This is a genomic window from Marinobacter sp. CP1, from assembly GCF_001266795.1.
Classification (GTDB): Bacteria; Pseudomonadota; Gammaproteobacteria; order Pseudomonadales; family Oleiphilaceae; genus Marinobacter; species Marinobacter flavimaris.
The window spans coordinates 3,545,062-3,660,404 of the sequence record NZ_CP011929.1 but is presented as its reverse complement, the minus strand read 5'-3'; the positions used below and the strand labels follow the sequence as shown (position 1 = coordinate 3,660,404).

106 protein-coding genes, 2 tRNA genes and 1 pseudogene (1 of these 109 running past the window's edge) are annotated in these 115,343 nt (G+C 54.7%); 35 read left to right on the top strand and 74 right to left on the bottom strand.

The features are described from left to right. Positions 1-126: 126 nt before the first annotated feature. The 4 genes from ACP86_RS16870 to ACP86_RS16855 all read right to left on the bottom strand — a co-directional run bounded on the left by ACP86_RS16870 (position 127) and on the right by ACP86_RS16855 (position 2,494). Entirely contained in the window at positions 127-696 is a 570-nt protein-coding gene (locus tag ACP86_RS16870) for a hypothetical protein (RefSeq protein ID WP_053114853.1), read from the bottom strand. Continuing rightward, positions 693-1,286 (bottom strand): hypothetical protein, encoded by a 594-nt coding sequence (locus ACP86_RS16865; RefSeq protein WP_141201889.1) that lies wholly within the window; start codon positions 1,284-1,286, stop codon positions 693-695. The genes ACP86_RS16870 and ACP86_RS16865 overlap by 4 nt, the downstream gene beginning before the upstream one ends. 55 nt (positions 1,287-1,341) lie before the next feature. Further along, entirely contained in the window at positions 1,342-1,956 is a 615-nt protein-coding gene (locus ACP86_RS16860; protein ID WP_053114851.1) for a hypothetical protein, read from the bottom strand. A gap of 181 nt (positions 1,957-2,137) precedes the next feature. Then, positions 2,138-2,494, bottom strand: coding sequence for a hypothetical protein (locus tag ACP86_RS16855; protein WP_053114850.1), 357 nt, complete (start codon positions 2,492-2,494; stop codon positions 2,138-2,140). A 396-nt stretch (positions 2,495-2,890) separates the two neighbouring features. On the opposite strand from ACP86_RS16855, the gene ACP86_RS16850 reads away from it, so the two are divergent. From ACP86_RS16850 to ACP86_RS16840, 3 genes are all read left to right on the top strand, one after another. Continuing rightward, positions 2,891-3,565, top strand: a complete 675-nt coding sequence (locus tag ACP86_RS16850) for a spermidine synthase (RefSeq protein ID WP_053114849.1) — start codon at positions 2,891-2,893, stop codon at positions 3,563-3,565. 97 nt (positions 3,566-3,662) lie between these two features. After that, positions 3,663-4,241 carry a DUF3365 domain-containing protein gene (locus ACP86_RS16845; protein WP_053114848.1) on the top strand — a complete coding sequence of 193 codons (579 nt, stop codon included), beginning with the start codon at positions 3,663-3,665 and terminating at the stop codon, positions 4,239-4,241. 36 nt (positions 4,242-4,277) lie between these two features. Next, entirely contained in the window at positions 4,278-4,925 is a 648-nt protein-coding gene (locus ACP86_RS16840) for an MBL fold metallo-hydrolase (RefSeq protein ID WP_053114847.1), read from the top strand. 27 nt (positions 4,926-4,952) lie between these two features. Here ACP86_RS16840 and ACP86_RS16835 read toward each other — a convergent pair whose 3' ends face one another. Further along, the gene (locus tag ACP86_RS16835) at positions 4,953-6,578 is read right to left on the bottom strand and encodes a methyl-accepting chemotaxis protein (protein WP_053114846.1); all 1,626 of its coding nucleotides are present in this window, start codon (positions 6,576-6,578) and stop codon (positions 4,953-4,955) included. Positions 6,579-6,862: 284 nt separating this feature from the next. On the opposite strand from ACP86_RS16835, the gene ACP86_RS16830 reads away from it, so the two are divergent. Next, positions 6,863-7,528, top strand: coding sequence for a hypothetical protein (locus ACP86_RS16830; protein ID WP_053114845.1), 666 nt, complete (start codon positions 6,863-6,865; stop codon positions 7,526-7,528). A 21-nt stretch (positions 7,529-7,549) separates the two neighbouring features. Here ACP86_RS16830 and ACP86_RS16825 read toward each other — a convergent pair whose 3' ends face one another. Both ACP86_RS16825 and ACP86_RS16820 read right to left on the bottom strand, forming a co-directional pair. Beyond that, positions 7,550-8,173, bottom strand: a complete 624-nt coding sequence (locus tag ACP86_RS16825; protein WP_008171409.1) for an L-threonylcarbamoyladenylate synthase — start codon at positions 8,171-8,173, stop codon at positions 7,550-7,552. Next, on the bottom strand, positions 8,170-8,526 hold the full coding sequence (locus ACP86_RS16820) for a BolA family protein (protein WP_008171407.1): 357 nt from the start codon (positions 8,524-8,526) through the stop codon (positions 8,170-8,172). The genes ACP86_RS16825 and ACP86_RS16820 overlap by 4 nt, the downstream gene beginning before the upstream one ends. A 277-nt stretch (positions 8,527-8,803) precedes the next feature. On the opposite strand from ACP86_RS16820, the gene ACP86_RS16815 reads away from it, so the two are divergent. From ACP86_RS16815 to ACP86_RS16800, 4 genes are all read left to right on the top strand, one after another. Continuing rightward, entirely contained in the window at positions 8,804-10,987 is a 2,184-nt protein-coding gene (locus tag ACP86_RS16815) for a DNA topoisomerase 3 (RefSeq protein ID WP_053115556.1), read from the top strand. Between the two features lie 111 nt (positions 10,988-11,098). After that, a complete protein-coding gene (locus tag ACP86_RS16810; protein ID WP_053114844.1) occupies positions 11,099-11,833 on the top strand; it encodes a response regulator transcription factor in 735 nt (244 codons plus the stop codon). Beyond that, positions 11,826-13,463: a FecR domain-containing protein gene (locus ACP86_RS16805; RefSeq protein WP_053114843.1), complete on the top strand. Its 1,638-nt coding sequence runs from the start codon at positions 11,826-11,828 to the stop codon at positions 13,461-13,463. Before ACP86_RS16810 ends, ACP86_RS16805 begins: the two co-directional genes overlap by 8 nt. Positions 13,464-13,496: 33 nt before the next feature. Continuing rightward, positions 13,497-16,064, top strand: coding sequence for a CHASE2 domain-containing protein (locus ACP86_RS16800; RefSeq protein ID WP_053114842.1), 2,568 nt, complete (start codon positions 13,497-13,499; stop codon positions 16,062-16,064). A 31-nt stretch (positions 16,065-16,095) separates the two neighbouring features. On the opposite strand, the gene ACP86_RS16795 is transcribed toward ACP86_RS16800, so the two are convergent. The 17 genes from ACP86_RS16795 to rpsB form a co-directional block, all read right to left on the bottom strand. Beyond that, positions 16,096-16,464 (bottom strand): fibronectin type III domain-containing protein, encoded by a 369-nt coding sequence (locus ACP86_RS16795; RefSeq protein ID WP_227497769.1) that lies wholly within the window; start codon positions 16,462-16,464, stop codon positions 16,096-16,098. Between the two features lie 389 nt (positions 16,465-16,853). After that, positions 16,854-16,930: transfer RNA gene (locus ACP86_RS16785), tRNA-Met, on the bottom strand. Between the two features lie 69 nt (positions 16,931-16,999). Next, on the bottom strand, positions 17,000-17,686 hold the full coding sequence (rnhB, locus tag ACP86_RS16780; RefSeq protein WP_053114841.1) for a ribonuclease HII: 687 nt from the start codon (positions 17,684-17,686) through the stop codon (positions 17,000-17,002). Then, the gene (gene lpxB / locus ACP86_RS16775) at positions 17,686-18,867 is read right to left on the bottom strand and encodes a lipid-A-disaccharide synthase (RefSeq protein WP_053114840.1); all 1,182 of its coding nucleotides are present in this window, start codon (positions 18,865-18,867) and stop codon (positions 17,686-17,688) included. Before lpxB ends, rnhB begins: the two co-directional genes overlap by 1 nt. Positions 18,868-18,885: 18 nt before the next feature. Further along, positions 18,886-19,677 carry an acyl-ACP--UDP-N-acetylglucosamine O-acyltransferase gene (lpxA, locus tag ACP86_RS16770; RefSeq protein WP_008170364.1) on the bottom strand — a complete coding sequence of 264 codons (792 nt, stop codon included), beginning with the start codon at positions 19,675-19,677 and terminating at the stop codon, positions 18,886-18,888. Beyond that, positions 19,677-20,114, bottom strand: coding sequence for a 3-hydroxyacyl-ACP dehydratase FabZ (fabZ, locus tag ACP86_RS16765; RefSeq protein ID WP_008170365.1), 438 nt, complete (start codon positions 20,112-20,114; stop codon positions 19,677-19,679). The genes lpxA and fabZ overlap by 1 nt, the downstream gene beginning before the upstream one ends. 11 nt (positions 20,115-20,125) lie before the next feature. After that, positions 20,126-21,151, bottom strand: a complete 1,026-nt coding sequence (gene lpxD, locus ACP86_RS16760) for a UDP-3-O-(3-hydroxymyristoyl)glucosamine N-acyltransferase (protein WP_014576637.1) — start codon at positions 21,149-21,151, stop codon at positions 20,126-20,128. Between the two features lie 47 nt (positions 21,152-21,198). After that, a complete protein-coding gene (locus ACP86_RS16755; RefSeq protein ID WP_008170367.1) occupies positions 21,199-21,696 on the bottom strand; it encodes an OmpH family outer membrane protein in 498 nt (165 codons plus the stop codon). 45 nt (positions 21,697-21,741) lie between these two features. Continuing rightward, positions 21,742-24,060, bottom strand: coding sequence for an outer membrane protein assembly factor BamA (bamA, locus tag ACP86_RS16750; protein WP_053114839.1), 2,319 nt, complete (start codon positions 24,058-24,060; stop codon positions 21,742-21,744). A 44-nt stretch (positions 24,061-24,104) separates the two neighbouring features. Then, positions 24,105-25,454 carry an RIP metalloprotease RseP gene (gene rseP, locus ACP86_RS16745; protein ID WP_053114838.1) on the bottom strand — a complete coding sequence of 450 codons (1,350 nt, stop codon included), beginning with the start codon at positions 25,452-25,454 and terminating at the stop codon, positions 24,105-24,107. 49 nt (positions 25,455-25,503) lie between these two features. Then, positions 25,504-26,688 carry a 1-deoxy-D-xylulose-5-phosphate reductoisomerase gene (gene ispC, locus ACP86_RS16740; protein WP_053114837.1) on the bottom strand — a complete coding sequence of 395 codons (1,185 nt, stop codon included), beginning with the start codon at positions 26,686-26,688 and terminating at the stop codon, positions 25,504-25,506. A 2-nt stretch (positions 26,689-26,690) separates the two neighbouring features. Continuing rightward, positions 26,691-27,530 carry a phosphatidate cytidylyltransferase gene (locus ACP86_RS16735; protein WP_053114836.1) on the bottom strand — a complete coding sequence of 280 codons (840 nt, stop codon included), beginning with the start codon at positions 27,528-27,530 and terminating at the stop codon, positions 26,691-26,693. Positions 27,531-27,551: 21 nt separating this feature from the next. Continuing rightward, positions 27,552-28,322 (bottom strand): polyprenyl diphosphate synthase, encoded by a 771-nt coding sequence (gene uppS, locus ACP86_RS16730; protein WP_053114835.1) that lies wholly within the window; start codon positions 28,320-28,322, stop codon positions 27,552-27,554. 71 nt (positions 28,323-28,393) lie between these two features. Next, entirely contained in the window at positions 28,394-28,951 is a 558-nt protein-coding gene (gene frr / locus ACP86_RS16725; protein ID WP_008170376.1) for a ribosome recycling factor, read from the bottom strand. A 74-nt stretch (positions 28,952-29,025) separates the two neighbouring features. Continuing rightward, positions 29,026-29,754, bottom strand: coding sequence for a UMP kinase (gene pyrH / locus ACP86_RS16720; RefSeq protein WP_008170379.1), 729 nt, complete (start codon positions 29,752-29,754; stop codon positions 29,026-29,028). Positions 29,755-29,939: 185 nt separating this feature from the next. Beyond that, the gene (tsf, locus tag ACP86_RS16715) at positions 29,940-30,809 is read right to left on the bottom strand and encodes a translation elongation factor Ts (RefSeq protein WP_053114834.1); all 870 of its coding nucleotides are present in this window, start codon (positions 30,807-30,809) and stop codon (positions 29,940-29,942) included. Between the two features lie 92 nt (positions 30,810-30,901). After that, positions 30,902-31,654: a 30S ribosomal protein S2 gene (gene rpsB / locus ACP86_RS16710; RefSeq protein WP_008170383.1), complete on the bottom strand. Its 753-nt coding sequence runs from the start codon at positions 31,652-31,654 to the stop codon at positions 30,902-30,904. A 252-nt stretch (positions 31,655-31,906) separates the two neighbouring features. Between rpsB and map the strand changes: the two genes are divergently transcribed. The 6 genes from map to dapE all read left to right on the top strand — a co-directional run bounded on the left by map (position 31,907) and on the right by dapE (position 39,099). Next, positions 31,907-32,677, top strand: a complete 771-nt coding sequence (map, locus tag ACP86_RS16705; RefSeq protein WP_008170385.1) for a type I methionyl aminopeptidase — start codon at positions 31,907-31,909, stop codon at positions 32,675-32,677. Next, on the top strand, positions 32,678-35,323 hold the full coding sequence (locus ACP86_RS16700) for a [protein-PII] uridylyltransferase (protein WP_008170387.1): 2,646 nt from the start codon (positions 32,678-32,680) through the stop codon (positions 35,321-35,323). Beyond that, the gene (dapC, locus tag ACP86_RS16695) at positions 35,320-36,522 is read left to right on the top strand and encodes a succinyldiaminopimelate transaminase (RefSeq protein WP_053114833.1); all 1,203 of its coding nucleotides are present in this window, start codon (positions 35,320-35,322) and stop codon (positions 36,520-36,522) included. Before ACP86_RS16700 ends, dapC begins: the two co-directional genes overlap by 4 nt. Beyond that, positions 36,519-36,860 carry an ArsC family reductase gene (locus ACP86_RS16690; RefSeq protein WP_053114832.1) on the top strand — a complete coding sequence of 114 codons (342 nt, stop codon included), beginning with the start codon at positions 36,519-36,521 and terminating at the stop codon, positions 36,858-36,860. Before dapC ends, ACP86_RS16690 begins: the two co-directional genes overlap by 4 nt. An 87-nt stretch (positions 36,861-36,947) precedes the next feature. Then, positions 36,948-37,976 (top strand): 2,3,4,5-tetrahydropyridine-2,6-dicarboxylate N-succinyltransferase, encoded by a 1,029-nt coding sequence (dapD, locus tag ACP86_RS16685; RefSeq protein ID WP_053114831.1) that lies wholly within the window; start codon positions 36,948-36,950, stop codon positions 37,974-37,976. Then, positions 37,963-39,099 carry a succinyl-diaminopimelate desuccinylase gene (gene dapE / locus ACP86_RS16680; protein ID WP_053114830.1) on the top strand — a complete coding sequence of 379 codons (1,137 nt, stop codon included), beginning with the start codon at positions 37,963-37,965 and terminating at the stop codon, positions 39,097-39,099. Before dapD ends, dapE begins: the two co-directional genes overlap by 14 nt. Before the next feature lie 72 nt (positions 39,100-39,171). Here dapE and ACP86_RS16675 read toward each other — a convergent pair whose 3' ends face one another. Next, the gene (locus tag ACP86_RS16675) at positions 39,172-39,390 is read right to left on the bottom strand and encodes a SlyX family protein (protein WP_008170396.1); all 219 of its coding nucleotides are present in this window, start codon (positions 39,388-39,390) and stop codon (positions 39,172-39,174) included. Positions 39,391-39,613: 223 nt separating this feature from the next. Between ACP86_RS16675 and ACP86_RS23610 the strand changes: the two genes are divergently transcribed. Next, on the top strand, positions 39,614-40,147 hold the full coding sequence (locus tag ACP86_RS23610; RefSeq protein ID WP_008170398.1) for a cold-shock protein: 534 nt from the start codon (positions 39,614-39,616) through the stop codon (positions 40,145-40,147). 43 nt (positions 40,148-40,190) lie between these two features. On the opposite strand, the gene ACP86_RS16665 is transcribed toward ACP86_RS23610, so the two are convergent. The 3 genes from ACP86_RS16665 to ACP86_RS16655 all read right to left on the bottom strand — a co-directional run bounded on the left by ACP86_RS16665 (position 40,191) and on the right by ACP86_RS16655 (position 42,504). Then, positions 40,191-40,565 carry a hypothetical protein gene (locus tag ACP86_RS16665; RefSeq protein ID WP_008170400.1) on the bottom strand — a complete coding sequence of 125 codons (375 nt, stop codon included), beginning with the start codon at positions 40,563-40,565 and terminating at the stop codon, positions 40,191-40,193. Then, positions 40,537-41,961, bottom strand: a complete 1,425-nt coding sequence (locus ACP86_RS16660; RefSeq protein ID WP_008170402.1) for a hypothetical protein — start codon at positions 41,959-41,961, stop codon at positions 40,537-40,539. The genes ACP86_RS16665 and ACP86_RS16660 overlap by 29 nt, the downstream gene beginning before the upstream one ends. Before the next feature lie 102 nt (positions 41,962-42,063). Then, positions 42,064-42,504, bottom strand: a complete 441-nt coding sequence (locus ACP86_RS16655; protein WP_008170405.1) for a VOC family protein — start codon at positions 42,502-42,504, stop codon at positions 42,064-42,066. 64 nt (positions 42,505-42,568) lie between these two features. Here ACP86_RS16655 and ACP86_RS16650 point away from each other — a divergent pair, with 64 nt between their 5' ends. Further along, positions 42,569-43,465: a DUF1853 family protein gene (locus ACP86_RS16650; RefSeq protein ID WP_008170407.1), complete on the top strand. Its 897-nt coding sequence runs from the start codon at positions 42,569-42,571 to the stop codon at positions 43,463-43,465. 7 nt (positions 43,466-43,472) lie between these two features. Here ACP86_RS16650 and ACP86_RS16645 read toward each other — a convergent pair whose 3' ends face one another. The 7 genes from ACP86_RS16645 to ACP86_RS16615 all read right to left on the bottom strand — a co-directional run bounded on the left by ACP86_RS16645 (position 43,473) and on the right by ACP86_RS16615 (position 53,241). Further along, the gene (locus tag ACP86_RS16645) at positions 43,473-44,051 is read right to left on the bottom strand and encodes an AAA family ATPase (RefSeq protein WP_008170409.1); all 579 of its coding nucleotides are present in this window, start codon (positions 44,049-44,051) and stop codon (positions 43,473-43,475) included. Then, entirely contained in the window at positions 44,035-44,448 is a 414-nt protein-coding gene (locus ACP86_RS16640) for a TA system antitoxin ParD family protein (protein WP_008170411.1), read from the bottom strand. The genes ACP86_RS16645 and ACP86_RS16640 overlap by 17 nt, the downstream gene beginning before the upstream one ends. Before the next feature lie 92 nt (positions 44,449-44,540). Continuing rightward, a complete protein-coding gene (locus ACP86_RS22480) occupies positions 44,541-45,539 on the bottom strand; it encodes a hypothetical protein (protein WP_141201820.1) in 999 nt (332 codons plus the stop codon). Between the two features lie 279 nt (positions 45,540-45,818). After that, positions 45,819-46,955, bottom strand: a complete 1,137-nt coding sequence (locus ACP86_RS23305; RefSeq protein ID WP_008170416.1) for a hypothetical protein — start codon at positions 46,953-46,955, stop codon at positions 45,819-45,821. Further along, the gene (locus tag ACP86_RS16625) at positions 46,952-50,344 is read right to left on the bottom strand and encodes a toxin VasX (protein WP_008170419.1); all 3,393 of its coding nucleotides are present in this window, start codon (positions 50,342-50,344) and stop codon (positions 46,952-46,954) included. Before ACP86_RS16625 ends, ACP86_RS23305 begins: the two co-directional genes overlap by 4 nt. Before the next feature lie 3 nt (positions 50,345-50,347). Continuing rightward, the gene (locus ACP86_RS16620; protein ID WP_053114829.1) at positions 50,348-51,172 is read right to left on the bottom strand and encodes a DUF4123 domain-containing protein; all 825 of its coding nucleotides are present in this window, start codon (positions 51,170-51,172) and stop codon (positions 50,348-50,350) included. Continuing rightward, positions 51,169-53,241: a type VI secretion system Vgr family protein gene (locus ACP86_RS16615; protein WP_053114828.1), complete on the bottom strand. Its 2,073-nt coding sequence runs from the start codon at positions 53,239-53,241 to the stop codon at positions 51,169-51,171. The genes ACP86_RS16620 and ACP86_RS16615 overlap by 4 nt, the downstream gene beginning before the upstream one ends. Before the next feature lie 180 nt (positions 53,242-53,421). Between ACP86_RS16615 and ACP86_RS16610 the strand changes: the two genes are divergently transcribed. Beyond that, complete coding sequence (locus ACP86_RS16610; RefSeq protein WP_053114827.1) at positions 53,422-54,447, top strand: NADP-dependent oxidoreductase; 1,026 nt, start codon at positions 53,422-53,424, stop codon at positions 54,445-54,447. A gap of 34 nt (positions 54,448-54,481) precedes the next feature. Here ACP86_RS16610 and ACP86_RS16605 read toward each other — a convergent pair whose 3' ends face one another. The 5 genes from ACP86_RS16605 to ACP86_RS16585 form a co-directional block, all read right to left on the bottom strand. Next, complete coding sequence (locus tag ACP86_RS16605; RefSeq protein ID WP_405421152.1) at positions 54,482-55,447, bottom strand: NAD(P)H-quinone oxidoreductase; 966 nt, start codon at positions 55,445-55,447, stop codon at positions 54,482-54,484. Between the two features lie 84 nt (positions 55,448-55,531). Beyond that, a complete protein-coding gene (locus ACP86_RS16600) occupies positions 55,532-57,271 on the bottom strand; it encodes a sugar phosphorylase (RefSeq protein WP_053114826.1) in 1,740 nt (579 codons plus the stop codon). Continuing rightward, positions 57,268-58,491, bottom strand: coding sequence for a glycosyl transferase (locus ACP86_RS16595; RefSeq protein WP_053114825.1), 1,224 nt, complete (start codon positions 58,489-58,491; stop codon positions 57,268-57,270). The genes ACP86_RS16600 and ACP86_RS16595 overlap by 4 nt, the downstream gene beginning before the upstream one ends. A 36-nt stretch (positions 58,492-58,527) precedes the next feature. Beyond that, a complete protein-coding gene (locus ACP86_RS16590) occupies positions 58,528-59,343 on the bottom strand; it encodes an HAD-IIB family hydrolase (RefSeq protein ID WP_053114824.1) in 816 nt (271 codons plus the stop codon). 12 nt (positions 59,344-59,355) lie between these two features. Beyond that, a complete protein-coding gene (locus ACP86_RS16585; protein ID WP_075267679.1) occupies positions 59,356-60,294 on the bottom strand; it encodes a hypothetical protein in 939 nt (312 codons plus the stop codon). A 75-nt stretch (positions 60,295-60,369) separates the two neighbouring features. On the opposite strand from ACP86_RS16585, the gene ACP86_RS16580 reads away from it, so the two are divergent. After that, entirely contained in the window at positions 60,370-61,824 is a 1,455-nt protein-coding gene (locus ACP86_RS16580; RefSeq protein ID WP_053114822.1) for a protein adenylyltransferase SelO, read from the top strand. Positions 61,825-61,903: 79 nt separating this feature from the next. Here the strand turns inward: ACP86_RS16580 and ACP86_RS16575 are convergent, their stop codons facing one another. Then, entirely contained in the window at positions 61,904-63,418 is a 1,515-nt protein-coding gene (locus ACP86_RS16575) for a fumarate hydratase (protein WP_053114821.1), read from the bottom strand. Between the two features lie 183 nt (positions 63,419-63,601). Here ACP86_RS16575 and ACP86_RS16570 point away from each other — a divergent pair, with 183 nt between their 5' ends. Both ACP86_RS16570 and ACP86_RS16565 read left to right on the top strand, forming a co-directional pair. Next, positions 63,602-64,375 (top strand): enoyl-CoA hydratase, encoded by a 774-nt coding sequence (locus ACP86_RS16570; protein ID WP_053114820.1) that lies wholly within the window; start codon positions 63,602-63,604, stop codon positions 64,373-64,375. A gap of 305 nt (positions 64,376-64,680) precedes the next feature. Then, positions 64,681-67,503 (top strand): hypothetical protein, encoded by a 2,823-nt coding sequence (locus ACP86_RS16565; RefSeq protein WP_053114819.1) that lies wholly within the window; start codon positions 64,681-64,683, stop codon positions 67,501-67,503. 650 nt (positions 67,504-68,153) lie between these two features. Here the strand turns inward: ACP86_RS16565 and ACP86_RS16560 are convergent. Beyond that, positions 68,154-69,275: a CaiB/BaiF CoA transferase family protein gene (locus ACP86_RS16560; RefSeq protein WP_053115554.1), complete on the bottom strand. Its 1,122-nt coding sequence runs from the start codon at positions 69,273-69,275 to the stop codon at positions 68,154-68,156. Positions 69,276-69,470: 195 nt separating this feature from the next. Here ACP86_RS16560 and ACP86_RS16555 point away from each other — a divergent pair, with 195 nt between their 5' ends. Continuing rightward, on the top strand, positions 69,471-70,490 hold the full coding sequence (locus ACP86_RS16555) for an AraC family transcriptional regulator (protein ID WP_041645126.1): 1,020 nt from the start codon (positions 69,471-69,473) through the stop codon (positions 70,488-70,490). A gap of 1 nt (position 70,491) precedes the next feature. On the opposite strand, the gene ACP86_RS16550 is transcribed toward ACP86_RS16555, so the two are convergent. After that, the gene (locus ACP86_RS16550) at positions 70,492-71,346 is read right to left on the bottom strand and encodes a hypothetical protein (protein ID WP_053114818.1); all 855 of its coding nucleotides are present in this window, start codon (positions 71,344-71,346) and stop codon (positions 70,492-70,494) included. Positions 71,347-71,351: 5 nt separating this feature from the next. Further along, positions 71,352-72,827, bottom strand: coding sequence for a DNA recombination protein RmuC (rmuC, locus tag ACP86_RS16545; protein ID WP_053114817.1), 1,476 nt, complete (start codon positions 72,825-72,827; stop codon positions 71,352-71,354). Between the two features lie 286 nt (positions 72,828-73,113). Between rmuC and ACP86_RS16540 the strand changes: the two genes are divergently transcribed. The 4 genes from ACP86_RS16540 to ACP86_RS16525 all read left to right on the top strand — a co-directional run bounded on the left by ACP86_RS16540 (position 73,114) and on the right by ACP86_RS16525 (position 76,910). Beyond that, positions 73,114-73,503 carry a hypothetical protein gene (locus tag ACP86_RS16540; RefSeq protein WP_014576600.1) on the top strand — a complete coding sequence of 130 codons (390 nt, stop codon included), beginning with the start codon at positions 73,114-73,116 and terminating at the stop codon, positions 73,501-73,503. 245 nt (positions 73,504-73,748) lie between these two features. Beyond that, the gene (locus ACP86_RS16535) at positions 73,749-74,447 is read left to right on the top strand and encodes an ATP-dependent zinc protease (RefSeq protein WP_014576599.1); all 699 of its coding nucleotides are present in this window, start codon (positions 73,749-73,751) and stop codon (positions 74,445-74,447) included. Next, positions 74,444-75,961, top strand: a complete 1,518-nt coding sequence (locus ACP86_RS16530) for an inactive transglutaminase family protein (protein WP_053114816.1) — start codon at positions 74,444-74,446, stop codon at positions 75,959-75,961. Before ACP86_RS16535 ends, ACP86_RS16530 begins: the two co-directional genes overlap by 4 nt. A gap of 1 nt (position 75,962) precedes the next feature. Continuing rightward, a complete protein-coding gene (locus tag ACP86_RS16525) occupies positions 75,963-76,910 on the top strand; it encodes an alpha-L-glutamate ligase-like protein (protein ID WP_041645124.1) in 948 nt (315 codons plus the stop codon). A 60-nt stretch (positions 76,911-76,970) separates the two neighbouring features. Here the strand turns inward: ACP86_RS16525 and ACP86_RS16520 are convergent, their stop codons facing one another. Beyond that, positions 76,971-78,563, bottom strand: a complete 1,593-nt coding sequence (locus ACP86_RS16520; RefSeq protein WP_053114815.1) for a BCCT family transporter — start codon at positions 78,561-78,563, stop codon at positions 76,971-76,973. A gap of 260 nt (positions 78,564-78,823) precedes the next feature. Between ACP86_RS16520 and ACP86_RS16515 the strand changes: the two genes are divergently transcribed. After that, on the top strand, positions 78,824-80,467 hold the full coding sequence (locus ACP86_RS16515) for an FMN-binding glutamate synthase family protein (protein ID WP_053114814.1): 1,644 nt from the start codon (positions 78,824-78,826) through the stop codon (positions 80,465-80,467). Between the two features lie 114 nt (positions 80,468-80,581). Next, positions 80,582-80,658 (top strand) — tRNA-Pro (locus ACP86_RS16510). Positions 80,659-80,780: 122 nt separating this feature from the next. Here ACP86_RS16510 and ACP86_RS16505 read toward each other — a convergent pair. The 13 genes from ACP86_RS16505 to ACP86_RS16445 form a co-directional block, all read right to left on the bottom strand. Next, on the bottom strand, positions 80,781-81,245 hold the full coding sequence (locus ACP86_RS16505) for a hypothetical protein (RefSeq protein WP_053114813.1): 465 nt from the start codon (positions 81,243-81,245) through the stop codon (positions 80,781-80,783). Positions 81,246-81,454: 209 nt separating this feature from the next. Further along, positions 81,455-81,838: a TatD family hydrolase gene (locus tag ACP86_RS23530; RefSeq protein ID WP_264752436.1), complete on the bottom strand. Its 384-nt coding sequence runs from the start codon at positions 81,836-81,838 to the stop codon at positions 81,455-81,457. A 38-nt stretch (positions 81,839-81,876) separates the two neighbouring features. Then, positions 81,877-82,230 (bottom strand): TatD family hydrolase, encoded by a 354-nt coding sequence (locus tag ACP86_RS23525; protein WP_200905072.1) that lies wholly within the window; start codon positions 82,228-82,230, stop codon positions 81,877-81,879. Continuing rightward, positions 82,230-83,486 carry a Qat anti-phage system QueC-like protein QatC gene (gene qatC, locus ACP86_RS16495; protein WP_200905071.1) on the bottom strand — a complete coding sequence of 419 codons (1,257 nt, stop codon included), beginning with the start codon at positions 83,484-83,486 and terminating at the stop codon, positions 82,230-82,232. Before qatC ends, ACP86_RS23525 begins: the two co-directional genes overlap by 1 nt. Beyond that, the gene (qatB, locus tag ACP86_RS16490) at positions 83,483-84,349 is read right to left on the bottom strand and encodes a Qat anti-phage system associated protein QatB (RefSeq protein WP_053114811.1); all 867 of its coding nucleotides are present in this window, start codon (positions 84,347-84,349) and stop codon (positions 83,483-83,485) included. Before qatB ends, qatC begins: the two co-directional genes overlap by 4 nt. After that, the gene (locus ACP86_RS16485; protein ID WP_200905070.1) at positions 84,349-86,256 is read right to left on the bottom strand and encodes a P-loop NTPase fold protein; all 1,908 of its coding nucleotides are present in this window, start codon (positions 86,254-86,256) and stop codon (positions 84,349-84,351) included. Before ACP86_RS16485 ends, qatB begins: the two co-directional genes overlap by 1 nt. Positions 86,257-86,362: 106 nt before the next feature. Further along, positions 86,363-87,292: a hypothetical protein gene (locus tag ACP86_RS16480; protein WP_144422724.1), complete on the bottom strand. Its 930-nt coding sequence runs from the start codon at positions 87,290-87,292 to the stop codon at positions 86,363-86,365. Between the two features lie 86 nt (positions 87,293-87,378). Then, a protein-coding gene (locus ACP86_RS16475) for an IS3 family transposase (RefSeq protein ID WP_094182521.1) occupies positions 87,379-88,466 on the bottom strand; the annotation gives its coding sequence in 2 pieces (ribosomal slippage) (positions 87,379-88,214 and positions 88,214-88,466; 1,089 coding nt in all). A gap of 34 nt (positions 88,467-88,500) precedes the next feature. After that, a complete protein-coding gene (locus ACP86_RS16465; protein WP_053114808.1) occupies positions 88,501-89,424 on the bottom strand; it encodes an ATP-binding protein in 924 nt (307 codons plus the stop codon). 54 nt (positions 89,425-89,478) lie between these two features. Beyond that, positions 89,479-90,642 carry a GIY-YIG nuclease family protein gene (locus tag ACP86_RS16460; protein ID WP_053114807.1) on the bottom strand — a complete coding sequence of 388 codons (1,164 nt, stop codon included), beginning with the start codon at positions 90,640-90,642 and terminating at the stop codon, positions 89,479-89,481. Further along, positions 90,632-92,722, bottom strand: a complete 2,091-nt coding sequence (locus ACP86_RS16455; RefSeq protein ID WP_053114806.1) for a DEAD/DEAH box helicase — start codon at positions 92,720-92,722, stop codon at positions 90,632-90,634. Before ACP86_RS16455 ends, ACP86_RS16460 begins: the two co-directional genes overlap by 11 nt. A gap of 30 nt (positions 92,723-92,752) precedes the next feature. Beyond that, positions 92,753-93,769, bottom strand: a complete 1,017-nt coding sequence (locus tag ACP86_RS16450; protein ID WP_053114805.1) for a virulence RhuM family protein — start codon at positions 93,767-93,769, stop codon at positions 92,753-92,755. Further along, entirely contained in the window at positions 93,766-96,603 is a 2,838-nt protein-coding gene (locus ACP86_RS16445; protein WP_053114804.1) for a class I SAM-dependent DNA methyltransferase, read from the bottom strand. Before ACP86_RS16445 ends, ACP86_RS16450 begins: the two co-directional genes overlap by 4 nt. A 259-nt stretch (positions 96,604-96,862) precedes the next feature. Between ACP86_RS16445 and ACP86_RS16440 the strand changes: the two genes are divergently transcribed. Continuing rightward, positions 96,863-98,188, top strand: a complete 1,326-nt coding sequence (locus tag ACP86_RS16440) for a P-loop NTPase fold protein (protein WP_082220576.1) — start codon at positions 96,863-96,865, stop codon at positions 98,186-98,188. Between the two features lie 114 nt (positions 98,189-98,302). On the opposite strand, the gene ACP86_RS16435 is transcribed toward ACP86_RS16440, so the two are convergent. Beyond that, positions 98,303-98,836, bottom strand: a complete 534-nt coding sequence (locus ACP86_RS16435; protein WP_053114802.1) for a hypothetical protein — start codon at positions 98,834-98,836, stop codon at positions 98,303-98,305. A 220-nt stretch (positions 98,837-99,056) separates the two neighbouring features. Between ACP86_RS16435 and ACP86_RS16430 the strand changes: the two genes are divergently transcribed. After that, positions 99,057-99,338 (top strand): helix-turn-helix domain-containing protein, encoded by a 282-nt coding sequence (locus ACP86_RS16430; protein WP_053115552.1) that lies wholly within the window; start codon positions 99,057-99,059, stop codon positions 99,336-99,338. 1 nt (position 99,339) lies between these two features. Here the strand turns inward: ACP86_RS16430 and ACP86_RS16425 are convergent. The 4 genes and pseudogenes from ACP86_RS16425 to ACP86_RS16410 form a co-directional block, all read right to left on the bottom strand. Continuing rightward, a pseudogene (locus ACP86_RS16425) lies at positions 99,340-100,255 on the bottom strand (hydrolase or metal-binding protein). Between the two features lie 61 nt (positions 100,256-100,316). Continuing rightward, on the bottom strand, positions 100,317-101,312 hold the full coding sequence (locus tag ACP86_RS16420; RefSeq protein WP_227507739.1) for a lambda-exonuclease family protein: 996 nt from the start codon (positions 101,310-101,312) through the stop codon (positions 100,317-100,319). A 92-nt stretch (positions 101,313-101,404) separates the two neighbouring features. Further along, positions 101,405-102,367, bottom strand: coding sequence for a DUF932 domain-containing protein (locus tag ACP86_RS16415; protein WP_053114800.1), 963 nt, complete (start codon positions 102,365-102,367; stop codon positions 101,405-101,407). A gap of 99 nt (positions 102,368-102,466) precedes the next feature. After that, a complete protein-coding gene (locus ACP86_RS16410) occupies positions 102,467-102,811 on the bottom strand; it encodes a hypothetical protein (RefSeq protein WP_053114799.1) in 345 nt (114 codons plus the stop codon). Positions 102,812-103,090: 279 nt separating this feature from the next. Between ACP86_RS16410 and ACP86_RS16405 the strand changes: the two genes are divergently transcribed. The 5 genes from ACP86_RS16405 (at position 103,091) to ACP86_RS16385 (ending at position 105,943) form a co-directional block, all read left to right on the top strand. Next, the gene (locus ACP86_RS16405; RefSeq protein ID WP_053114798.1) at positions 103,091-103,318 is read left to right on the top strand and encodes an AlpA family phage regulatory protein; all 228 of its coding nucleotides are present in this window, start codon (positions 103,091-103,093) and stop codon (positions 103,316-103,318) included. A 24-nt stretch (positions 103,319-103,342) separates the two neighbouring features. Next, positions 103,343-103,831 (top strand): DUF3987 domain-containing protein, encoded by a 489-nt coding sequence (locus ACP86_RS23520; protein ID WP_053114797.1) that lies wholly within the window; start codon positions 103,343-103,345, stop codon positions 103,829-103,831. Beyond that, positions 103,824-104,345, top strand: a complete 522-nt coding sequence (locus tag ACP86_RS23515; RefSeq protein ID WP_053114796.1) for a DUF3987 domain-containing protein — start codon at positions 103,824-103,826, stop codon at positions 104,343-104,345. Before ACP86_RS23520 ends, ACP86_RS23515 begins: the two co-directional genes overlap by 8 nt. Before the next feature lie 2 nt (positions 104,346-104,347). Continuing rightward, the gene (locus ACP86_RS23510) at positions 104,348-104,851 is read left to right on the top strand and encodes a DUF3987 domain-containing protein (protein ID WP_053114795.1); all 504 of its coding nucleotides are present in this window, start codon (positions 104,348-104,350) and stop codon (positions 104,849-104,851) included. Between the two features lie 141 nt (positions 104,852-104,992). After that, a complete protein-coding gene (locus ACP86_RS16385) occupies positions 104,993-105,943 on the top strand; it encodes an inovirus-type Gp2 protein (protein WP_053114794.1) in 951 nt (316 codons plus the stop codon). Between the two features lie 52 nt (positions 105,944-105,995). Here ACP86_RS16385 and ACP86_RS16380 read toward each other — a convergent pair whose 3' ends face one another. The 3 genes from ACP86_RS16380 to ACP86_RS16370 form a co-directional block, all read right to left on the bottom strand. After that, a complete protein-coding gene (locus tag ACP86_RS16380; RefSeq protein ID WP_053114793.1) occupies positions 105,996-107,123 on the bottom strand; it encodes a hypothetical protein in 1,128 nt (375 codons plus the stop codon). Positions 107,124-107,126: 3 nt separating this feature from the next. Beyond that, entirely contained in the window at positions 107,127-108,476 is a 1,350-nt protein-coding gene (locus ACP86_RS16375; RefSeq protein WP_053114792.1) for a tyrosine-type recombinase/integrase, read from the bottom strand. A 275-nt stretch (positions 108,477-108,751) separates the two neighbouring features. Next, entirely contained in the window at positions 108,752-109,372 is a 621-nt protein-coding gene (locus tag ACP86_RS16370) for a Crp/Fnr family transcriptional regulator (protein WP_227507738.1), read from the bottom strand. A 130-nt stretch (positions 109,373-109,502) separates the two neighbouring features. Here ACP86_RS16370 and ACP86_RS16365 point away from each other — a divergent pair, with 130 nt between their 5' ends. Continuing rightward, positions 109,503-109,691 (top strand): DUF2892 domain-containing protein, encoded by a 189-nt coding sequence (locus ACP86_RS16365; RefSeq protein WP_053114790.1) that lies wholly within the window; start codon positions 109,503-109,505, stop codon positions 109,689-109,691. Between the two features lie 68 nt (positions 109,692-109,759). On the opposite strand, the gene ACP86_RS16360 is transcribed toward ACP86_RS16365, so the two are convergent. The 8 genes from ACP86_RS16360 to thrS all read right to left on the bottom strand — a co-directional run. Continuing rightward, positions 109,760-110,125 (bottom strand): MerR family transcriptional regulator, encoded by a 366-nt coding sequence (locus ACP86_RS16360; RefSeq protein ID WP_008170477.1) that lies wholly within the window; start codon positions 110,123-110,125, stop codon positions 109,760-109,762. Then, positions 110,106-110,408: an integration host factor subunit alpha gene (gene ihfA / locus ACP86_RS16355; RefSeq protein WP_007151838.1), complete on the bottom strand. Its 303-nt coding sequence runs from the start codon at positions 110,406-110,408 to the stop codon at positions 110,106-110,108. Before ihfA ends, ACP86_RS16360 begins: the two co-directional genes overlap by 20 nt. Before the next feature lie 3 nt (positions 110,409-110,411). Continuing rightward, positions 110,412-112,784 (bottom strand): phenylalanine--tRNA ligase subunit beta, encoded by a 2,373-nt coding sequence (gene pheT, locus ACP86_RS16350; RefSeq protein WP_008170483.1) that lies wholly within the window; start codon positions 112,782-112,784, stop codon positions 110,412-110,414. Between the two features lie 60 nt (positions 112,785-112,844). After that, positions 112,845-113,843, bottom strand: a complete 999-nt coding sequence (gene pheS, locus ACP86_RS16345) for a phenylalanine--tRNA ligase subunit alpha (protein ID WP_008170484.1) — start codon at positions 113,841-113,843, stop codon at positions 112,845-112,847. Between the two features lie 152 nt (positions 113,844-113,995). Beyond that, positions 113,996-114,349 (bottom strand): 50S ribosomal protein L20, encoded by a 354-nt coding sequence (gene rplT, locus ACP86_RS16340; protein ID WP_008170485.1) that lies wholly within the window; start codon positions 114,347-114,349, stop codon positions 113,996-113,998. A gap of 50 nt (positions 114,350-114,399) precedes the next feature. After that, positions 114,400-114,591 carry a 50S ribosomal protein L35 gene (gene rpmI / locus ACP86_RS16335; RefSeq protein ID WP_007151842.1) on the bottom strand — a complete coding sequence of 64 codons (192 nt, stop codon included), beginning with the start codon at positions 114,589-114,591 and terminating at the stop codon, positions 114,400-114,402. A 95-nt stretch (positions 114,592-114,686) separates the two neighbouring features. Further along, positions 114,687-115,232: a translation initiation factor IF-3 gene (gene infC / locus ACP86_RS22220; protein WP_075267677.1), complete on the bottom strand. Its 546-nt coding sequence runs from the start codon at positions 115,230-115,232 to the stop codon at positions 114,687-114,689. Next, a protein-coding gene (gene thrS / locus ACP86_RS16325; protein ID WP_008170491.1) for a threonine--tRNA ligase crosses the window boundary here: on the bottom strand, positions 115,229-115,343 show its final stretch. 1,811 nt of this gene lie beyond the right edge of the window; 115 of the gene's 1,926 nt are visible here — the last part of the coding sequence; the start codon falls outside the window, past its right edge; its stop codon occupies positions 115,229-115,231. Before thrS ends, infC begins: the two co-directional genes overlap by 4 nt.

The following is a 115,343-nucleotide window of genomic DNA, read 5'->3' as shown; positions in this document are numbered from 1 at the left end:
GAGCTCTGGTCATCGAGATTCGACGTCGGCATGAGTCGCGTAGCGCGGTGAAGCGAAGTCGTATAGAGCTTTGCGATTCATTGAAGTGTGTAGAACAAATGAATAAAGGAGGTGATCCTTACCGATTTACGTAACTACGGCTAGGCGTGCCCGAACCGATTCTGAAATTTTCCGGGCCGACCGCGCGAATAAATCCGGCAACGGCGTACTATGATTGGAGCCATCTTCTAATAGAGCCTGATTATCAAAAACCAGCACTTCCACGCCTTCTGATTGCAGGTCAGACAGCGCGTCAAGGGCGACCTTCCGCCGAGTATCTTCAAAGCCAAATGGGAGTGTTGCAGCTACAATAAGATTTTTTCCCAGTGAACGGGCAAGCCTGACTACCACCGGAACCGCGCCGGTGCCAGTTCCACCCCCGAACCCAGCTACCAAAACAACCGTTACATAGCCTGCCAGTGCATGCTCTAACTCAACTATTGATTCCTCCGCAGCAAGAAGACCATGCTGGGGCACACCAGCGGGGGCACCTTTGCAAGCGCCTGGGCCAATTAGCAATTTCGATACAAAGCTACTCTTTCTCAAGGCACTAGCGTCGGTATTGATCGCAAGAGCATCACAGCCAAGGAGTCCTTGGGCGTATTCAGCGATATAACTACCGGCTCCACCAAACCCTACAACAAGCGTATCTCTCACAAGGCGCGCTCCCAATGATTAGACTTTGCGCCAGAATAGAATTTATACGTAAATTCATACTTCGAAGTTAACCAGCAAGCCACGAGAAATTTACTCTTTAACTTATGATTATAGGCATAAAAAGAACTATCAAAATATCTGATCATATTTTTAAATTCGAATGCATATTTTTGTTGAAATATGAACACCTTATTATCTGCATCAGATTGCAGTAATTTATTAAAGTCGTATATAAGCCCTCTGGGCTTTGGATCTGATAGTTCTATTTCAGCGGCAAGAGGGACGCCAAAAAATCGGTTATTTTCGTCGAATTCGCGTAAGGTGAAGTCATACAGCCATTCCCCACCAGTACTATCACCGCTTGACCTAGCGGCTATACGGCGTCCGTTGGAAGCTAGCTTTTCACCTTCTTGAGAGAACTTTCTCTTAATATCCTTATTCTTCTGACTGCTATACCAGGTATATCCCTCTCCGTTTATTCTTGCCTGCTCTTTTTTATGATTTGCAACTATTGCTAAATCTTCTAGCCAATCTTTTACAGTGTCGAGCATTTGACTATCGCCCCTAATTGCCAAAATAATCCCGGTCACAAAAGAGCCGTTTAGGTGGACCGCTGTGCGTTTTCTAGCATTATGCATCGGCTAATTAGACTGAATTTCTTGATTCGATTTCGGCAAGAAGCTTATCTCCGTCAGCGATCGACACCATTGTTCGTAGAAAGACAATATTGCCGCTAAGTACCTTCCTTATCTCGCTGGCTTTTATCGGAGTTTGAAGAACTGTGAAATTTGAAAGAACTTGATAATGGAACTCATCAGCGTCGCCATTGTAATCCCGAACCAGAGTTTCTCCTGATGCTTGGCCATAAGCGACAACTCCAACCCCGTTTTCATAAAGAAAAACGATATCACCTTTTTTTATCCGATTGATGCTGTACTTCCAGGGAGCGTAAAACGCAGCCGCGATGCCTTCGGAAAGCATTCGCCGGCTATCTTCGACACTATTCCTTTTGTTGGTGTTCAGTAAGTGGAAAGAGCATTGAGTAGTTGATTCCTCGGGCTCATCAAGCCCAAGAGCCTCGCGCGCCGCAGAAACACCGTCATCTATTAAAACCGCCAAAGTTTCTTGCTTAGACAAACCTAGCTGGTCAGCTAGCTCTTCAACGAAAGAGTGCGTTTCGGCAGAAATTCGGACTGTTGACGCCACCAACTTCGCGCTGCCGGACTTTTTTTCTCCGATAAGTTTTGCAATTTTGCTCATGAGCCTGCTCTCCAAGGTGGTCGAGCATCTAATTTACATCTGAATCCCATGAGATGCAATATTGAATCTTGTCAGATTCTATAATAAACCAATTTTGCCAGCGTGAAGCTCAGTGGGTTGCAGCCAACCATTAGTAGTCAAGATATTAAATCGATTGTAGGCAACGCCTAATGAGCTTGAGCTAGTCCTTGTCTAGTAGTACCCATTCTTTACCCCACTTTCTGACTGTCTTGCCCGTCTTACTTTTCTCTACCGGATAGAATCTTCTCAGATATCTCCTGCCGTTATATGTGACAATTTCCTTGCTCTGAGCATTCGGAAACGCAGCATCAAGTGACGCCTCTGCTAACTCATGGTCGGTGTATGGAATGATCCCACGCCGTTTGAGGTCTTCTTCAATCTCTCTAACTTTTTTGGCCACGAGCTTGGCTTCCGTATCCAGCGGGTTGGAGTCATCTGCCAAACCGGCGGCCACCCACCGCTCTGCCATCTCATCAAGCTCTGCTCTTGCCTTCTTCAAATCGTTTATGGTGTACATAAATTCCCCACGGGCCGCTTAGAAAAATGCTTTAATGGAATAGTGAGAGCAGAGACCCTGCCTGGCCGCTGGAGCCAGCTCCCTGCTTTGTCATGATCGCAATTACCAGCCGCCCGTTAATGCATGCGTAATAATTCGCTTTTGGCACATTATAGCTTGCTACGCCCAATCTCAAACATGGGAATCACTCCGCAGTACAGAAACGATTTAGGGGGTATATATTGGGGTACATTCTCTAATAGAATAATTATTTATAATTTTTTATCAATAACTTATAGTATTTTGCGAGTCCTGCCGGGGGTACCACCTCTCTTAACCCCGATTCTCGGTCCGTGATATTCAACCTGGCTCCAGGCGAGCTAAACTGCCCCTCCTTACCGACATCAGGACTTCTCAATGGCCCGCTTTACCGAAATCGGAACCGCAATGATCCCCGGCAAGGGAACCCGATTACGTCTTTTGCAACGCAATGATGAATTTTCCATCAAAATTGCCGGCACCACCGGAGAATTGATGAACAGCCGGATCCACGGCTCGGAGGATGCTCTTGCCACCCTGGCGTGCGAACGGATTGCCGATCAGCCTGCTCCCCGGGTTCTTATCGGCGGCCTGGGCATGGGGTTCACGCTGGCAGCAGCGCTGGCCGCTCTGGGCGACGATGCGCAGGTGACGGTAGCCGAGCTGGTTCCCGAAGTAGAAGCCTGGAATCGCGGGCCGCTGGGCTCTGCGGCGGGCAACCCGCTGAACGACCCGAGAGCGCAGGTTCACATTGGTGATGTGGCCGAATTACTCAGAAACAGCGACGGCGAATGGGATGCCATCCTTCTCGATGTCGACAACGGCCCGGAAGGCCTCACCCGCAAAGAAAACAACTGGATCTACTCACCGGATGGCATTGCGGCCGCCCAGAACGCCCTGCGACCTGATGGCATCCTTGCCTACTGGTCTGCCGGCCAGGAGCATTCCTTCACAGAGAGGCTGCGGCGGGCAGGATTTTCTGTTGAGCCCGTTACAGTGAGGGCCTTGCGACCCGGCAAGGGTGCCCGCCACGTTATCTGGCTGGCGTGGTAATCATTCATCGACTCTACCGGAATCTGTCCTGGCTCAATTTGGGATTATTCCTTTGTTATATACTTATTCCAAAGCCAAGAAGCCCGGGAGAGATTCAATGACCAAACCGACCATCACAACAGCCTTGCTATGCTCCTTGCTTTCCATGCCACTTCTCGCGCAACCCCAAGCAGATAGCCCGGAAGCAATGGTTGCCGAAGCACGTTCCCTGGTGAAAAGCTTCGGCGGCTCACTGAAGCAGGCGCTCCAGGCGGCCATCAAAGAAGGCGGCCTCACAAACGGTATTGGTGTTTGCAAGACTGTGGCACCGGAAATCGCCAGCAACAATAGCAGCGGCGGCTGGGTCATCAGTCGGACCAGTCTGAAAGTCCGGAACCCGGAAAACACCCCGACCGACTGGCAGGAGATCCAGCTGCTGGCCATGGACAGACAGCCGGTAAAGAACGGAAAACCGGTGGAGGTCTGGCAGGTCTCCGAAGCGTCCGGACAGCCGGCGTTCCAATATATGAGCGCCATCCCGACACAGAAACTTTGCCTTGGCTGTCACGGTAAGTCCATCGCCCCGGAGGTGAAGGCAAAACTGGCTGAACTCTATCCTGAAGACAAGGCGACCGGCTTCTCCGAGGGCGATTTGCGGGGCGCGTTCGTTGTTACGCGGGATGTTCCAGTAAACTGATGGCACTAGCCATTTCTTCAGCGATTGAGAACAGGTATGTCACTGAACTACAGAATCATTCCGGTCACGCCTTTCCAGCAGAACTGCTCACTGATCTGGTGCGAAAAGACGCGCCGGGCAGCCGTAGTCGATCCGGGCGGGGATCTGGAGAAGATTCGCGCCGCTGTGGCTGAGGAAGACGTGACGGTCGAAAAAATTCTGCTTACCCATGCCCACATTGACCATGCCGGCGGAACTGCGGAGCTGTCCAAAGAGCTGGGTATTCCCATTGAGGGGCCGCAGAAGGAAGACAATTTCTGGATTGTTGGCCTGCCCCAGCAGGCGCAGATGTTCGGGTTTCCGGCCCCGGAAGTTTTCACCCCGGATCGCTGGCTGGAAGATGGGCAGCAGGTCACCGTGGGTAACCAGACCCTGGAAGTCCTTCACTGCCCCGGCCACACACCGGGACATGTGGTTTTTTACCACAAGGAATCCGGTCTGGCGCTGGTAGGTGACGTGCTGTTCCATGGCTCGATCGGACGCACGGATTTTCCAAAGGGCGACCACGCAACACTGATTCGCTCTATCAGGGAACAGCTGTTCCCGCTCGGCGACGAGGTTGCGTTCATTCCCGGACACGGTCCAATGTCCACCTTTGGCCGGGAGCGAGCCACCAACCCCTTTGTTTCCGACCATCGGGGCTGAGCCTGTCGCCAGACCCACGCCGCCGTTCTAAAGGCGGCTTTCCTGATTCAGCCGGAACTGTTCGATGGTTTTCCTGAGATTCTCGGCCATGGCCAGAAGGTCTCCGGCAATTCTCGCTGTCTCCTTGGCATCCCCGGAGGTCTGCTCTGCCGAGCGACTGATTTCAATCACGTTGTGATTAATGGATTCGGAGACATCGCTCTGCTCGTTGGCAGCGCTCTCCATTTCCTGATTGAGGTTGGTGATCTCCCGCACAGCAGAGGCAATGGTTTGCAGTTCAGACTCTACGGTCAGAATCGCTGAAACCTGATGCTCTGCCATCTCAGAGGCATGGCGCATGGTGGCCACACAATCGACAACCTCTCCCTTCAGTCCGTTGATGGTGTTCCGGATTTCCTCCGTTGAATCCTGGGTTCTCGACGCCAGCGCACGCACCTCATCGGCCACCACAGAAAAACCGCGCCCCTGCTCTCCGGCACGGGCCGCCTCGATAGCGGCATTGAGCGCCAGCAGGTTGGTCTGGTCAGCGATATTGGAGATTACCTCCAGCATATCCGACATCTGGCTGGTACGTTGATCCAGCTGCTCAATGCGTTTTGCGCCACTCTGGACCTCGGTGTTCAATGCCTCGATGCTTTTTACTGCACTCCGGGCAAGGCTCTCACCCTTGCTCGCTGATTCCGCAGTATCTGCGGATTTTCGGGTGGTATGAATGGCATTTTCCCGGACCTGAACCGCAGATGCGGCCATCTCGGTAGTGGCGCTGGCCACCTGATCTGTGTTGTCACGCTGGGCAAGCACTTCCCTCTCTGTCGTGTCAGCCTTCCCCGCAATGCTTCTGGCCGCCTGCTCAACCTGTTCGGCGTTGTCCATGACGGTATTCATGCTCTCCCGTATCTTCGCCATCATCCGGTTGAACGCCCGGGACACGGAACCGATCTCGTCGTTGCGGGTAACCTCAAGCTCAATGGTCAGGTCAGAATTTCTGGAGATCTCGTCCATGCGGTCGTGGAGTCGCCGCAAACGGGAAAACACCAGTCGACTCAAAGCGGCGGCGGTCAGGAAAAACACCGCAGCAAAGATGGCTACCTGAATACCGCCACTGGTCAGCAGTTGCTGCTGCAAACGGGCATCGCTGTCAGCCATGGAATAGTCCACCCGAATGGCTCCAAGAACGTCTCCCTCACTGGCCTGATGACAGCCAAGACAGTTGACGCCCTGATAGTTCTCCATCGCGATCACGGGCTCGATCAGTGTGTAGACTCGCCCGTCCTCATTGCTGGAATAGGACTCCACCCGCTCACCGGCAAGCGCTTTCTTGTCCAAAGGTTCCCGCTTCTGTTCCGACGCGTTGCCGTTGCCGAAGATCCGGTTCAAATGGTCACTGCGAATCACCCGCACGTCCAGCACGTCTTCAGACGCCATCACCTTTTTCCGAAGCACATCCCGGTTACCGATGGTGCCGGTGACCATCATGGTATTCAGCCCATCGAAATAGGATTTTGCCAGTCCATCCACGTATTTGTGGCTGAACTCTTCAAGATGATCACGCTGTGAGTCTGCACTGTAGATTACGGTAAACACGAGCACCAGGGAGAAGGCAGCCGCCAAAGCGGCAAGTAAGAGAAAGCGGATGGAATACTGTTTTTTCATGGTAACCCGACACAGAGACCGCGCGGCATGCGGCCAGGACGTTGTTTTGACGTTTCGTGATGACAACTAACTGTCGCCAAACTTTATAGATATGCGTCAATTATTTCCTGACCCAGATCAGATCCGGGAAAAGTCGTTTACACATGAAGGAAGGAGGGAGCCCTCAGCCCGGGACTTCATCGAGTTGGCCTGAAAGCTGCAGAGCATGATGACAAGCATTCGTGATTCCCAACGCTGACTGTTCGGAAACCGCACTCCGGTTGACCGAAGGAGGAAACCCATCCATGTCCCTACTGACATCTCTGATCCGGGCGAGCACCCAGTTCCAGCAGGCCATGGAAAGGCGCCAGACGCCTTCAACAGGGCCGGAAGCCGCGCCCGGCAAAGCACAGGCAAAGGCCATGGAAACCGAGCCGACACCTGGCGATGACCGTTTTACACCCTCGGAGAACAACCAGTCTGACCTCTCACGGCTGAAAGCCCGCCGACTGGCCATGACCGACTACAAACAAACTGTGGGGCAGGATCTTGCCTTCGTTCGAGAAACACTGCGGCACAAACTTGCCGAATACAACCTGCACCCGGCAACCGCATTGAACGTGAGCAAAACGGAGAATGGCAGCGTTGCGGTGGAAGGTAAAATCGCAGACAACACACGCATCCAGATTGAAAAAGACCTGAACGTAAACAAAAACTTCAAGGAAGCGTTCAATCGCCTCAGCGTTAACGAGCCAACGCTGCATTTCATGGACAATGCGCTCAAACTGAATCAGGTGTACGGGGTGAATAACCCGCTATTGGACACACTGATCAGCGAGAACCAGCAATTTAACGGCCTGCAGGACCTCGTGCACCGTTACGACACCATGCGCCGCTCAGTGAGTGCCGAGCAAATCGAAGCTGCAGGGAATAGCCGGGCGTACGCCTTTAATCTGAACGCCCGGGCATAAAGGAAAGACGGATCAGGAGAATCAGACCTCGAAAGGCGCCGGATCCCCCTTACCAACACGGGTAACCACCGGAGCCTCGCCGGTAAAGTCCACGACCGTGGTCGCTTCCATACCGCAGAATCCCCCGTCGATAATCAGATCCAGCTCATGCTCCAGGGTTTCCCGGATTTCATAAGGGTCTGTCATCGGATCGGTTTCGCCCGGCAGAATCAGAGTGCTACTCATGATGGGCTCACCAAGCTCGCCCAACAGCTCCTGAACAATGGCATTGTCCGGCACACGGACGCCTACTGACCGGCGTTTGGGATGAAGCAGCCGCCGGGGCACTTCACTGGTGGCATCCAGAATGAAAGTGTAGGGCCCGGGCGTGAAATTCTTCAGCAACCGGTACTGGGTGTTGTCCACCTTGGCATAGACCCCGATGTCCGAAAGATCCCGGCACACCAAGGTGAAGTTGTGCTTGTCATCCAGACGGCGAATCCGCTTGATCCGATCCGCCGCCTGCTTGTCACCCAGGTGACAGCCAATGGCATAGGCTGAATCCGTGGGATACACGATCACCCCGCCACGACGCAGAATATCCACCGCCTGATTGATCAGACGCTTCTGTGGCGTCTCCGGATGAATCTGGAAAAACTGACTCATGAACCCTCTCCCTGTGCGGTCCGCGTCGCCATCGCCGGATCTTTCTTCGACCCGCCCATACAATTCGGAGATTCCGGCGCCGACTGCCCCGTCGCCTCCCATTCTTCCGGTGAGTATAGATGCAACGCCAGCGCATGAACCGGCCCCGCCAGTTCCTCGGCAAGCACCTTGTAAATCGCCTGATGCCGCCGCACCCTCATCTGCCCCTCAAATTCCGGCGACACCAGGGTCACCTTGAAATGAGTTTCAGAATTAGGAGGCACACTGTGCTTGTGGCTCTCGTTCTCCACCTGAAGCACACGCGCATCGAAGGCGTCGTTCAGCTTGGTTTCAATTGCATTCTGGATCTTCATGTTTCGAGACTCCTACAGCTCAACCCTGATGGAAGAGGGCGAATGGCGAACGGTCAGAAGCGGGTGTGGAGATGGCTTTCCCAAAAGTGTGTGTTGCCAAGGATGGCAGCACCAAGCCCCCATGGATGGGTTCACGGCGTCTTTTGGGAAGGCCATCTTCACAGCCGCCTCCACCAACACCCTCAGTCTACTACACATACAGGACACACCCGAGAGCCTTGACACCATAAAGCCAAAGCGCCACATTCCCATCCCGATTCCAAAACACCCAAACCCCATGCACCTGTACATCGCCGAAAAACCAAGTCTCGGCCGCGCCATCGCCGCTGCCCTCCCTGGCCCTCACCAGAAAGGCCAGGGCTGGATACGCTGTGGCACTGGCGAAAATGCTGCCACCGTTAGCTGGTGCATCGGCCACCTGCTGGAACCGGCAGAACCTGCACGCTATAACCCCGCTTGGAAGAAATGGCGCCAGGAAGACCTGCCGATGTTTCCCGACAAATGGGAGGTCATGCCCAAGGACAGTGTTCAGCAACAATTAAAGGTGCTGGAATCGCTGATTCGCCAGGCCAAGACCATTATTCATGCTGGCGACCCGGATCGGGAAGGCCAGCTGCTGGTGGACGAAGTTATCCGCTATTTCGGTGCCAGCGCCCCGGTTCAACGGATACTGATCAACGATTTGACGCCAGCGGCCGTGGCCCGGGCGATCCAGAGCCCCAGGGACAACCGGGAATTCCGTCGGTTATCCCATTCCGCCCTGGCCAGACAACGCGCCGACTGGCTCTATGGCATCAACCTGACCCGATTTTATACCCTCAGTTATCAGCGGCAGGGTGAACAGGGGGTCTATTCCGTTGGCCGGGTACAGACTCCGGTACTTGGCCTTGTGGTTGAACGTGACAATACCATCGAACACTTCCAGCCCAAGCCCTATTACCGCATTGAAGCAAGGTTCAGGGCTCAGGAGGAAGAAGCCGACCAGCAAACCTTCACCGCCCGCTGGCAGCCCAACGAGCAGTTCCAGGATTACCTGGATGAAGAGAACCGCCTGCTCAACCGGGAAGTCGCTGAACAGATTGCCGACAGCGTTCGAAACCGACCCGGCACCATCACCGAGTCCCGCTTTCGGGATCGGTCGGAAGCGCCACCGCTGCCGTTTTCCCTGTCGGCCCTGCAAATTGAAGCAGGCCGGCTATTCCGCATGGGTGCCAAAGACGTCCTGGATACCGCCCAGAATCTTTACGAGCGCCACCAGCTCATCACCTACCCGCGATCAGATTGCCGGTTTTTACCGGAAGGCCACTACAGCCAGCGGGAGCAGGTGATAAGAGCCATTGCCCGAGTGGCACCGGATCTGGAGCAAGCCTGCAACGGCGCAGACCTTGGCCGCAGGACTTCCGCGTGGAACGACAAACAGGTCGACGCCCACCACGCTATTATCCCAACCAGCCGCCCGACGCCGAACGGCAAACTCAGTGACGCGGAAGAAAAAATCTACGGACTGATCAGCCGGTACTATCTGATGCAGTTCGCGCCCGATGCCGTGCACAGGGAGGGTAAGCTAACGGTACGAGTGTCAGAGCACGAATTCCGCGCGACGGAAACGGCCATCCTGGTGCCCGGCTGGAAAACGCTGGAACTGAAACTGCGAGAAGCTCGCAAGGAACCGGAGAAGGCACCGCTTCCCAGACTGGAAAAAGGCGAACCGGTATTCTGCGACGATAGCAACCTCAGCGAGCGCAAAACCCAGCCGCCCCAGCATTTCACCGATGCGACCCTGCTCTCGGCGATGACCAACATCGCCCGATTTGTAACCGATACCGAACTTCGCAAAACCCTACGCGAGACCGATGGCCTGGGCACCGAAGCAACCCGGGCTGCGATCATCGATACCTTATTCAAGCGCGATTACCTGTACCGCGACAGTCGGCATATCCGCGCCACCGACAAAGCCAAGGCGTTGATCAGTGCTTTGCCCGAATCGGTCAGCAAGCCGGATCGCACGGCCGTCTGGGAAGCCAACCTGGAGAGCATTCGCCGTGGCGAGGGCGACCCCAGAAAGTTTCTGGATACCCTCAAAGAGGAGATCCGCGGCTTTCTGGCCAGGCCCCAGGGCCGCCCGACCGTCGACTCGGAGAGCATCGGCACAACCTCGCCAGAGGCACAGCCCCACTGCCCCAAATGTCGCGCCCCGATGCTGGAGCGAGAGGGCAAATTCGGCCGCTTTTTTGCCTGCACCCGCTACCCGGATTGCCGGGGCACCCGACCGCTGGAAGAAGCCACGCCTCAGGATGGCACTGGCCAGAAACCCATTCCATGCCCCCACTGTTTCTCGCCCCTGGTGCGACGAAAAGGGAAAAAAGGCTGGTTCTGGGGCTGCAGTAATTTCCCCGGCTGCCGACAAACATTGGACGACGACAACGGAAAGCCTTTAGTCCGTTTACGCAAGTCTACATAACGATACTGAACGCAGATCCACATTTTGTGATAATTGATTGATATAGCAGAGTAGTCCATTGAAAGCTCTGCTCGATACCAGGCAAGAGAGCGACACTCCGGGAGAGGCTTAATGCGTATTGCTTTGCTTGAAGATGAAACCGAACAGGCACAGCACATCCAGTCAATTCTGTCTGAAAGCGGGCATCACTGCGACAGCTTCCCGACCGGCCAAAATTTCCTGTGCGCGGTTCTGCACCGCAGCTATGACCTCCTGATTCTGGATTGGCAGATTCCGGACATGACCGGCATTGATGTTCTCGAGAGCGTTCGCGCCCAGCTGAACTGGCCGATTCCAGTCGTGTTTCTCACCCAGCGGGACAGCGAGGCAGATATTGTTCGGGCTCTGGATGCCGGCGCCGACGATTACCTGGCCAAGCCGGCCCGTGCGGCGGAATTGGGCGCGCGCATCAATGCTCTGGCGAGACGCTCCAATCCTGACAGCGAAAAGGAAGTGCTTCGCTATGGTCCGTTCGAAATCAACACGCAGCAAAGGGTCATTGCACTCCATGGTGAAGAACTGACGCTGACCGACAAGGATTTCGATCTGACCCTGTTCCTGTTCCAGAACCAGGGCCGGCTGTTGACCCGGGAAATGCTGCTTGAGCGCGTCTGGGGTCTGGCGCGGGATATCAATACCCGTACCGTGGACACGCATATGAGCCGACTGCGCCGTCGTCTCGGCCTGAACCCGGAAAACGGCTTCCGCATCAAGACCATTTACCAGCGGGGCTACCGACTGGAGGCCATGAAGGCGCAGGACCAGGCCTTTGACGTCGACGAACCCGCCAGGGCAGCCAATGACTGACAGCCCGGCTCCGCGATTACCGGCACTGCTGCTGATCCTTTCACTGCTTGCCTGGGCTGCCCCCGCGGCTGCCGAGCTTTCGGTAACGCGCGGTTCAGCCGGGCATTCTGACGTTTCGTCGGCCAACCCGGTGCCCGAGTGGATCTACACCTTGCGGCCTGGAGAAAGCTTTTCGGAAGTGGCCAACGACCTGCTCGCACCCAATTATCCCGCGAGTCGCCTTCTGCAATACAACAAGATTGGCAACGGTGCCATTCTGGGTGCCGGCGACAGTGTGCGAATTCCCCTTGCCTGGCTAAAGCGCCAACCTCAGCCGGCGCGGGCGACATCGGTCACCGGAACCGTACAGCTGATTTCCGGAAATACCGGTCGGAAAACACCCCTGAGTGAAGACGCCCTCATCCGCGTTGGTGATGAAATTCTGTCCGCGTCCGGGACCGCCACCATTGAACTGGCGGACGGCTCGGAAGTAAGGATTTCTCCGAATTCTCGACTCATCTTCAATCGCCTGACCCAATACGGCAAAGCCGGCATGGTCGATACCAGACTCCGACTCGACAGGGGCGAGATCCACACCCGAGTGAAGCCGGTCATGGAGGGAGGCGCACGATTCGAGATTGAAACGCCTTCGGCCGTCGCCGCCGTGAGAGGTACCGCATTTTCACTCCAGACATCGGCAGAGGGCACTCGCCTGCAGGTAACCGAGGGCGACGTTGACTTCGGGGCCCCCGGCAAGACCCGCCGGATCCCTGCGGGTTTCGGAGCCAGCCTGTCCACCACTAACAATGACGGCCTGAACATTCGCCGCCTACCGCCAGCGCCGGCGCTCGATCCACTGCCACCGAGACTGACCCAACTGCCCACCACCATGACCTGGCAGGAAAGTCGCGCCCCCATGCACCGGGTGGACATCTTCGAAAGCGACACAGGTCGCTGGGTAGAAAGCCGAAAACTGACAGGCAGCAGCTTTGATATCGGGCAACTGGATAATGGCAGCTATGAGGTACACCTGGCGGCACTCGATACTCGCGGCACGGCGGGGATGCCCCGCGTCGTCCCGCTGGAGGTCGATCTTCAGGCCAGGACTGCCAGCCTGGTTGCTCCGGAAGATGGCGGCACCGTCAACGACGATATGCCCGAGTTTCGCTGGCAGCTTAACGGCGACAATGAAGTGGCTCGGGTAGAAATAGCCGAAGATCAGGATTTCCGGAACCTGATCGCCACCAGCGAGTGGGCACCCGAAACGGCTGCCCTGCCCTCACGCCCGCTTGGGCCTGGCAAGTATTACTGGCGCGTGGTGACCGAAGCAGGCGGCAATTCAGTTGCTACAACGCAGCCGCGGGAGCTGGTGGTCAATGGCAGCCTGCCTCCGGTTCGGATCATCAGCGTGAACTACATCGACAGCCAGGTAAGGGTGTTCTGGGAGAAGGTAGACACGGCGGCAGAATACCGACTGCAACTCTCGGAGGAGCCGGGCTTCAACAATATCATCAAGGAGGCAACACTGCCTGATACCACGGCAGCCTTGCGTCTTATTCCCGGAAGGCGGTATTTTGTGCGCCTGAAAGCTCTTTCTGATGGTCCACTGCAAAGCCGTTGGGGACCAGGGAGGGAATTGTACCTGGAATAATCCGTTGATCGACCGAACCACACAGCAGGGCTCATGAACCGGGATTGGCTGCCAATTAAAACGACCCCCTGGACTCTGGGCCTGATACTGCTGGCACTGCTCCTGCTTATCCAGACAACCGAACTGCCTCAACGCCTGGATTACTGGCTGTACGACCAAACCATCACCTCGAATCCACTGGAAGCCTCGGACGAGGTGGTTCTGGTGACGATCGACGAGCTGAGCCTGAATCGCCTGGGCCGCTGGCCCTGGCCCCGTAATCTGCACGCTGAGCTCATTGCCAAGCTCAACGAGGCAGGCGCAAAAACCATTGTGTTCGATATTCTGTTCGCCGAACCGTCGCCAGACGACCAGCAACTGGCAGAACAGATGCGAAGTCACGGCAACGTTATTCTGCCAGTCTATCTGTCGCCTCCCACCTCCCAGTACCTGTTAAGCGAACAATTGCCGGTTGGAGTGCTGGCTTCAGCGGCCGCCGGTCTGGGCCATGCTCATGTGGAACTGGACAGCGACGGCGTTGCCAGAGGTCTTTACCTGTTTAATGGCCTCGGGAACCAGCTCTGGCCAAGCCTTGCGCTGGCCGCAAGCGGTGTTGGACCACAAAATCCGGAGGCCGGGGATACGCCTTCCTATGTCAATATCCGGGATCAATACCGTGCCGTGCCCCTGATCGGTGGTGCCGGCTCTCTCCAGTCGTATTCTTTCTCGCAGGTACTCACTCAGCCGGCCGCACCCGAACACTTCAGTGGCAAAATAGTCTTTGTCGGTGCCACAGCCGCCGGTTTTGGCGACATACTGCCCACGCCCTTCTCGGGGCTGAGCCGTCCGATGTCCGGCGTTGAATTCCACGCCAACGTGTTGTCGGCATACATGCAGGGATTGTTGATTAAGCCGGCACCGGCGTGGGCGTCTGCCCTGCTGGCCATGACAACCATCCTGATACTCGCCCTCGCCCTGCCACCCATGCGCCCTGCGCGAACCCTTCTCGCCTGCGCGATGGTTCTGGCGGGACTGCTCGGAATCTATCTGTTCGTGCTGCTGACGATGCGATGGTGGTTTCCCCTTGCAAACGCACTGCTGGTTCCACTCTTGGCCTTTCCTGTATCCAGCGGCCTTCGACTGGCCATGACCAACCGATTTTTGAACCGTCAACTGGACGAACTGGCCAGAAGTCCCCAGGTCGCACTGCCCGCACCCTCGGGAAGGAACCCGACACAACTTCTGGAGCACTTCCAGGCCCTGTTTCGCCCCACAGGGTGGCTTTTGATGGAGGAGAACGACATCCTCTCCGCACGTGGACTGTCACAGAGCGATATTCCAGATGACCTGACTCCGGGGCACTGGTTTCACGACAGCAATCGCAGCTGGATTCAGCTATTGCGAGCCGGCACCCGCTATCACCTGGGCCTGCTGTTACCCAATGATCTCGGGCGCGAGGCCATCCAGCGCTATCTGCGCAGGCTTCACCTTGAGCAAGCCGTACCGGCGGATTCTGCAGCCAGACCCAGTGAAAACATTTCTGCACGAATCGAGCGGGTCCGCATCGCCACGGATCGGTTGAACCACATGCAGCAGTTCATCCGGAGAAGTTTTGAGCGCATGCCCGACGGTATCATCGTGACCGACGAACTGGGGGTCATCCGTTTTGCCAACGGCCACATAGAGGAATGGTTCCGCGAGCCCATGCCGAGCCTGGCCGGCCTTCCCCTGGTAAAACTGCTGGAGGGACACGATCCGCGGGAAACGCCACCCTGGCATGAAACCGTTTCCGACACCCTGACCCTATTACAGAGCCGCACCGTAGACCTCAGGATTCGCGACAAAGATTTCCTGATTCATTTTGCACCGTTTTCGCTGCCAGACAGCGACCAGCAAGGCATCATTGCCAATATTTCGGATATTTCGGAATTGCGGGAGCAGCAGCGCCAGCACCGCGAGGCAATCGACTTTATTTCCCATGACGTGCGCTCGCCTCTGGTTTCACAGCTTGCCCTGATCGAACAGTTGAAACGGGATCCCAGCCACATTGAACAGGAACAGCTGGAACAACTGGGGCGGCTGGCCCGGAGAAGCTATCACCTGGCCGAGGAATTCGTGCAGTTGGCCCGGGCGGAACAATTAACGGAAACCCGGTTCTACGAATGCGAATTTCTGGCGATCGTAGAGAACGCCCGTGACAGCGTCAGCGAGCAGGCTGTAGAGAAGCAGATACAACTCCAGTTACAGGGTACCGAGGATTTGTGGCTGAAAGGCAATGCAGAGCTTCTGGAGCGCGCCGTTATCAACCTGCTGACCAATGCCGTTCAATACAGCCCGAGTGGATCAGACGTCAGCATTCAGGTCTTCCGCGCTGGCCATCAGGCCTGTTTGACGATTGCCGATGAAGGTACCGGTATCGATCCGGAGGAACTGCCGCACCTGTTTGACCGTTACCGGCGTCAAAAAAGCACTGAGCTGGCCGGAGTCCACGGAACGGGACTCGGACTATCCTTCGTCAAAACCGTTGTTGAAAAGCATAGAGGGGAAATTTCGGTGTCGTCGCAACCGGGCGAAGGCTCTGCGTTCACCCTCAAACTGCCGATTGCAGACCCGATGGCCTGAGACTTCACACTCCAGGCCCGGGGTTCTAGTCTCAGGAACGGATGGACTTGCTCACAACATCGGAGGGCTCACTGATCAGCCCGTTGGTATCCTGAACCTGGATAGTGAAATACCAGGTCCCTGCGTCCAGACCACTCACTTCGTAGGACATTTCCGCTTCGGCCTGAGCATTGGTGACGACCACCTCTTCGCTCAGCTCGTCAGCATCCTGACCGTACCGGATCACATATTTGTCGAGCTCACCCATCGGAATGCTCTCGCCGTTAACGCGAGTCAGGGGAGCGCTCCAGCTCAATACTGCGGAGCGTTCCGGAGACGAGATTCCCCCACTAGAGCTAGTTTGTGTGCCTGAAGAATCGGAAGAGCCACCACCGCCACACCCTGTGAGTAGTGCTCCCATAGCGAACGCGGCAATCCATGCCTGTGACACTTTGATGACGCGCTTCATGTGGTTTAAGCACCATTTTTTCGTCGATTTTGTGAAATTGTATAAAACGGGGCTGATTATCGATGTGAACTCTGTCATTCCCCTAGTTACGAAATTGTCAATTTCCCGTCAGGGACTCGTAATGAAGTTAGAGAAGTTACTGATTGGGAAGGCAAAAATTTGCCCGGAAGGGGCCGACAACAGGCGGCAGCACTGAAAAAATTCTATTGAGGGAGAAGTATGGGAGTAGCTTATAAAACAAAAGGCCCGCAAAAGCGGGCCCTTTCTCTACAGCGGTCTCGGTGACTCAGAAGCTCCGATTAGAAACAACAAAGCCCGCATAAGCGGGCTTTGTTAAATAGTGGTAGCGGGGGCTGGATTCGAACCAACGACCTTCGGGTTATGAGCCCGACGAGCTACCAGACTGCTCCACCCCGCATCAAAACTGGTTGTTTACCGGGCTACCCCGATCAACGTGCGCGTATATTAATGATTGGATTCAAAACTGTCAATCGATATCTTCGAAAAGGTCTGCCCGGTACTGAAGCTCTTCGGGCTCTGGGGCAGCGTGATCTTGATAGAATCCCACTGTTTCAATCACTTCCTGAACAGGTCGAAAGGAGCGGCGGTGTTCAATGGTTGCTCCGAGGCGGCGCAGGGCCTCCAGATGGACCGGGGTCGGATAACCTTTGTGCTGCGCCAGGCCGAACCCGGGGAAACGCGCTTCCAGCGCTTCCATTTCCCGGTCACGGGTTACTTTGGCAATAATAGAAGCGGCGCTGATGGCAGCCACCCGACTGTCGCCTTTGACAACCGGTTCCGACGGCCAGCGCCACTTGGGACAGCGATTACCATCCACCAGAACGTACTCAGGCACCACAGCCAGCCCCGATACTGCGCGCTCCATAGCCAGCATTGTGGCCTGGTAGATATTCAGCCGGTCGATTTCGTGGGACTCGCACCGGCCAATGCTCCAGGCTTTGGCATGCTCGAGAATCTGATCGTAGAGGGCGTTGCGACGCTTCTCGGTCAGTTTCTTTGAGTCAGCCAGGCCTGCGATTGGCCGGTCCGGATCCAGAATGACCGCGGCAGTCACGACGGCCCCGATGAGCGGCCCCCGACCGACTTCGTCCACGCCGGCAAGCAAAGAACCGGTGTAACGACACTCGAAGGGTGGCAAAGGGCTCTTGGGCATCAGTGGACACCCTGCTCTATCAGGTCTGAGATCGCCTGAGCGGCTTTTTCATCAGCCCCCTGCTTCAGTGAATGGTGCAACTCGGTAAAGGCTTCGTTAAGCCTCGCCCTCTCCTCTTTGTTCTCCAGTCGCTCAAGCACTGCTGCACCCAGACTCTCGGCCGTGGCGTCGTCCTGGAGCAGCTCTGGAACAAGCTGGCGCTTCGCGAGGAGATTGGGCAATGCGACATGAGGCACCTTCACCAACTTCGACAGAAGCGCATAGCTGAACCCGCTCAGGCGGTACCCTACAACCATCGGCTTTTTGAGAAGCATCGCTTCGAGTGTTGCCGTTCCAGAGGCCAAGAGCACAACGTCGGAGGCGGCCATAACATCCCTGGAACGCCCACGTACGATGGTAACCGGAAGCTTCACCTCCAACGCATCGACCAGATCGCGCACCTGCTTCTCCCGGTCCCGGTTCACGCAGGGGATCACCAACTGCAGATCAGGTCTTCTGTCCTGTATCCAGCGAGAGGCCTCAAGAAACAGGGTACCAAGTCTCTCCACTTCTCCTGCACGACTACCGGGAAGAACCGCCAGTACGGGTGCATCCGCATCTATTCCCAACGACTCCCGCATCTTGAGGGTATCCGGCGCCATGGGAATTCGATCTGCCAGTGGATGGCCCACGAAGGCCACAGGCACCTGATGCTCCTCGTAAAACCTTGCCTCGAAAGGAAACAGGGTCAACATCAGGTTGACCGATTTGGCAATTTTGAAGATCCGCTTCTGCCGCCAGGCCCAAACCGATGGGCTGACATAATGCACGGAAAGAATGCCGGCCTCGCGGCAGCGCCGTTCGATCGCAAGCGTAAAATCCGGAGAATCGATACCGATCACAACATCCGGTGGCGTGGCGAAGAAATAGTCCAGGAGCCGGGCCCGGATGCTGAACAGTTCACGAATTCGTCCAAGGACCTCCACCAGCCCCATGACCGAAAGACGTTCCATCGGCACCAGGGAATGAAATCCCTCCGCAACCATTTCCTCCCCGCCAATGCCGACGAACCGGGCCCGGGGATAGCGTTGGCGCAGCGAACGGATCAGGCCGGCACCGAGGATATCCCCCGATGCCTCACCGGCAATGATTCCGAATGTGATTTTACGCTCGCTGATGGTCGCGTGAGAAAGATCTGTCACCGACAGGCTCCTGCCGGGTTAGCGGATGATGCCGCGGTGAGCTCCACGCAGGGAGTCAATGAGGGGACGTATTTCTGCAACATCGGAATAGGACTTCTCAAGCTCTTCGACGGCCTGTTCGGTTGTCAGCCCCTGGCGATAGATCACCTTGTAGGCGCGGCGTAAAGCCAGCAAGACATCCTTGCTGAAACCACGGCGCTTGAGACCTTCCACGTTCATGCCGTGTGGCTGGGCGGACTGACCGCTCGCCATCACATAAGCCGGAATGTCCTTGAGTACGATGCTGCCACCGGCCGCCATGCTGTGGGGACCAATATGACAGAACTGGTGCACCATGGTACCACCGCCCAGAATCGCGAAATCGCCGACCGAAACATGGCCCGCCAGGGTGGCACAATTGGCCAGAATGGTGTTGTCACCGACGATACAGTCATGAGCGACATGCACGTACGCCATCAAAAGATTGCCACTGCCGATACGGGTTTCACCCCGGTCCTGGACCGTGCCCCGATGAACCGTGCAATTCTCGCGAATCACGTTGTTGTCGCCAATCACCAGTGTGGTTGGCTCGCCCGCGTATTTCTTGTCCTGGCATTCCTCGCCGATACTGGAGAACTGGAAAATACGGTTATTCCGGCCGATAACCGTCGGCCCCTTGACCACCACGTGGGACAGGATCTCGGTACCCTCGCCGATTTCCACATCGGGGCCAATGTAGCTCCAGGGCCCGACTGTAACGTTGTCCCCGAGCCTGGCTGACGGGTCTACAATCGCCTGAGGATGGACACCCGACCAGTCATTTGTCGCCATCAAACTTCTCTCTCAGCGGTCAGAATCTCTGCCACGCAGACGACTTCACCGTCGACCAGGGCGCGACACTCGAATTTGTAAATACCCCGTTTACCGGAGATAAGTTCCGACTCCATGCACAGTTGATCTCCCGGCAAAACCGGGCGCTTGAACCGTGCCTTGCTCGAGCCGGCGAGGTATTGTACCACGCCGTCAGAAGGTTTCCGGCCCACAGTCACAAAACCGAGAATGCCCGAGAGCTGGGCCATGGCTTCGATAATCAGGACACCCGGCATGATCGGGTTGTTCGGGAAGTGGCCCTGAAAGAATGACTCGTTGAACGAAATATTCTTGTAGCCCTTGATCGATTTTCCTTTTTCGACCTCCGTTACCCGATCCACCAGCAAAAACGGGTATCGGTGCGGCAGGTATTCCAGAATTTCGTCGATGTTCATCATGTTGATCGGCCTCAGCCCTCTAATTTCTTTTCCAGTTCTTTGACCCGTCGCGCCAGCGCATCCAGTTGCCGGAAGCGCACAGCATTCTTGCGCCACTGACGGTTGGTATCGGCGCTGGTGCCAGATGAATAGACTCCGGGCTCACGGATATCCCCGGTCACCAGAGTCATACCTGTCAGATGGACCTGATCCGCAATCTCGAGATGGCCGGCCACGCCCGAGGCGCCACCAAACACGCAATGCCGACCAATACGAGTACTTCCGGCAATACCAACCATGGCCGCCATGGCGCTGTGATCACCGATGCGAACGTTATGGGCAATCTGGATCAGGTTATCGAGCTTTACACCGTTGCCAATCACCGTGTCGTCCAGTGCACCGCGATCAATGGTGGTGTTTGCACCCACTTCTACATCATTTCCGAGCACAACCCGACCGAGTTGCGCGATACGATGCCATACGCCCTTCTCATTGGCGAAGCCAAAACCGTCGGAGCCAATAACGGCGCCGCTGAGGATGTGACAACGCTCACCAACGACCACATCGTGGGCCAGCGTTACCCTCGGTCGAATCAGCGTGCGGGATCCGATGCTGGCGCGGGCGCCAATAACGGAGCCTGCTCCAACAACGACTTTCTCGCCGATCTCCGCTTCCGCTTCCACTACCACGTTGGGGCCAATGCATGCGTCCTCCGCAATGGACGCAGAGGGATCCACCACTGCAGTTGCGTGAACACCGGGGGTAGCAACAGGGGCAGGATCAAACCAGTGGCTCAGTTGAGCATATCCGAGATAAGGATTGTCCAGTAACAGGACGTTGGTCGGAGCATCTTTGGCCGACGCTGGCGAGACAATAACAGCCGAGGCGCGCGTATCTGCCAGGTATTTACCGTAGGACGGATTGGCAAGGAAACTGATCTGGTCGGGCCCGGCGGCCTGCAAGGTCGCAAGGCCAGATACCTTCACATCAGGATCACCCCGTAGCTCCGCACCCAGGGCATTGGCAATATCCCCAAGGCGATAGGACCTTTCTGTCATTGCGTGCTCCCAAGCAACGATCAGGGCACCGGGGTGCCCGTCACAGATTAACGGTTCAGTTTTTCAAGAAGCTGAGAGGTCAGGTTCATTTCAGGCTTCACATAGACAACAGCTTCGCTGGGCAGGATCAGATCGAGATTGTTCTCTTCAAGAAGCTCCTTGACCGCCGCGTCCACCTCGGGACGGGCCTGCTCCAGAAATGCCTGCTTACGCTGATTCACCGTTGAATCGAGCCGTTGCTTCAGGAAGTTGAACTCTTTTACCTTTTCCTGGAACTCACCGGCCAGCTTGTTGCGCTCGCTCTCATTCATCATGGCACCGTCTTTCTCCAGGCGCTCCTGGAGCTTGCGGGCCTCTTCCTGAGCTTCGCGCACCCGGGCCTCATCGCCCGTAAAATCCTTCTGGAGGGATTCGCTGAAGGTCCTGGCATCGTCTGAAGAGAACAGTGCCTGACGCAGGTCGACCACACCAATTCGGGTTTCAGCCATGGCCGGGAATGAAAACGCCATAACCATGGCGGCGAATATCAACATGAATCGGGACATTGGTTTTCTCCTGATTTTCATCCGTAGGTTGTTATTATCCATGCGCTAGAAGGTCTGGCCCAGCGAGAACTGGAATACCTGGGTGTCATCACCCGGCTTGTCGTTCAGCGGCTTCGCCAGACTGAAGGCCAGCGGGCCAACAGCGGTAATCCACTGGAAGCCAATACCGGCGGACATTCTGATTTCGCTCAGTTCCGGATCGAAACCGCGCGCAGTGTCGAACACCTGACCTGCGTCCAGAAAAAACGCCGTTCTCATGGAGCGGGTATCACCGGCAAAGGGCGTGGGGAATATCAGCTCAACACCACCTTCAGTGAGCAGGTTACCGCCGAACGGATCCGGGCGTGAGAGGTCGTTGACGTTGTTCGTAGCAAGGAGACCCAAGGAGTTGGCCCGGTACCCCCGAACCGATCCGTAGCCCCCTGTATAGAAGTACTCGTAAAACGGCATCTGGGTCCGATCTCCGTAACCATCACCATAACCGATCTCTGAACGCGCCCGTAAGATCCAGCGATTATCGTCAGTCACCGGATAGTAGAAATCGGTCTTGTGTGTCACCTTGTAAAAGGTCAGATCGCTGCCCGGCACTGCTACGTCAAGCGACAACGACTGGCTATGGCCATCACTGGGCAGAACACCCCGGTTGAAAGTACTGCGGCGCCAGCTGCCGAAGAGGAAGAAGTTATTGAACGAATCCCCTTCCTCATCAATGAACTGAATGACCTCCTGTGAGGTGAACCGGCCTTCCTTAAGATTGGACTGGGTAAACCCGGCCCCAAAGTTCAAACGGGTGATATTGTCCGTGGGATAACCGAAGGTGATACGGCCGCCATATTCGTCCAGCAGGAAGGCGGAGATATACTCTTCCTCATAATCGGTTTGCCGGGCAAAAAGACTGTAGCCACGGCTTACGCCGTCAACCGTGTAGTAAGGGTCCAGGTAGGAGACGTTTGCGCTTTTGACAAAATTACTCACGTTGACACCGAAAGAGACGCGCTTCCCGGTACCGAAAAAATTATTCTCGGACACGTTGGCGCCAAGAATCACCCCGGACTGCTGCGAGAAACCGACGGAAGCGGAAAGACTGCCCGTCGGCTGTTCTGCCACGGAGTAGTTCACATCAACCAGATCGTCGGTGCCCGGAACTGGTACCGTCTCAACATTCACCATCTCGAAGAAGCCGAGACGCTCCAGTCTGGTCTTGGAGAAGTCGATACGATCCGAAGAAGCCACGCCCCTTTCCATCTGCGTCATTTCCTGGCGGAGAACGTCGTCACGAGTCGACACGTTGCCCTCGAAATTGATCCGTCGCACATAGGCCCGTTTGCCCGGTTCAACAAAGAAGGTGACGGCGGCTGTGTTGTTTTCTCCCGGCTCGGGGACGGCATTGACGTTGGCGAAGGCGTAGCCTTCCCTTCCGAGCCGGAATGCCAGGGATTCGGAAATTGCCGTCATGCGGGATCGGGAGAATACGTCGCCCTCCTCAACAGGAATCAGCGATCGCAGCTCCTCTTCACCCACGATCAGCTCACCACGAAGGTTAATCTCGGAAATGGTGTACTGAGGCCCCTCATTCAGGGCAATCGCGATGAAGACTTTTTGTTTGTCAGGCGAAATGGATACCTGGCTGGACTCGACGTTGAAATCCAGATAACCACGGTCAAGATAGAACGACCGCAGCGATTCAAGGTCGCCACTCAGGCGCTCTCTCGCGTACTTGTCCGAGTTTGTAATTGAGTTCCACCAGCTCGTGGTCTGCAGCTCGAACAGCTCTTGCAGTTCTTCGTCACTGAAGTCCTTGTTGCCGATCAGGTTGATATGGTGGATCGCAGCGACCGACCCCTCGTTGATATCCAGGCGAATCGCAACGCGGTTTCTGGGCAGCTCCTCGGCCGTTGCCTTTACCCGGGCGTTGTAGCGCCCCTGGGCAATGTAGGAGCGCAGGATTTCCAGCTCAAGACGCTCAAGGGTTGCGCGCCGGAAAACCTGCCCTTCCTGGAGCCCGGCACCCGCCAGCGCGTCCATCAACATCTCGGTTTCGATGTTCTTGTTACCCTCAATCTCGATATCACTGATGGAGGGACGTTCGCGCACCGTCAGGATGAGTACGCCGGCATCCCGGCTGGCCTCGATGTCGGTGAAAAGACCGGTCCGGAACAGCGACTTGATCGCATCAGCCAGCTCGGTCTCGTCCACCTGCTCGCCAATATTGACAGGGAACGCGGAAAACACGGTACCCGCAGATACCCTCTGCAAGCCTTCCACCTCAATATCCGCCACCGTGAACTGATCAGCAAGTGCTGGCTTCAGGCCGGACACAGCCACAGCGAGGCCAACGGCTACACCTAGAAGAGAACGTCTCATTCAAATATTTCGCCTGGTTAATGCGCGTAAGGAGCTCGCAATTCTCACAACCGCATCAGGTCGTTGTAAAGAGCAAACACCATTAATGTGAGGATCATTGCCATACCAATTCGTAATCCAAACGCCTGAGCCTGCTCGGAAAGCGGCTTTCCACGGAGGGCTTCGATGGTGTAATAGACGATATGACCACCATCAAGAACCGGCACAGGTAAAAGATTCAGAATGCCCAGACTCACGCTGAGATAGGCAAGAAAACGCACGAAGTCTTCGAACCCGGAACTGACACTGGCTTCAGCAACCCGGGCAATGGTAATTGGTCCACTGAGGTTGGTGGGTGACAACAGGCCGGTGACCATCTTCTTGATGGCCACCAGTGTCAAGCGGGTATCCGCCCAGGTTTCGCTGAGGGCGACCGGAACGGCGGCGAATGGGCCGTAGCTGACATCACGCAGCACCTCTTCTGGCCATGAGATAGCTTCCACACCGGCACCGACAAAACCGATTGACTCACCACTTTCCTGAGTCTTCGCTTCCGGTGTCACGCTGACGGATTGTTCCGCACCATTACGCTCGATGGTTACCTGAAGTGTCTGCTCCGGGGCATTGCGAATAAACTCGACCAGCTCAAACCAGCTACTGATCGGCTCGCCGTCCACGGCCACAATGCGATCCCCGGGCTGCAGGCCGGCAGCCTGAGCTCGGCCACCATCGGAAATCTGCCCCAATACCGGCGGAACAGCCGGGCGCCATGGCGTAATGCCGAACTCGGCTAACGGATTGGGGGTATCGTCACTCAGGCCCCAACCGGAAAGCTCGCCGCTGACTGTGCCGCGCGCGCCATCTTCCGACACCTCCATGGAAATCAGACCGTGCTCGCCGGTCCGCTCCAGAATACGCATATTCACATCACGCCAGGAACTGACCCGATGGCCGTCCACAGCATGAATTTCCATGCCTTCCTGCAGACCTACCCGCTCAGCCACGCTCTCATCGGCAATCTGCCCGACAATCGGGGCAACGTGGGTAACGCCGACCACGCTCAACAGCCAGTAGGCAAAAATCGCGAAAATGAAATTTGCCACGGGGCCTGCCGCCGCGATGGCAATACGCTGGCCCGGAGGCTTGGAGGTAAAGGCCTGATCTCTCAGCTCCTCAGGAACTGGCCCTTCCCGCTCATCCAGCATTTTTACATAGCCGCCCAGAGGAATGGCGGCGACGGCAAACTCGGTCCCATGCTTGTCGTACCAGGAAAACATCGGTTTCCCGAAACCCACGGAAAAGCGAAGTACCTTTACGCCACAACGCCGGGCAACCCAGAAATGACCGTATTCGTGAAGGGTCACCAGGATGCCCAGGGTAAGCGCAAGTGCGAGGACGGTTTCAATAATCTGCATAGCGTTCCTGATTGAATGGCTTCAGCCGGGCAGCATTCTGCTGCGACTATCAGACAGTTAACAGACCTATCTGTTCCCGTGCACAAGCCCGTGCTTCTTTATCCTTGGCGAAGATAACGTCAAAGTTGTCGGCTGGCTCAACGGCGGTCACAGCGAGCGTTCGCTCTATGATAACGGGGATATCCGAAAAACACAGGCTACCCTCAAGAAAAGCGGCAACAGCCACTTCATTGGCGGCATTAAGAACCGCCGGGGCAGTGCCACCCGCCTCAAACGCTTCGGCAGCCAGGCGCAGGCAGGGGAAGCGCACCAGATCTGGCCGCTCAAAGTGAAAGCGGCCGATCGCGAACAGGTCCAGAGGCGGGACACCAGCGTCAATACGCTCCGGCCAGGCCAGGCCATTGGCAATCGGCGTTTTCATATCCGGGCTGCCAAGCTGGGCCAACACAGAGCCGTCCGCATACTCAACCATGGAGTGAACAATGCTCTCGGGGTGAACATGCACCTCGACTTTCTGCGGTGTTGTATTGAACAGCCAGCAGGCTTCAATCAGCTCAAGGCCTTTGTTCATCAAGGTCGCAGAATCCACGGAAATCTTCTGCCCCATGGACCAGTTCGGATGGGCACAGGCCTGCGCCGGCGTTACCGACCGCAGGTCCTCGGCGGAGTGCTCGCGGAAGGGGCCGCCGGAGGCCGTCAGCAGTATACGCGTGATACCGGCACCGGCAGGATCCCGTATCTTGTCCGCCGGCATGCACTGGAAAATGGCGTTGTGTTCGGAGTCGATCGGCAGGAGTTCCGCCCCGGCCTCGGCCACGGCATCCATAAACAACTTCCCGGACATAACAAGGGCTTCTTTATTGGCAAGTAATACACGCTTCCCTGACCGCACCGCTGAAAGCGTTGGCGATAGCCCCGCCGCCCCGACAATAGCAGCCATCACCGTATCAACAGCCGGCGTGGACGCCACTTCGCACAGCCCTTCCAAACCAGCGAGCACTTCAATATCCGGCAGATCAGTCAGTAACTCCGAGAGCACACCGGCAGCTTCGGGATCGGCCATAACAGCCACCCTGGGACGGAATTCCCGGCACAGTACGGCGAGCTCTTCAGCGCGGGTGCTGGCGGTCAGCGCGTAGACCGAGAAACGCTCCGGGTGACGTCGAATAACATCAAGAGTGCTGAGACCGATGGAGCCCGTAGCCCCGAGTATACTGATATGACGGGTTTCCATGCTCACCAGTGCCCGGTTGTCAGCCAACCAAGTTGGGTAATGATCAGCGCAAATACCGGAATGGCGGCCGTCAGGCTGTCAATCCGGTCCATGATACCGCCGTGCCCCGGCAAAAGCTGGCTACTGTCCTTGATGCCACGGTGCCTCTTGAGCATGCTTTCCAGCAGATCGCCCAACACTGAAACAAGACCCGTGGCGAGGCTGGCAACAATTAGCAGCGAGGTCTGAACCGTCCCCGCCGAAGCCAGCCAGCTGACAACCAGGGCAAAAACCCCGACGGCCATCAGGCCGCCCCAAACGCCCGCCCATGATTTGCCAGGACTGACACGGGGCGCCAATTTTGCCTTACCAAACGCCCGACCGGCGAAGTAAGCACCGATATCGGCAACCCACACCACACAGAATACGTAGAGGATGAGCAGCAGGTTGTTGGTACTGTCACCAAACTGGAAACCGCCGGTTCGCAGGTGATTAAGGCCCACCCACGCCGGCACCAGAACGAACAGCCCCATGACGGCTCTTGCGGGGAGACTGCCCCATTTTTCGGAGCCGGCGGGATAACTGCGAACCAGAAGAAAGCACACGCCCCACCAGAGCAACGATAACCAGAGGACTGCCACAAACGGAACGTTCAGCAGACCGTAAAGAAGGATAGCGGTGGCCAGTGCGTAGCCAACCCGACCGGCAGGACTCTCAATACCGGACATATTCGCCCACTCCCAGGCGCCCAGGGTAATGATGGCGCCGGTAAAGAGCGCAAAACCCAGGGGCGGGAGGAAAAAGATCCCGCCAATGGCGATAGGAGCGAGGATCAGTGCGGTGATAATTCGGGTTTTTAACACGGTTGACGTCGCTATCGTTCGTTATTGTTGTACAGCCTTGGCCGCTATCTGATCATCAGTCTGGCCAAAGCGACGCTGTCGGCCGGCATAGGCCTGCAGGGCCTTGAGCATCTCTTCCTGCTGGAAGTCAGGCCAATACACCGGTGAAAAGTAAAGCTCTGTGTAAGCCAGGTGCCAAAGCATGAAATTGCTGATTCTTTGCTCGCCTGCGGTACGAATCATCAGGTCCGGCATTGGCAGGTCACCGATGCTGAGGTGCTGCTGAATCAGGTCATCGGTGATGTCAGAGGGTGCCAACTGCCCGGAACGGACCTGCTCGGCCACCTTGCGTGTGGCCTGCGTGATATCCCAGTGACCACCATAGTTGGCGGCAATTACCAGGGTCATCCGGGAGTTATTGCGGGTCAGCTCTTCAGCCGCCGCCATGTGTTCACGCAGTGAAGCGCTGAACGCTGACCGATCACCGATAATGCGCAGGCGGATATCGTTCCGGTGAAGTTTGCGAACCTCGCGCTCAAGGGCGAACAGGAACAGCTTCATGAGCGCGGACACTTCGTCCTTGGGCCGGCGCCAGTTCTCGCTGGAAAAGGCAAACAGCGTGAGCACTTCCACGCCTTCACGGGCACAGGTTTCCACCACTGCCCTGACCGCATCGACACCGGCCTTGTGCCCAGCCACTCCCTTGAGCCGACGGGCCTTGGCCCATCGATTGTTCCCGTCCATGATGATGGCCACATGCCGGGGCCGACTGTCTGCCGACACCGGAATCTCTGCGGATACAGTTCCCGTCATGAAATCCCCTGTGCGGCCGGAGCGCCTCGGTGCTTCGGCCTTTCAATTCGCTTGCAAGTAGGTCCGGACGGTTAAACCGCCATCAGGTCTTCTTCTTTGGCCTTGAGCATCTTCTCGACTTCTGCAATGTAGCGGTCGGTCAGCTTCTGGATATCGTCCTCGCCCTTGCGCTCGTCGTCTTCGGTGATTTCCTTTTCCTTGAGCAGATCCTTGATCATGCTGTTCGCGTCGCGACGCGCATTACGGATGGAAACACGACCGTGCTCGGCGTCTGCTTTTGCCTGCTTAACCATTTCCTTACGGGTTTCTTCTGTCAGCATGGGCATCGGGATACGGATGATATCGCCGCTGGTCGCCGGGTTCAGGCCAAGGTCTGATGCCATGATAGCTTTCTCGATGGTCGGCATCAGGTTTTTCTCCCAGGGAGAGACCGTCAGCGTGCGGTTATCCTCGACGTTGACGCTAGCCACCTGCTTCAGCGGCGTCTCCTGGCCGTAGTAGTTCACCATGACACTATCCAGGATAGAGGGGTGGGCACGGCCGGTGCGGATCTTGTTGAACGCGGAGTTAAGGGACTCCAGGCTCTTTTTCATTTTCTTTTCGGCTTCTGCTTTGATGTCGTTGATCACTTCAGCATCCTCAATTCGTTCGTCATGTCATTCTGTAATCTGGCGCCACGATCCTGTGGGGCCGGGACAGCGATTCATTCGATCAGTGTACCTTCTTTCTCGCCAGTTACGATGCGAGTAAGGGCGCCGGCACGGTTCATATCGAACACCCGCAGCGGCATGCCGTGGTCACGGGCGAGACAGATGGCTGTCAAATCCATCACACCCAGTTTCTTGTCCAGAACCTCATCATAGGTGAGGTAGTCGTATTTCTCTGCACTGCTGTCGAGGTGCGGATCCGCTGAGTATACGCCATCCACTTTCGTCGCCTTCAGCACCGCGTCGGCCTCGATCTCAATGCCACGCAGACATGCAGCGGAATCGGTCGTGAAGAAAGGGTTACCGGTACCGGCGCAGAAGATCACGACATCGCCATCCTTCAGATCCCGTACCGCGCGACGGCGGTCGTAATGCTCCACGATGCCGCTCATGGGGATCGCGGACATCACACGGGTCCGGATGTTCGAACGTTCCAGGGCATCACGCATGGCCAGACCGTTCATCACGGTGGCCAGCATGCCCATATGATCACCGGTAACCCGATCCATGCCGGCCGCATTCAGGGCTGCGCCACGGAACAGATTGCCGCCGCCAATCACCAGGCCAACCTGCACGCCGATGCCAATCAGCGCACCGATTTCCAGTGCCATGCGGTCAAGAACTTTGGGATCAATACCGAAATCGTGCTCTCCCATCAGGGCCTCGCCACTGAGTTTGAGCAGAACACGCTTGTATCTGGGCTGGGTTTTCGATGATGTCGGCATGATGATCCCCTTGTCGTCTGTTGGCTGCTATCCGGCGTGGTACCCTTTGCAGGCTTGTATCTGACATACTCCTCATAAAAAGGGGTATCTCAGATACAAGCCCGCCACGAGAGCCGGGAATTCCCGGCTAACGTGGCAGACTCAGGTGATACAGTGGCTCAAAGCCCGCTGCATCGAACGAAGGATCAGGCCTTGCCTGTGCCGGCTGCAGCAGCAACCTCGGCAGCAAAGTCCACTTCTTCCTTCTCAATGCCTTCACCCACTTCCAGGCGAACGAAGCCAACCAGCTCGCCGCCGTTGGACTTGATCAGCTCGCCCACGGTCTGGTCCGGGTTCTTGACGAAAGGCTGCTCAACAAGGCTGTTCTCCTTGAGGAACTTCTTGATGCGGCCACCCATCATCTTTTCGACGATCTCGGCAGGCTTGCCTTCCATATCCGGCTGGGCCTTGATCACATCCTTCTCTCTTTCGAGTTCTTCAGCCGGCATATCTTCCGGCTTGCCGACACGCGGGTTAACGGCAGCTGCGTGCATGGCGATGTCACGGGCAACTTCAGGATCACCGGCAGTCAGGGCGACAACCGAAGCGATCTTGTTGTTGCTGTGAACGTATCCACCAACAACCGGGCCTTCAACCTTGACGACACGACGAACAGTAATGTTCTCGCCGATTTTCTGAACCAGCGCTTCACGCTTGGATTCCAGATCGCCTTCCATCAGCTTGGCTACGTCGGTTTCGCCCTTCTCAAAAGCAACGCCGAGAACCTCGTTGGCAAAGTTCAGGAAGTTGTCATCGCGAGCAACAAAGTCAGTCTCGGAATTCACTTCCAGAATGTAGGCAACGGTGTTGTCGTCAGAAATCTTGATCAGTGAAGCGCCTTCAGCGGCGGTACGGCCGGCTTTCTTGGCCGCCTTCAGACCGGAAGACTTACGCAGCTCTTCGATTGCAGCGTCAACACTGCCTTCGGCTTCAACGAGTGCTTTCTTGCACTCCATCATGCCAAGGCCGGTACGCTCACGCAGCTCTTTGACCATTGCAGCGGTAATTGCAGCCATGTTCAATCCTCTCAACTGTTCCGAATTCGGTGGGGAGGTATGCCCGAAGCAACCCCGGGCATACCTTACATCTCAAACGTGAAGATAAAGCGTCACTCAGCGGCTGGAGCAGCGCCTTCCGCGTCTTCGCTGACTTCAACAAACTCGTCAGCGCCGGCACCAGCAGACTGGGCTGCTTCCATGCAGGTATCAGCAACGGCTTTCACGTAAATCTGAATCGCGCGAATGGCGTCATCGTTGCCCGGGATCACGTAATCAACACCGTCCGGATCACTGTTGGTATCGACAACACCGATAACAGGAATACCAAGCTTGTTGGCTTCCTTGATGGCGATACGCTCGTGGTCAACATCAATCACGAACATCGCGTCCGGCAGGCCGCCCATGTCCTTGATACCACCAATGGAGCGCTCAAGGCGGTCCATTTCACGGGTACGATCCAGTGCTTCTTTCTTGGTCAGCTTGTCAAAAGTACCGTCCTGACTCTGGGTTTCCAGGTCACGGTAGCGACGGATAGACTGACGGATGGTCTTGTAGTTGGTCAGCATGCCACCGAGCCAGCGGTGGTTAACGAACGGCTGACCGGCACGCTCGGCTTCTTCCTTGATGATCTTGGCCGCGGCACGCTTGGTACCAACGAACAGGATCTTGTTCTTGTTCTCCGCCAACTGCTGAACAAACTTCAGCGCGTCGTTCATGGCAGGAACAGTCTGCTCAAGGTTGATGATATGAATCTTGTTACGGGCGCCGAAGATGAACTTCGACATTTTCGGGTTCCAGTAGCGGGTCTGGTGACCGAAGTGAGCACCTGCCTTAAGCAGGTCACGCATATTTACCTGAGCCATGATAGTTACCTTTTTAGCTTCGGGTTAGTCCTCCACGTATCCGATTACCCCAACCTGACTCCTTTAAAAGCAGGAGCAGGCACCCTGGGATAACGTGCCGACACGTGTGTGAATTTGCTGGATTCGTTTCCAGCGGGCGCGTTTATACCATATTCGGCCCGACAAACGCCATTATTTTTGACGGCGAGCTTCCTTGTACCCGGGCAGCAGGCCCCTTAAAATGCCGGTTTGGCACAAACAACGGGAAACCCAATGCAGGTATCGATCAAGACACCGGAAGAAATTGAAAAGATGCGCGTCGCTGGCCGCCTGGCGGCCGAAGTGCTCGAGATGATTGGCGATCACGTCAAGCCCGGCGTTTCCACCGAAGAGCTCGACCGGATTTGCCACGACTATATTGTAAACGAGCAAAAGTGCATTCCGGCACCACTCAACTACAAGGGGTTTCCGAAGTCCATCTGCACGTCGGTCAACCACGTTATCTGCCACGGCATTCCGTCTGAGAAGAAAATCCTCAAAGATGGAGACATCCTTAATATCGATGTCACCGTAATAAAGGATGGCTACCACGGCGACACCAGCAAGATGTGGATTGTCGGCAAGCCGAAACCTGGCACCGAGCGGCTGATCCAGATTACACAGGAGTGCCTCTATAAAGGTATTGAACTGGTCAAGCCGGGAACCCGTCTGGGCGATATCGGGCATGTGATTCAGCAGCACGCCGAGAAACACCGCTATTCCGTGGTTCGAGATTACTGTGGCCATGGCATCGGCGCAGTATTCCACGAGGAGCCTCAGGTAATGCATTACGGCAAACCCGGCACCGGTCTGGAGCTGCAGGAAGGTATGACGTTTACCATTGAGCCAATGATCAACCAGGGCAAGTACCAGACCAAGCTTCTGCCGGATGGCTGGACCGTCGTTACCAAGGATCACAAACTCTCTGCACAATGGGAGCACACCATCCTTGTGACGGCGGACGGTCATGAGGTCTTGACCAAGCGAAAGGAAGAGTCCTTCTAAGTGGACCAAAGCGAGCTGGAATCCCGCATCAGTAATGACCCATCTCCGGTTACGGCGGCCCGGGAGCTGTTAAAGGGCAGGTATGACGCCGATGCCGAGGCCTTTCGACAAGGCGCCGATGTGCGCGCCCTTGTCCGCTCCCGGGCTGACACGGTCGATACAGTTCTCAGATTGATCTGGAACCGCTACCCCTTTTCCGATTCACCGGACATTGCCCTGATCGCCGTCGGCGGCTATGGACGGGGTGAGCTGCACCCGCATTCGGACATCGACCTGCTCATTCTCACCCGTGCCGGCATCGAAGACAGTTGGCACGAAGACCTGGGCGCGTTCGTTACCCTGCTGTGGGATCTCAGGCTGGATATCGGCCACAGTGTTCGCAGCATCGAGGAAAGCAAGACAGCCGCCCGCGAAGATATCACCATACTGACCAACCTGCTGGAAACGCGCACGATTGCCGGCCCGGATGAACTCCGGTCAGATCTGAGCGAGCAAGTCTATTCCGATGATGTCAGCACCGACCGCGACTACTTTATTGCGAAGCGTGAGGAGCAGCAGCAACGGCATCAGAAATACGGCGATACCGAATACAACCTCGAACCAAACGTGAAGGGTTCCCCGGGCGCCTTGCGGGACATACAGACGATCGGCTGGATTACCAAGCGACATTTCGGACTGCAGAACATCGCTGACCTGACCCGCTTCAGCATTCTTACCGAGGAAGAGCATCAGATTCTGTTCCAGGGTGAAACCTTCCTCTGGCAACTGCGATACGGCCTGCAGCTGCTCGCTGACCGGAATGAAAACCGGCTGCTGTTCGATCATCAGCGAGCCCTGGCCCAGATGCTCGGCTATAGAGATGAAGGTAAGCGGCTCGGCGTCGAATTGATGATGCAGGCCTACTATCGCACCGTCCTGGCCCTCGCCGAACTGGCGGATGTGATTCTGCAGTATTACGACGAAGCGATTCTGGGTAGCCCATCGGAAGACGCCATCCAGCCCATCAACAAACGTTTCCAGATTCGTAACTACTATATTGAAGCGGTCAACAACCAGGTCTTCGCCTACGCGCCCTATGCCATCATGGAAATCTTCGTTCTGATGGCTCAGCACCCTGAGATAAAGGGCATCCGGGCCACGACGATCCGCTCGCTTCGGGCCCACCGGCATTTGATCGATGATGCGTTCCGATCTGATCTGGCAGTGACTACTCTGTTCATGGAGCTGCTCAGAACGCCCCATGCCCTGGATCAGACGCTGTCTGCCATGAAGAAGTACAACGTGCTCGGGCGCTATCTCCCGGAGTTTGGCCAGATCATTGGCCAGATGCAGCACGACCTTTTCCACATTTACACCGTGGATGCCCACACCATGCGGGTCATCCGCAACATGGTAAGGCTTGGCAGCGCGGAAGCCCGAACCGAGTATCCGCTGGCATCCCGCCTGATTCACCGGCTGCCGAAACTGGAAACCCTCTATATTGCCGGCATTTACCATGATGTGGCCAAAGGCCGGGGTGGCGATCACTCGGAACTGGGTGCCATCGATGCCGAAGCCTTCTGCCAGCGGCATCACCTGAGCGAACGGGACACCCAGCTGATTTCCTGGCTGGTGGAAAACCACCTGCTGATGTCCATGACAGCCCAGCGCAAAGACATCTCTGACCCGGACATTATCCACGGATTTGCCAGGGCAGTGCCGAGCCAGGCGCACCTGGATTACCTGTACGTTCTAACCGTATGCGACATCAGCGCTACCAATCCCAAGCTATGGAACACGTGGCGGGCCTCGCTGTTGCGCCAACTCTATATCGAGGCCAAACGGGCTTTGCGTCGGGGCACTGAAACGCCCATCGACCGACAGGAATGGGTTCGCGCTACCCAGTCGGAAGCCCGGGAAATCCTGCATGCCCAGAACATGACCGATGAACAGATCGACGCCATCTGGGACACCGTGGACGAAGACTATTTCCTCCAGGACTCGACCGTGGACATCGCCTGGCAGACTGCTGCCATCATCAGACACGGCGACAATACGGACCCGCTGGTGCTGATTCGAGACACGCGGGGCGGCCCGACGGACGGCTACTCCCAGATCATTATCTACATGAAGGACCGGGTTGCCCTGTTCGCTGCGACAACGGCGGTCCTCGAACAGCTGAACCTGAACATCGTGGACGCGCGCATCAGCTCAAGCGAGGGGCCCTACTCGATCAGTTCCTATGTGGTACTTGATGAGAAGGGACAGCCTCTGGGCATCGACCCTGCGAGAAAAGAACGGGTGCGTTTGCGCCTGATCGAAGAACTGGACGACCCGGATGACTATCCGGACATCATCCACCGGCGCACGCCACGCCAGCTCAAGCATTTCGCTTTCCCGACGGAAGTGACGTTCTCGAATGACACCATCAACCAGCGCACCGTAATGGAAGTGATCACGCCCGACCGCCCGGGGCTTCTGGCCCGCATCGGCCAGGTGCTGCTGGAGCACCGGGTACGCCTGAGCAACGCCAAGATTGCCACCCTGGGCGAGCGCGTGGAGGACGTTTTCTTCGTGACGGACGAACACGGCGAGCCCATCCGGGAGCCGGCGGTATGCCAGGCCCTGCAGCAAGATCTCTGTAAAATGCTGGACGACATTCAATGAATCCGAACCTGGACAGACTTCACCCCTACCCTTTTGAAAAGCTTGCCAAACTGAAGGCAGGCATCAGCGTGCCCGACCATCTCCGGCCGATTTCCCTGGGGATTGGTGAGCCGAAGCACCCTTCGCCCGATTTCGTCAAACAGGTCATTGCGAACAATCTGGACAAGCTCGCCAATTACCCCACCACCCGGGGTACGGATGAACTCCGCGAGGCCATCAGTGGCTGGGCAACCCGCCGATTCAATCTGAAGGCCGGCAGCCTCAGCGCAGCGAACAACATCGTGCCGGTAAACGGCACACGCGAGGCCATCTTTTCCCTGGTTCAGGCTGTCGTGGATGCCACCAAACCTGCCACCGTAGTCAGCCCCAATCCGTTTTATCAGGTTTACGAGGGAGCCGCCTTCCTTGCTGGTGCGACGCCCGTATACCTCCCCTGCGACGGCTCAAATGGCTTCATTCCCGATTTTGATTCAGTGCCCGAATCCACCTGGCAGGAATGCCAGGTACTGTTTCTGTGCTCCCCGGGCAATCCCAGTGGTGCTGTTATCTCCCGGGAGGCGCTGACCAGGGTGATAGCCCTGGCCGACAAACACGACTTTATCGTTGCTTCCGACGAATGCTACTCCGAACTGTATCCGGAGGAAGACAACCCGCCGGAAGGTCTCCTGCAAACCTGCGCCGCCATTGGCCGGGATGACTACGCCCGCTGCGTGGTGTTCCACAGCCTGTCCAAACGCAGCAACCTGCCCGGCCTGCGATCGGGTTTCGTAGCCGGGGATGCAAACATTCTTGACGGCTACCTGAAGTACCGCACCTATCACGGCTGCGCCATGCCGATCCACAATCAGCTGGCGAGCATCGCCGCCTGGAGCGACGAGGACCACGTTCGGGAGAATCGTGCAGCGTACCGCGCCAAATTTGAGGCAGTGGTCCCGATCCTCCGGGAAGTTATGGATGTTGATTTTCCGGATGCCGGGTTTTACCTGTGGCCGATAACTCCGATGGACGATGAAACGTTTGCCCGGGAGCTCTCGGCGCAACAGAACGTGCACGTGTTGCCTGGGCGATATCTTTCCCGAACCGTGGATGGCCATAACCCCGGAGAAAACCGTGTCCGGATGGCCCTGGTCGCCCCGCTGGAAGAGTGCGTAGAGGCAGCGGAACGCATTGTTGAATTTGTTAAGGCGAACAAGCCATGAAACTGTACGGCATCAAAAACTGCGACACCGTAAAGAAGGCCCGGAAGTGGCTGGACGAACAAGGTATCGACTACGAATTCCACGACTTCAAGAAGGATGGCCTGCAGAGTGAGTTGCTGTTCCGCTGGGAGCAGGCGGTCGGATGGGAAACCCTGCTGAACCGCCGTGGCACCACCTGGCGCAAACTTCCGGAGGACGTTCGTGATACCATTGACGCCCAAAGCGCTCACGAGATCATGCTGGAGAATCCATCCATTATTAAGCGCCCCGTTGTCGAAAACGGCGGTGATGTGCGCGTAGGTTTCAGTGCAGACGAATGGTCCGCATGGCTGGCCTGAATCTCGGGCAAACCAGATCCAAACTTTAATTTCAGGGGTCTTGAGGCATTGCCCTGCCCCCACATTCATAACAGGAGCAACCATCAGATGAGCTTTGCATTCGGTATCGGTATCGGCACCCAGAACAACCAGGGCGAGTGGCTGGAAGTGTTTTACCAGCAGCCGGTCATGACACCCGATAACACCCTGATGGACGTCATCTCCAACGCCCTTGATTACAAGGGTGGCAACCAGGCGATCAGCGCGACCGCCGAGCAGCTCAGCCAGCTCGCCAACGCCTTGCGTCAGATCGGCCAGACAGGCCAGGCATCACTGGCGGACAAAGCGGCCGCCAGCAAGCGCCCGGTGGTTGTCACAGTACTCGAAACAGATGACACCGCGTCCAGCACCCCGGAGGTTTACCTCAAGCTTCACCTGATTTCTCATCGCATGGCCAAACCCCACGGATTGAAGCTGGACGGCATTTTTGGCCTGCTGCCGAATCTGGCCTGGACCAGCGAAGGCGCGATCGATCTGAACGAACTGTCCGACCGCCAGCTTCAGGCTCGCCTGGAAGGCCGCACACTGGAAGTCAAATCCGTGGATAAATTCCCGCAGATGACCGATTACGTGGTACCGAAAGGTGTCCGCATTGCCGATACCGCCCGGGTTCGCCTTGGCGCCTATGTGGGTGAAGGCACCACGGTCATGCACGAAGGGTTTATCAACTTTAACGCCGGCACCGAAGGCACCAGCATGATCGAGGGCCGTATTTCCGCCGGCGTCATGGTTGGCAAGGGGGCTGATCTGGGCGGTGGCTGCTCAACCATGGGCACCCTTTCCGGTGGTGGCAACATCATCATTGCCGTTGGCGAGAACTGCCTGATCGGCGCCAACGCCGGTATCGGCATCCCGCTGGGCGACCGTTGCAAGGTCGAGGCCGGGCTGTACATCACCGCCGGCACCAAGGTTGCGCTGCTCGACGACAACAACGAGCTGGTTGAGGTGATCAAGGCCCGCGATCTGGCCAACCAGACAGACCTGCTTTTCCGCCGTAACAGCCAGACTGGCGCGGTGGAGTGCAAAACCAACAAGTCTGCCATCGAGCTGAATGAAGAGCTGCATGCAAACAACTGATTCCCCGACCCTCGAACTTGCCGTTGATCTGATCCGCCGGCCGTCTGTCACCCCAGACGATGCCGGCTGTCAGGAACTGATGATGTCGCGCCTTGCGCCTCTGGGCTTCACCGGCGAGAACCTGCGCTTTGGCGATACCGATAACCTCTGGGCCCGAAAGGGCTCCGAGGGACCGGTGCTGGCCTTTGCCGGCCATACCGATGTGGTACCAACCGGGCCGGAAAAGAACTGGTCGCACCCCCCCTTCGATCCTGTGATCAGGGATGGCTACCTCCTCGGCCGTGGCGCCGCGGACATGAAGGGCAGCCTGGCAGCCTTCGTAACCGCCTGCGAGCGCTTCGTTACAAGCTACCCGGACCACCGGGGCTCCATAGCCCTGCTGATTACCAGTGACGAAGAGGGGCCAGCCCAACACGGTACGGTCAAAGTGGTGGAAACTCTCGAAGCCAGGAACGAAAAGATCGACTGGTGTCTGATTGGCGAGCCGTCCAGCACCCGAGAAGTGGGTGATGTGATCAAGAATGGTCGACGGGGCTCTCTGCATGGTTACCTGACCGTGCATGGGGTTCAGGGCCACGTAGCCTATCCGCACCTGGCCGAGAACCCGGTTCACCTGGTTGCGCCTGCCCTGGATGCGCTGGCAAAGGAATTCTGGGATAACGGCAACGACTTTTTCCCGCCAACCACCTTCCAGATTACTAAGCTGGAGGCCGGTACGGGCAGCAACATTATTCCCGGTGAATGCCTGGTGCACTTCAACTTCCGCTACTGCACGGAAAACACTGCAGAAAGTCTGGAGGAACGGGTGGTAGCCATCCTGGACCGCCACAACCTGAAATACGATCTGCAGTGGCACCTCAGTGGCCGTCCGTTCCTGACGGACAAGGGCGCACTCGTGTCTGCCAGCCAGAGCGCCATTCGCACGGTGACAGGCCGGGAAACCGAACTTTCAACCTCCGGCGGCACCTCGGATGGTCGCTTCATTGCACCTACCGGCGCGCAGGTGGTCGAACTTGGCCCCATCAATGCGACGATTCACAAAGTGGATGAGTGCGTAAAGGCCGAAGATTTGAATACCCTGTCTGAAATCTACGAACAGATTCTGATCGAACTGCTGGCATAAAAGCAGGAGCCGGAATCCAACGAAAAGGGATCAGATGAAACCTTCATCTGATCCCTTTTTAATGCGCCACTTTCAATAATGAGGGGGAGGTGTTTCGTCCTGCTCTGACTTGATATTGGACGGTGAAACATCTTTCAACTGTTTGTGCAGCAGCCGCTTGGCCTCCCACAACTCACGGATATCCATTTCCTGCTTGGCAACCTGTTCGCTCAGGGTATTGATAACGTCGTCCTGAAAGGCCAGCCGCGTTTCCAGCTCGTCCAGTCGGGTTTCCAGATCGTTCTGGCTCATCGGGTATTGGTACTCCCCTGGGTAGTTCTCTCTAGAATGTGATTGATGACACTGCTTATTCCGTTGCTTGGTCAGCGCTCGGGATAATCTGGTATCATGCCGCTTTTGCCCGCCAGCACTCCCGTTTTTCGGGGTACTGTCGGTTTTCACCGGCCGGATGTGCGATTTTACCCGATATCCGGTTTTTATCGTTAGCGTTACAAGAATGGAGAAATTTCAGTCAATGCGTAATCCATCCAAAGCGATCCTTTTTTCTCTCCTGATCGCCATCCCCGCACCGCTGGTGCTTGCCCTGTTGCTGTCTTTTACACCAGAGCCTCTTCGCCTGATCGCTGCAGGTCAGCTTATTGAGGCCCTCGGTAGCACTCGTGGCATCGCAGCCTACATTATTACGCTGATCGTTTTCGGCATTGCGGGCTTCCTGGCCATTGCGCTTTCAGTCAAGAAACCGGCCGAACAGCAAAGCCCATCCCGGCCGAGCAACCGTGCCCCCAGCCAGAACCACAATGATGACGATGATGATGGCTATGACGAAAGCAGCCCTGAGGGTGATGAAGAAGGCACCGTAAAGTGGTTCAACGTCAAGAAAGGCTTCGGCTTTATCGTGCGTGACAGCGGTGACGAGGTATTTGTTCACTTCCGGGCGATTCGTGGCCGTGGGCGCCGGGTCCTGCGACAGGGTCAACTGGTCCGCTTCAATGTTGTGGAGGCAGACAAAGGCCTTCAGGCCGACAACGTATCCATCCTGAGCGATTGAATCGCCCACTGAAAACAAAGAGGCAGCCCAAGGGCTGCCTCTTTCAGTTCCAGACGACCTGTTGCTCGCCCCGGTGGTCCAGACGCCACCATTTCTCATCCTCTACCGGCTCGCCCTCTTTCCAGTCTCCCGGACTGCAGCGAATCTCGGTATCCATGGCACGCCAGGCACTGCGCGCGCAGTCAAGGTCACTGTTCCAGGGCACCCTTGGCCCCTCGATGACCACTGAGGTGAAACGTTTGCCAAATGCCCCCGGATAAAGCGATATCCGCAGTCTCTCGCCCTCGAAGCGGGCAAAGCCCTTGATCACGCCTGTTACCTCAACGTCATCCAGTTCCAGTTCTTCAAGGTGGTTCTCAAGCCACCCGGAAACCGCCCCCGGCTCCAGATCACGAATGTAAATTTCCAGATCCTGCACCCGCTGAATCTCCATCCTGATTATTGCAATGCCGCACATAGTGAACCGGCCCGGGCCGCGCTGCAACCCAGCGTTCCAGTTCCTGCCGCAAATCTTCAGTGCTCAGCTGCCGGAGCTTGCCGGCGGCTTTACGCTCATGCCAGGCAACCTCTGCAGCCACACGATGAAGCTGAATTTCACCAAGCGAAGCCTCGATGTTGTCGATCGGCTCTTTCCGCGCCAGGGCAACCAGGGACTGACGCCTCAGAGTATCAGCCTGTCCAGCCAGGGCCACCGCCTCGGCCGGGCCTCTGCGGGCAACGAGGTTCAGCCGGGCGGCCGCCCGTTCCAGCCACTGCAGCATTCCGCCCGGCGTGCTCACGCACCGGCTCCGGCGAGAAGCAGCAAACCGGATCGCCGACCGAGGCACCTGCACATTCCACTGCTTCTCGATGGCGGCCTGGTGGGCTGTCAGAATGGCCTGACGCTGAACCACGCTTGAAACCGGCATATCAAAGGTGTCGAGGGTGCGGCCCAGACGATGCTGCAGCGCCAGGGCGGCACTGCTTTCGCGAGGCTCTTCAGGCCCCAGCAGAAGTATTGGACCTGCCCATTGAAGTACCAGCGCTGACGCCAGCCCATCAGGAAGATCCATCAGCGCAATCAGGTCCGCTGGCGAGATATTGTCCAGTACCAGTACCGGCCAGCGTGGCCCTTCCTCTCCCGGACCGCCCTCCGATGAAAGCGCCGGAAGAACCGGAAGATCACTGGCCATGATCTCCGCTTCACGCCTGAGATCCAACTCAACGTAATCCTGCTCCAGTACCGGAAGCAGCGATTGCAGCCAGGCGGTCTTGCCCGCTCCACGCTCGCCACGGACCCAGATCATGGCTGACGGCGACGCCGCCAGACCGATCGCGACATCCTCAGCCAGCTCAACCCATGCGGAATCCGTCACTACCACGGGCGCTCTCTGGAAGTTATCAATCGGCGCCGGCTCCCGCTCCCCGGACGAATCGGGCCAGCGTGGGACCAACTCAAAAACCGCCACATAGGCTTTTTCCTGCAGCCGCTCCGCGTGGCGAACCAGCGCCCCCAACAGTTGAGACCATCCGAGCCATGGCGAATCGTTGGTTTCCCGGGCCGCCGCGAACCAGTACATCAATTGGGAAGATAATTGCCCTTCGCCGCCCACTTCCGTCACGATCGGTTGTTCGCACTGAATGGTGCGGGTGAGTTCGTCCATATCCACGCCGCAGCCACGCAGAAAGCGGGCTATAGCGGGTGCGGAGTCCAGCAGGGCAAGCAGGTAATCTTCAACGGTAATCACCGAGCCACCACGGCGTTCAACACTTTCCCGGGCTCGTAATAAAGCGGTCTGGCACTGGGGATCCAGGCATCCTTGCCAATCGTCCATCAAACTTCTCCATGTTCTGAATGCATCGTCCTGATGCGAAAGCTATGTTTCAGGTTGTTATTGTATCACGCTCAAGCCCCTTGCGGCGCCCCGCCTGCGGGCTTACCATGTGCCAGTGTTTTCCATGCTGGCCCAGGGTTCCTTCGGTGGCAGCGCCTCGCCTTTCTGCAGAAGCTCAATCGAGATGTTATCCGGCGTGCGGATAAAGGCCATATGGCCGTCACGGGGCGGACGGTTAATCGTTACCCCATTGGCTTTGAGGTGCTCACAAAGGGCATAAATGTCACCCACCCGGTAGGCCAGATGGCCAAAATTACGCCCGCCGGTATACTCTTCCGGATCCCAGTTGTAAGTGAGCTCGATCATCGGCGCCCGGTCTTCACGGGCACGGGCTTCGTCTTCCGGTGCAGCCAGAAACACCAGGGTGAATCGGCCTTTGTCGCTGCTCTTGCGATTGATCTCAACCATTCCCAGCAGATCGCAAAAGAAATGGAGTGTCTCGTCCAGGTTGCTCACCCGGATCATGGTGTGAAGATATTGCATGAAGCCTCCTTCAGAACTGTATTGATCATCGTGCCTTGCGGACAGTTTACGGTATTCTGGCCATATGGATGCAAAAACAACCCCCTACTCAACTCGACAACTGACCACGCCGGCGATCAGGCACCTTGCCTGGCTATGCCGGGCGCCCCAGCTGCTGCAGTCACCACTGACGTTTGAGCCGGCCAGTTATCTCCCTGACGGTATTACAGAACAACTTCAGGCCTGGGATGAAAAGCCGGAAATAGCGCCTGCGCTGCTCAGAGAGACACCCCAGAAGCGGCTCGGCTTCTATTTCGAGCAGCTTTACCGCGTATTACTGGAAGACCTTCTGGGCTGGGATGTTCTGCTTCAAAATCGACAAATCCAGTCCCACGGCCGAACCATGGGCGAGCTGGATTTCGTGGTGCATAATCGGTCAGAAGATCGAATCGAGCACCACGAAATTGCCATCAAATACTATCTGGGAGTTCCGGAGCAAAGCGGGAGAACTCTGTGGTATGGCCCGAATGCCAAAGACCGGCTCGATCTGAAAACAGACCGGATGCTGCGCATGCAAAGCCAGAGAACCGCGTTGCCCGAGGCCCGGGCGTTGCTGGCAGACGCTGGAATCGCAGAGCCTGTCATTCCCCGGATTTTCATGCCGGGGTACCTGTTTTACCCGGCAGGAACACAGGTGATCGCTCCTGAGTCCGTGCCAGCCAGTCACCTGCGCGGCCAGTGGCGCTATCTCTCACAGATTGAGACATCGGACCTCCCCGGCTGGGTGGTATTGAACAAACCCCACTGGATCGGCCCGTGGCGTCAAAGCGAGCCACCGGCCCCCAATGCAGTAACTGCTGCATTGAACACCATCGAGCGCTACAACATCCCGCTCCTGTTCGCGAAACTCGAGGAGGACTCCATCAGCGGCCTCTGGCAGGAAACCAACCGCTTTTTCGTGGTGCCGGACAGCTGGCCATAGCCGTCTTTCAGTTATCAATAAGGTCGGTTGCCCACTGAGGCAAGACCTCCTGACAGGTACGCCACTGCCCCGCCTCCCAGACCGCAATGCGCACGTAGGGTTGATCGAGACTGGAGTTATCAACGAGGTGCAGTTCGTCCGCCAGCCCGATACATTCGCGAAGATTGGCAAGGGTCCTTGGAATTCTGGACTCAACCTTGGCCTCGGGCACATGATGGCCGCCGGATCTTACCCGGGAAGCCACCCGAGCCTTGTTCAACGCAGCGAATTCGAGGTGGAAATAAAACAGCCGAATGCGAAATCCGGCAGCCTTGGCAGCCCCGACAAAATCCACCTTCGAGGAATGAGAAAAGACAGTTTCGAAACAGAAACTCTGGCGCTCCTTAAGCAGTCGGAACCGTTCCTGTTCAGCAATCAGCGCCGCCTCATAACTGTGTTTCTCGGGCGCGTCAGGCCACACACTGCGGGCGATGTTATCGGCATTCACCAGAGGAATCTTCCGGCGGGCCAGGAACCGCTCATAGAATGTGGTCTTGCCGGCACCGTTGCCGCCAACCAGCAGCCAGAGTTCAGGCTGCGTTGTCACGGTCACTCAGTGCTTCAAAACGCCCGTTGCGAAACTGACCGACTTCCCGAGTGCCATCCGGATAAATCGCCTCCAGATAGCCGGGCTTTTCTCCAGACGCCTGATACACCGTACGACCTCTGGCAATCGAGCGCCCCAGATTACCGCTTTCCCGGGCCTGATCTACTTCAGCCCAGAGGTCATCACTGGAAACAGACTCAGCCACCACCGGTTCAACCCGCACCTGGCGGATACCCTGCAGAATAGCAATCAGATCTTCCGCACTCACGTCCCCGGCAACGGCACGGCCTATCTCGGCCCAGTACTCAATCTGCTTGGGTGTCGAACGCCGATGAACCGCGCCCTCTGCGGCGGCGTGGCGGACCAGAGTGTCGTCGAGACGGACAGCGGTTGTCATGGTGGCCTCCTGAGGTATTGCTTAACGCTTGTAACAGGCTACCACATGCGTTGCATTATGCAACAATTGAGGTTTTGTTCATCAACCCGGCTTTAGATTGGCCACGCACCGGGCGGTCGCAGCTTCCGATACTCCTCCATCGAGATCTTGCCCAATTGCGGCGTAAGCTTGCAGGTTCGGCTTCCCCAAGGAAACCTGCTCTGGCGCTGGTGGACCTCTGTCCAGCCTTCCCCGTCCTTCCAGGATTCAAGATCCAGGTCCCGCCAATACCTCGGGTTCCGCCCGGTCTTTCTGTCATGCTCAGCTGTTACCGGGTCCAGATGACGGAAGGGCTCTAGTCGCGGTGTATCCGGCAGTGGCTGGGTCACATCCATGTAGCGTTGCAACATATCCCACAACGCCAACACTTCTGACTTTTCCGACTCAATGGTACTGAAGCCTGTTTTGTTAAAGGTTTTCTGAGTGTAACGGTGCACCAGCATCAACCGGTAAAAGATACCGCCGTGCTGGACAACACGTTCCACATAAGCATCAAACTCCGCGAAAGGCGCCTCGAAAAAACGCCCCCGACACAGGGCAATACGAACCTGACCATCAACGCGGTTGAATTCGCTACAGCCGTCTTCAAGGGTGGAATCCAGTCTTTTGTTAATGGTGTTTTCGAAGGGTTTGAGGAGGAAGCTTATTCCGGTGCTCATTATCCAGTTGGTTGAAGGGGGAATAATCCAGAATGAAAATAACAACCAAGCTGGTACCAACAAAAAAAGCAGCAACAAGTGAATGAATGAGGGAAGTCCATACTCAGTCGCGGCATCAAAATCCTTATTAGAGAGGCTGATCCGCATTTCCCGGGGAACGATGATCGGCTCTTTCTGCCCCTCCGGCACGAAACACACCTCGCGGCGTTGGCGGTTAAACGGGCGGGCGTTACGTTCTTTAATTTGGAATAAGCCTGCCAGCACGGAAGGGAGAGTGTGAACAAGCCCAAAGAGCCACCTAACGTCATTTGCCAACCGAACACCGATGTCGCCCCTGCCCAAAAAGTCCAGGTATCCGTCATTCACTTCCCCCACCGCATGGCCATGATCCACCGGCGGCAGGCCGGTTGGCAGGGGTTTGGGGGATAAAAGAGTCAGCCGGCCACTCGGGAAAGGCTCGGAACGCCCCGCGTGTAGAGGCTGTTCGAACTGAGTACTTTTTGAGTTCATGAGAGACCGTCCATCGTCTGGCATTGACTGCAGACTAGGGTTTCCGATCTTCCAAGCTGATCAAGCTCGGCTTGTGACAGCTGAATGACGCCATAAAGCCTGTGCGGTTTGCGTTTACAATGTTTGTCATCATTTCCTCCTTGAAATGGCTTTACTACTTCATCAATTGGTTGATGCCAGCGGCAGACGGTCCTCCTCGGCATACACTTCCGCAAAGACTTCATAGGGCAACCGCCCCGGACGGGCCTTTTGCTTCTCAAGAACCTTCTGGCTTAAGCGCTTGAAGGTCTCGCTGGGCTTGGCCCACTCGCTCTCAGATAACGGTTCAGACCACTCCGCCATGTCCCTGGGCAGCGTTTTTCGGGTCATGCGTTTGATCTTCCTGACTTCCCACTCCACCAGTCGGTTGGGCAGGGTCCAAAAGGTCATCAGGTGGTACAGGTACCAGCCGGTCAGGTAGTGCACTCCCCGTTTGCCTTCCCGGTATTCCTCATGAAGACGTTTGCGGGCATTGCGGAAAACATGGACGCCCTCCCAGGGCGGATCATCCGGGCCCTGAAGTTCCAATGGATCCTGGATCTCTTTCAGGGTGTGGACTTCGTACTCCATGTAGGCCCGGATGGCCTCCCAGTTGCTGATGGCCTGGGGCAAACCGTAAGTCTGGAATTCCAAGCTGTACTTCTCGCCGGTTTGTGGGTGGAGAAAGCCTACACCGAAGCCGTACTGGCGCTGTACACCGTACTCGGTCACCCCCTGGGCCTCGGTCACCCAGGCCACCAGTTCCTCCCAGGGTACGAAAATGGGCTCCCGGTGACCATTGGGCACGAAGCACACCTCGCGGCGCTGGCGGTTGAAGCGGGTGGGGATGACCTGGGATTTTTTCTTGAGTTCTATTACGGACGCAACTAGCCACCAAAGCATTAAACCTCCCCCTCCCCAAAAGCCAATCCAGAAGCTGATCTCTATCACTCCCCAAAAAGCATGAATGGCATCGGGCAGACCATTGCCGAGCCAGTAAAGCATTAAAAAGGCAATCGCCGGAAAAACCATGGCCACCATAACGAATAAGCCAAAAGGGCCGCCAAGAGTCACCTGCCAGCCAAACACCGAAGGCAACCCCACCCCGAAGTCCAGATAGCGTTCGTTCACCTCACCCACTGCGTGCCCGTGGTCCGTGGGCGGCAAACCAGTGGGCAGGGGCAACGGTGACAGGTACGTCACCGTTCCGCTGGGGAACTTGTCACTTCGCCCGGCCCTGGGGGCGTTCGCTATATCCGCCTTGGGCGTTTCCTGTGTCATTCGAAGATATCCAGTTCCATAAAGGGATTGCGTACCTGGTACCAGAAGGTCCTGCCTTCGTTATCCTGGGGAGGTTCCTGGACAGGCGTCACCGGCCAGTCACTGTCAGGCGTTACCTTGAGCATGTACACCTCCTGGGTGTAGCGGTCCTCCGAATGGTGGGTGTCCAGCCGGACCATCAGCGCCAGGTCACGGGTTTCGGGATACGGATCGCTCTTGCTGTGGTCCGGGGGCGAGAACGCCAGTTGCAGATGCCCGCCCCCTTCCCGGATGGCCAGGCTCGTCAGGATATCATGGGAACAGCGCACCCAGGTTTCCGGGGTGTCACGGAACCAGCCCGAGCGTTCTGGCCGGATGCGCCAGGCACTGAGCCACACTCGCCGGGGCGCCGGCTGGTCCAGGGGCTCTATCAACCCCGCCGCCGTCAGAGCATGGCAGTTCAGCACCAGTTGGTCCTTACCGTCTTGCTCTTCCGCCGGGACCTTCTCCAGGGACAGGCTGTTGCCGAGCTGGGCGAAGGCCTGCTCGTACTCCTCCAGCGATCCGTTGTGGATCTGGCCGGGTTCCCGCGACCAGGGGGTGGTCTGCAGCCACTGATCCCGCTCGCTCAAATTGTAGCGGTTGTACAGCCAGGTGCCCCCCAGCTCGAGCATGGTAAACGCCAGCCCGGCAATGTTCAGGCGGACGAACAGGCTGGACAGACGGGTGCCTGCGGTGGCCCAGGCACCTGCCTTGTCGGCGGCTCGCCATACCTCCATCGCAGCTATTCGTGTCTGGTTTAGGCCATATAGATTTGTCGCCGTCAGCCCGCCGCTGCCCACCATGCCAAGGGTCGCCCCCAATTGCGCCTGCGCATTACCGGTCCGTACGGCTTCCAGCCAGTTGCTGGCATGCTTGTAGGTGCCGATGGCGGCGCTGATAGCACCCGCGCCGTATGCAAATATTCCCAACCCAACATGCAAGCGGCCCATCTGGATATGGACCGACTGCACGGCGCTGCGCTGCCAAGAGTTTGCCAGGGTCTGGGCCCTGGAGGACAGAGCGGTGTCCGCCAGGCTTTGGGCGGCCAGGAAACCGGCGCCGGATGTAGCAGACAGACTTTCGATAAGTTTGCCATAGCTCCTGGCGTCTGGTGACTGAGCTTTAACTTCGGAAACAGCGTGAAAAAAGTTCACCAACTGCGCCGCAAACACCATCACACCCAGCCCATCCCCCAGCAGGTTCACCCGTGGCGCAGAGGTCAGGCCCTGGCGGAGGTGCCCCATCAGTGTGCCCATCTGCTGCTGGCCCGCGGCAGGCAGCAGCAGGGAGATACCCGCCCTGCCCGTGGTTGCGGGCTCGAGCCGCAGGCCGGTATTGGTTTCCTCCACCGGGCTGAGGGCGCCGGCCAGACGCCGGCCCAGGGCCCGCTGTTCCTCCCGGGTGGCCTTGAACTCGTTGACGATGCTTTGCGCCCGCTCGGATTTGTGGCCGTGGGTGGCCTTGGCCACGTCGTGGTCGTGGGCCAGGGATTCCAGCCGCTCGTTCAGCGACAGCAGTTGTTCCAGGTTCTGGCGGAAGGTGGCCAGCTCCGGTTCCGAGGCAACGCGGAACTCTACCTCACCGGCTTGGATGACCTTGAGCATCTTGCCCTTGAAAAAATACGGCAGGTCCCGGAACAGGTCGTCCAGGGGCGGTATCCGGTTTGCCTCAATGCCTTGGTAAAGCTGTTCCATAGCCCGGGCGATACCTTTTGACACCGCCGGTGCCAGGGTGTCGCCAATGGCGGCTGCCTTTGCCTGGATTTCATGGGAGCGTAACTCAAGGTCCGGCAGGTGTCCGGCCTCCGCCTCGGCCAGGCGCCGCGCCCACTCGGCGGCCCTGGTCACCAGGCTGTAGCCGGCCCCTGCGATACCAAAGTAGGTGGTCGATGGCTCTGCATCCGGCGCCTGGGCGGCCTTGGGCAAGGTGTGGAACAAGGGGTGACTGTACTGGGGATTCTCCTCCAGCCAGGCCAGTACCTTTTCCGCCGCCTCGTCGGTGCGGCAAAGATCCTTCACGCAGGCATAGTTCAGGTCCAGGGCCGCCTCCAGTTGCTTCTCATCCGCCACGTCGAAATACCAGGCGGCCTGGTGGAAGCGGGAATCACACAACAGGGTGGCCCGGTCATCGGTGATGTCCGCCAGCAACCCTTGCCACCGTGCCAGCTTGGCCCGCTGCGCCGCCATGAAGGCATCCATACGGGGGCGGTCGATCAGTTCATTGATGCCGCGCTGGCCCAGTTTGGCCCCGTTAAGCTGGTAATAGTTCTGCAGGTTGAGCTGATTGATGGTGTCCCGGTGCTGATCGTAGTTCGCCTGCCCCAGGGCATCAATCATGGCCAATTGTGCCCGGACCAGGGGATTATCCCCGTGGTGCTCGCGCAGGTAGGTTTCGGGGCCCATCGGTTGCGGGCCACGGTAATCCCTTCGCACCTCCAGGTAGTCGTAGATGGACTGGCGTTGTGCATCGTCGGTACTCTCGTACAGCGACTGGAAAGGTTCGCCTCCCGGTCTTTCGCCAGCCGTCTCCAGAGCGTGATCGTTGATCAGTGTCATGGACTCTATCCAAGCACCCAGCATATAGTCCCGCTCGGTGTGCCCCGGCTCGTCACCACCTTCCGCCCAGTCGCCGATCCAGCCCACCACATCATCCTGCTGCTGAGCCAGGTCCAGCATCACGCCCACGTCGTCCCTCAGCACCAGGCACAGGCAATTGTCCGGGTCTTCCACGGCCTGCTGCTTGATCAACTTGCCAAATCGGCTCTTGTGGTAATAGGGCTGATTCTCCCAGTGATAGGGCTCGCTTTCCTGGGCGTGGCCGTTTTCGGGGGCATCCGGCGTATAGTCTTCGCCAAATTCAGCCACCCATTGTTTGGCCTGTTCAGGCGTCAGCAGGTGCTCACCGCCGCTGACCGGCGAGGCACTGGCCAGGTCGATTTCCTGCATGAAGTGCGCACGCTCCTCCTGGCTGTCAAGTATCTGAGCTTTCTTGCGTTCGGTGAGGGGCACATCGGCGAAGCAAACGTAGAGGGTGTGCTGCTTCGGGTATTCCAGCTTGCCACCGTTGTGGCCCGTCAGTTCACCATTTTCATGCAGGTACTCGTGGAGCTCCCCGGTATCTGCGTCCAATACATAAAGATAGCCATACCTAAGAAGGCGGTAGCCAAGCGGGCGGGAGGTCAGTGAGTAGGGGTACCCCGGGTCTGTATCGGCGGGCGCAACTTCTACCCTGCCGTACCGAATAGGCAGCAGGTTCACGGTTCTCAGCAGCGGGCATGAAGCGGGTTCATCAATGGGGGTGCCTGGTTGTTCCCAGCACAAAAGATCGTTGCTTGCCCGGTCGTCAGTGGGGCGTTGTATCCGTGTCATTGTTCATCCTTGATTCAATGGAGGCGCCGTTTCCGTCACGGCATTGCTATCGGCTTGTGGTGGCAAGGTTACGAACAGGAATTGCATAACCTCCCGCAAGTTGTTGCATCCGTTGCCAAGGGCCTCTTCCAGTATTCTGCCGAGTGCCGGGTAGGCATCCCTCAAATCAGGACCACCCAACTGGTTGCGCACCGACTCATGCAGGTTGTTCCATATGTGCAGTGCGCCTTTGCGCCGATTGAAGGCATCGAAAGCGCCCTTCAAGTCCCGCGAGGCCATCATTTTTTCGGGTTGGTCACCTATGTCGCCAGACTGAACAGCCGGGGGCTCGACAAGGTGCCACTGCTCGCTGATACAATCCGGAACAATCAACCGGTCCACGGCCCTGGTGGGGAAACGCGGCAAATTGCCCCCGATCACCGTGGCGGCCAGTGCCGGATGGGCAATCCGCACCAGTTCTTCACAGCCCGGCGCCACTTCTACCTGCAGGTGGGAGCGCATCCAACAGGCACAGCTAGCATGGTCTGTGGCCGAAATCAGCAGGTAACCCTGCTCTTGCCTGGGCCCCTGCTCCAGGAACCCTTCCAGCACCGGGTCTTCTGACCCACTGAGCCATACAAGCCAGGGGGACAAGTCCGAAACCGCCTCCCAGCGGGTTGCAACGTACAGGCACTCTGCATTAATGGTTTGTCCGCCGGCCCACTGGTAGATTTGCTCACCGAGTTCGGGGATAGCAACACCATCCAGGACAAGCCCAACAGGTTGATGGCCAGGCCAGGGAACATGGGTAAAGGGCGACTCCCGCAACGACCAGGAATCCTGATTCATGAGTTTTGCTCCTCACAAACCGGGCAGGTTGCATTCCCCTTCCTGAGTGCCGCAACTTGGGATTCTACATTGATGGCCGGAGCGTTCTTCCGTTGTTCAACTTCCGCCAGTGCCTCCTGCTCGGGCTCGTGGGGCTGATCACCCTCAATAACCCTTGGCATTTGCGCCATCACCACGCTCTGTCCAGAACCGCTGCCTGGCGAACCACCAGAATTGATCTTGATGCCAGGCCCGGATAGCGTCACGCCGCTTGGGTCCAGTTTCAAAAAACTGCCACCCGCCGAAATGGTGATTTCAGCGCCGGCATCCAGCACCACTTTGGTTCCCGCCTTGTGGTGTACTTCAGTGCCCGCTTCGCTAAATGTTCCCTGGGAGGATTTCTGGTGGAATGTGCCGCCTATGTTCTGGCTGCAATCGCCTCCGATGGATTCCCGCTGTTCGCCATCGACTGTGCGATGCTCGTTGCCTTTCACATGACTGAAATCGTGGTTTTCCACAGTGCGATGACTGTAGTTCCGAATCACCTCCGTGCGGTTGTTCTCGGTAAGCAGGTCCAGATCTTTCTGGGCGTGTACGTAGATCTGTTCCTGATCGGCCTCGTCCTCAAACCGCAGTTCGTTACTGCCCTCGCCCTTGTGGGTTTTCGTTTTCAGGGTGGTGCGGGTTTTGTGCTCGGGCAGCCCATAGGGTGGCGTGTTGGTCACGTGATGGGTTCGGCCGGTGATGATCGGCTGGTCCGGGTCACCGTCCAGGAAGGAGACAATCACTTCGTGGCCGATCCTCGGTAGCGCCATAAAACCATACTGGCCGCCGGCCCAACCCTGGCTGACTCTCAGCCAGGCGCTGCTGTGTTCGTTATTTTTCGAGTAGCGATCCCACGGGAACCGGACTTTTACCCGCCCATGTTCATCGCAGTGAATCTCCTCGCCTTCCTGGCCGGTGACAATCGCGATTTGTGGGCCGTCCATCAGGGGGCGGTGTGGCGTCTGCGGGCACCAGGTCAGATCTGCAGGTATGGCCTTGAACTGGTTGTGGTACGTGGTGGGTTCGCTGCCGCCTTCCTCTTCCAGAGCCTGGGGCTGCGTTCCGGTGTGGATGATAGACGTTAGCAGCCACTCCCGATTGAGATTGTCACTATCGTGCTCGGTCAGTTCCACTTTCGCGCCGGGGCTGAAATCCGGGCGGTTGCTCTCGCCGGAGGCGGTGCTGGCGTCATTGCGAAGGGATTGCAGTCTGGCTTCGGTAAAAGGCTGGCCACTGGCGTCGGCCTTGAAGCGGCCGGGGTAGTCGTAGTGCTGGTAGTCTTCCCGGTGCTTCAGATCGCCAGAAGCATGCTCATGCATCAGGGCATAGGCGGGATTTCTGAAGGTGTAATCCTTCATTGCCACAGAGGCCACCCGCACCCGTTCTTCATACCGGAACCGATACACCGCCGGGCGCTGGGTGCTGCCGCCTGCTTTGGCGTTGTATGCTGCCGGCTCCAGTTTCGGAGCATCGCCATGATGGTCGGCGATTATAAGCGCCGACTGGGTGTCCCCGTCCACGCTCCCCTGTTCATAGCGGTAATGCCAACCCTCTTCAGCCGCGAGGCGTTCGAGAAAGGCCAGGTCGCTTTCCCGGTGCTGAACACAGTATTCCCGTTGCTCCGGCGTGCGCTTCAGATCGAAGATCGAATCGATAATGCCGCGCTCTTCCAGGAGAGTGCGCACAATGGTGTCGGTGCCCTGGGTTTGGAAAATCCGGCTGTTGTGCATCAGTCCAAGACGCCAGAGCGGCGGCTGGATAATCGGTTCATAGCGGGTACGCCGGTGGCCGGCATCGCCTCGGACGAATTCGTTGACCACCCCGGTAAACCGCCGAAGAGGCATGCTGTCCTGCCAGATAACGAGATCTACTGGTTGCTCCAGAATCTCTGCAGCCTGAATGGAGGGGTCGGTGCTGGCCAGCTCAAGGTGACCCTGAAACACCTCGGACAGGCGCTCGGTCAGTTTAAAGCCAACCACTGAAAATAAATCTGAGGGGAGTCCGCCAACACGGGCGGTAAACTGCAATCCACTTGCCTGGGGCATATCTTCATTCCTTGAAGAGCAATCGGTTTTTAAGCTCGTCCTGAGCAGGCCTCCGATTATAGCCATCAAGCCGTAGAATGAAACCCCGGGGCCAGTCTTGTGTTGGCATGATGAGAGGTTGACCGGAAATCCATTCTGCTGCACCCTAATCTGGTTTCATTATGCAACCGGAGAGAACAAGTGAGCGAATACAAGAACCGAGCCGTCGTGCTCAAACAACGCCCACAGGGCGAAATCCAACAAGGCGATCTCGTTTTGGAAGAGCGTCCTGTCCGTTCCCCTAACGAGGGAGAAGTTGTTGCTCAAGTGCTCTGGCTTTCACTGGACCCCTACATGCGTCCACGCATGAACGATGCCAAGGGTTACATGGACCCCATTGGCATCGATGAGCCAATCGTCGGCGAGAGTGTTGCACGTGTTGTTGAGTCCCGCTCGGACGACCTGAAAGTCGGCGACCTGGTTACCTGCTACTCCGGCTGGCAGGAATACGTCACCTTCCCGGCGGACGCGCCGATGGTCTACAAAATTCAGCAACGGGACAATGTGCCCCTTCAAACCTACCTTGGCGTTGCAGGCATGCCAGGGCGCACCGGTTATTGCGGCCTTATGTACGTCGGCAAACCGAAAGCCGGCGAAACCGTGGTTGTCTCGGCAGCCTCCGGCCCTGTCGGCACTGTCGTTGGCCAAACCGCAAAAACAGAGGGTTGCCGGGTGGTTGGCGTTGCCGGTGGGACTGAGAAGTGCGATTTCGTGGTCAATGAGCTGGGCTTCGACGCCTGCGTCGACTACAAGGCGGGGAACCTGGAAGCGGATCTCAAAGCGGCCTGCCCCGACGGCATCGACATCTACTTTGAAAACGTGGGTGGAGCCGTTACGCGCGCCGTTGCCCCATTGTTGAATGAGGGGGCCCGGGTGCCCATCTGCGGTTTTGTCTCTGCCTACAATGCAAAAGATATGGCCAGCGTGGAAACTCCCTTCCACGTGCTCGGGGCGCTTGATCCGGCGCCGGAGCATCGTTTTTTCCTCGTGACCGAATGGCAGGACCAGCATCAGGAAATCACGGACATCCTGGCCTCACGGGTTGCTTCCGGAGAACTGAAATACCGCGAAACCGTTGCCGAAGGGCTGGACAACGCCGTTGATGCCTTTAAGGGCATGCTCAAAGGCCAGAACTTCGGTAAACAGCTGGTTCACATTGCAGACTGACTGCAATACCTGAGACGCGTGTGGTCTGTGTGATTCAGTCCGAGATTTTCAGGAGCACCTTGCCGGTGTTCCTGTTCTCAGCCACATAGGCCATCGCCTCTTCCACCTCTTCTATCGGCCAGGTGCTATCGATCAGAGGTTCAATCTGGCCGGCTGCGAGCAGTGGCCAGACGTGCCGGTAGAGCGCCTGCATCACCTCGCCCTTATCCTCGACCGTGCGTGAACGGAGGGTGGAACCGATCAGGCGCTGGCGTTTGATCAGCATGATGCCCAGATCCACCTCGGCCATACGCCCCCCCATGAGTCCGATGAGCACAATGCGGCCATCGACGTTCAGAACCCGCTGATCTTCGGCAATATAATTGCCACCGACCGGATCCAGAACCATATCCACGCCACCCCACGCTGTAACAGCATCAACGAAGGAGCCTTCGTTCCGGTTCCAGACGCCACTGGCTCCCAGATTGCGACAAACCTCCAGTTTGGCCTTATCACCGGCGGTCGCAAAGACCGGATTGCCAAAGGCCGTTGCGAGCTGAATTACCGCGGTGCCAAGGCCGCTGGCACCCGCATGCAGGAGCACACGCTCGCCCGGTTTCAAGGCTGCTTCGTGATACAGATTCAACCAGGCGGTCGCAAAAACCTCGGGAATGGCCGCAGCTGTCTCCAGCGACACTCCTTTGGGAACGGGCAAAACCTGCACCGCGGGTACCACCACACGAGTCGCATAACCGCCGCCGGTCAGCAGGGCGCAGACTTCATCACCGGGTTTGAGATGGGTAACGCCAGATCCGACCGAAGCGATGCGACCACTAACCTCCAGCCCGAGAATATCGGATGCTCCCGGAGGCGGGGGATAGACGCCAGCGCGCTGCATGAGATCCGCACGATTGATGGCTGTCCAGACAACCTCGATTTCGACGTGGTCTGCGGGCGGTTCACCCGGTCCTTCCCAGGGCTCCCAGCTTAGATTGCCCCCGGTTACCTTGATTGCTTTGATCATGTATGACGTCTCGGCCTTGCTCATATGGGCACAGGATACCCCAAGTTTTCCGAGCATTGCACAAATGGCGCAAAGACAGGATCAGCCGGTAACTTCCAGGTTGGACAGCCAAACACTCTGATAAGGTTTCAGGGTGATCGAGCCAGACAGATCATCAATAGTCATCCCGGAAATCAGATCCAGCCAATGATCGGTGCCGATGAGATTGATGTCGCTCAGCGCTACCTGCTGCACCTCGTTACTGATGTTGTGAATGCAGAAGATGGACTGGTCCCGGCGCATACTCTGGCGCCAGAAACCAAACAGCTGCAGGCCAAGATGCAGGGTGAACTGGGTGGCGTTCGGGTGAAACGCTGGCTGTTTACGCCGGATGGCAATCAGCCGTTTCAGCTCCTGGAACGCCTTGCTGTGGTGGCTCAGGGGATCTGCGAGCTTCTGCTCCAGAGTATCCAGTTGCCACTGGCTGCGGTTAATGGATCGAAGCCGGCCGGTGTGCTCCACCCGCTCCAGATCGTTCTCAGTCGCCAGCAGACTGTGAATGTAGAAGGCCGGAATCCCCTCAAGCGCCAGCATCACGGTGTGGGCGCAGACGAAGCGCTGCAACTGCCAGTGGTCCCGACCCGACTCCGCCGTGCCTTGCAGCGCATCGTACAGGGCGATGTTGATTTCGTAGGGCTGGTCGCGACCATCCGGCGTGCGCCGGTACGAGACCTTGCCGCCGAACGAGTCCATGGTGTTGATCAGTCGCTGCTTCTCTTCCTCCGTCAGCAGACCATCCGTTGGCCGCATACCCACACCATCGTGGGACGCAATAAAATTCAGATAGGTGGTGCCCATCTGCGCGGGCGGCATGCTCATCAGCCAGGTTTTCAGGTGCTTGCAGTCACCGGTAACCAGGGTATTGATCAGCAGGGGCGGCAGGGAAAAGTTATAGATTACATGGGCTTCGTTGGCGTTGCCGAAATAGGTGAGATTTTCGCGATTGGGTACGTTGGTCTCGGTAATCACTACCGCATCCGGGCTGTGGTGCTCGATCAACAGGCGCAGGATCTTGATCAGCTCATGGGTTTGCTGCAGATGGATGCAGGGCGTACCCGGTTCCTTCCAGAGGAAGGCGACGGCATCGAGCCGGAAAATGATAATGCCACGCTCCAGGTAGCGCCGGATGATAGCAGCAAACTCGATGAGCACCTTCGGGTTGGCAAAATTCAGGTCAACCTGATCCTCACTGAACGTACACCAGACATATCGCTCGCCATCGTCGGTCTGGACCGGGTTAAGGAGCGGCGAGGTACGGGGCCGCACAACGGCACTCAGATCATCCCTTGGATTGCCCTCGAAGAAATAATCCTTGCCCGGGTCTACCCTTTTGCGGAAATTCTCGAACCAGCGGCTGCGGGCCGACATATGGTTGATCACCAGGTCCGCCATCAGCTTGTAATCCCGGGCGATGCCCTCGATATCCTCCCAGTTTCCGTGGGACTCGTTGACGGCCAGATAATCCATGACCGAGAAACCGTCGTCGGAGCTGTAGGGGAAAAACGGCAGAATGTGCACTGAAGAAATTGAATCTGACAGGCAATCCGCGAGGAACCGATGCAATGTCTGCAGTGGTTTTTCTTCCGCCCGCTGAACCGTGTCGGCATAGGTAATCAGCACCACATCCGATTCATCCCAGTTATTCTGGTGCGCAGGCGGCGGCGCCTGGTTGGGCTCCAGACCCATAGTGGTCAGCAACTGTTCGGCCAGAAATTCACAGTCCAGCTCTGGATAGACGACATCCAGCATGGAAACCAGCTTCGCTTTCAGAGCCTGGGTCATGGCCGGAATTCCTCATTATCCAACTCCACGGCCTCCAGCAACTGCTCCTTGATGTCGGGAATCGCGCTTGTGACCCGGTTCCAGCTGGGAATAAAAGGTGTGTCCATCGGGTTATCGAGGAAATAGGCGCCCGCCCGCATCACGTTCTGGGCGAACAGCTCCACCGCCTTCTCTTCCTTGTGTCGATCAAACGTCAGGCCGTTGATAATGGCGTCGTTCTGATAGGTCTCCACAAAATCCAGTGCAATACGGAAGTACGTGGCCTTGATAGTACGGAATTTCTCATTGGAGAAAATCTCACCGTTGGTCGCCAATTTTCGGAACAGAGCCTTGGCGATATCCATGCTCATTTTGGACAGGCCCTTGCTGGCATCTTCCGGTGAGAGTTCCTGATGCTTGTGATCATAGACATCGGCAATATCCACCTGGCACAGGCGGTTGGTGGCGTAGTTACGCTTCATCTCCGACAGCACACCGATCTCCAGTCCCCAGTCGCTGGGAATACGCAGATCATTGATCACATCCGTGCGAAACGAGAACTCCCCGGCCAGTGGGTACCGGTAACTGTCCAGGTAATCCAGGAAATCGTTGGGGCCGCAGACCTTCTTCAGGGATCGGATCAACGGTGTTACCAACAGGCGACTGACCCTTCCGTTCATTGTTCCGTCCGCTACACGGGCGTAGTAGCCTTTGCAGAACATGTAGTTGAAGCCGGGGTTAGCCACAGGGTAGATCAGCCGGGCCACAAGATCCCGGGAATACGTAAGGATGTCGCAGTCGTGCAAGGCAACGGATTTGCTGACACCCGAGGCCAACACATAGCCAAAGCAATACCAGACGTTTCGCCCTTTACCCATTTCCGTTGGTGCCAGGTTCTGCTCCCGAAGCTTCAGGTCAATGTTCCTGAGTCGAGGCCCGTCGTTCCAGAGCACCTTGAAGTTCTGTGGTAGTTCGGAGAAGTACTCCAGAGCGTGGCGGTATTGTTCCTCGTTGGCTCGGTCCAGGCCAATGACCACCTGGTCCAGATAAGGCACCTTGCCCAGCTCATGCACGATATTTTTCAGGGCCGGCCCTTCCAGCTCCGAGTACAGGGAGGGCAACACCAGGGACATGGGCCGGGTCTTGCGAAAACTCATCAGCTCCGCTTCGAGTTCCTCTACCGGACGCCGAACCAGGTTATGAAGGGTTGTGATAATGCCATTCTGGTAAAAGTCGCCCATGGCGGCTCTCCTTTTTTATACCCACACTCGAACGGGTCAGTACCCGTACTCAAACAGGAGATTGAGCACGCACTCATTCCAGCCCTCGGGGCCGGGCTTGAGGGAGCGAATGGCGTGTTTTGCCGAAGGCAACCGAACCTCTTCGCTTTTTACGCCCCGGATCACCACCGGTATATCCGCCGATTCCAGCATCTGCTGATCGTTGGGGCTATCACCCAGGGCAATGGCCAACACTGGCCCATCGCCATACTGCTCCCGGTATTGCTCTTTGTATTTGTTTAGCAAGAACCGGGCCCCATCGGCTTTATCAAATATACCCATGGCATGGAGGAAACGTCCGCCTGCTACCAGGCGGAGATCCTCGGCACTCAGAGCCGCTTCAAACTCCGCCAGCTCCTGCTCCGAGCCCTGCCAGATCAATGGTTCGGTTCCCAGCCGCTCTTTGGCCCGCCCGGCCGCTGCCGGATCCAGGCCGGTCTGCGCTGCCAGTTCATCGGTAGACATGTCGGCAAAGCCCCTGAATCGCGCGCCCTTCTTCCGTTGCGTGCCCAGCACCTCAAGGACGCGTTCCCGGGTTGCACCAAAATTCACCACTTCTTCTTCCTCATTGCCCAGGGCGTGGGGCGGAATAACCACGGCTGCACCGTTTTCGACAATAAACGGATCGTTGTTTCCAAGTTCTTCCCTCAAAGCCCGGATCTCCGGCATGGTTTTGCTGGAGTTAAGCACCAGGGGAATATTGGCTGCCTTCAGCCTTTCCAGGGCGGGCCCCGCCGCGTGCCAGCGGTAGTCGTCGTGGTCCAGCAGGGTGCCGTCCAGATCCGAGAAGAGAATCAAATGGGGTCTGGCCATGGCCGGTCTCCGTTAGGCCTCGCGAAACTGCGGAAGGCCAAGGGAATGGTCCTCGGCCACGTTGATCAGAACATCAGCCCGCCCAGGCATTTCTGCGAGGCAGGCACGAGTAACCCGTTCATAGTGCATCACGAAGCGGCCGACTTCTTCGTCGGTCATAATGCGCAACTCCTGTGCACCATCATGGGGCCCGCCACTTTTTGGTGCATTGCGGATTTTATTTGCCAGCTTTTGTTCCTGGAGTCGACGCCACTCAAGAACACACGCCATGGAGGGAGCCTTCAACATGATCAGAAAATCGATTTCATCAAAAAATTTCCGGTATTCCCCTTTCAACTGATCATTAACATAGCTGCGCCAGACTCCGTCCGGGTCCTCGTTCTCCTCCAGAGGATTCATCGGCTGGGCAAGCGCACTGTCTTGCTCCGGTCGCGCATCAAGGCACCACCCCTCAAGAAGAATGACCTCCGCACTTCCCCCGAAGACAGGCCACTGATCCCGGGGAACCCGGTCGTCCCGCGACTTGTCGAATGCAGGAATCGGGGTGGCATCTTCAGGCACTGCACTGCGCAAGCGGTTCAAGACCTGTTGCCCGAGCGCAACGTCGTGTGTTCCCGGCACGCCACGGGTTATAAACAACGGGTGCACCCGTTCGGCGAGGTCCTGGCGTTCACCTCTGGTAAGGTAAATATCATCCAGGGAAAAATTGGCCGCAGACCGGTTGCGGTGGCGCAGCAGAATTTCCCGTAAAAAGAGTGTCAACGTAGACTTGCCCGTACCCTGGGCTCCGTGAATACCAACCACAATGGGTTGCTTTTCCGTATCATGGAGCGCACAGATTCGGTCTGCGAGCGGCAGAATGGTCTTTTCTACCGTTTCGGCGTAGGCATCGGGCAGGCCTTCCTGCTGAATCAGGGCACTGATGGTTTGTTCTAGCGAGCGATCAGACACGTTGGGTTTCCAGTTCAATGGATGACTTAAGAGAGACGGCAGCAGAATTCATACCAATGGGAGTATAGGCGTTTTATGAGTGGCAACGATTTTCGAATAGAGCATCGCTACCTGGAGCTCCCGGACAGTTTTTATACCCGGGTTCAGCCCTCACCACTAAAAGACGCAAAGATGGTGTGCTTCAACCACAAGCTCGCGGGGCAGATGGGCTTTCGCGCCGATTCCGAATCCGACTGGACCGGCGTGGGTGCGGGATCGGAGTTACTCGAGGGCATGGAGCCTGTGGCCATGAAATACACGGGCCACCAGTTCGGCGCCTACAATCCCGACCTGGGCGACGGCCGTGGACTGCTACTGTGGGAAACCGTTGGCCCCGATGGACGACGCTGGGACTGGCACCTCAAAGGCGCCGGTATGACTCCCTACTCCCGCTTCGGGGATGGCCGCGCCGTGCTTCGCTCCACCATTCGCGAATACCTGTCCAGTGAAGCCATGCACGGACTTGGTATCCCTACCACCCGGGCCCTATTCATGGTGAGCGCCAAAGACCCGGTGCGCAGGGAATCCATCGAGACGGCGGCTGCACTGGTGCGCGTGGCTCAAAGCCATATTCGCTTCGGACACTTCGAGTTCGCCGCTCACCACGAAGGGCCTGAAAGCGTAAAGACTCTGCTTGAGCATGTGATCTCGCTACACTTCCCTCATCTGATCAACCTGCCGGATGACGATCGATACGCCCGCTGGTTCGAGGAAGTGGTGGAACGCACCGCAAGAACGATTGCGGACTGGCAGGCAGTCGGCTTCTGCCATGGCGTGATGAACAGCGACAACATGTCCATCATCGGCGACACCTTTGATTATGGCCCTTTCGCATTCCTTGATGATTTCGATGCCGGCTATATAAGCAACCATACCGACCAGGGCGGGCGCTACGCCTACAACCGTCAACCACAAGTCGGGTTCGAGAATTGCCGCTACCTGGCCACAGCCCTGCTCCCGGTAATGGAGGAGGACGACGTGCGCCGGGGGCTTCGCCGCTATGAAGTGGCCTACAACGAGCGCTTCCTCCAGAACATGCGAGACAAGCTCGGCCTGATCATCGAGGATGAAGCGGACCTGAGCCTGATCATGGATACCTTCAGCATGATGCACGAGCACCATGTCGACTACACGGCCTTCTTCCGGGCGCTCTCGAATCTGCACAGCCATGGTCATGGGCCGGTGCGGGATCTGTTTGTAGATCGCAGCGTGGCAGACCAGTGGCTGGAGCGTTATGAGGAGAGACTCCTGAACGAAAGCCGCGCTCATGATGAGCGGGAATACGCCATGCGCCGCGTAAATCCAAAGTATGTGCTGAGGAACTACCTGGCCCAGCAGGTCATCCAGGAAGCTCAAAACGGGGATTACGAACCGATGAAAGCACTATTGAAAGTTCTCGAGCGCCCCTATGACGAGCAACCGGAAAGTGAGGCTTATGCTGCATTGCCGCCGGATTGGGGCAAGCACCTGAATATCAGCTGTTCAAGCTGAGGTAGCTGCGCCAGCCAACGAAAAAGGGCCGGACGATATACTCGTCCGGCCCTTTTGTTTTTTCGGCAACCTACCGAGATCAGACCGCCTTGGCAGCAATGATCTTCTCGTGCCACTCGGCAGGACCTGTCTGGTGCACAGACGAGCCCCGTGAATCAACGGCGACTGTGACCGGCATGTCCTCTACCTCGAACTCGTAAATGGCTTCCATACCCAGTTCCGGGAAGGCGACCACTTCCGCATTCTTGATGGCTTTGGAGACCAGGTAGGCGGAACCGCCTACGGCCATCAGGTATACCGCACCGAATTCCTTGATGGCGTCGATGGCCACCTGACCGCGCTCGGCTTTACCGATCATGCCGGTAAGGCCAGTCTTCTCGAGCATGGTATGGGTAAACTTGTCCATACGGGTGGCAGTCGTCGGGCCTGCGGGACCAACCACCTCTTCGCGCACCGGATCAACGGGGCCCACGTAGTAAATGAACCGTCCCTTCAGATCAACCGGCAGCTCCTCGCCTTTCTCGATCATGTCCACCATCTTCTTGTGGGCAGCATCGCGGCCGGTCAGCATCTTGCCAGAGAGCAGAACGGTTTCGCCCGGCTGCCAGTCCTTTACGTCTTCCGGGGTCACAGTATCGAGGTTCACGCGACGCACGTTGTCGCCCACTTCCCAGGTGATTTCCGGCCAGTCTTCCAGGCGCGGCGGCGTCTGCAGGGACGGTCCGGTGCCATCCAGGGTGAAATGTGCGTGGCGGGTGGCAGCACAGTTCGGGATGATGGCCACCGGCTTATTAGCTGCGTGGGTCGGGTAATCCTTGACCTTGACATCCAGAACGGTGGTCAGGCCACCCAGCCCCTGGGCACCGATTCCGAGATCATTCACCTTGTCGAACAACTCGAGGCGCAGTTCCTCAGCTCGGTTCGACGCACCGCGCTCTTTCAGGTCGTGGATATCGATCGGATCCAGCAACGATTCCTTGGCCATTTCCATTGCCTTTTCGGCGGTACCGCCAATACCAATGCCCAGCATGCCAGGCGGGCACCAGCCAGCCCCCATCTGCGGGACCATCTTCAGAACCCAGTCTACAACCGAGTCGGACGGGTTCAGCATGGCAAATTTCGACTTGGCCTCGGAACCGCCGCCTTTGGCAGCTACGTGCACCTCAACGGTATCGCCCGGGACCATCTTGTAGTGGATGATGGCCGGCGTGTTATCACCGGTGTTCTTACGCTTGCCGTCCGGGTCATCCAGGATAGAGGCGCGCAGCACGTTGTCTGGATGGGTATAGGCGCGACGCACCCCTTCGTTGATCACATCATCCAGAGCCATCTCGCAGTCCCACTGGACGTTCATACCGATGTTGACGAATACCGTCACAATGCCAGTGTCCTGACACAAGGGCCGATGCCCTTCCGCACACATGCGCGAGTTGATCAGGATCTGGGCCATGGCATCCTTGGCCGCCTGGGATTCTTCCTTCTGGTAGGCCTCATACACACCATCGATGAAATCTTTCGGGTGGTAGTAGGAAATGAACTGCAGCGCGTCCGCTACGCTTTCAATCAGGTCGTCCTGGCGGATTACGGTGGTCATAGGCGCCTCATCAGCTTGGTATCGTTATGTCGTGTCATCAAAAATCGGGAGGCGAGAGTTTACCAGAAAATCGGTTTGGCGAGTGATTGGACAGATGGCGAAGCAAGGATTAAAACCCGTGAAAAACGCCACGAGAAAAAGGTATCATCCTAACCAAACTAGAATAACATCGCAGGAGACACCGTGACTGACCTCGTCCTCACCGAAATAAAAGACCGGATTCTCATCGTTCGACTGAACCGGCCAGAGCGCAAGAACGCCCTCACCCACGCCATGTACAGCGCCATGGGGGACGCCCTGGAGCAGGCCCGGGATGACACCAACATCCGGTGCGTACTCTTCACCGGCACAAGCGAGTGTTTCACTGCAGGCAACGACCTGGGCGAATTTGCCGCCGGCTTGCCCGGTGATTTCGAACAAACCCCAGTCGGCCGCTTTCTTTTATTACTGGCCAGTGCAACCAAACCTGTGGTGGCGTCGGTCAATGGCGCGGCCGTGGGCATTGGCACCACCATGTTGCTGCACTGCGACCTGGTATTCGCCGGCAACAACTCGGCATTCCAGATGCCCTTTGCCAGTCTAGGCCTGTGCCCCGAAGGTGGCTCGAGCCTGCTACTGCCCTCCTGGATTGGCCGGGTACGTTCCGCCGAACTGCTGATGCTTGGCGGCGCCTTCACCGCTGAAGAAGCTTCCCGTCTTGGCCTGATCAACCGGGTTTGCGAGCCGGAGCAGACAGAAACCAGCGCCTTCGAGGCCTGCCAGCGGCTGACCGAAAAAGCCCCGGCAGCGATTCGGGCCACCAAAGCGATGTTAAACCGGCCAACCATGGAGGCACTTCGCGAAACGATGCTCGAAGAGGGACAGCTGTTTGCCGAGCGACTGAAATCCCCCGAAGCCGCCGAAGCTTTCCGGGCCTTCATGGAAAAACGCCCACCGGATTTCTCACGCTTCGAGTAAACCTCGACTGTGCCCCAATTTCCCTGTTGCCGGACCTCGACAAACCGTTATCCGGCAACTATTTTTCTCAAAGGCCGAACTCCAATCGTGCGGGGAGGATTCAATCACCAGAATCACACTTTTGGCTGATCAACACTTGCCATACTGTCGCTATAGTCAGAGATACAGAAATTGGCTTACAGCGCTGGCTACAATTTCAGACAACAGTTTAAGCAGAACAGGCCACTGACAACGGGCTTACCGGATCAGACCGGCCCCGTCAGCTGCCGAACATAACGACACAACAACAGGAAAAGGTTCCACCCATGTTCAAGAAAACTCTAATAAGTCTTGCCGTGGCGTCTTCCGTTGGACTTACAGGCTGCTTTGATAGCGGCGGTACGGGGGCGAATGCTAATCCGGACTACCAGATCACGAACACAACTTTGGCAGATACCAGGCCAATATTTAATCCGGTCCCAATTTCAGACGACTTTGAACTGGATTTTACAAAAGACGTGAGTGTTCCGGTGAGCTTTGACCTTCATTTGCTGCTCAAAGCCTCCCAGACACCTGACTATGATTTCACCGATGTGCGTGGTTTTGGCCTTGCAGGACACTCTGTAAACGCACACATTGACATCAAGTTCAACGGTTCGCTTAACAAGGGCACTATCGAGGCGGGTCAGTCGGTATTCCTGATTCCGCTCAAGACGAACCCTCTTGCTGAGAATCTAGACCAGCTTGAGCTTACATCCAACCCGGCATTCATTGATTTAGAGGCTGAGGGTGGTCCTTTTGATACTGCAAAATATGCATCACAACGCATCCGAGCAACTGCGATTTCGTTGGACAACGGGGAGGAGAATGTTCTCAGGATCACCCCCTTGGAGCCCCTCGAACCTCAGACAAAGTACCTGGTGCTTATAACCTCAGAGGTGAGGGACTCAACTAACGCATCAACCGGACCATCAGAAGTGTACAAAGGGCTCGTGGAAGAGGCTCTAGGAAACCCACTATTGGAATCGATACAGAACATTGTTCAGCTTTCCAATACACTGGGTGAGCTTTGGCTAGCAAACCAAGGTGCAGACACAGACATAACGCTTGCTTACACATTGACCACCGCCAACACTGAAACGGTATTCAATTCCATAGCGGCGCCGGCAACGTATTTGGAAACTTTAGGTCAGCAGATAGTTGTCTACTCAGCACTTCAAAAAGCTAGAGAGCTGATAGAGGCTGAAATTGCTGCAGGAGAACTGCCAGCCAGCGACCTGACAGCAAACAAAATATTTGCCAGAGTTCAGGCTGCACTAGCTAAAACCGGTGAAGAGGCAGCAGCTGACCCGATTGTCCAGGCAGTTGGACCATACATTCAGAACCCTGCACTGATCGAAGGGATTGTTTCAGCGGCTGTTCCCACACTTCCGTTCCCCAAACCCAGGACAGCTAGGTTCTATAACCATCAAGACGCGACAGACCTGCCTTTCATACCGGTCGATACCGAAAACCAGCTGAATCAAGCGGCTAGTGCAGTAAAAGTTGCAGAGGGCGCAATCGAGCTACCCTATTATCTAGATATTCCGAATCCAGCTGTTGCTGCGAGCGTCAACTTAACCATCGGCGGAAAGTGGTCTGGCTCGACAACTCTAGAAGATACAATCAACGACCAAATTGACACGCTGAGAGACAGCAATCCAGCCCTGACGAATCTGCCATCATTTGCCTTCCCAAGAGACGCGGATGGAGAGACTTTTAACGTTACCCAATATATGCCATTCCCGGAACAGAAAGGTTCCGTAGCGGTACCGGTAACTGTCTTCTATCCGAACACAGGTTGTGCCACGTCATCAGGGTCCGGCATAACTGATGTCGTTATCTTCCAACACGGCATTACTGTTGACCGAAGCGTTGCCGCACTCCCTGCAATCAACATGGCAGCCCAGACTCTAGGAACCAACTGCGTTGCAACTGTCGCAATAGACCAGCCACTTCACGGCTTAGCAGGCGGTCCGCTGCCGGGAACTTTGCCGGGCCTGACCCCGATTTCCGATTTTGGGGATATTTCAGGTGACTTCGCTGATGGGACTATCATTAGTGAACGTCATTTCATGGCAACGCGCGACAACGATGCCGATGGATTTGCCGCGACGTTTGCTGACACTCTCGCTGATGTAGAGAGTGGCAGTTTGTTCCTGAATCTTGTAAGCCCAGAAACGGCCCGAGATAACATTCGGCAGGCGGTTTTGGATCTTCTGAACCTCTCAGCAACTGCAAATTTTGCCAAAGTGAATCCAATGGCATTTAACTTTGTAGAGGGAGGTACAGTTGACTTAAGCAGCGCCAATTTCCACTTTGTTGGACACTCCCTCGGCGGTATATCGGGGCTACCTTTCGCAGCACTCTCTAAGGATCCAACAGTGCGGGGTAGTTACGCTGCACTGGGTACTGAAAACTTCCCGCTAGGAGCTTTCTTTGCAGATCTTGACTCTATGTCACTCATGAACACAGGTGGCCAATTAACTCGTATCGTTGAGAATTCCGGAGCATTTAGCCAAGTGGCGTTGCCTGCCCTGGATGCCGCCGGCTTCTCTCAAGGCACGAGCCAGTTTGAAAACTTCATGTACATCTTCCAGTCTGTGGTAGATGATATCGACCCGGTTAACTATGCCAAACGGTTAGGCGATAACTTAGGCACAGACAGCCTATTGATCTCGTCCGTTGTTGGCGATTTGACAGTGCCCAATGAAGCTAATGTGAATCCCCTGGATCCAGCCAAAAGTTCTCCGTTGACAGGTACAGAACCGCTTATGGCCCTGCTCAATCTGGGTTCTGACGGTAGTGATCTTGTCGATAGCAGCATTGTCGACAGCACCCTTGGTGCGCCCACAGGGCTGGTTTCAAGCTTCTTCGATGGTACAAACCCTTGCACCGATGCAAACCACAGTACGTTTGTGGCCCCTATTGTGCCCGCAGATTCAGAAGAGCCAGACCCCATCTGCCCGAACGGTAGCAATACTTCTGACGCTTTCGCTCAGATGATCGCTCAGGTTATTGGAAATATTACCGATGCAGGCATACCGGGCGGTGATCGACTGAGCCCAAGCCCGACCATTGAGCAGGCTCTTGATCAAGACGAACAGTAATTCGTAATCGAGAGCTAGTACCCTGGTTTAGGCCAGGGGCTCGGTCTGGTGACAACCCCCTTCCATTCCGGCAGGGGGTTTGTTGTATCCAGAGGGGTGTGTTTTGTAGCCTCTTAAAACTCCCCAGAGCAACCACATCAATAATTCGAACTCAGGTTTCAAAGACCCGAATTATAGCCCACCCCCGACATCTACCTTCTGAGGGGAGTTATTCTATAAATTGATTTGGAACTTAACCGAATCAGTCGAAGACATTTGTTATGTGAGCCCCACCCTCAAGCAAAGGTCGATGAGATCCAGTACGACCTGAAACAGGCTCAATAGAGTTTCCCAGCCTGCTTGAACATCCCGGGCCATAAAGAGCATAGCGCTGGTCCGAGCGAGGCTTCGCGTCCAATATGCCTGCCACAATCTCATTGCCCCTTAAACTGGCGTATCCGAAATCTTGGCAATTCGAATGCAATGCACGGGCTAATCATATTCGAAATTACATCTTGCACTCCCTACGAGTGACAAACCAGAGAACGCAGAAGTTCCTTCAATCTGCGTCCACTCGGTAAAGAGGTTCGATAGTAGCCCTCTTCGGTCCAAAATAAATGTCGATCCTTTGACCAATGCACTTTTGTTCAAGGACTATCCAAACCAAAATCTCAAAGAACCTCTGCGTTATCAGCCCCAAGCACTTTCCCGATCCGGGACGTTTCCGATGGTGTTTTTTCAAACTTGATCGGGAATCCGATCTGCGGTTGTTGAGTGCCGTCTCCCCTATCAACGCCAATCACCATATCCCTGGCCTTCAGCTGTGGATGTTCGGCAGCCTCCGAAATGGTCAATACCGGCTCCACGCAGGCATCCTGGTTGGCAAAAATCTCCTGCCAATCGGCCAGCGGTTTCGCGGCAATTCTTTCCTTTATGGCGGCTTTGAGTTGCTGCTGATGCTCGGGCTTCTGGCTCATGGCGAGGCTTTTCATGTCCGGAATCCCCAGGGTGTCGCAGAGGCGAGCGGAGAACTGGGGTTCGAGGCTGCCCACCGAAAGCCAGCGGCCGTCGCTGGTCTGGTAGTAGTCGTAGAATGAGCCGCCGTTAAGCAACGCGCTCTCCGGCTTCTGCTCCTGGCCACCGGCCAGGCAGGCCGCCCCCGCCATAGCATTCAGCGCAAAGGCCGCGTCGGTCATGCTGATATCGACAAACTGCCCTTCTCCGGTCTGCTGTCGGTGGATCACCGCAGCCAGTATGCCCATAACGGCATGGTGGGAGCCGCCGGCCACATCCGCTATCTGGATACCCATGGGTGGCGGGCCGCTGTCGGCTCGGCCGCAGTGGCTGCTGACGCCCGCGAGGGAGAGATAATTGATGTCATGGCCCGCGCGGTCCTTGTAGGGGCCGGTCTGCCCGTAACCGGTAATGGAGCAATAGATGAGACGAGGATTTACTGCTTTGAGGGTCTCGTAGCCAATGCCTAGCCGGTCCATCACTCCCGGGCGAAACTGCTCGATAACAATGTCGTGGTCTTTGACCAGCTCCAGGACTTTTTCCCGGCTCCCCGGCTCTTTGAGGTTGAGACCGAGCGACTTCTTGCCTCGATTCAGAAAACCATGAGCCGTGCTCACCCCCGCATCATGGGGCGGCATTACCCGTGTCAGATCCACCCGGTCCGGTGCTTCCACACGTAATACATCTGCCCCCATGTCGGCCAGCAGCATGGTGGCGTAGGGACCGGGCAACAAGGTACTGAAATCCAGAACTTTCAGCGAAGTCAGAGGACCCGCCATGATGATCTCCTTTTTATTGTGAGAGTTGTCCGAATAGCATTCGTTTCCTTCATGCTGCCCGGTTTTGCCAACGGGGCCAACTGCCGGTTCCGTCATTCCGATTGGCCGTTTCTACCAGCCTGTCCGGACGGCGTCGGTTGCATTGTTCTGCCGGGGTTTTATGATGGGTTTCGTTTTTATGGAATGGCGAGCGTGATGTCCGATCTGACGGTTTCGAAGCACTTTGTTCAGGCTGCCCTGGGGGGTGCTGAAAGACTTGGTTTTGATACCCGGGAAATGCTCCGGGAGGCAGGGATCTCGCCCGATCTCCTGCGTATCGAGATGGCCCGGGTCAGCAGCGACCAGTTCAGCCATCTTATGCAGGTGCTCTGGAACCGGATGGGGGACGAGTTTATGGGGCTTGGGCCCAGGAGGGCCCGGACAGGCACCTTCGCCACCATGTGTGCGCTGGTAATTGACTGCCCCAACCTGGAATCGGTGTACCGGCAAGCCTTCCAGTTTTCCCGGCTCTTCGAGCCCATGGTGTCGATGGAGCTCGAAATCGGCGAGGACAAAGCCCGACTGGTGGCCAGGATGGAAGGCGAAATAAACGATCCCAGTTTCTTCTTGAGGGAAAGCATCCTCGTAATCTGGCATCGTTTGGGCAGCTGGCTCATCGGGCAACCCATAGAACTGGAAAAGGCGGAGTTCGATTACCCCCGGCCGCCCCACGGCGACGAATACCGGCACATTTTCCATTGCCCCCTGGCGTTCGAATCCGACAGAATTGCCCTCACCTTCGACAAACGCTTCCTGTCGGCGCCAGTTATCCGCGACAAGCCGGAGATGCGGCAATTCCTGAAGACGTCGCCCGCAGACCTGCTGTCCCGGCCTGACGAGAGCAACACCTTTACGGGGCGGATTCGTGCGCTGATCGGGCGAGATTTCTCAAAGCCGTTACCGGATTTCGAATGGATTGCCGCAGAGCTACATACCAGCCCGCAAACGCTGCGTCGCCGGCTGAAGCAGGAAAATACCTCGTTTCAGGAAATCAAGGACCTGCTACGGCGGGATATGGCGATTTACTACTTGAGCCGGCAGGACCTGCCCATCAACGACATCGCGGCCAAGGTTGGCTTCACCGAGCCCTCAACCTTCCACAGGGCTTTCAAGAAGTGGACAGGGGTGACGCCCGGCGCATACCGGGAGGGCGAACGAGGCAACCTCCCTGATTGAATCAGGATCCGGACGGTAGCTGAAGTGTCCGGATCAACTGCCCCAGCGTCTCAGCAATCTCCTGAACTCGCTCACGGTTCGCGGCCAGTTGAAGCAGGCGGGAGCCATCCCTTGGATCGTAAACCCAGCAGGTCGAAACAGCGGCTTCACAACGCCACTCAACCTGGGGGTTAATGCCAAACACCGACATCGGCTCGGTGCTCCTCAGTATACGGCCATCTTCGGCTCGCCTGATTTCCTGCACCTGAATCTCGTCTCCCTGGGTTCCCAGGCGATATTCCACATCTGCCGGCCGGTCCAGCCGCACCACTGCCTGATCACGGCGCCAGCCTGCGAGTTCAAGAAGGCTGTTGATATGAAGGGTCAAGGCTTCACGGTCTGAATCCGCCAGATAGAGCTTGCGCAGTGACTCAACGCGGCCCTCACCCGCTGGTTCAATAACCGCAACCGGCTCGCTTTCGCCAGCAGCCTGGGGTGCGACAGCGTTCTGTCGCCTGGTCTTCTCGATAGAGGTGATCAGCTGAAGGGATTCCTGATAGTGGGCTCCCTCCGCACCCGCCTGGCTTACATAGGTCTCAAGGGCCGACTGGGCCTCGTTCAAATGGGAGGACTGGAGCATCACCCTGCCCCGATAAAAATAGTAGTCTTCCGGCTTTTCCCCCTCCAGTTGCTGCAACCGGTTGAGGTATTCCGCAGCCTCACCCCAGTTTTCTGCAACAACGGCCTCTTCCGTAGCCAGCATCAACCTGCGGGTTTCATGTTCGGGCGCCAGCGCCAGCGCCGGCCCCGCCAGGAGCACGGAAGCCAGGGCGGCCCCGAGGACAAAACAGCGACCTGTTCCAAATAATACTGCCATGGCATCTACTCCTGCTCGTTATCTGCACCAATCGCCTGCTCCTCAGAATCAGGCCGGTCGTCGTCCCCGGAATGAAGGAATTCGTCGGAATCGTCCACTTCCGCCTGATCCATGATCCCCTTGGGCAATTCTTTCTTGACCCGAACACCCAGCTCAACAAAGCGATTGGCCTGCGAGATCAGGTTACCCCGCCCGCGGGTCAGGGTGTTCATGGCCGAGTCGTAGGTTCCCTGGGCGGTATGCAACTGGGTGCCAAGGCGTTCCATCGCTTCCACGAACACCCTGAGTTTGTCATAAACCGCGCCTGCCCGCTCGGCGATTCGTCGCGCATTCTGGCTCTGACGCTCATAACGCCAGATGTTTTCGATTGTTCTCAATGTTGCCAACAAGGTTGTTGGAGTTACCACAATAATCTTTCGCTCAAAGGCTTCTGCGAAAAGGTTCTCGTCCTGTTGAAACGCCGCCACAAAGGCAGGCTCGATTGGCATGAACAAAAGCACGAAATCCGGCGAATGAAGGCCATGCAGTTGGCTGTAGTCCTTTTCACTCAACGTACGGATGTGATTTCGAACGGCCTCAACATGCTGTTTCAAAGCCTCTTCCCTGACCAAGGAATCCTCGTCTTCCGTGACCCACTGCTGATAAGCCACCAACGACACCTTGGAATCAATGATCAGGTTACGGTTGTCTGGCAGATGCACGATGACATCCGGCCGATACAGCTGATTATCGCTGTCCCGATAACTGCCCTGAGTGTCGTATTCAACCCCCTTACGAAGGCCGGACTTTTCCAGTACACGCTCGAGAATCAGCTCACCCCAGTTGCCCTGGATTTTCTTGTCACCCTTCAGTGCGCGGGTCAGATTGGCGGCTTCTTCAGTGATCTGTCGGTTCAGGTCCTGTAGTGATTTGATCTCACTGCGCAGGGCCTGACGGTCCCGGGTTTCATTGGTATACACGTCCTCGACGCGCTTTCGAAAGTCCTGCAGCTGATCCCTGAACGGATTAAGCAGGGTATCCAGGCTGGTTCGTGTCTGCTGGCTGAAACGCTCGCTCTTCTGCTCGAAAATCTTGTTGGCAAGGTTTTCAAACTCCTGCTTCAGGGCGTCACGGTTACGCTCAAGCAGCTCCAGCTTCTCATTGGCTGAACGGCGCTCCTTATCAATTGTCACTTCCTGCTCCCGGAGCGACATGCGGGCCTCACCCAGCGCTTCGGACAGCTCTTCCGCCTTTGCCCTCAGGGTCTGACGTTCGCTTTCCACCTGCGCAAAGCGCTCTTTCCGGCTCTCCAGCTCCGACTCAAGCCCGGCCAGTCGGTTCTCGAGGCTTGCGGCATGCTGCCTCCAATGTTCGACGTCCTGCTCAAGTCGACCATTCCTGCCCCAAAGCCCTTTCAGAACGACCAGAAGAATCAAAACAACCATCAGCGCCGCCATCAGATCAGGACGGGACAACATCTGTTCCATGATGGCTTCAGGCACCTGGCAATACTCCTGTTAAAACTCTTTTCAGATGAATGATCGGTACGATTCTGCTTGAACACAGTCTAACCCACGCAGGGAACCTTTTGCCCGGGGCGCCGTCAAGTTGACTGGTGCTGCCAGTAAGGACCACGACTGTTTGGCAATAATTCGAAGCCCGGGCATCTAGCTCTGGACGCCCAACGTAATATCGTCTAAAAGGGTAAAATGTTCACCCGCCAAGTGGTTATTACCCTTTGGTAACCGTATGACGGGCACGGACGGGATCAGAAATGGATAACAGATCATGCTGAAAGAATTGTGGCGAAAGCTGGGGGCGGAGTTTCTCCACGATGACGGCTCCAGTCAGGACAGCCAATCCGGATTGTTCGGTACAGGCGCATCCGGCAACAAGGAAGCATTCAGAATCCTGCCGCACATTACCCACACTGGCGAGTTTCACCTCGAGCGCCTCACCAGCCTGCTTAAAACCCGGTACGGAAAGAGTTTCGGGATGCCTTCCAGCAGTGCCGAAAGCGACGAGAACATCCGGGAGCTGATCAGTTTTGCCGCCCGAATTCAGGATCAGGATGTGCAGCGCGAACTGCTGCTTTTCTACCTCAATTGCTCCCCCGTGATTCAGGAATACCTGCGTGCTGAAACCGTGCTCGGTGAAGGACATTTCCTGTCACGGTAAACACTACTGCCCCTTAACCATCTGTAAATCAACCACACAGGTTGGATGTTGTATACTTCCATTCCGTTTTTATCCGGTTTCACATGCACAGACCGTCATCGCCGTTCCCACTCGGGTATGACAAGCTGCCAGCTCAGGGGTTATTCATGGGTTTGAAATGTTTTCGGGCTGGACTGCCTAAACCTTCCTTCATCGCACTCGCAGGCATCCTCACACTGACGGGATGTTCGGCAGACCGTTATTTCATGGTTCCCAAAACAGACCTCAATGAGCTTCAGGGATCCGTCAAGAGCCAGCGTGCGACTCTCGTTACCATGGAAGAGAATGCAGCGACTCGACACGAGCAAGCCGTTGCCCAGACCCGCTCATCGACTCAAACCATACTGGACGCGATCGCCACCCAGGTAGAAAAACCCGAATGTCCGCCCGTTCAGGTCCAGAAGCAGTGCCCCGCAACAGACAACTCAAAAGGCCGCGCTGATCGCCTCAAGGGGAAAGTCATTGTCGGTGAGGTAGAGAATTTCTACCTCGCGGGCCCCGGCTTGATCTACAAAGCTCGAATCGACAGCGGCGCCGAAACTTCCTCCATCGACGCACGCAACATCACCCGGTTTGAGCGGGATGGCAGCAACTGGGTGCGGTTTGATGTACCCGTTCCCGGCGCCGACAAGTTCGTGACCCTGGAGAAAGAAATCTCCCGTCGTGTCCGGGTTATCCAGGCCAGCGCGGACGAGGCTGAGCGCCGTGTTGTTGTCGAACTCCAGTTCTTTATTGGCGACCATCGGCAGGTAGCCGAGTTCACACTTGCCGACAGAACAAACCTGACCTACGAAGTTCTGATCGGCCGCAATATTCTGCGTGACGTAATGCTGGTCGATGTCGGCAAGGAGTACGCCACCGAATTGCCTGAATCCATCCGCAAAAGCAACGGGAACGAATCGTGACCACCCGCTCGCGCCTGCCGTTTTATATTGCCGTTTTTCTCCTCATCGCAGCGGGCATTTCGCTTGCTGTCTGGAGACACATTGAGCTTGGTATCCCCTGGCTGACAGGCGAGCAGCGTCCTGTCTGGATGGTCGAGGCCCGAATCGATTTTGACGCCGGCGACGGATCAGTGCTTGCCAGCCTCAACATACCCGAGCAACCTCCGGGATTCCGTATCCTTACCGAGCAGGCTGCATCACCTGGCTACGGCTTCTCTATCATCGACAGCTCGGGAAGCCGCCGGGCGGAATGGAGCAAGCGGGAAGTCTCCGGGCCGCAGACACTGTATTTCAAAGCCCAGTTTATTCCGGATGCTAACGCCCAACCGGAAATTGCCGTGCGGGAACCGAAAACACCAAGGACCTTTTGGGAAGAACCCGAAGCCACAGCCGTTCAGGAAATACTGGACCAGGCCAGGGCCCGTTCGAGTACTCCAGAAAGCATGACCCGAGAGCTTATCCGGCTGATGCAGCCCGACACCCGCACTCAGAACACCACCCTGCTGGTCTCGGAAGAGAACTACCTGGACCTTCTGGTCGATATGCTCAACCATAGCGGTATCGCTGCCAGGATAGCCGACGGCCTCAGGCTTGAGGATGCGCGCCGGCGGCAACAGCTGATGCCCTACCTGCAAATCTACAATGGCAAACAGTGGCTCACCTTCAACCCGAAAACCGCTGAACAGGGCGTACCTGACGATCTGTTGCTCTGGCGCCAGGGCTCTGCTTCGTTGCTGGATGTCGTGGGTGGGGAAAACTCCGAAGTGAGCTTCTCCATGCTCCGGCAAACTGTTCCGGCCCTGCAACTGGCGACCATGGAATCCGCCTCCAACGGCCTCGGTTTCCTGAGCTTCTATGAGCTGCCCATTGAAGAACAAAGCATGTTCCGGATGCTGCTGTTGCTGCCACTCGGCGCACTCATGGTGGCCTTCATGCGGATCGTCATCGGCATTCGTACCTCTGGCACTTTCATGCCCGTGCTCATCGCCGTGGCCTTCGTCCAGACAACTCTGGTGCCCGGGCTGATTGCTTTCCTGTCGGTTGTCGCCATAGGTCTGCTCATGCGCGGTTATCTGTCCAGTCTCAACCTGTTGCTGGTGTCTCGAATATCCGCCCTGATCATTCTGGTTATTTTCATCACCGCGGGCTTGAGCATTATTGGTTACCAGATGGGATTCAACACTGGCATGACGGTCACTTTCTTCCCGATGGTTATTATTGCCTGGACGATTGAGCGCATGTCCATCCTCTGGGAGGAAGAAGGCGCCCACGAGGTCATGGTTCAGGGTGCCGGCAGCCTGTTCGTGGCCATCTGCGCCTATCTGCTGATGAGCGCGCCTCTGGCTGGCCATCTGACCTTCAACTTCCCGGAGCTGCACCTCGTGATCCTCGGGCTGATCCTGTTGATGGGCCAATACACCGGCTACAAGCTCAGCGAGCTGCGACGGTTCACGCCAATGAAGGCGTACGACTGATATGGACTGGATTTCACCGCGATCTCTCAAGAGGCTCGGGATGCTCAATATGAACCGGAGAAATGTCGACTACATTTCCCGGTACAATGAGCGCTCGTCGTACCCTCTGGTGGACAACAAGCTGAAGACCAAGCTGGTGGTTGCCGAATACGGGGTAAAAACGCCCAAGCTGCTTCAGATTGTCCGCCAACAGCATGAAATATCCCACTTCCGGGAGATGGCTGAAGACCTTGAGGGCTTTGCGATAAAACCGGCGAAGGGGTCTGGCGGCAAAGGCATTACGGTGATTACCGGGCGCGATGGTGATGATTACATAAAGGCTTCCGGTTCCCGTGTCGATTCTTCATTCCTTGAGCGTCACCTGACCAATATTCTGGCCGGCCTCTACTCTCTTGCAGGCACTCCGGACGTTGCGATTGTCGAGAACCTGGTGGAATCCGCTCCTTCACTGGCAAAGTATTCGCATCAGGGTGTGCCCGACATCCGTATTGTGGTGTTCCAGGGTTACCCGGTGATGGCCATGCTGAGACTGGCTACAACCGCATCGGACGGTAAAGCCAATCTTCATCAGGGAGCCGTAGGCGTCGGTCTTGATATCGGGTCTGGTCGAAGTCTGAACGCAGTTCAGTTCAACCGTCCCATTACACTTCACCCGGATACCGGTCTTGCTCTGGAAAACATCCAGATTGAAGCCTGGGACGAGATGCTGGAAATGGCCTCTCGTTGCTACGAGGCGACCGGACTCGGCTACATGGGGGTTGATCTGGTGGTCGACGCCAACGAAGGGCCGTTACTACTGGAGCTGAACGCACGCCCCGGACTCGCCATTCAGATGGCAAACGGTCGGGGGCTGCTGCCCCGCCTGCGAGCCATCGAAGCGCTGAAACGCCCACACTTCACACCACTGGAGCGTTCCCGTTTCGCCATGGACACGTTCGCCAGTTTCTGAGTGCTTCCAGACATAAAAAAACCGGGGCCAAGGCCCCGGTTTTTTATTTTCACAGCGCTCTTAGGTGAGCTCGCCCCTGGCAATCAGGAGTTGCCGCTCGTGACTGAGGCCTTTCAGAAGCCCCCACGTCATGATCAACAGAACCACCGTAAAGGGCAGGCCAGCACTGATTGCTGTCGCCTGAATCGCGCCAAGTGCATCTTCACCGCCACCAAAGATCAAGGCCGCAGCAATGGCACCCTCAGCAACTACCCAGAACACACGCTGAGCGGTCGGAGCGTCGGTCTTGCCGCCGGCTGTGATGCTGTCGATAACCAGCGAGCCGGAATCCGAAGATGTTACGAAGAACACCAGCACCAGAATAATGCCCACGAACGACAGGATCCCGGTCAGCGGCAGATTTGCAAACATCTGGAAGGTCGCAAGAGACACTTCAGTCAAGCCGTTCTCTGCCAGCTCACCAACACCCTGCTGGATCTGTTCGATAGCAGCGCCACCGAAAGCACTCATCCAGACAACCGTGATAACGGTCGGAACAATCAGCACTGCAGTCACAAATTCACGAACAGTACGTCCCTTGGAAACACGGGCAATAAACATACCTACGAACGGTGACCAGGAAATCCACCAGGCCCAGTAGAACACAGTCCAGCCCTGGAACCAGGCTTCATCTTCACGACCAAACGGGTTACTGAGCTGCACAGCGTTACCAACATAGTTGGAAGAGGTAACCCACAGGGTCTCCAGAATGGTCATGGTTGGACCGGCGAAGATAACGAACAACAGCAAGACGGCGGCTACGCCCATGTTGATGTTACTCAGGACCTTCACCCCTCCGTCGAGGCCCCTGAGCACTGAGATCAGCGCCAGTGCTGTAACCCCGACAATGATCGCCATCTGGACATTGATTCCAGCGCCGATGCCAAACAGGTAATTGAGGCCGGAAGCTGCCTGCTGCGCACCAAAACCGAGGGAGGTCGCAAGACCAAAGATGGTGGCTACAACCGCCAGAACATCGATAATGTGGCCAGGCCAGCCCCACACTTTATCTCTCAGCAGAGGGAAGAAAGCAGAGCGGATGGTCAGCGGCATGTTTTTGTTAAACGCAAAAAATGCCAGGGAGAGCGCTACGATTGCATAGATGCCCCAGGGGTGCAGACCCCAGTGGTACATAGTCGCGCCCATCGCAAGATTGCGGGCTTCATTCGTACCCGCCTCTACGTTCAGTGGTGTCTCATACCATCCTGTGTAGTAAGCCACCGGCTCGGCAACGGCCCAGAACATGAGACCAATACCCATGCCAGCCGCGAAAAGCATGCAGAACCACGAAATTGTGGAGAACTCAGGTTTGCAATCCTGGCCGCCTATACGGATCTTGCCCATTGGCAGGAAGATCAACGCCAGGCACACAACCACGAAAATATTGGCACTGATCAGGAAAAACCAGTCAAACGTCGCGATAATGTCCCACTTTGTTCCATCGAGAAGCTCCTTCGCTTCCCCTGGGAACATCAGGGTCCCTATCACGAACGCAACAACCAGTATTGCCGTAATCGGAAATACCGGTGCGTGAAGATCCAGCCCGAACGGTGTGATATTGTCCTGGCCGGCCACGTAGTCCGTCGAATATTCGTCTTTGACTACCTTGCCCACGTTTTGGAGCCTCCTGAGTTGATAATTCGTTTATTCAGAATCGGAGTTCAAACATTACAAGCGCGTTATCATAATGTTTTGAGTTCAAAACATCAAAACTACAATTATTGCCGCCGCCTTGATATTTATCATAGACCATGATCGACAACGGACCAGCCAAAGTCCGGACCAATCGCGGCAGAACTCCGCTTCGTAGGACTAAACTCTTCTTTATCCGGTGAGCGGGTCGAGCCGGTTTTGTGAGACAACCAGAGGATCCCATGGAAAAAACCAAGACCTTTCCGCTTCGCTATTCGGCCTACGCGCTCAGCATCATCGGCTTTATCGTCTCTTTTGGACTGGTCATGTTCGCAGGCGTAAGCTTGGCGTTTCCGCTGATCTTTGGTGCCTTCGCAGCCCTTGGCACCTACGACCTGCTGCAAAGACGGCACACGGTCAGCCGGAATTACCCGATCATGGCCAACTTCCGGTACCTGCTCGAATCCGTCGGGCCAGAAATCCGCCAGTATTTTATCCAGTCAGACACCGAGGAGCGTCCCTTCTCTCGGGAGCAACGCACAATCGTGTATCAGCGCGCGAAGAATGTCCTCGACAAGCGCCCTTTTGGCTCCCAACTCGGCATGTATGAGGAAGGATTCGAATGGATGAACCACTCCCTCGCCCCTGCCCGCCTGAGCGGAAGCGATTTCCGGATTCTGATCGGAAAAAACTGTGAAAAACCGTACAGCGCAAGTGTGTTCAATATTTCGGCCATGAGCTTCGGCTCACTCTCCGCCAACGCCATACTCAGCCTGAATACCGGTGCCAGAATGGGCGGTTTCTATCATGACACCGGAGAGGGCTCCATCTCCCGATACCACCGACAGCCAGGTGGCGATCTGGTCTGGGAGATCGGCTCAGGGTACTTCGGCTGTCGCCACAAAGACGGTTCGTTCAACGAAGATATGTTTCGGCAGAACGCCACGATTGAACAGGTCAAAATGATAGAACTCAAACTATCTCAGGGTGCAAAACCGGGCCACGGCGGAATTTTGCCGGGTGCAAAGGTGACTCCCGAGATCGCCGAAGCCCGGGGCGTTTCGGTGGGTGAGGATTGCGTTTCTCCCGCCAGTCATTCGGCGTTCTCAACCCCCATCGAGATGCTTGAGTTCATTGACCGTCTGCGTGAACTGTCTGGCGGCAAGCCCGTCGGCTTCAAGCTTGCCATTGGCCACCCCTGGGAGTGGTTCGCCATCGTCAAAGCCATGCTGGAAACCGGTCGAAAACCTGATTTCATCGTCGTCGACGGAGGTGAAGGCGGCACAGGAGCCGCTCCACTGGAGTTTATCAACCGCCTTGGCATGCCCATGACTGAGGCACTTCTGCTGGTTCACAACACACTGGTCGGCACCCATTTGCGGGAAGACATCGCCATTGGCGCAGCGGGCAAGATCACCTCGGCCTTCAACATAGCCCGAACCCTGGCCCTTGGTGCGGACTGGTGCAACGCGGCCCGTGGCTACATGTTCTCCCTGGGCTGCATACAGGCGCTCAGTTGCCACACAGGGCGTTGTCCGAGCGGCGTGGCCACCCAGGACCCCAGGCGCGGCAACAAGCTCGACGTGGAGCTCAAGAGCCAGCGGGTGTACAACTACCATAAGAATACTCTGGACGCGCTGCAAAACCTGCTTGAGGCTTCCGGGCTCAAGCATCCATCCGAGCTTGGTCCGGAACACGTTGTCCGGCGGGTGTCTAAAACCGAAGTTCACTCTTACATGGACCTTTTCCCGTTCCTTGAACCGGGGGCCCTGCTGGAGGGAAAAACAGACCTGACTGTGTTCGATAAGTACTGGGAATCAGCCCGGGCGGATACTTTCGAACCACCGGAATTCATCCTCAAACTTCGGGAGACCAAGCTACGCTAAAAATTGCGATCAAAATCGCCGTCGGATGTTTATTTTTTCCATGGGCTCGTGTAGACTTCGCTCCCGCTAAGCCACTGAGAATACTCTCAAGTTTCGATGTGGCAAAGAGCGAATCGGGGCGTAGCGCAGCTTGGTAGCGCACTTGCATGGGGTGCAAGGGGTCGTAGGTTCAAATCCTACCGTCCCGACCAGTTTTATCAAACACTTAGCCCGGTCTCGAAAGAGCCGGGCTTTGTTGTTTCTGCAAAACAGCCCTTTTCGTCACCGTTTGGTCACCGTTTCTCAAACCCTTAAAAATCTCGTCACCACTCGGTCACCGTTTCGCGTGCTTCGCAAACATCCCTTTAGTTAAGAACGGCTCCACCAGTCGGCCAAAATCTTCACGCCCCATTTTCTCAAAATCCCTCTCAAATTGTCTGCAGCGAATGCGTTCTTGCTTCAACTGTTCCTGCAATACCTGATTGTGTAGAAACAGCAACCCAGCCAGATCGCTTATACGCGACGATTCCTGCTCGACCCTGGAGACAACACCTTCTAAGCTAGAGCATCGGTCACGAAGCTCCTGTGCCCCCTCCCAATTATCGAATTCTGGGAGAGTTAATTCATCCACGTATTTCATAACTTTAGCCCAGCACACCTGAGCATCACCAAGCAAACGCAGGGCATCCTTTTTGGCAGACTCTCCATCCGCCCTTCCCGACTGAATATCGCGATGAAGAATGTGACAGTCTGACTCAAATCGCTTTTGCTGATCCTCAAGACACGAAACAAAACCCATGACAGCACTCCCTTCTTGTTGTGTTCTCAAAACACTACCAACAGAAAGTGGCATGACCTGGTAAAAGTTGTGGCAAATAATGGCAATCCTGCCAGCTCGGAATTCCAGTCGTTGGCACTTCGCAAATGCCAAAATATGACACGGATGAAAATAAGAGCGAGATTTCGAGAGCATTGAGACGTCGCAGACCTATAGCCCCCTCATTTTAACTACGCCGGCGCCTTTGACCGTTTCCATTCGAGCGTATCCCCTGGTCTAGCGAGGTAATGCATCAAAACTTTTCCGTTAGCTTTGAGCAATTGATCAACTTGATCTACCTGCATCCCCCATATTTCAGCAAGCTTGAACGTCACGGAGGCAGCATCCCACGGCATCAAAGACACGCCACGAACTTTAGCGAATGGCCCATCACTTTCAGAAACAACACGATCACGGGGCATTAAACCTGCCAATTTTCTGCCGTTAGAAGAAGCCAGCATCGCAGGCCCAACACTAAACCAACAGCCCAACTCTTTGGCTCGGGAAAGCTGCGACGGAGAATCGGTGAACCAGTGGAGAACCGCTATTCCGTAGCGAGGCTGAGATTCGAGCAAATCTAATATATTCTTTGCAGCCGATCGAGAGTGAATACTTAGGACACGCCCCCAAGGGTTGCACTTTTTTGAAGCACAGCCCGTAGTATGTCTATCTGAAGGTCGAAATGCTGTCTATACCGAGCAGATCCATCAAGACCTACTTCACCAACTCCCGAACACCCCTCCATCTGCAAAAGCAACAGATCCAACTCGCCGGACTTTTTATCGGCAACTTCTGGATGAAGTCCTGGTGAAACGAATATTTTATCCGTGGCAGGCAGCACCTTTGATGTCGCTGCAAAAGCTCTCGGGCTGGTAGTGACCAACCATACAAATTCAACTCTATTCGATGCTTCCGAATAAACCTTTCGCGCATCAGGATAGAGATCCAAGTGACAATGAAAATCCATCAAATTACGCCGTCCCTCCGAAGCAAAACCGATAGCTCTTTCAAGCCTTGCTCAATAACACGGCGGTAGCGGGGCCGATCTGCCTGCGAGGCAAACGACAAAGTGGCCCCAAGAAAATAATCAATACCTTTTTGCTCCGAAGAGAGAACCGCGCAAGCCAACGCCATAGGATCATCCGCCTTTATCTTGCCCGCGGAAGACAATGATCGAAACTTATAATTTGTTGTGTCAACTTTCCCCCAATGCTTGATGGCCGCCTTACGAACCATGCATGGCACACAACGTCCACAGTGCGTTCGGTTGTATGTGCGAAAGCGGCCACAACTTGTCGAATCACAAGCATGTAACTCCAACAATGACTGATCAGCACATTCAACCAGCATTTCACCTTTGGTTTTGAACCGGTATGGCATAATTAGACTGGCTTTGATATCGAGACCTACCAACAGGTCTTGAAGCATGGTCATGAATAGTGGGTGTGTTGTTCTGGTACTAAAACTAGCCATCCTTCCTGGCAACAGAGGTGGGTTGATGCTTATGAACCCATTTTCTGCCACGAGTATCTCTGATTTCTCCATTGGCAGAAGCGATGTTGCAAGTACCGCCAGCCCATAAAACGCCATCGAACGCGCCCTAGTGGATGTTTCTTTTTTTCCTTTGAAAACAACACGGTGACTCCATTGCTGATGCCATTCACCACCACCAAGGTCATTGGCATATTTAATCTGTCGAGCCGAATCCTCAAAGGCGAGTTGCGAAACAAAGATTGGTTTACGCCCTTGAGATACGGCATCGATCCCACCAATTAGACTATCGAGTCCACCGGAGAGCAAAGCGACAGAGTCTCGATCACAAAGCCTAGGCTGACCTCTAGGTGGTATTGGACCACCCGATGAGAATTGCAACGCCCAAAAGTCACCAGTCAATACGCGCAACATCTTTTCGACAAGCTGACGATTGGCCTCCCATGGCGCAGGGTCATTGAGCGAGATAACAAGTTCAATCTGACGAGTCCAACCATCAGCGCTTTCCTTACGAAGAACAGACACATCGGCTGCATAGACAGCAAAGCAAAAAAGTACAAAATCCCATACTGGAACTGATGGGGCATAACCTTCCTTCTCCAACTCTCGAGTCCAGCCGTGAGCTATGCGACCAACTTCTGGCCGAGATGATGACTCCAAAAATGTGAAGGCCCGTGAACCAGAAGGTAAAGGATCTGGCAACGCATCAACACTCGAACAAATAATTTTCATGATTCAGCAAACACCGTCAGTGCGTCTTTGAGAGCGGCATTCGCCAACTCTCTCATAGCTCGTGGTGCATCTCCCGCCCGCGCTTTTTCCATTGACCGATTGACCACCACCATCACGTAATCCAGTACCTGCCCCAGGCGATTTTGTATTAACCGAGGGCTGTATTTCAGCTTTTCAAATACCTGGCCAAGTTCAAGTTGAACTCGGTTATAAACATCATAAGCCACGGTGTAAGCCATCAAGTTGGCGATTTGATCATCCGTCAAATTGAAAATATCGGTATTCGGTTCCACTTCGTAAAGATGCGCAATAGCATGGTCCATGGAGTGCCTGGCAGAGTCTTCGTCAACGCTCCCTCCTGTGGGAATCAGTTTCTGCACTACCTCAAGAGCAGTCTCCTTTGCAGAAAGCCCGCGATTCTTTATTGAATCGACCCAGGCATTTATGCCCAAATCAGAACCGTCGCGAGCCGTTGCGAGGAACCCGCCCAATGATGATGCAGCGACTGTACTCGCGCGCATTCGACTCGCCGCTCTGGATGATCCTCCCATCCCCTTTCTCACGAAGCTTGATACACCTCGGTGCAGATCGGAACTGCTGCCAGACTTTACAAATTCAGTCAAAGCGGCACGAGCCTGTTGATATCTTCCCGGGGGAGCTTTGGCCGGACTTGAGGGTGCCATCGTGGGATTCTGATTATCCTCGCCACCGTCCGTGCTGCCGGCATCGTCTGAGGGCGCTGTCCCCGGACTAAGGGGAACATCCGCGTATTCGCTGTCAATACCTGCTTTAGCGTCATCCAACCATGGCGGATCAAAAGGAACGCCTGTGCCGGCACCCGCACTCGATGCAGATGTACCCATTATTTCTTCCTCGCATGAGCAATTGCCTTTTTCACAGACTCAGGTGTATCTACATCACCTACCCATTTGTCCAGCACCTCCTTCGCCCAGTCACAGTCCGTCAAAGCAGAAACAAATCCGGGCGCAAGTTCAACAACAGGCGCTTGGCTAATAAATGCCGCAGCACGTGGCCCTGCGCTTGGATAGATGCGACAGACCTCAGTCAACATCAAAATTTCCTCGTGCTTCTGCCAGGTTCTATTGGACCGCCGTGCATTCCATGCCCTTGCCATAGCAAGACCTGACTGCACCTCCCCGGCCTCTCGAATCTGTTGCTTTAACGCCTCATTTGATGTCCGAGCGGAAACGAGCGAATCACGTAACGCCTTACCAGCAGCATTTAGCTCATCAGCACCAAAATCCCTGATCGTACTATCTCGGCTTAGATGTAATATAGGCCTCAAGTCCATATCGCCAAGAGGCGGCTCGAGTCTGAGCCACTCGCGCGAAAATTCTTTATCGCCAAACAGTGCGGGAAGCTTTTGATCGTCCGCCTTCGCAGATTCCTCTGCCTCTCGAAGAATTAAGACTTTGCCTTCGTTCTCAGCAGAAACCTTTTCTGCAAGCGCATTTGCAATTGATTCGTCACACCGCTCAAGGAGATGCCACTTTGCCAAAATCTGGACGTCCACATCGATGTTTTGTGGCTTAGCTAAGGCCTTGCGCAAGAAAACAGTATTAAGGAAACGTTTGACCAGCCTCGGGTTAGCTTGCACAGCACTGGCATTGAATAGAAGCGGAGCCAACCGCTCTGCCAATCCCATTAAACCAAGAAGCTCAGAATTTCCTGGTGGAGAGAGACTTTCGAGAAATACCAAGTCTACAGACTTTCCGGTCCATGTTTCCCTTAAGCGAGTTTCGACGCTCACCTTCGCAGCTTCAAAAGCTTCGACATTTAGATGCCCATTCCGGTGCGCCCGCTCCAAGAATAACAATGCGGTATAAGCTTTGGTTTCATTGGGACCAAGTCTTGGCACACGCAGCGGTACTTGAATAAGCTTATCAAAGTAATTAGTTGCAATATCATCATCCAAGCCAGTGCCAGAGAAATGCACTCGCACAGCACCGCGGATGAAAACATCGTCGGCTGCGATAACAAAAGCACTTTGTCTCAAAAACAGCAGTAAGCGTATTGCCTCCAACGTTGAAATTGCAGTTTTCGGCAAACACCTATCAAGGTCGTCGACAAAGACGACCAACGTGATTCCCAAATCATTCAGTAGCTCTTCAAGTGCGTCACGAAATGACTGAATTTCCTTGGGTAGCGAAATTGGCTGCGCTTCATCCAAAAGCCCCTTCGTGGCAGATTGCGCCTCCTGTGCAGCAGCGTACCCTTCTTGAAAAGAACTGTTTCTATAAGCCTCTGTGCCCGAATCCAAAGCCTTACCGATAAGACCGACGGGCACTCCAGTAAATATCGTCGCAGCCGTCTCTCCTCCGAGCTGGGCCAGTCGCAAGAGGTTAATTCGTTTGACCAGGGACTTGGCTTTGTCAAACAGCCCCTCGTTCTGCTCCGCCTCTTTAAGAACCGCGTCTCCTACAGTTTGCAGCAGTGCCGTTCGGGCGTCTTCAAAACCTTGGTAAAGCCATGGGTTGAAGGTAACAACGATATACCTTGTAATACCTTGCTCATCGGATTTTTGGCTATCCCCCTGATCGGGCGACAATTCTGATGCGACCATTCGAACGAGGGAGGATTTGCCCATCCCCCAACCACCAGATATGCCAACCGAAATCGGCTCTCCCCCTGCATCCCGAATAAGCTCGGCGCAAGCCTTCGCGACCAGGCGAAAATTAACGTAATCAACAGTAGTCTCATTGTCATGCCACACGCTATAGCCCTCCAGTTTGGCTTCTAGATAATCCACTGTTGCGCCAGCAAGAAGGTCAGCGAACCTCTAGCGAAAGCAAATCTTAAAAATAGGAGCCTTAGATTTCGTAAACCATCAAAGTAACGTTTTCGCACCATGACTGCTACGCTTGAGATAGCTTTCTCATTCCATCTCGCAAAATCTCTAAAAATGTATGATTTCTACTCTCAGCATCTGAAACTATTGCATCAAAAGACATTACAAAGGTGGGGGCTGGAACTACTGTTCCATCTTCTTTGAACGCTTTGAATTCCTGATAAAATGTTTTACCAGTAGAGTAAATAGGAGTCCAATTCATCTGCCTCAGCCTTGATGACATTTGCTCACTTATCTGTATGACTGCGTAATACCACATTCTCTGAATATTCGGACAGAATTCTATTAACTTAGATGCTCGATCCATCAATTGATTAACTGAATACTGGTTTTCCTTTTCATTATCAGTCTTCTTTTTTATTTCTATCATAACCACATCAACAGGTTTTTCTGAACTTGGATCGGCAGAAAAAATCATCGCGATATCAGGCCTTCCGTCTTCCCCAGAAACCTCTTCATCTAAACGGATATGCTGGATCACTTCATCCATTCGCCCCTCACTTAAGACAGTCCGAAAATTCATAAACTTGTCATCTAAAAGCCAGGCATTATTTTGGTAAACACCTTCAACCATTGACTCCTTAGAGAACTTTTTATATCTTGGAACAATCAAGTTATGTATTTCCGACTCGCTATTATCTTTAGTCATCTCTTTCATTCTTCTTATTATTTTTTCACGATACAAAATATACTCTGTGAGAGTTCGGGACGACAACTCGAGCGACTTTTCATACTCCCGGTCAGTCATTTCTTCACATTGAAGAATCTCTTTCTGAACATGAAAGAACTTCTGCTGAGCAATCTGCAAAGCATCATCTCTATCGATCAAACCTGCAGTTTCTTCCTCAAAGTATCCAAGTAGATGAGGAAACTTCTGTTCAAAACCGTCTTTAATTTTCCGATTATTCTCGTTTATCTGAGGTATTTTTTCTGCCAAGATCTTTCCCACCTCTCTCGTGAGCAATCGATTCAAGGAAACCTCATGGTAATCCCCCCATTTTTAGCGGGGTTCAAAAGTAGACCTCAGGCCATCATAGCCAACTTCTGTTGAGGGGTAATCCCTCCGAGTCCCATATTGGGTCGTTCGTGATTGTAGTGCCAGAGCCAACGAGTGGCATAATCCTGGACTTCTTCGGTGCTGTCGAATAGATATTGTGCCAGCCAATCGTAACGCACCGTTCGGTTGTAGCGTTCGATATAGGCATTTTGCTGGGGTTTGCCGGGCTGGATAAACGCCAAAGCAATGCCTTGGTTCTCCGCCCAGGTCGCCAGCTTGCCACTGATGTACTCTGGGCCGTTGTCACAGCGAATAGAACGAGGCTTGCCCCGCCATTCGATGATCTGCTCCAGTGATCGGATAACGCGCTCTGCCGGAAGCGAGAAGTCCACTTCAATGCCAAGGCCTTCGCGGTTAAAGTCATCGATCACATTCAGCAGCCGGTAACTGCGTCCGTCGTTGAGCTGGTCGTGCATGAAGTCCATCGACCAACTGTCGTTGATCCTGTCCGGCACAGCCAAAGGCTCCGGCTTTTCACGAACCAGGCGCTTCTTGGGCTTGATGCGCAGATTCAGTTCCAGCTCCCGGTAAATCCGGTACACCCGCTTGTGATTCCAGGCAAAGCCTTTCACATTGCGCAAATGCAGGAAACACAGACCAAAGCCCCAGTTCCGCTGATTATGGGTCAATCGAATCAGCCAGTCGGCAATCTCGGCATTCTCGCTGCTGAGCTTGGCCTGGTAGCGATAGCAGGTCTCGCTGATGCTGAACATCCAACACGCCAGGCGAACGCTGACACGCTTCTCAGTGACGGCCTTCTGCGCCATCTCACGGCGACGAGACGGCTTCACCACTTTTTTTCGATGGCTTCCTTGAGGATGTCAGCCTTCAGCCGTTCTTCGGCATACATCTTCTTGAGCCGGCGGTTTTCATCCTCCAGCTCTTTCAAACGGGCCATCATCGATGCGTCCATTCCGCCGAACTTCGCGCGCCATTTGTAAAAGCTAGCGCTGCTCATGCCGTGCTCACGGCACAGCTCTGGAACCGGGACGCCGTTCTCGGCTTGCTTCAGGATCGACAGAATCTGGCTGTCGGAAAAACGTGACTTCTTCATGCAGAATCTCCCTGCGTGTAGCTTACGGAAAATTCTACTTTCGATCACCGCTGTTTTTCGGGGGGATTACCTCATGAACTCCATCTGGGAGAACAAGTTTTTGCCGAGAAGAATCTGAGTTTGTGTGAAAAAGTTCAGACTCAAAAATAAAAATACAATCATATCCCGCTGGAACAGCCCCGGGTGATAAGAGTTTAACTGGAACGGTACGACCATCAATATCAAATGCGGTAAACTGACGCCCTTTGCCTTGCGATCGTTCAATGTGATAGTGCATCTTAATTTTCGAGAAAGCATCAAACTCTACATCTTCGATTATAACAGTCGAAAACCGTGGCAGATCATTCTCAGTTATTACAGATTGAGATGAAATAAATCCCTTTTTAACATTTTCCTCATCTGCCTTAAGTGTAATCCTTATCTTAAAAGGTATGCGTTGAGTCCGTAAATCTTGGAATTTTGGTAAAAACTGGTCAATCACCTGCTCTTTGAGTGAATCAGGCTTCAAATTATCGTAGGATTTTATGCGTTCATTGGCAAATTCGGTAAACACAAGGACTGTTCTCTTATCCAATGGAACATCCGTTTCGTCATAATCAGATTCACCAGAGAAATTTTCTTTAAAAACGAATGACCGACGAGAATTTCCCCACTCACTCAGCACAGATATTTTCTTGAAGTAATTCAAGAAAACAAGACGACCAATACCCTTATGCAAATTGTCCCTTGGCCTCAACAGGGTTTTAAATCGATTAAAATTATCCTCGTTAAAGCCATCGCCATTATCAGATATCGTGATCTTTAAAGTATCCACCCTTTCAAACGAAAGCACATCAATATTAATGTCAATTTCCGTCGCGTTTGCATCTAAAGAATTGTGGATAGCCTCAAAATAAACCAGCTGCAAGGAAGGGTTCGGAAAGAACAACTTAATTGCACTACTCGTTTCTATATCCATCTCACTGATCCCTTCCGAAAAACAAAAAACGATTATCTGAATAATTAATTCAGATCAACTCAGCCTGGCAGTCTCGGGATTATAAATTACTTTAGTAATTGACCCATCCCGAATCCGATCAACCGCGTCATCAATCACCGATAGCGGCACCAGAAACCACTCCTTAGGCTTCACGGGGTGCCCAAACCTATCCTTGATCTCCAGATCCAACTGGGCAGGTGCAAACACGCGATGAAGCAGCGCTTCCAGTTTGGTTCGGTTAATCCCGGCCAGTTTGTATGTGGCCACGATTTCCACCTCTGCCAACAGATAGGTGGCATCATGCTCGGCGTTGGCGATGCGTGCTTCCACCTTGCCACCCGTCACTCCGATCTTATGGATCAGCTCTCTGTGCTCAGCCACGAACGGATTCTGTGACTTGCTTCGAAGCACGTAAATGGTCCCACTTTCTACGTCGTCATCATCCCAGGTATCACGAAACAAGGGGCCGGCATCATGCTCTGTAACCCGGCGACCGGTTTCATCCTTGTAGAGGGCTCGCTGGAGAGACCGGAGCAGGATGTCGCTTTCAGTCTCATTGGAGTAGATCACCCGTAGCCTGGCATCTCTTTCGCCGTTGGGAGCTTTAAAGGCCTCCCCTACCTCTGCCACGTAGACCATTTGGCCATTCAGGATGAAGAAATTGCCCTGTTCGATACTGGCGTCCTGCCCAAAGCGACGGGTCTCACGTATCCCGGCTTTGAGTTCTGCCTCTACCTGCTGGAATAGCGACCTGAACTGGTCAAAGTCCTCACATTTTGTGCGATTGGCAATGTCTTCTACCGCACGTTTCTCGGCGGTAGAGCGAACGTGGCGCAACTCAGTGAGTCCGCCAGCAGGCGCCATATCACTAAGCTCTGCGAGCAATTCCTCATCATCCAGCTCCTCGGCAGACTCGCTTTGAACAGCTGCCTTACCATCCAACAGCCCCTGATAATCAAGGTCAGCCACTAGCTCACGACATTCCTCCAGCGAACGAATCCGGTCGAGGCGCACGGCGTACAGGCGTTCGAAGATGTCATTGTCTTCGCCATGCTGTGGAGCCCGGCCATGTTCCTCCACGAAGCGCTGAACTTCCGCAAAGCCGGCAATAATCCGCTCGTCCCGGGCGCTGCGGCTTTTCTCTTTCTTTGGCTGGGCAAAGTCCTGTAGCTCTGCACTGAGCTCATCAAGATCCATCGTAACGGCCCTCTTCTCGATATCTCATGAACGCGGCGGCCCCCTCGGCCATTCGCCTCTCCCAGGCATCCTGAGAGGTGTTGGAGGGCGGCCGACCCCGCTCTCGCTTAAATTTCACAGCGCGGATCGCCAGCTCTTTTGCCTCATCCGGAGACAGGGTTGTGCGTTTGGCCGAGATGATAGACGCAATTTGTTTAAGACTGTCCTCACTCATAGTCTTTGCCAAAATGGCATAGGCCTCGCTGAACGGGTTAATCCGGTCGATCAGATCGATATCTAGCTCGGTTACGTCCATGGCAAACTTTCGCACACCAGCTATCAGTGCGGTATTCGGTTTGGTGCTCGATTCACCACCGGCCCCGCCTACCTCACCTTCGCTGCCCCCGATCGTTTCGAGCAAGGCCTGTTTCGCTTGCTGGGTCATATTCAGCGCAGCAATAGCATGCTGCCGCACGGCCTCTTGATCGTGCTCATCCAGTTCCGGATACCGATCTTTAATGATCTTGCCCATGCTGACCTGGGTAAGCTCTTCCGGAATCATCTCCTCATCGAACAAGCCCCGCTCAATCGTATTCTTATCCTGAACAAAGCTGGCGATCACCTCGTTCAAGTCTTCCGTGCAAATTCGGGATGCCTCTTCGCTCTTTGGCTCAGCCAGGCCCTTTATCTCTATCTGGAACTGACCAGACTCCTCATTAATCCCCACATTACACTTATTCGGATCATAGCCGTCTTCACCATAGTCATAGCCCTCAATTGGGCCAGTAGCCGTTGCTTTAGGCTTAAATTCGAAGCGAGGAGCCAGTACCTGCTCCATAAGCAAACTGGCGGCTATGGCTTTGAGCGTATCGTTTACCGCTTCCGTTACTACCTGCTCTGAGGCATCCGGTTCTGCAATGAGATTGGTAAAACGTGCGCGGGTTTTGCCGGGTGCATCCCGGGTAGAACGGCCAATGATTTGCACAATCTCAGTCAGGCTCGAACGGTAACCTACGGTTAAAGCGTGCTCACACCAGATCCAGTCAAAGCCTTCTTTGGCCATCCCCAGAGCAATAATGATGTCTACATGATCACGGTTATTCTTCTGGGCAGAATCTTTCAGCGCAGCAGATACTCGGTCACGCTTGGAAGCATCGTCATCCACCAGATCAGCAATGCGCAGTACTTTGCCACTTGAGGTTTTGACTAATTGGAACCCGGTTTCAGGATCAGTACCCTGCCAGTCACCCAGTTCCTCAATTATGTGCTCAACTTCCCGGATCTTGTCTTTGGTGCTCTCACGGGAGTTCACATTCGGTATGTGGACGATCGTCTTCTCGTTCGGGTCCAAGACTTCCAGAATGCTGTCCGCATAGGAGCCAGAATAAAAGAAATAGCCAATATCGAGCTGTTTCAGATACTCGTAACCGTTCAACTGTTCATAGTAGGTGTAAGTCACCGTATCAAAGCGGGACTCATCAGTGGGAGCCAGCACTGCCTCCGCGTCACCTCGAAAGTACGAGCCTGTCATGGCAACAATGTGGACTTTATCTCTGGCTATGAACTGCCCCAGCTGCGCCCCCAGCCTGTTATCTGGGTTAGCGGAAACGTGGTGGAACTCATCCACGGCAATCAGTCGATCATCAAACGCCTCGATACCCAACTGATCCACCGCAAAACGAAACGTGGCATGGGTACACACCAACACCTTATCGTCACTAACCAAAAAGGCACCCACGGACTTAACCTTACCGCCATTATCAGAACCTGGTGCATTGCACAGGTTCCACTTCGGCTCCACATGCCAATCAGCCCAAAAACCAAAATCGCTCAACGGTTCATCGGCAAAGCTGGAACCGATGGATTTCTCCGGTACTACGATGATCGCTTGTTTCAAACTCTGGTTGTGCAGCTTATCCAGAGCAATGAACATTAATGCCCGGCTCTTGCCGGATGCCGGCGGCGATTTAATCAGCAGATACTGCTCTCCGCGCCGCTCAAAGGCACGCTCTTGCATTGGCCGCATACCCAGCTCATTGGACTTGGTAGAGCTGCCGTTGCGGGCATAAGAGACTGATACGGACGGAACGGTTTTAGTCATTGGGTACTTCCTGTTTTAATCCCAGTCTGATTATTTATCCGGCGTGTGAGCCTGGCGCTTCACCTGATCCTCGAGCTGCTCAAGCTCCTTGAGGTCTTCCTCGTCAGCCAACCTTGCTTCGTTGGTTTTACGCTTCTGGTCAAACTCGTCATAACGTTGGTGAGCGATCTTCTCCATGTTTTCCCGGCTGACGGAACCAGCCCCTTCCAGAATCGGCTGGTCGTTGAAGGCTAACATGCGATCCACATTGTTGCGCCAGAACTCCAGCGTAAGGTCTTTCTGTTGCTTCACCCGCAATTCCGCCTGCTCGAGGAAGATCACCACCAGGCGGTTGAGGCTATCCATTTCGTCAGCAGTCAGGTAATTCTTGGCGATGATCACATCCTGTTTGCGCACCCGGGAACCCTTCCACGTGGTCAAGGCCATGTTCGGCTGATCCGGGTCTGCACGTTTCAGCACCAGCTCAGCAGCTGTGTAACCGGTAACGGCGTAGATCAGCTTGTTCTGTACCTCAGCAAAAAAAATAGAGGTTTCCCGCTCCCTGGCCCGGTAATCCGAGCTAAGAGCGAAAAGGTCACGCACCTTCTGATAAAACCGCTTTTCAGATGCCCGTATCTCGCGGATACGTTCGAGCAATTCATCGAAATAGTCCCAACCACCGGGATTCTTCAGGCGCTCGTCGTCCATAACGAAGCCTTTGAGCAGGAACTCCTTCAAATGCGCACTGGCCCATCGCCGGAACTGGACACCACGAGGGGAACGGACGCGGTAACCAATGGCCAGAATTAGATCCAGATTGTAATGGCTTATTTTGCGTTGAACCTGGCGGCTACCTTCGGTGCGAACTGTCAAGGATTCCTTGACAGTTGCCTCCGGAGTTAATTCACCGTCTTCGAAGATGTTCTTGGCATGAAGTGACACATTTTGCTTTGTGGTTTGGAAGAGCTCCGCTGTTTCGAGCTGGGTAAGCCAGACGCTGCCATTCTCTGCTCGCAGGTGGAGTTGGGTTTGGCCGTCATCGGAGGTGTAGAGGATCAATTCGCTCACTGGTTACGTCCTTGTTTCGGCTTAACGCTTTTGGCTTGACCCGGCTGCTTTGAGGTCATTTTGGTATAGAGCTCAAAGAGCTTTTCTAATCGTTCGGTATCATTCTTAAAGCGACGACCTATGAAAATTCGTTCAAGGACCTCGTCATTTTGTTCATGCGCATCAGCAAGATTTGCAGGCATCTTTTCTGGATCATAAAGCTCTGCAATAGTCGACGGGAAATGGCTTTCTCGAGCGATCAAAATATTCTCAGCGCAGATGGTCAGGTCAGCCTTATTCTTTTCCGTTAAAACTGGCAGAGGAAAGGTATTCCAACCAAGTGTATTTGAGTATCGGTAGTCGGTTTTTATCTTCCCACAGACTGTCGCGACCCACACCAAATGTAATCGAGAGGCTAGAACTGCTGCATTCCAAAGAGGGCCATCAAAGATGGCAGAGGCACTATCGGCGACAATGTCTCCCCTCTTCCCAACCGCAAATGGTAAATACTCTCTACTCTCCGAGCTATGTCTGGGGACAACAATTGGGAGCTCATTGCCATTTTGGCGGACCTCGCCAAACCTGTAAGGCTTTCGTGCAAGCTCCTGCGTTGATTTCTTACTACTGCCTAACCGCATACTTTTCACGGCACGGAGTCGTTCGCTTATACTCTCGCTCGAAGACAGCAAATTTAAGTCAGCGTCGGTCATCCACAAACAGAACCTTGCTCTACCATTAATGGAATCATCAGAACCAAGAAACCTTCTAACAACCCGCTTTCTCTGGACATCATCTATATCAAGCAAATCAACCTCGTCCTTGTCCAATAAAAGATATCCTCCGTCAGTTGGGGCACTACCTTTTGTCATAGGTTGCAGAGGACTCAGTGGCGATCGGCTTTTATCAACGATAACGTTCTGAGCTGGCACTAAATAAGGATTAATATTATCTACTTCTTTAATTTCACTATTCCCAAATTTATCTATGCTATATATACGAGGTCGCTTCTTGGCACCTTTTGATATACCCACAATAACGACAGTTACACCCGCATTGTTCGCCGCCAAGTTCTTCCAATTAAATGATGTATGTGCAAAATTAATTCGATGACCTGTCGCAAAAATCATTGGCCATAGGACTGGCGCTTGCTGCCCCTGACATATTGAGTTAGTAGAAACGAAGGCAGCACTTGAATTTGTTTTTGAACCATAATCCGCAGCCTTCATGAACCAAGCTGAGACATAATCAAGAGATTTCCAAGTCTTTGCCCTTCCCTCAAATATCGCATGTAGATCCGCTTTGCGACTCTCGTCCTCTTTTTTTAACCGCTCTCTAACTTCCTTGGTTGCTCCTTTCGGAGGTTTAATCGTGGCACCAACATAAGGCGGGTTACCACAGATGTATGTTTCTCCACCTTCGTTTTCAAAATCGACATAAGACTCTGAGGCTTTTGATTCCAGACAATCATCCGAATATGCTGGCGCATCCAATCCCGTAAAGGGACATACGCTTAACCAATCGATCCGCAAAGCGTTACCGCACGTAATCCAATTATCGGCATTGAGAGGCAGAAACTCCTGAAGCGCCTCTTTCTGCCCTCTATAAAGGACATCACACTGATACTCCGCAATAATCAGCGCCAAGCGGGCAATTTCTGCCGAGAAATCACGCAGCTCTATACCCCGGAAATTCGTAAGTGGGATATCACTTTTCCGACCCGGCTCACCCCGTAGCTCATTGATCTTGTTTTCAATCTCGCGCATCTGTTTGTAGGCGATTACCAGGAAGTTTCCGGAGCCGCAAGCAGGATCAAACACTCGAATCCGAGCCATTCGATTACGGAGATTCAGAAGCTTTCGAGGGTTATCACCAGCCTCCTCCAGCTTCTCTCGGAGGTCATCTAAGAACAGTGGATTTAACACCTTGAGGATGTTTGGAACGCTGGTGTAATGCATTCCGAGCGAACCCCGCTCCTCATCATCGGCAACGGCCTGGATCATCGAACCGAAGATATCCGGATTGATCTGAGTCCAGTCCAGGTTTCCAATGTGAAGAAGGTAGGAGCGGGCGATCTTACTGAACTTTGGTACTCGGATACTGCCGGAAAACAAGCCGCCGTTCACATAGGGGAAACGCTCTGTCCATCGTGGCAGCTTCTCAGCCTGCCGGTCAGCCGCCCGGGTATTCATCGACCTGAAGACCTGGCTGATCACTTCATGAGTGTTGGAGGAATCCCGGGCGCTCATCTGCTCTACGGTGTCCGTAAACAGGCTTTCACCGGCAAAAATATCGGTGTCTTCAGCAAAGAAGCAGAAAATCAATCTGGCCATAAAGTGGTTCATTTCATGGCGCTGCTCACTGCCGCCCCAATCCGGGTTATCTTTCAGCAGTTCAACATAAAGGCGGTTCAGGCGGCTGGTCGCCCGTATATCAAAAGAGCTATCCCGCAGCTGTTTAACGGTAGAAATACCCGCCAGCGGAAGGAAGAAACCGAAATGGTCAGGGAACTGTTCGTACTCACAGGCAACCGTTTCACCCGTTTCGAGATCTTCAGCTTCAAAATAAACGCCATCCGTAGATAGGATAAATCGCGCTTTAGCCCGTGCAGTCGCGGGGCTCTCCCTGAGCTCCCCCAGCTTTTGCGTCACCTCTCCAGTACCGGTCACAGCAATGTGGATGTTGTTGGTCTGTAACACGCCGCCCAGATCTGACTTGTTGGTGGTGCCAGCTCTAAGGCGCTTGATAGTGGTTTCTTTGTTGCCAAAGGCACGTAGGAAGGCGAAGGGGAATTCGTCTTTATCGAACGCCTCCAGGGCAAGTTCAGATATGGCTTCTTCGATTTCTACTGCGTTCATTGACAATACGCCTTCAACAATCTCGTAAGGTGCTGATTTAATTGAAACCAGGAAACTGATCAACAGGAAAGTCTACCAGCCGATCCGGAGAAGTGATAGAACAGGGCCACGTCCGGCCATGCTGTAAGTAACCGTTAGCATTAGGCCAATTGGAAAACACCACCAGCCGTAAGTCGCAAGGAGCACAGGGACTGATGAGGTTCGAGCCAAAAAAACTAGAGATCCCGACGACGATCCATGGGCGGCTAGTGCCTTCCCACTGAGCGACACAGGTGAGCGCCTGACCAATCTTGTAAAGCAAGCAGAAGGCCCAGCCGTCATTTCTCTTACTGCCCCCTGGGGAACAGGCAAGACCAGCTTTCTCGACATGTGGACGGTATCACTCCGGTCACAGGGCGCAAAAGTCGTTAAATTCAGCGCATGGGAGGTTGACTACACTCAAGATGCCCTCGTTGCGTTGATTCAGGAGCTCAGCGGCCAGCTGTCCGATGACCACGCCAGTTCCAGATCAATTGAGCAGATTAAATCGAAAGGCGGCGAGCTGCTCAGGCACGTAGGCCCTCTGGCAGTGAAGCTGTTAACCAGTGGCTTAGTTGACATCGAGGGTGTCGATGACCTCTCGGAGAAGCTTGTCGAAAAAAAACTGGCGGATCACGAGAACGCAAAACTTTCCGCTAGCCGGTTCCGCGACTCTCTTCACGCCTACGCCAAAAAACTCGAGGAACAGGAAAGCGGCTTTCCTCTGATCATCATCGTGGACGAGCTTGATCGCTGCAGGCCGACCTATGCTGTTGAGCTTCTGGAATCCATCAAGCACTTCTTTAATGTTGACGGCATTGTTTTCGTAATCGGCGTCGATATCGCCCAGCTTGGAGAAACCGTCAAAGGCCACTACGGTCAGGGCTACGATGGCCACCGGTACCTGAACAAGTTTTTCCACCTGCAACTAAAGCTTCCCGAGCCGAACGTCGATGCTTTCTGCCGCAACACGATCACAAGACTAGGCATGGCAGACATATTCGAAGGCAGGGGCCTCCAGAATACTGCCAGAAATTCCTTTTCTGCTGATTTCATTACACGCCTTGCAACATCCTACGAACTTTCTTTGCGCGACATCGAAAGGCTGCTGCTCGAATCGGGAGCTGTGTACTCAGCAAACTCGAATATTCCCCCGCTGCTCTCGAGAGTTATTCTGTGGTTGCTCGTGCAAAAGCAACACGACCCGAAGTTTTTCGAATCACTCCTAAACCAAAAGGTAACTGCCGACGAGGTGTGGGAGGCAATCGCTCAAAGGTCCAAGCTGTTATTCCGTGAATCTATTGGAGAGGAGGCATATTTCAGGGCGGTGCTGACCCTTGTGCTTGACGGGCAAAGTGGATTGTCGAGGCTTCACCGGAGATCCAAAGAACTCGTTGAGGAGGATAACGCGCATCATACCCAGGTGACCTACTGGACTCCAGTTCTGAGCGCAGCAACTGATCTTGTGAGCAAAAACTTCCGTTCGAATTTTCTGGATACTGTAGGAGCGACGCTTAGCTTGCTTGGCTATCGTCCTAATTCGGATTCGGCACCTTATGGACATTAATCGCGTGGGGTGTTTTGTCAGGGTAGCGACGCCGTTACGCCTGTGTCTCATCGGGGACGGGCGTAACGGCATATTCAACGCTGAAAGCTCACTGCATTTCAGTGCGCTGTTCGACTAACCCTCATTAACCAATTTTTTATAAGTTCGGATATCCGGCCAGTATCTGGGGAGGTAGGATGTCAAAGTATTCTCTTCGTATGAATTGATTTTTTGGGCCAAAACCTCCTCTAAAGCCCACTCCATGTGTTTACTTAAAACCCCTTCCTTCCGATGGAACTCACGTAAGTACGAGTGTGTCACTTCCTCACCATTCTCACGAATTATATAAACGCCTCCGTCGGCGTAGAGCATTCCTTCATCCACATTCATCATTCGGAAGTACTCTTCAGCGTACTCAGCATCAGTATCCGAAAAGTACGCCTCCGAACCTTTCAACCTACAACGGTACTCCACAATTGTGCGGTCGTACTGATCTGTTTCTTCGCTCCAAGAGGTATCTTCGCAAATGGGGCGATTTTCAAGGGCCTTACCTACCGTAATTGTCTGCTCCATGATGAATGGAGCATCTTTTACGGCGCCGACTTCACCGCAGGCCGTGAGCACTGCAGAAGAAACAACTATGGCTGCAAGCTTTGTATGCAGATTCATATTCTCGTCCTTTTTGATAGTGTATATCGGATGCCACGATCTCTGAAAAATGCTCAAATATCCCGCAACTAATGCGAAAGATCGGTTATTCCTAACGTTTATCCATAGAAACAACCAAAATGACCTCTATAAAGGTCTGATCGTATCCACTAGAGCGTGGTGTGTCCAACTCAAAAACCTAAGAATTTGCGTCAAGTTCACGACACTCAAGGATGTCGTAATGAAGACGGAAGAGGCTGTTAGGGTTGGACTGGCGTTCGGAAGAGCCGTTAAAATCAAGCGCGTCGAAATCGGCTTAACCCAAGAGGACTTCGCTGAAAAAACCGGTCTTGCCAGATCCTTCGTCTCCGGTATCGAACGGGGTGCAGCGAAGGCTTCGACCGTGACGGTCTGGAGACTGGCAGATGGATTAGGCTGCCTTCCATCGCAGCTATGGCAAGTGGCAGAACGGCTCTATATATCAAGCCCCAATGCCACAGACGTTAGCCCTGGCGAAAGTTAGTTCAAACCTCATTTGCTTGGCTCTTTGTCCCTCCCACCTGACAAGATACCGCCTGCATTCTGCTCCAAAGCCCCGGCATTGCCGTTGCGTCAGCGGCAACTTGAGGCGCCTGGTTCAGTGTAGGGTAGAACTCCTCCATTACGTCCGTCAGGTCATCATCGAAGTCAAACTCTCCATTATCGAAACCTTTTGCCGCCGCAGCATCTAGCGCCGCCTGATCAATCCCACCCTCAACTTTTTCTCGGGCATTCTCCTTGGCTTCACCCACCGCTTCCTCCAAAGCCCCCCCCCCCTCTTATAACCAAATCAACATAGTAAATCGGCGCTCGATGACTCTGAGCTGTACTCTTACCTCGTAACTTCAATTCCAACGGCATGTACGCCAATAGACCACCAGAGACTGCTTGGTAGTAGCTCAACCTGGCGGCGAGCGTACGTATGCTGTTGTACCCGGTCGTGCGGAAGATGAAGGTTCCGAGATCATCGTCGTCACCGATCTTGACGTTCAGACGGCCATAGGGCTTGCACAACCCCCCTTTGCCAAATTCACAGAGCGTTGGCCCAGGGCATGGCAAAGACTGCACTCCTGATTGCGTCAGGCGCTTACAGGTGTCGCCGTTGCCGACACACATGGGTCGCCCGCTTTTGCGGTCGAACATTGTGTACTCAGCCCGTAGATTGAGATCCGCATCGTTGAAGAGCATTCGCACCGGGATCGTACGCAGCTTTCCGTTGGGAGCCTCCTTTCTCAGTTCCTCATCTATGGGATGAAGCACCCAACCATCCTTTTCTTGGATTTGAGAGGTGATGGTGAATTGATCGTCTTTCTTAGGTAGTCGGATACCGTTCTTTTCAACGACCCGACCGATGCTAATACGCCCCAGTACGGGAGGCGTGATGGCTAAACCTTTAATCATGATGACTCTCCTGAAAAAACGGCCACGGGCACTCGTCACGCCCGCGTGGCCAATGGGGTATTCATGCTTGGATGAGGAATCGACGGCTTCCTGGCTTCTTCAGTGGGTATTGCTCCAATAGTTCTGGCTTATCCTTCAGGAGCTGCTTCACGTTGAGGCCCACGGAATCCTTGCTGCGTTTCCAGCTCACGCTGCCACTTGAAAAGATTGCCTTTGAGGCTTCGCCCATCTGGCTCTCGATTCGCTGTTTCAGGTGGGATTCAGTGGATTTGAGAATTTCCATTTCCGAACGGATTGCCAGCAGCTCGTCGAAAGCATCGGACAGCTCCTTGCTTTGGCTGAAGTCCAGGGTCTCCCCTCTGTCCACCGGGTAAAGATGGCGCAATGCACGTTCTGCAGAGTCCGTCCCGTCAACCGGTGGCGGCGTATCTGTTTCCACGAAATCCCAGAATTGCCGCTCCAGCACGTACAGCGCCTTGATGAGCTCTTCATTCCGCTCAATGCGGTAGGTCTTCAATTCCTGGCCGCACATCAGCACACACACGTCTGCCGCCTGCTTGCCCGTGACGGCCAGCTGGTGCTGAACCTGGCACTGGATGTAATCCGGCACACCCTCTTTCCAAAGACGTGAGCCGAACTCCCCTGCCGTTTTGCACTCCAGGATCTGCACGTCATCATCGGCCACGACTGAGTAATCCAGGTTGGCCAGCATCCAGTGCTTGTCGGGATCAGGGTGCTGAAGCACAGCATTCACCCGGCGAACCTTGCGGCCGGTCTGCTGGCTATACTGCTCAGCCACAATCGGTTCCAAGATATGGCCCCAGTAGACTGGCGACGCGGGATCGTCCGAATCCGGTTTTGGTAGGCCTGCGTCTCTGCCGGTCTTAATCATCCAGAGTTCAAGCTGCGACTGATAAGGATTCATGCCAACGGCTGCTGCGGCATCACTACTACCAACGCCCTGCTTGCGGACCTTCAGCCATTCATCCCGGCTTAGGCCTTTAGTGGAGACCAAGCGCAATGCTGGTCGCTGTTTCGGAACTGTGTTTACACTCATGCCCATGGTGTTTTCCTCCGGACATAAAAAAGCCCACCAGAGCGTCAGGCTCCGGTGGGCTTTATGGCGGTTTTGCGATTTGTAGGATTGGCTCAGGCCACAAGTGACATCGCCTGCTCCAATGCGCGGTTCTTCAAGGCCGCACCGGTCCCAAACCAGGCGGAATCCAACCGGTGGTCCACAGTCTTGGCCCTGCGTTGGTGATCGATGAATTCCGTCACAGCATTCAGCAACCCATAGGCCGTGCCTTCAGATGAAGCCAAAGTGGCTCCCATGCCCTCTCCTTCATAGAGGGATAGTGCTTTGGCCATGGATCGCTCGTTAGTTTTACCAACACCACTCCCGGAATCATCGGTGAATACCTTCAGGAAGTAGTTCCTGGCCTCAGCAGTCTTCACCTTTCGCTCACTTAGGGTCTTCAGGCCATACATGAATTGGTCCCAGCCTGAGACCGAGATTCCGAGCTGTTTCTTCACCAAATCAGCATCGAAGGCAGTGTTGTGCTTAACCTTCACGGCGTTGGCCGTTGAGCCTTTCAGGGCGACCGCTAGAGTGTTATTGCACACCACACGGATACTGGTGAACTGAGCAGTGGTTGCCATAGTGCCGTCGCAGGCCGTGGCCAATAGCACGTAGGCATTAGTCTGGTCGTTGCCTTTGAGCATGCCAGATTGACCAGTGCGGGCCAGTGCCCACATCTTGCGACCACCTTTCAGCACACCGGCGGTTTCCAGCTCAAAACCAGACACCTCTGTCAGGTCCCTGTAGAACTCCAGGATTTCCTCAGGCTGGACCACTTTGAATCGATTACCAACGACCGATAACGGCGCCTTTGTATCCGAGCGGTAAAGTACTTTGGAATCTGGGTAGGAGAGGATCTCCCCGAGTGGTCCACCCGAGTTCGCCACGAAGCGAACCGGGCTTTCCTTTATCGTCCAGTCCAAACCGGCTTGCTTTGCCCAGACCTCCAAGGGCTGATTGGACGTCAGTTCATTCCCCAGGCCATGCCAAGGGGTTTGGCCTACGTAGGCCATTTGTTCGATGAGGTGAGCCATGCTTGTGCTCCTTAGAAATTTATTATGAAAATTAAAGACTTTCCCGTGGAAGTGATCTTTTCACCCGAGGGAGACCGACCGCGCCCTTGGGAAGTGGAGTTATCGCCCGGGGGAGCCAGGGTCATCGCTGAAGGAGTAGCCGCAGTCGAGGCAACGGTAGTTGTCGAGCACCCGTTCATCCAGAACGTCGCCGAGAATTACGCCAGCGGAAGCGCCCGTCGCGCCCCCCAGCAGAGCGCCAATGACGGCACCGCCGATACCGCCCACGGTCGCACCGACGGGACCGGCAACGATCCCAAGGGCAGCGCCCGCTTGGGCACCAGCTGTGGCAGCCGCATAACCACCATAGGTACCGGCAGAAGCACCGACCACACCGGCAGTTTTCTTGCCGTAGTTATTCCTGCCAATACGCCCTGACAGGCAGTTGGGGCATTTTTCAGACATCGGGAATTACCTCTGTGAATTGGGAGGGAAGGCATTGTTATTGCCGTGGTTCACAGGAGTGATATAGGTCCGAAAACTTTTGGGATGGGCAGTTTCACTGCTACGACTGCTACGCGTAGCGGTCGTAGCAGTGGTTCGAGCCTTTTTATTCTTTTCCTTTTTCTCTTAACTCTGAGCTACCTGACCTTCCTGGAATACTCTGGAATATCTTTGGAATAACAATGCGTTACGAACGTATGCCGATTTATGCTTTTACTCAGATTGTTGAGGAGGCATTCCATGACCAGTACATCCAAACGAAAAATTCGATTCATTCGGCTGAAAGCGGTGATCGAAAAAACCGGCCTGTCTCGCGCATCAATCTATAACCGGCTCAAGAAGAGCTCCAAGTACTACGACGCAGCTTTTCCGAAACAAATCCGGATCGGAGGTGGAGCAGTGGCGTGGATCGAAGATGAGATCGAAGTTTGGATGGAGCTCCAGATTGAGAAATCAAGATGTAAATGACCTCACAAAATAAGGGTGATGCCTATGCAACAGAATGAAAAATTTCCGAGACGCTTGGCCGCAATACCGGGGCAGCAAACTTTGTTTGAACGTTACAGCGGACTACCAGACCTGTCGCGGTTGGGCCTGATCGGAGATGCCGTCAATGAGGCGCTCAAAGAGGTACAAGCTCCTCCTCCCTTAACACTACTTGTATGTCTTGTTGCGGCCTCAACTGCGACTCAATCCCTGTACGACGTTGAACGACCAGCGGGAGGGCAAACATCCCTGTCGCTTTATGGACTATTGATCGCCGACTCTGGCGAGAGGAAATCAAGCTTAATCAATTACTTCTTTAAACCAATTCAAGAGGCAGAGATAGCGGCGGAAAAGGAGCACCAAAAACGGATATTACAGTGGCAACGAGACTTCCAGATTTGGGAGATTCACCGCAAGGAGTTGAAAAAAAGACTCAGCAAAGCAATCGAACGCGACATTGTCCTAGCCATGAATGAGGAGAATACAGATGACTAGCCCAAAGACTGAAAAAGTTCGTCATCTTTACTACGACCACCTGCAAAATGAACCACCCAAACCGCGAGGGCGCCAGACGATCTACGACGACACAACTGTGCAGGGCTTACTTAAGGGAATGCATCAGAACACAAAAAACGTTTGCGTCCTGGCCGACGAGGGAACGGGTACCCTCAACCAGTTGGTCACTCCTGGGATGTCAGCACTGAACTCTTCTTGGAGTGGAATGCCCATTAAAGTCGAACGAAAAACCTCTGAGTCCTTCACTCTCAGCGGGCAGCGGATGGCTTTCCTGCTCTCAATTCAGCCCGGCCCATTCCAAGAATATCGAGACCGCAAATCTGACCTAGCCAAAGCGGCAGGTTTGTGGGCACGAACCCTAGTGTGCGGACCGCTTTCAACGATAGGTTACAGACAGATATCGCGTGACAAAAAAGCCAGCTCGGGGCCGGCGCAATATTTTACGCGGATCCGCGAGCTGATCGAAAAATCCTTCGCATACGAGGGTGACTGACTATGAAGAACCTCCTGAAATTAGGTGATCGTGCTGCAGACCTATGTGTCGCTATCAGCAACGAAATTGAGGTCAATATGAGGCCTGGCGGTATCTATGCCAATGCAACGGATCACGCATCCAAGCTCATGGAGAATATAGTCCGGGTGGCGGGGATATTACACGCTGTGAACAACGAGAACGGTGATATCAGCTATGAAACGTTGGATGCCGCCGTTCATATATGCGTATTTTTCTCAAATGAATACATGATGATTTTCGATCACACCCCGAGTCACGTCGTCAATGCCATGATTCTTAACGATTGGCTAACAAGTAATGTCCGTAGCCGAAATCAGCGATATATCCCAAAGAGACACACCAGGCAGTACTGTCCTTCAGCAGTGAGGAAACCGGCGCAATTCAGGGACGCGCTAGAATACCTTGAATGTAGCGGATACATTCGAGTTTTCGTTGATGAGAAGAACAGGCATCTAATCGACACGATGCCTAATCTTCCAGCATAAAGAGGACGCCTAATTTAACGGTCTGAATTTCCCGGAATTCAGGCCGTATCATCAGTAAACAAGCGAATTCAATTCTGGTACTTATTCTATTACGTTATTAGAAGATACATAAATAAATAGATAGAGAGAGACAGAGATAATATGACATACGTACACGAATCATTAGACACCATCAAGGATCTAGATGATATAGCAACACTATCAAAAAAGATCGCCAAAGGAGAATCATTATCACGACCAAGCAAACGAGAGATAGTAAGACTTCTGGGTATCTCAGAGGAGGGATTATCTATTGACGCCCCACTCTATGGGATGAACCCCTATGTAGAGGCATTCTTTTCAGCAAAAACTTCAACTATATCACCATTTGTTATAGATCAGGATGTAAAAAAACTTCTTTCAGGAAACTTAGATGACAATAAATTTTTCAACGACTTTTACCAGTCGTTAAAGGATTACGCCTCGACTAAAGATTTTAAGCGCATTATAAGGCGCAACCGAAAATTAGAGTTAAAAAGAGAAAATAGCTGCTCCAAATATATTGATGCTCATCTAAAAAAGTACGCACGAATTGTAGTTGTTAGAATTGACCTACGTCTAAGGATCGACCCATACAAAGTCAACTTCATTAGTGATTTACTTAACGACATGACAGGATTTTGGAGCCGACTCCGCAGAGATTTGAGAGAGTCTAAAAAAATACCTAATCCGGAAGGCTTTATAGGGAAACTGGAGCATGGACATTATCGTGGTTATCATTTTCACGTTATGCTTTTTTTCGATGGATCAAAGCATCAGAAACACGTCACCTTAGCCAAAATGATTGGAGAACACTGGAAACACGAGGTAACAAAGGGTCAAGGAGGATACCACAATTGCAACGCAACCGACCCTTCGGGCTATAAATATTATGGAATTGGACGTGTAGAGCACTGGGATCTCGACAAAATCGACAATCTTAAATTCGCGGCCTACTATTTAGCAAAAACAGACTACTCTTTGAATGCTTTGAACAATCAAGGCCATCGGACTTTCTTTCGAGGAATGATGCCAAAAGAAAAAGATAAACGTGGCAGAAAAAGGAAAAAATGACTACCTATTTAATATAGAAGTCCAGGACCCAAAATTTAATCAGGAAATAAGCCTAGTTCCTTATAAACTCACTAATGTGTTTCGAGATTGCTCCCCATTTTTTGGTCGTAAAAACACTCAATTCTTTTTCCACCCAAACCCAAAAGGCTCCAGCATCTTGGCGCCTATTTTCAAAAGCTTCATCAAATTCTGGGCAAGCATTTTTTTGAGCATAATACGACCGGTTGCGGTTGTGTAAACTCGCGTCATGGTCGATTTCTACCAACCTATTAACGATATCTAATAGATTTATCCGTCCATCCTTAGAATCACCAAATATTCCCTTTCGGTAAGCTGACCAAGTGCCGACTGCGATATCAAAGGCACTCTTCAACTTTTGCTTGTTTCTTATGCGCAAGTATACGGAAAGCTCTTCCTTGATTATTTCTTTTGAGATTCCTTTTCTATCGCCTTCTTCGTTATAGGCCTTATATTCAAAAGCAATCCTATTCAAATCTTTCACTGACCTACTAACCCAATCGCTTGAAAGTATATCTTTTAACTGCCTTTTACTAAAATACGATCCACCGGATAAAATATCAGCCTCTCGTTCTGCGACCCACAAGTCTGCGAGAGTGACATCGAAGGACATCTCATCTAATAACTTTACCGAACCTCCAGGCTGTTCTCCCACCTTAAACTCCGAGAAAACATACAGTTGTTTCGATGAGTAATACCGATTACCGAATGACCGAACACTAAAAGAGTCAGTGTTTCCTCTCGTAATTACAGGCATTGGGGCTGTTATTTCAATCGAAGTTCTTTTCTCGTCACCATCACTGTAATTAACATTAACAATAACTTTATTATAACTCGCGTCTGCAACTCCCTCAGACCACGATACTCTCGCTTTGCCGTTTTTCTCAATATCCGTGAGTGTGGAGGCTTCTAATTTAATCAGGGGATTGAACACGTCCAATGCGCAGTAAGTGCAAGTAATAACCTTACCTTGTCGATCAAGGTAAAGAGTCTTCATATAAACTCGGTAGTGTGGAGGACAATACGTCCACACGCCTGTCTTCGCCTCAGCCAATGCATCGAAGAAACTACCTTTTTCTTCGTCCCATAATTTCTTGAGATATTCAACGTCAGCCAGATCTTCCTGGCTCTTATAGCTTGGATCACCCGCTGACGAATGCACTGTTCAATTACCTATGCCGATGTGAAAGAGTTTCCGTATATGAGCGCCCAGCAAATCCCAAGCTTCTTTCTTTTCAGGGCCATAACTGTGACGCTGGTACACTCGTTTCACTTTATTCTCTTCAGTATGGTTGAGGCAACGTTCAGCCACCTCGGGTATCACTCCCTGCGCGGTCATTATTGTTGCCCCTGTTCGCCGGAGATCATGTGGGGTCCACTTTCCACCCGAAAGAACGAGTGCTTGAGCTTTTGAGCTTCGCCCCTTATTTGGCTCTTTACCGGTGGGAAGCTGTCGATCACGAATTTGCTTAGTGATTGATTTGGGACAGACTGGGCCGGTATCGGATGAGTTCGGATAACACCATCGAGAATCCCCGGATAGCTTTTCCAAGTCTTTAAACCAAGCCACAGCGAAACTGGATAAAGCAATCTCGTGCGGCTTACCATTCTTACTGTTTTCCGCAGGAATCTTCCAAACTCCCTGTTTTAAATCCACATCGACCCACTTCGCTTTAATCAGCTCACCGATTCTGCAACAGGTTGTCAGCATGATCCAGATAGCGATTGAGGTGGAAGGCAGCATTTGCGCATCGGGAATCTGGTTAGCCAATGCTTTTATTTCATCATCAGTCAGCACCCTGTCGCGCTCTACCTCTTTGCCTCCAATTTTTGACTTTCGGATACTGGCTGTGGGGTCGTACTCGATCAAATCTCGATCAACTGCAAAACGAAACATCTGCCGGATTAGGCTCAGTGTTAGCTTCGCCATGCGGGTCACACCGCGACTAAGCTGCGCATCGACGACCTCTGTGACATTACCCTTTTTGACGTCTTCAACCGCAAGCTGACCAATTTTAGGAAGCACGTCCTTTTCAAAGAGCCTACGAACCTCTGCACCGCCATCTTTCCGGTTTTTAAGGTCAATATCCGCCCAATGTTCGAAAAGCTCTTTCACTGTCTTACGGGCGGCCTGGCGTGCCTTTTCTGCTTCTGCGGCCTCTCGCTCAGCCAGCAGCCTGGCCATCTCCGCCTCATGTGCGGCCTTACGTGCATCTTCCTCCGCTTCCAAATACTCCCTCAAATCCCGAATGCCAGCCTGATATAAGCGAGATAGCTCACCGGCCTTCGTTCGCGCTTCGCGCAAGGTTAAGCCATCTTTACCTGACTGGTCGTAGTTGCCTACAGGGAGGAAAACCCGTTCACCTTGCGAATTGGTATATCGGAAGTAAAACAGCCTATCTCCGCTTTTCAGAATACGAGCCATAAAACGCCCACAGCCTCTTGGAGCATCCTCAGTCAACCAGACAGACTTGCCTGGCTTGGAGTTCATCTGCTTATCTGTAATCGTTCCCATTACCATCCACTTAGTTGAGGCCGGATTCTCGTCACCGTTTGGTCACCGTTTCTCGATCGCTTAAACTGGATGGTATTGGATTCCGTTAGAAAACACAAAATGGAAAAATCAATTAAATCAGCGAGAAAGGCTTTTGGGGTGGATTGGATTAGACCCTATTGGATGGCCATGTACCTTTATGGGGTGCAAGGGGTCGTAGGTTCAAATCCTACCGTCCCGACCAGATTCCGACAAAAAGCCCGGGCCGAAAGGTCCGGGCTTTTTGTTATAGGCACTTACTCGGCAAACGAACCCGTAAATTCAATTTTGCCGCGCGCGAGACGCAACCTGCCCTTTCGCTCAAGCTCTTTGAGCAGCCTGCTTATCACCTCTCTCGCTGTGCCGAGCTCAATGGCAAGCTCCTGGTGGGTGATGGTGATTGCGCGGTGCCCGGCTCTTGCCTCAAGCCAGTGAAGAAGTCGTTCGTCCATTCGCCTGAACGCAACCTCCTCCACCAGCAGCATCAGATCGTTCAGGCGGCGACCGTAAGACTCCATTATGCCCAGCCGGAAATCGGCGGACTGGTCCATGAGCCGATCGAACAACCCCCTGGGCACCATCAACACTTTGGCATCCTCCTCAACCACGGCCTCTGCGCGAAAGCCGTCACCGGTCATCAGGCACCCGATCGAGAGCGTGCAAATGTCATCCGCGCCCATCCGGTACAGGACGATGCTATTCCCCGACAGCCCTGTCATCTGAACCTTTACACTGCCATGGAGCACCAGTGGAAGGCCCTGACACGGATCTCCCGCTCTAAAAAGCACCTTTCCATGCTCAAATTGAATCGCCTGCAGTCCGTTCAGAGCGTCCCGCCGAAGGGATTCCGGCAATGTTTCAAGAATGCTGTGTTGCAACGTCAGTTTTTCCATAGTTAACGAGACTAGCTTATCCAGTGCTTTTCCTTGTGTGACTTTATCACTGAACAGCCCGGGAGCAGGCGTTAGAGTGGCCTTACTGCCTCAAATCAACCAAGGAGAATGGATCATGAGCATCAATATGGGATCTGCGGACCGTATCATACGCGCCATTGTCGGCATTGTACTTCTGGCGCTCGTATTTGTGGGCCCACAAACCGCCTGGGGCTGGATTGGCATCGTTCCTCTGGCCACTGCCGCAGTGGGCAACTGCCCCGCCTATTCAATTCTGGGCATCAAGACCTGCAAGAAGCAATAAACCTGCAGGCATAAAAAAACCGGGGCAGCTTCTCGCTATCCCGTTTTTTCTTCAAAGCTTCGGAAGCATTATTTGACCGGCGCGTTGAGAACCTCGAGCACCTCTTCCAGCTCTGTAATCATCTGCCGGATCAGCTGCTTGTACTGGGAGGTATCGTCTTTCACCTCGTGACTGCTCAGCTTCTGCTTCGCGCCACCGATAGTGTAGCCCTGGTCATAGAGAAGGCTACGAATCTGGCGGATGGTAATAACGTCCGCCCGTTGATAGTACCGACGGTTGCCCCGACGCTTTACCGGCGACAGCTGCGGAAACTCCTGCTCCCAATACCGCAGGACGTGTGCTTTCACAGCACACAGCTCCGCTACTTCACCAATGGTGAAATAACGCTTCCCCGGAATGGTGGGAAGTTCGTTGTTATGACTGGGTTCCAGCATACGCTTCTACTTTTTGCTTTAGTTTTTGTCCCGGGCGAAACGTAACGACACGCCGTGCACTGATCGGAATCTCTTCACCGGTTTTCGGGTTCCGTCCCGGCCGCTGCTTCTTGTCCCGCAGATCGAAGTTACCGAAACCCGACAGCTTCACCTGCTCGTTGTGGCTGAGAGCGCCTCTGATCTCATCGAAAAAAGCTTCTACCATTTCCTTGGCTTCGCGTTTGTTCAGGCCCAATTCCTCGTACAACCGCTCCGCCATTTCCGCTTTCGTCAAAGCCGCCATCTCTCAACTCCTCAGTGTTGCCCCCAGCTCTTCTTTCAATGCGTCGATCACACCGTTGAAGAGCGAATGCACTTCATCCTCGTTCAATGTACGTTCGGGGTGCTGCCAGAACAGACTCAGAGCCAGGCTTCGGTTACCCTCACCCAGACTCTCGCCCTCATAGACATCGAACGCACGCAACGCTGTCAGCTGCTCGCCGGCATGCTTTCTCGCTACACGCTCCACATCGGCGAACGCTACCTCGCTTCCGATAATAATAGCCAAATCCCGACGAACTTCCGGGAATTTTGAAATTTCTTTGAAATTAGGCACATATCCGGTAACGATTGAATTCAAGAATAGCTCAAACATCAGGATCGTGCCATTAAGTTCAAGATTTTTCTGAACTTGTGGATGCAGAGTCCCCAGCCAGCCCACGTGCTCGCCGTCGCGCATGAGTTCTGCAGTCTGTCCCGGGTGCAGCGCAGGATGCTGGCTGCCAACAAAATGGATCTCAATGCCCAGCAGACTGAACAGACTCTCCAAATCCCCTTTTACATCAAAGAAATCCGCGGTTCTGCGACCGTTTGCCCAGTTTTCAGGATACTGGCTGCCAACCACCACACCGGCCAACATCGGTTGTTGATCAATCCGCTCGCCCTCCTGGAGGAAGCGCAGACCGGTTTCGAACAGACGTATGCGCGGCTGCTGGCGATTCTGGTTATGGGCCACGGTTTTCAACAAGCCACTCCAGAGGCTGGTACGCATCACCGACAGATCCGAAGAAATCGGATTGGCCAGCGCGATGCCCTGACGATCGGGGTCCACCAGTTGCTGAACCTTAGGATCGACAAAGCTGTAGGTCACCGCCTCCTGGTACCCATGATCCACAAAGAAGTTGCGGATGGCCGATACCGGGCGAACAGCTTCCTGCTCCGGGCGCAGACCGAGTGAGCCCGTAGGCTCGGTTACAGGCAGATTGTTGTAGCCATAAATTCGACCGACTTCCTCGATCAGGTCTTCTTCAATAGAGATGTCCGGGCGGAAGCTGGGCACACTGACACGCCAGCCGTCTTTCAGGAGCTTTTCCACCCGCAGGCCGAGCCTGGTCAGGATCTCCTCGACGGTGGTGCGATCAATTTCCATACCCAGAACATCGTTAAGCCGGCGGGATCGCAGGTCGACAACCCGATCCTCGGGAATATCCTCATCGCTGGCAACTTCGACGATTTCGCCAGGCTCACCACCAACGATGTCCATCAGCAACCGGGTGGCCCGCTCCATCGCATCCCGCGCCAACTTGTAGTCAACACCTCGCTCGAACCGGTGCGATGCGTCAGTGTGCAAACCATAGTGACGAGCCTTGCCCGCCAGCGTAATCGGATCGAAGTAAGCGGATTCCAGCACCAGGTCCCGCGTTTTCGGACTGACTCCGGAATGCTCACCGCCCATGACACCGGCAATGGCAATCGGCTTCTCATGATCCGCGATCACCAGCGTTCCCTGGGTGAGCTCGACCTCCTGACCATCCAGCAGAACGAGCTTTTCACCAATTCGCGCCATGCGGACAACGATCCCGCCCTGGATTTCGTCACGATCGAAGGCGTGCATGGGCTGGCCTAGTTCCAGCATGACGTAGTTGGTGACATCCACGGCGGCATCAATGGAGCGAATACCTGAACGGCGAAGCTTTTCCTGCATCCACAGGGGCGATTCCGCCTGCAGGTTCACATTGCGCAGAATACGGCCAAGGTACCGCGGGCAGCCTGCCGGCGCCTCCACCCGGATATCAGGCACTTCAGAGTGCACCGATTCCACGGGCTCGATTGCCGGGCTGTTGACCAGCATGCTGTTCAGAACACCCACTTCACGGGCGATACCCTTGATAGACAGGCAATCGGCGCGATTCGGAGTCAGATCCACATCAATGGTGACATCGTTCAGCTTCAGGTAATCGGCCACGTCCTGCCCCACCGGTGCGTCCGCCGGGAGCTCCATCAGGCCATCGTGATTATCGGAGAGCCCAAGCTCTGACTCGGAACAAAGCATGCCCTCAGAAGGCTGACCGCGAAGCTTGGCCTTCTTGATTTTGAAATCACCGGGCAGAACCGCCCCCACCACGGCAAAAGGAACCTTCATACCTTCACGGACATTGGGAGCGCCACAGACCACCTGAACCTCGGAGGCACCATCACTGACCTGGCAAACCCGCAGCTTGTCTGCATCAGGATGTGGCCCTACTGACTGAACTTCTCCAACGACCACGCCGCTGAATTGACCGGCCACCGGCTCGAAACCGTCCACTTCCAGACCTGCCATGGTGATCTGGTCCATTAATTCCTGGGTATCGATTTGCGGGTTAACCCACTCGCGCAGCCACTGTTCACTGAATTTCATGGTTATTGCCTTGTCCTGATGCGGTTATGCCTGTTTGATTGGATGCCGTGATCTTGCCGGTTAACGGAACTGGCGCAGGAAGCGCAGATCATTTTCGAAAAACATACGCAGATCGTTCACGCCGTAGCGAAGCATGGCCAGGCGCTCTACCCCCAGACCGAATGCGAAGCCACGGTATTCCTCGGCATCGATTCCGCAATATTCAAACACCTTGGGATGCACCATTCCGCAACCCATGACTTCAAGCCACTTGATGCTGCCATCGGCTTCCCGACCCCATTCAATGTCCACTTCTGCGGAGGGCTCCGTAAACGGGAAATAGGAGGGCCGAAAGCGGACCTGAAGGTCCCGCTCAAAGAACACTCGCAGGAATTCTTCAACAGTACTTTTGAGATCCGCGAAGCTGACATTTTTCTCGACCAGCAACCCCTCCACCTGGTGGAACATGGGGGTGTGCGTCATATCCGAATCACAGCGGTAAACCCGGCCCGGGCAGATCATCCGGAATGGTGGCTTGCCCGCTTCCATGGTTCGAATCTGTACCGGCGAAGTGTGAGTTCGCAGCAGGGTGCCCGGGTTAAAATAGAACGTATCGTGCATCGCGCGAGCAGGGTGATGGCCAGGGATGTTGAGGGCCTCGAAGTTGTGGTAATCGTCTTCGATCTCGGGCCCCTGCTCGACGGTATAGCCGGCCCGGGCGAAGAAATGCTCGATCCGCTGGAGGGTGCGGGTAACCGGGTGCAATCCACCCAGGTCCTGACCACGGCCAGGCAGAGTCACATCAATGGATTCACTGGCAAGTTTCTGCTCGATGGCGGCACGTTCAAGATCGCTTCGCCGGGCATTGATGGCTTCTTCGACCTGCCCCTTGGCTTCATTGATTTTCTGGCCGGCGGCAGGGCGCTCCTCAGCAGAAAGCTTGCCCAGAGTTTTCGCCTGCTGGGTAATCACACCCTTCTTGCCAAGATACTCAACACGAATTTGATCAAGTGCCTGCAGGCTGTCGGCGCTATCAACTGCTGCCAGCCCGTCCTGAACCAGTTGCTCCAGGTTTTCCATTGACCCTGCTCCAAACCAGAAATGGAAGTGCTTAAAAACGTAACTTCAAAAACAAAAATAGGGGAAGAGCGTGCCCTTCCCCTATCAGGAGGCGCCGTCATGAAATCATGAGACGCCCATATCGATCAGCAATCGATGAAAGAGCTAAGCGATCACAGGGACGCTTTGGCCTTCTCAACAACAGCGGCAAACGCCTGCTGCTCGTTCATGGCCAGATCGGCCAGAACCTTACGATCGATTTCAACGTTAGCCTTTTTCAGACCAGCGATCAGACGGCTGTAAGACAGACCGTTAGCGCGGGCACCAGCATTGATACGGGCAATCCACAGAGCGCGGAAAGCACGCTTGCGGTTACGACGGTCACGGTAGGCGTACTGACCGGCCTTGATAACCGCTTGCTTGGCTACACGGAATACCCGGCTACGAGCGCCGTAGTAACCTTTGGCCTGATTGAGAATCTTTTTGTGACGACGGCGTGCGACCACACCACGTTTTACACGAGCCATACTTTAATCCTTCTACCTGTACTTTCTAAGGAATGATACTCGCGGCTGGATCAGCACGCGGTCATACGCTTGATAGATGCAACATCCGACTTGGCGATGAGCTTGGTGCCGCGCAGCTGACGCTTACGCTTCGGGCTCTTCTTGGTCAGGATGTGACTGGTGAAGGACTGCTTGTGCTTGAAGCCGGTGGCGGTTTTCTTGAACCGCTTGGTGGCTCCGCTTTTGGTTTTCATCTTAGGCATTTTTTAAAACTCCGCATTCTATTTTTAAATAAACAATAATGTGCCCCTGAACGACAAATCCCCCGCATGCGCGGGGGACAAGCACCCGATCAGGTTCACTTCTTCTTGCGGGGCGCCACAACCATGGTCATCTGCCGGCCTTCCATTTTCGGCCGCATCTCTACCTGGGCAAGCTCTTCAATATCTGCTTCTATGCGCTGCATGAGCTGCATACCAATTTCCTGGTGTGCCATCTCACGGCCACGGAAGCGGATAGTGATTTTGCCGCGGTCCCCGTTTTCAAGGAAACGTACCAGGTTGCGTAGTTTGACCTGATAATCCCCTTCTTCAGTTCCTGGACGGAACTTAAGCTCTTTGACCTGCGTCTGCTTCTGCTTTTTCTTGGCAGCCGCCTTGGCCTTCTTCTCGTCGAAGATTTTCTTGCCGTAGTCCATTATCTTACAGACGATCGGATCGGAATCCGTAACCTGGACCAGGTCAAGAGATGCCTCTTCTGCTTGCTTGAGAGCATCCTCTATTGGTACTACACCGACCTGATTGCCTTCTGCGTCAATCAGTCGGACTTCGGTTGCGTCAATATTCTCATTGATAGGCGCCTTTGGTGTGCGCCCACCCCGATTCGCTCGCTGTTTAATAATCAGATCTCCGTCTTTGTTTTGCCCTTGCGTTCAACATCTTCACTTAAGAATTGCTCAAACGCTTCAAGCGATAAAGTTCCCAAATCTTCGCCCTTGCGGGTTCTCACCGCAACG

Excerpts from the sequence above, each read along its gene's own strand:
- ACP86_RS16860 (WP_053114851.1), bottom strand. The coding sequence starts at position 1,956 with ATGAGCAAAATTGCAAAACTTATCGGAGAAAAAAAGTCCGGCAGCGCG.
- ACP86_RS16855 (WP_053114850.1), bottom strand. The coding sequence starts at position 2,494 with ATGTACACCATAAACGATTTGAAGAAGGCAAGAGCAGAGCTTGATGAG.
- ACP86_RS16850 (WP_053114849.1), top strand. The coding sequence starts at position 2,891 with ATGGCCCGCTTTACCGAAATCGGAACCGCAATGATCCCCGGCAAGGGA.
- ACP86_RS16845 (WP_053114848.1), top strand. The coding sequence starts at position 3,663 with ATGACCAAACCGACCATCACAACAGCCTTGCTATGCTCCTTGCTTTCC.
- ACP86_RS16840 (WP_053114847.1), top strand. The coding sequence starts at position 4,278 with ATGTCACTGAACTACAGAATCATTCCGGTCACGCCTTTCCAGCAGAAC.
- ACP86_RS16835 (WP_053114846.1), bottom strand. The coding sequence starts at position 6,578 with ATGAAAAAACAGTATTCCATCCGCTTTCTCTTACTTGCCGCTTTGGCG.
- ACP86_RS16830 (WP_053114845.1), top strand. The coding sequence starts at position 6,863 with ATGTCCCTACTGACATCTCTGATCCGGGCGAGCACCCAGTTCCAGCAG.
- ACP86_RS16825 (WP_008171409.1), bottom strand. The coding sequence starts at position 8,173 with ATGAGTCAGTTTTTCCAGATTCATCCGGAGACGCCACAGAAGCGTCTG.
- ACP86_RS16820 (WP_008171407.1), bottom strand. The coding sequence starts at position 8,526 with ATGAAGATCCAGAATGCAATTGAAACCAAGCTGAACGACGCCTTCGAT.
- ACP86_RS16815 (WP_053115556.1), top strand. The coding sequence starts at position 8,804 with ATGCACCTGTACATCGCCGAAAAACCAAGTCTCGGCCGCGCCATCGCC.
- ACP86_RS16810 (WP_053114844.1), top strand. The coding sequence starts at position 11,099 with ATGCGTATTGCTTTGCTTGAAGATGAAACCGAACAGGCACAGCACATC.
- ACP86_RS16805 (WP_053114843.1), top strand. The coding sequence starts at position 11,826 with ATGACTGACAGCCCGGCTCCGCGATTACCGGCACTGCTGCTGATCCTT.
- ACP86_RS16800 (WP_053114842.1), top strand. The coding sequence starts at position 13,497 with ATGAACCGGGATTGGCTGCCAATTAAAACGACCCCCTGGACTCTGGGC.
- ACP86_RS16795 (WP_227497769.1), bottom strand. The coding sequence starts at position 16,464 with ATGGGAGCACTACTCACAGGGTGTGGCGGTGGTGGCTCTTCCGATTCT.
- rnhB (WP_053114841.1), bottom strand. The coding sequence starts at position 17,686 with ATGCCCAAGAGCCCTTTGCCACCCTTCGAGTGTCGTTACACCGGTTCT.
- lpxA (WP_008170364.1), bottom strand. The coding sequence starts at position 19,677 with ATGGCGACAAATGACTGGTCGGGTGTCCATCCTCAGGCGATTGTAGAC.
- fabZ (WP_008170365.1), bottom strand. The coding sequence starts at position 20,114 with ATGATGAACATCGACGAAATTCTGGAATACCTGCCGCACCGATACCCG.
- lpxD (WP_014576637.1), bottom strand. The coding sequence starts at position 21,151 with ATGACAGAAAGGTCCTATCGCCTTGGGGATATTGCCAATGCCCTGGGT.
- ACP86_RS16755 (WP_008170367.1), bottom strand. The coding sequence starts at position 21,696 with ATGTCCCGATTCATGTTGATATTCGCCGCCATGGTTATGGCGTTTTCA.
- bamA (WP_053114839.1), bottom strand. The coding sequence starts at position 24,060 with ATGAGACGTTCTCTTCTAGGTGTAGCCGTTGGCCTCGCTGTGGCTGTG.
- rseP (WP_053114838.1), bottom strand. The coding sequence starts at position 25,454 with ATGCAGATTATTGAAACCGTCCTCGCACTTGCGCTTACCCTGGGCATC.
- ispC (WP_053114837.1), bottom strand. The coding sequence starts at position 26,688 with ATGGAAACCCGTCATATCAGTATACTCGGGGCTACGGGCTCCATCGGT.
- uppS (WP_053114835.1), bottom strand. The coding sequence starts at position 28,322 with ATGACGGGAACTGTATCCGCAGAGATTCCGGTGTCGGCAGACAGTCGG.
- pyrH (WP_008170379.1), bottom strand. The coding sequence starts at position 29,754 with ATGCCGACATCATCGAAAACCCAGCCCAGATACAAGCGTGTTCTGCTC.
- tsf (WP_053114834.1), bottom strand. The coding sequence starts at position 30,809 with ATGGCTGCAATTACCGCTGCAATGGTCAAAGAGCTGCGTGAGCGTACC.
- rpsB (WP_008170383.1), bottom strand. The coding sequence starts at position 31,654 with ATGGCTCAGGTAAATATGCGTGACCTGCTTAAGGCAGGTGCTCACTTC.
- map (WP_008170385.1), top strand. The coding sequence starts at position 31,907 with ATGCAGGTATCGATCAAGACACCGGAAGAAATTGAAAAGATGCGCGTC.
- dapC (WP_053114833.1), top strand. The coding sequence starts at position 35,320 with ATGAATCCGAACCTGGACAGACTTCACCCCTACCCTTTTGAAAAGCTT.
- ACP86_RS16690 (WP_053114832.1), top strand. The coding sequence starts at position 36,519 with ATGAAACTGTACGGCATCAAAAACTGCGACACCGTAAAGAAGGCCCGG.
- dapD (WP_053114831.1), top strand. The coding sequence starts at position 36,948 with ATGAGCTTTGCATTCGGTATCGGTATCGGCACCCAGAACAACCAGGGC.
- dapE (WP_053114830.1), top strand. The coding sequence starts at position 37,963 with ATGCAAACAACTGATTCCCCGACCCTCGAACTTGCCGTTGATCTGATC.
- ACP86_RS16675 (WP_008170396.1), bottom strand. The coding sequence starts at position 39,390 with ATGAGCCAGAACGATCTGGAAACCCGACTGGACGAGCTGGAAACGCGG.
- ACP86_RS23610 (WP_008170398.1), top strand. The coding sequence starts at position 39,614 with ATGCGTAATCCATCCAAAGCGATCCTTTTTTCTCTCCTGATCGCCATC.
- ACP86_RS16660 (WP_008170402.1), bottom strand. The coding sequence starts at position 41,961 with ATGGACGATTGGCAAGGATGCCTGGATCCCCAGTGCCAGACCGCTTTA.
- ACP86_RS16655 (WP_008170405.1), bottom strand. The coding sequence starts at position 42,504 with ATGCAATATCTTCACACCATGATCCGGGTGAGCAACCTGGACGAGACA.
- ACP86_RS16650 (WP_008170407.1), top strand. The coding sequence starts at position 42,569 with ATGGATGCAAAAACAACCCCCTACTCAACTCGACAACTGACCACGCCG.
- ACP86_RS16640 (WP_008170411.1), bottom strand. The coding sequence starts at position 44,448 with ATGACAACCGCTGTCCGTCTCGACGACACTCTGGTCCGCCACGCCGCC.
- ACP86_RS23305 (WP_008170416.1), bottom strand. The coding sequence starts at position 46,955 with ATGACACAGGAAACGCCCAAGGCGGATATAGCGAACGCCCCCAGGGCC.
- ACP86_RS16625 (WP_008170419.1), bottom strand. The coding sequence starts at position 50,344 with ATGACACGGATACAACGCCCCACTGACGACCGGGCAAGCAACGATCTT.
- ACP86_RS16620 (WP_053114829.1), bottom strand. The coding sequence starts at position 51,172 with ATGAATCAGGATTCCTGGTCGTTGCGGGAGTCGCCCTTTACCCATGTT.
- ACP86_RS16615 (WP_053114828.1), bottom strand. The coding sequence starts at position 53,241 with ATGCCCCAGGCAAGTGGATTGCAGTTTACCGCCCGTGTTGGCGGACTC.
- ACP86_RS16600 (WP_053114826.1), bottom strand. The coding sequence starts at position 57,271 with ATGACCCAGGCTCTGAAAGCGAAGCTGGTTTCCATGCTGGATGTCGTC.
- ACP86_RS16595 (WP_053114825.1), bottom strand. The coding sequence starts at position 58,491 with ATGGGCGACTTTTACCAGAATGGCATTATCACAACCCTTCATAACCTG.
- ACP86_RS16590 (WP_053114824.1), bottom strand. The coding sequence starts at position 59,343 with ATGGCCAGACCCCATTTGATTCTCTTCTCGGATCTGGACGGCACCCTG.
- ACP86_RS16580 (WP_053114822.1), top strand. The coding sequence starts at position 60,370 with ATGAGTGGCAACGATTTTCGAATAGAGCATCGCTACCTGGAGCTCCCG.
- ACP86_RS16575 (WP_053114821.1), bottom strand. The coding sequence starts at position 63,418 with ATGACCACCGTAATCCGCCAGGACGACCTGATTGAAAGCGTAGCGGAC.
- ACP86_RS16565 (WP_053114819.1), top strand. The coding sequence starts at position 64,681 with ATGTTCAAGAAAACTCTAATAAGTCTTGCCGTGGCGTCTTCCGTTGGA.
- ACP86_RS16560 (WP_053115554.1), bottom strand. The coding sequence starts at position 69,275 with ATGGCGGGTCCTCTGACTTCGCTGAAAGTTCTGGATTTCAGTACCTTG.
- ACP86_RS16555 (WP_041645126.1), top strand. The coding sequence starts at position 69,471 with ATGTCCGATCTGACGGTTTCGAAGCACTTTGTTCAGGCTGCCCTGGGG.
- ACP86_RS16550 (WP_053114818.1), bottom strand. The coding sequence starts at position 71,346 with ATGGCAGTATTATTTGGAACAGGTCGCTGTTTTGTCCTCGGGGCCGCC.
- ACP86_RS16540 (WP_014576600.1), top strand. The coding sequence starts at position 73,114 with ATGCTGAAAGAATTGTGGCGAAAGCTGGGGGCGGAGTTTCTCCACGAT.
- ACP86_RS16535 (WP_014576599.1), top strand. The coding sequence starts at position 73,749 with ATGGTTCCCAAAACAGACCTCAATGAGCTTCAGGGATCCGTCAAGAGC.
- ACP86_RS16525 (WP_041645124.1), top strand. The coding sequence starts at position 75,963 with ATGGACTGGATTTCACCGCGATCTCTCAAGAGGCTCGGGATGCTCAAT.
- ACP86_RS16515 (WP_053114814.1), top strand. The coding sequence starts at position 78,824 with ATGGAAAAAACCAAGACCTTTCCGCTTCGCTATTCGGCCTACGCGCTC.
- ACP86_RS16505 (WP_053114813.1), bottom strand. The coding sequence starts at position 81,245 with ATGGGTTTTGTTTCGTGTCTTGAGGATCAGCAAAAGCGATTTGAGTCA.
- ACP86_RS23525 (WP_200905072.1), bottom strand. The coding sequence starts at position 82,230 with ATGGATTTTCATTGTCACTTGGATCTCTATCCTGATGCGCGAAAGGTT.
- qatC (WP_200905071.1), bottom strand. The coding sequence starts at position 83,486 with ATGAAAATTATTTGTTCGAGTGTTGATGCGTTGCCAGATCCTTTACCT.
- qatB (WP_053114811.1), bottom strand. The coding sequence starts at position 84,349 with ATGGGTACATCTGCATCGAGTGCGGGTGCCGGCACAGGCGTTCCTTTT.
- ACP86_RS16465 (WP_053114808.1), bottom strand. The coding sequence starts at position 89,424 with ATGGATATAGAAACGAGTAGTGCAATTAAGTTGTTCTTTCCGAACCCT.
- ACP86_RS16460 (WP_053114807.1), bottom strand. The coding sequence starts at position 90,642 with ATGGATCTTGATGAGCTCAGTGCAGAGCTACAGGACTTTGCCCAGCCA.
- ACP86_RS16455 (WP_053114806.1), bottom strand. The coding sequence starts at position 92,722 with ATGACTAAAACCGTTCCGTCCGTATCAGTCTCTTATGCCCGCAACGGC.
- ACP86_RS16445 (WP_053114804.1), bottom strand. The coding sequence starts at position 96,603 with ATGAACGCAGTAGAAATCGAAGAAGCCATATCTGAACTTGCCCTGGAG.
- ACP86_RS16435 (WP_053114802.1), bottom strand. The coding sequence starts at position 98,836 with ATGAATCTGCATACAAAGCTTGCAGCCATAGTTGTTTCTTCTGCAGTG.
- ACP86_RS16430 (WP_053115552.1), top strand. The coding sequence starts at position 99,057 with ATGAAGACGGAAGAGGCTGTTAGGGTTGGACTGGCGTTCGGAAGAGCC.
- ACP86_RS16420 (WP_227507739.1), bottom strand. The coding sequence starts at position 101,312 with ATGAGTGTAAACACAGTTCCGAAACAGCGACCAGCATTGCGCTTGGTC.
- ACP86_RS16415 (WP_053114800.1), bottom strand. The coding sequence starts at position 102,367 with ATGGCTCACCTCATCGAACAAATGGCCTACGTAGGCCAAACCCCTTGG.
- ACP86_RS16410 (WP_053114799.1), bottom strand. The coding sequence starts at position 102,811 with ATGTCTGAAAAATGCCCCAACTGCCTGTCAGGGCGTATTGGCAGGAAT.
- ACP86_RS16405 (WP_053114798.1), top strand. The coding sequence starts at position 103,091 with ATGACCAGTACATCCAAACGAAAAATTCGATTCATTCGGCTGAAAGCG.
- ACP86_RS23520 (WP_053114797.1), top strand. The coding sequence starts at position 103,343 with ATGCAACAGAATGAAAAATTTCCGAGACGCTTGGCCGCAATACCGGGG.
- ACP86_RS23515 (WP_053114796.1), top strand. The coding sequence starts at position 103,824 with ATGACTAGCCCAAAGACTGAAAAAGTTCGTCATCTTTACTACGACCAC.
- ACP86_RS23510 (WP_053114795.1), top strand. The coding sequence starts at position 104,348 with ATGAAGAACCTCCTGAAATTAGGTGATCGTGCTGCAGACCTATGTGTC.
- ACP86_RS16385 (WP_053114794.1), top strand. The coding sequence starts at position 104,993 with ATGACATACGTACACGAATCATTAGACACCATCAAGGATCTAGATGAT.
- ACP86_RS16375 (WP_053114792.1), bottom strand. The coding sequence starts at position 108,476 with ATGGGAACGATTACAGATAAGCAGATGAACTCCAAGCCAGGCAAGTCT.
- ACP86_RS16365 (WP_053114790.1), top strand. The coding sequence starts at position 109,503 with ATGAGCATCAATATGGGATCTGCGGACCGTATCATACGCGCCATTGTC.
- ACP86_RS16360 (WP_008170477.1), bottom strand. The coding sequence starts at position 110,125 with ATGCTGGAACCCAGTCATAACAACGAACTTCCCACCATTCCGGGGAAG.
- ihfA (WP_007151838.1), bottom strand. The coding sequence starts at position 110,408 with ATGGCGGCTTTGACGAAAGCGGAAATGGCGGAGCGGTTGTACGAGGAA.
- pheT (WP_008170483.1), bottom strand. The coding sequence starts at position 112,784 with ATGAAATTCAGTGAACAGTGGCTGCGCGAGTGGGTTAACCCGCAAATC.
- pheS (WP_008170484.1), bottom strand. The coding sequence starts at position 113,843 with ATGGAAAACCTGGAGCAACTGGTTCAGGACGGGCTGGCAGCAGTTGAT.
- rplT (WP_008170485.1), bottom strand. The coding sequence starts at position 114,349 with ATGGCTCGTGTAAAACGTGGTGTGGTCGCACGCCGTCGTCACAAAAAG.
- rpmI (WP_007151842.1), bottom strand. The coding sequence starts at position 114,591 with ATGCCTAAGATGAAAACCAAAAGCGGAGCCACCAAGCGGTTCAAGAAA.